This window comes from Paenibacillus sp. FSL R5-0517 (assembly GCF_037974355.1).
Classification (GTDB): Bacteria; Bacillota; Bacilli; order Paenibacillales; family Paenibacillaceae; genus Paenibacillus.
Map to the genome: position 1 here is coordinate 2,595,214 of NZ_CP150235.1, position 115,343 is coordinate 2,710,556.

Here is a 115,343-nt window from a genome sequence, read left to right on the forward strand (position 1 = left end):
ATTGGTATCGATTGGATTCCAGATGTCCGCTGCTACGCCTGTGAGATAGGAGGGGAATCATGAGAGCAATGCGTTTGGCAACATTGTCTGCTGGAGATAAGGGGGGCCATGCCGAGCAGCGGCATGGCAACTTTCGCTATGTGAGTGTACAGACGGGAGAACAGCCACTAACCCGCTATCAGGGCACATTTAAGTGCAGATATGGTTATGGAAGGGCGGCTGAGACGGTACATCAGGGAGATACCGGACAGGACTTTGCTGCGGTGCGTATGAAAGGAAATATCTGTAATTTCGTGCTGTGTGATGGGGTAGGCATGAGTTATCTGGGAGACTTTGCAGCGCGTTTTCTGGGGAATGCTTTACTGGATTGGTTGGAAACGACGCAACACCCGACAGAAGAGGGCGTTGAGCGACTGCTTCGGGATCTGACCCTTCCTGCATCTGAGCAGCTGGAGAAATTACAGCCGCTGGAAAGCTCTCCTTTGTTGCTGCGTGAAGTGTTGATGGAAAAGCGAAGTCGAGGCAGCCAGGCCATGTATGTGTGTGGACGGATTGAGCTTACGGGAGGCGGTCGCAAAAGTCGGGTGTGGCTTGCTTGGCAAGGAGATTCCCGTATTCGCCTGTGGCGGAATGGCCAGGAAGATTCTGAATTATTTCAGACTCACTGCAGGACCAATGAGCGTTGGTCTACACTTGAAGGCCCTGTTGGTGGTAAGCCGCACATCTACGAGACCAAAGGGTCCGCCAACGATTCACTGCGTCTTCAGTTATATACGGATGGATTAAACGACTTGGATGCGATTCAGGCCTATGTCCCCGATGAACACATTCAGGTACTGCTGGATGCTACACATACTGGCGGTCTTGAAGATGATGCCGCTTTCATTGAGCTGGAATGGTGAGCGCCGGATATCAAATTGTGCATTGATCCGAATGATGCTGTGACTTTGTTGAAGTCCAAACGTGAAAAAACTTGTTGGTGTTGATTTAAAAGACACTCTTTTTGGGTAATCTTGTGAAGAATTGGCTAATGATAGCTTCAATGTACATTCTTACATAATTGCTAAAATGAAGGAGTGGAATGGATAATGACACAACATAACGGCAAGTCACGGTTTCAAGGCAAGGTTGCGATTATTACCGGAGCAGGCTCAGGTATTGGGAAGGCGACTGCGGTCAAGCTGGCAAAAGAGGGTGCACATGTTGCATTGTTTGATCTGGTGAATGATCGGATCTCGGAAACGGAAGCAGAGATTAATGCGCAGCACCCGGGTGCGGCAAGAGCATTTGATGTTGACATCTCCGACCCGGCACGTGTGGAAAAGGCTGTGCTGGAAACCGTTGAGTTATTCGGCGGTTTGGATATTGTTTTTGCCAATGCGGGCATTAATGGTGTATCAGCACCTATTGAGGAAATTTCGGTTGAAGATTGGCAGCAAATTATCACAACCAACTTGAACGGCACATTTTTCACCGTAAAATATGCTTTGCCTCACGTGAAGAAACGGGGTGGCGGCAGCATTATCATTACAAGTTCGATTAACGGCAATCAACGCTTCTCAAGCTTTGGCATGTCGGCGTACAGCACATCCAAGGCAGGACAGGTTGCTTTTGCAAAGATGGCTGCGCTTGAGCTGGCGAAGTTCAAGATACGTGTGAACGTGATCTGCCCAGGAGCGATTGCGACGAATATTGATCAAAGTACGGTCAAAACGGATGATCTGCAACAGATCATTATCCCGATGGAGTTCCCGGAGGGACAGCAGCCGCTTGCGGACGGACCGGGTCAGCCGGAACATGTTGCCGATCTGGTAAGTTTCCTTGCATCGTCCGAATCCAGACATATTACCGGAGCAGAGATCGTCATTGATGGTGCAGAGTCATTGCTCAGCTAAGTGAGCATACGGGAGAATTTTCATTTATACTAAGGCGTGTCTTAGGGTGTGTCTGCGATAGTCGTTCCTCTGGAACGGCTTTTTTTGTTATAATGCTAACATTCGAATAGAGATACTGAAAAGCAGTAGGGTACATTCATTAGGAGCGATTATATGCATATAGAGTTACCGATACAAGAGGTTATTCCGGAGTTAAGACAATTATTTCGGGATCAAGATACAGGGGTGTTAATTGCAGAGCCCGGAGCGGGAAAAACAACTGTTGTACCGCTGGCTTTGCTGGAGGAGCCATGGGTCGCGGGACGGAAAATCATCATGCTGGAACCCCGAAGACTCGCCGCGCGTTCGGCTGCATCAAGACTGGCAGCTACGCTTGGGGAAAAAGCGGGGCAGACTGTAGGATATCGTGTGCGCATGGATACCCGGGTGAGCCAAGGGACACGTATCGAAGTTGTGACGGAAGGGGTATTGACCCGAATGTTGCAGCAGGACCAGGGTCTTGAGGATACGGCAATGATTATATTCGATGAATTCCATGAGCGTCACTTACATGGAGATTTGGGTTTGGCTCTGGCACTAGAATCCCGAGCGATGTTACGTCCGGATCTGAAATTGCTGGTCATGTCGGCTACTTTAGATCCAAATCCTGTCTGTGCATTACTGGGCGAAGGTACAAGATCGATTCATTGTCCGGGACGTACGTTTCCGGTGGATACACGATATGTGCCAAGACCGGTATCTATGCCACTGGAACAGTTCACAGCTCAGACGGTCAAGAGGGCATTAGCCGAACAGGAGGGGGATGTGCTTGTTTTCCTTCCTGGCGCAAAAGAGATACATCGTACAGAACGGGAGCTATCGAATGCTTCTCTGCCTGCACATGTGAACGTCTATTCTCTTTACGGCAGTATGCCCGTGGAACAACAGGATGAGGCCATACGTCCTGCGGCTGAGGGCACGCGCAAAGTTGTACTGTCCACCTCCATTGCGGAATCCAGCCTCACCCTCGCTGGAGTGAAGATTGTGGTGGATGCAGGGCTGAGCAGAGCATCGGCATTCTCGCCGCGCACGGGTATGAGCCGGCTTGTCACCCTGCCGGTGTCCAAGGCGTCAGCCGATCAACGGCGGGGTCGTGCGGGGCGAATTGCCCCGGGGGTGTGTTACCGGCTATGGAGCGAAGAGGTACATGGGGGGCTGCCTGAGGCAGCTCGCCCGGAGATCACCTCCGCGGATCTTGCGCCGCTGGCGCTGGAGCTTGCCGTCTGGGGTGTCCAGTCCCCAGCAGAGCTGCAATGGCTGGACACCCCGCCTGATGCCGCCTACGGCCAGGCACAGGCGCTGCTGCGCCAGCTGGGCGGCCTAGATGACGCAGGCCGCATCACGCCCTTCGGGCGGCGGATGAACACGCTTGGCGTGCATCCGCGACTGGCCAGCATGTTGCTCCGCGCGGCGGAGCTTGGGCTGGCCAGCTACGCCAGCATGCTGGCGGCACTGCTGCAGGAGCCTGCCGGCCTCCGCAGCAGTGGCAGTGCAGGCGCGGGCACGGACCTGCGCCCGCGCGTAGAGGCGCTGCTGACTGCGGACAGCAGCGGCAAGCCGCAAGCGGCAGCGGCTGCCCTAGACGGCGCGGCCGTGCGGCGCATGCTCCAGGAGAGCCGCCAGCTGCGCTCGGCGCTCGGCCCGGCGGCCGATCCGGTACGGCCGGATGAAGACAGCTGCGGATTGCTGCTGTCCTTCGCCTATCCGGACCGGATCGGGCAACGCCGGGAAGACGGCCGATATCTGCTGAGCAGCGGCCGCGGCGTACGGCTCGCAGCGACAGAATCGCTGAGCCGTTCAGCGTATCTGGTCGCAGCCGAGGCAGACGACCAGGGCGCAGATGCGCGCATCCTGCTGGCTGCGCCGTTGCAGGAGCAGAAATTGTTACAGGCAGCTCAGCACCTGCTGCACGATGAAGTGCAAGTGGCCTGGGATTCCAATACCCGCAGCGTGCGAGCCCATAAGAGACTTCGTATTGGAGCCCTTGTAATGAAAGAGAGCAGTATTGCACAGCCACCTGAAGATCAGGTGCTGGAAGCATTGTTGGCCGGAATACGGATGGAAGGGCTGGATTGTCTGCCATGGACTAAAACGTCCAGACAACTTGCGGACAGGCTGCGGTTCCTGCATCTCCATCTACCTCAGTGGCCCGACCTGATCGAAGATGATCTGACCGAAGAGCTGGCTGAGCATCTTACACCTTATCTGACAGGCATGCGATCGGCAGCCGACCTCAAGAGATTGTCGATGCAAGATGTATTGCTTGGTGGTCTGAGCTGGGGGCAACGACAACAACTGGACGATGAAGCTCCGACGCATATACAGGTGCCCAGTGGATCGCGTATTCCCGTGGACTACAGCCGTCCCGAGGCTCCTGCTCTGGCGGTGAGATTACAGGAGATGTTTGGACAACAGGAGACACCGCGTATAGCTGGTGGGCGAGTCCCAGTGACCATTCATTTGTTATCGCCGGCTCAGCGACCTGTACAGGTCACACGAGATTTGGCCAATTTCTGGCGTGAGACCTACTTTGACGTCAAAAAAGATCTGAAAGGACGTTATCCGAAGCATTATTGGCCGGATAATCCACTTGAAGCCGTGGCCACTAATCGGGCCAAACCACGGGGGAAATAGATGAATGATTTCGTTTTTTTAGATATCAACACCGGGTTCCCCGAAGGGTGCATTACATCAGGCTTAGATTCGGATGAACCACAACAATCCGTATTGTAACTCATCGAATCATACTCTACCTTAGCTAAGTAATCACCTTCTAATCAGGATGTGTCTCCAAACTCGCTGAGTGCATATTGTACTGTCTTTGTGCCCAATGCTACGTCACTTTGCCTTTTGTCCTATATTACGTCGCTTTTCCTTTTTGCTACATGCTGCGTTACTTTGCCTTTTAAGCCCATGTTGCGTCACACTCGCTTCGCGTGCCCTCGGTTCGCTTGTGGCAAACTTCCGGCATAGAACGATATTCGGGCAAAATCTGCTTTTTTAGAGGTTAAGGGCACGTCCCAGAGCGTGTCTTCAATCCTAGGGAAAGTCGGAGGGGCACTGGATGGATAGATGTTTTGGAACCGCCATCCTTCAACCTATGATCGATCGACCATGAATCGGAGGCTAACGAACCTGTGACGTCTTATTCAGTGATTTGAAGCGCCCGCAACATTCTAAGGAATCTGAAACACGTTATAGTTGAACAACAAGCCATTTAGAGCGTCTTTTCCAGGTGATTTTGATAAATAACGTGTCTCAAGTTCGTTACAAAATAGAATGTGGACCAAAAGGCCAAATAAGACGCCCTCAGTTCCTTAGAAAATTTCCGTAGAACATCTCTTGGAACATCCCTTTGGAGATCTTCTTAGAAAATCTCCAGAAAAATTGTCTTTAGATTCACCAGAGTTACACAGCCTCTACTTCAATATGATTTGGCCCCGGTCATATTCTGCAATGTATCACCAGAACATGGAGCTGAGCGCTAACGAACCTGTGACGTCTTATTCAGTGATTTGAAATGCCCGCAACATTTTAAGGAATCTGAAACTCGCTATCGTTGACACTCTATAGTTGGTTGAATAACGAGCCGTTCATTGCTATTAACACATACTATATTGCCTTGCAAGCGTTTGAAAGAAAATAAGGCGGGTAATAACATAGCGAACCACTCAATCAGATGAGGAGGGATTCATTATGCAAAAGAAAATCGTAGGTGTGTTTAATACAGAACGTGAAGCATCGCAGGCTATCGAGGGTCTGAAAGCACAAGGATTTACTTCAGACGAAATCTCCGTTGTTACCCAGGATCGGGATGAACTGAAGGCGATTCGGGAAGAGACAGGTACAAAAGCCCCTGAAGGCGTGGCTGCGGGTGCAGCAACAGGTGGTGTACTTGGTGGCGTAGCCGGTCTGCTCGCAGGTATCGGTGCACTGGCTATACCCGGCATAGGACCCATTCTGGCCGCAGGCCCTATCGCAGCAGCATTTACCGGTGCAGCTGTGGGTGCAGGAGCTGGAGGACTGGTTGGTGGCCTGGTAGGTCTTGGTATCCCGGAAGAGGACGCTAAACAGTATGAGGAGTATGTACAGAACGGCAAAATTCTGCTTCTCGTAGACTCCACGGATCGGGACACCGATGTGTACGATGTGTTTAGCAGCAACAGCCAACTTAATCGGGACAGAGCTCAAGTTCATGGTACAGAAGTACCTGCTGAACGTCCAGATCTGGATATGGAAGAACGCAGATTGGATGCCCAGAGCAAGGCCGCTCGATTGGGTAACAATACATTCTTGTAATCTTCCTGCTGAGCTGGTTGATAAGAGATCGAACCTAATGAGTTAATACCTGCAAAATGGAATGAAATAGATGATCCACAAGATGGTCATTAGCCGGTTTCCTTAAGGGAAGCCGGCTTTTGTCCCTGTGTTGCATGTTTGAGTCAATAATGGCGGTTGGTGTTTTTACCCATTCAAGCAGGGAATAACAATACATATAACAGTACAGCCAAAGCGAGTCCTATGACCAGTAGCATCAATGTGAGAAACCGAATTAAACCGGTCGATGCCTCAAACGTCTGCTCATTAATTTGAGTTCGCTTCCGATGGTAGGCTGTTGCCGAATAGAGAATGATGGATATACCGCCAATCAGAGATGTGATACCTGTAATAATCGCGGCAATATGTGCTAGTCGATCATACGCCGAGGAGTTGAAGCCGAATCCAGCTGCAAGAAAGCCGATACCTGCCATGGCAATACCCGTGCGTACCCAGGCCAGAAAAGTTCGCTCGTTAGCCAGGTGCTGTTGGACATATTTGGAATCGATGGTGGTTATGTCTGTGTCTGTGTCTGTTCTAGAAATGTGAATCACCCCGCTCATTAAGATATACGGCTTCATTGTACTTTGTTTTTATTGTAAAACCAAGCAAGAAAGGACGGCTGAATGTATGCCTCGCAAAGAACGAATTACAGAAATAGAGAGCTTGCGGGGAATCGCCTTTGGAGCGGTGGTTCTCCAACACTCCATTGCACATTACTCTTTGGTCCCGGAAACGAGACTGGAGGATGGCGTGTTGCTGGCCATACTGCTGATGCTCTCCAAATTTGCAGTTCCTTTATTCATATTCATAACAGGTATGGTGCTTTTTTATAACACGGGAGACAAGCTGCATTATGGCAAGTTTATGAGAAAAAGAGTAAATGATGTTATCGTGCCTTACCTGATCTGGTCACTCATTTACTTTACACTTGCACCACGAAGCTGGACCGGTTTCGGATGGAATGATATCCCCGATCTAGGATTGAAGCTGATTACGGGCAAAACGACTTCACACTTCTGGTACATCATTATGCTGATCCAGTTTTATCTGTTATTTCCGCTCTTCTTGCGTGCAATTCGTTATGTATATAACCGATATGAGGCCAAGGGACGCATGATCGCATTATTGATTTCGGGTGTGGTGTATCTTGTGCTTGCGGATCAATTAAGAAACATCGCCAAGTTCATGGAACGACTGAATATCCCGGTACTGACAGATGCTTTTACAACGTATGCAGATCGCAATTTCCTCTATTTCTTTATTTATTTTGTGCTCGGTGCAGCAGCGGGGTTATCCGTTCAGCACTGGAATGAATGGATTTATCGATTGCGCTGGATATACTGGACTGTGTTTATTGTTCTGGGTCTTCGGTTTACTTATTTATTAATGCTGGAGTTTCAAAAGCCGGAGGGCATCAAAATTACGTTTTACACGGTCAGCCTGATCCGCCCTGATATGGCACTCTTTCTGATTGCGTCCATTATGGTCATGTACCAGCTAGCCGGGAAACTGCACAACCTTAGGGCTACACGATTGCTAGGGTGGATTGGTGGTGTATCGTATGGCGGTTATCTGATGCATATGTTGATGCTGCGGTATAGCTATATTCCAGATGAATTGTTCTATGTTGCCATGGGCTGGAACCCTGTCGTTCGCATGATCATTACTTGGTTGCTCGCTCTTGCATTATCCTGTGTACTGACATGGCTCATCTCTCGCGTAAGCTGGGGGAAATGGATTGTGGGAACCGTGCCAAAATCTGTCCACAATAAATGAATCTATCATTATATGAAAAATTCTCAACAGATTCGCACTCAACAGATTTGCAGCAGTACAGGATTGTACAGGGTATATGCCAGTACAGAAATACAGAACTCAGTAATATAGGCAACAGAGAACCCATCAATGCAGGCTACACAGGATTCAATAATAAAGACAACAGAGAAACTCAGTAATACAGGCCACTCAGGATTCACGTATGCAGGATAAAGGATTCAGGAGTAACAATGTATGTAACAGCCTTTGCTCAGTCTTATATGATTAAAATTCGATTGAACGAATCGCTAAGTTCCTAAAATAAAACAAACTTTTGAGTATAGATTAAAATTTCAATACCTGAAAAATTCACAATAGAAAACCTTTTTCCGTGCTCCCACAAGTCATTCCGTATTCTCACGATTTCTTGCTCGTCCTCTATGAAGATGGGTAAAGGGGAGACCAAGCGGAGAAAGATGGCAGAACCCGAACATAAGTTTTATAATACTAGATATATAGGTTCTGATAGGAGGGAAATGAACGTGGCCTTTATGATTGCACAGCGGGCATTTATCAAGCTGTATTTAATTACGATGGTTGAACAGCACAGGGGATATGGTTATGAGATGCTGGAGGCGATGAAGCAGGAGTTCAAAGACTACGGTTATGTTCCACCCCAGAGCGAGGTATATCGGGCACTGCATGAACTGGTACAGCAGGGGGTATTTTATCGCACGAAGAAGCTGAAGGGCAATGATCCGAAGGTCGATTTTCAGGAAATCGTTCTATATCATTTCACGGATGATGGTGCGGAGAAAGCTGAGTTATACAAGAAACAGGTCAAAACGGATCTGGATCGTTGTCTCGGCATGTTACACAAGGCAGAAGAGGACAATTACGGTACGAAAGGAAGATGAGCATGAACAGACAGTTACAGTGGGGGGTACTCGGTACGTCAACCATTGCCAAAAATGCAGTCATTCCGGCGATCCAGCAGTCCGAACGCGGTGAGGTGTTAGCGATTGCCAGCCGCAGCAAAGAAAAGGCGGAGTCCCTTGCCGAAGAACTTAACATTGCCAGATCGTATGGCAGTTATGAAGAGCTCATCGCAGATCCCGATATCGAAGCCGTCTATATTCCTTTGCCTAACCATATGCACAAAGAATGGACCATCAAAGCGGCACAGGCTGGCAAACACGTGTTGTGTGAGAAACCAGCTGCCCTGAATGCTGATGAATCGGCAGAAATGATTGAGGCGTGTGAGCAGCATGGCGTTCTTTTTGCAGAAGCGATTATGTATCGATATCATCCCAAGCACAGACGTGTGCAAGAGATTATAGCCAGTGGAGAGATTGGTATCGTCAGAGCCATCCATGGCAACTTTACCTGTAATACCGCTGATGACAAGGAAAATGTAAGGTTCAAAAGAGAGATGGGCGGAGGATCCTTATTCGATCTAGGCGTATATCCGATCTCTGCAGCCCGGATGTATCTGGGACAGGAACCCGAAGCGGTGACGGTGCACGCTCTATTCTCGGACGAACATGATGGCGTCGATATGATGGCGTCGGGACTGGTAGAATTTCCGAATTCGGTCGCTTTGACTTTTGACTGTGGCATGTGGGCTTCAGGACGAGCGGAGATGGAGATTCTCGGTACGGAGGGACGGATTGAACTTCCCAAAGTGTTTGGCTGGGAGAACAGTGATATTCCACCTCAGATTATTGTGCACACCGATTCAGTCAGCCGTGAGGAGCGTGTATCGGTGTCGAATTCCTATGTGCTTCAGGTGGAGACGTTTGCAACGGCTGTGCTTGAAGGAGCGGCCCTACCTTTCAGTCCGGAAAATACCATTCAAAACATGAGGGTAATTGATGCGTGCCTGGAATCGGCTCGGACTCGTCAACGTGTTCAACTGATCGATTAGGTCAGGTCCTTTTAAATATATCAGAACGTGCAGGGACTCCATCTTCAGGGATGAGAGTCTTTTTTATGTCACAAAATGTTATAATTATAATATTTTACAATTCAAACGTTCGAATTTGATATTTCTACCAAATTTGTGTGATATAAATAGTCATGAGATGACTTGTTAACTATAATCTAGCAGAACGTGCAACTAGACAGTTACCGTTTGAAGTACGCATATCGAGACAATGTTCATCTACTTTGAAGGCTTGGGAGGCCGGATTAATGAAAAAGTTGTTATCGACCGCTTTACTGGCATTCTTGTTAACATTTGTTTTCTTCACAGGTTCACAGTTCACCCCAGCCCCACAGCAGAAAGCATCTGCTGCAACATGTACCATCATCAATACGTTTACCGGTGTGGCCAACTATTTGAGTGCAAACGGAACGTTGCCATGTAACTTTATTACCAAATCACAGGCCACAGGACTCGGCTGGGTAGCGTCACAAGGGAACTTGGCTGTAGTGGCTCCTGGGAAAAGCATCGGCGGAGACGTATTCGGCAATCGGGAGGGGCTACTGCCTTCGGCCAGCGGACGTACATGGCGCGAAGCGGATATTAACTATACATCCGGCTTCCGTAATTCCGATCGGATTGTGTACTCTAATGATGGACTCATCTACAAAACGACAGATCACTATGCATCATTCACAAGCATGAAATAGAGGAAGGAGCAGTCGTGAACACCGTGATTCTGAATTGAGGATGGACCAACTACCGAATCAGCGAGGAACGCATGGAGTATGAAGCAGGACAGGTGCGTGATCTGATGATGGAGGTACAGGCGGAACAGTCTGGATTTATATTGCGTGTTGAGAAGTAGCAGCAAATAAAGGAGTTTCAGATACATTCATTCCAGCAGGCAGACCACATGTGGTCTGTTTTTTTGTGTTGTAGCAGATTGTTCAAAAAGGTTGTTCAAAAAGCCCTTGTGTTGATTACGATTGATCTGAAAGCAGAGTGAGATTTTACTTTGCTCACCTAACGTTAAAATTATTTTCACGGAGGTATTGATTTCTGCATAACTTACGTTAAAATAAAATTAACATGAAAAATATTTTAACGTTGGGGAGTGGAATTCATGAACGATAACACAGCAGTTGGCAAACAAGGTATGGGTGAGCTAATACGAATCAGACCGTATATGCAGTTTATGCTTAGTAAAGTAGTATCAAGATTTGGTGATTCCATTGATTCGATTGCATACAGCTGGATGGTGTATATTCTGACCGGTTCAAAAGTGCTGATGGGGACATTGCTGGCGGTGAATTTTTTGCCGAGTATCTTTCTGGGTCTGTTCGCCGGGGCTTTGGTAGATCGCATGTCTCTCAAAAGAGTAATCGTGATTACGAATAGCGGTCGCGGGTTGTTCGTAGGGATTACAGCGCTGTTGTTTGGATTGGGCCAACTTGAAGTCTGGCATCTGTTTGTAATAACCATTCTTAATTCTTTGCTGGAATGCTTCACTGTTCCTGCAGAAGTGTCCAGTGTCCCCAGATTGCTTCCCAAATCGATGTTGCTCTCGGGTAATGCCATGTCCTCTTCCGCAACCAGAGTGGCTGAACTTGCAGGACTTGCATTGGCTGGTGCGTTAATTGCCACAATAGGTATTGCTTGGACGATCCTGATTGATGCGGGGTTGTTTGCGCTAAGTGCGTTAATAATGAGCCGAGTGGGCTATCCTCAAGGTTCATCATCCGCTAACAATGAAGATAAATTATTATCTGAAAAGGATTCTGTTCCATCCAATAAACGTAGTATATTCTCCGAAATGGCGGAAGCTTTTCATTTTCTCCGTAAACATACCTTATTGTTAATCGTTTCCTTCCTGTTTGCATTCGTTAATTTCTGTCTGATGCCATTCAATGTTCTCCGTACACCCTATGTAATTGAAACGTTGCACGCTGGCGCTTGGGGATTAAGTCTGCTTAGTGGGCTGATGGTGGGAGGCATGCTGTTAAGTGGTGTGTGGTTGACCCAAAAAGGGGCACATTATCGTAAAAGTGTGCTTGTGATCAGCGGTATTGTCATGCTGGGTCTCAGTTATGCCATGACGGCACTACCCGCCTATATGACGTCCTTCCAATTGCCCGTTGCGGCTGCCTTTTGTCTTCTGATGGGGATGGGGATTCCACTGGCTACGACCCCTCTAGGTACCTATCTAATGGAAGTTACTCCTTCCGAGATGCTAGGCAGAGTGTATGCTCTTCAGAGTATGCTCGTCGTGAGTGTCGCACCACTTGGGAGTCTGGTTTCGGGAGCACTTGCAGATTGGATGAGCATGCCTGTTCTGTTTATCGTCTTTGGGTTTATGCTTGCCATGTCCGCAGGTATGCTGTTATTTAGCAAAAGCTTTCGGAGTGCGATGTGAAGGATATTTAGAAAGAACCTGATCTGATTATGTGATAACATGTCATCGCCGGCTTGCTTTGACCGAAGTCCTGACGCAGCGGTATAATAGAGATATCGATGGACAATAGGTACCCCGGAAATGAGGATACAGGAATGGAGCACAAGGTTCTTTCAACCATTGAAGAAATTAAGATCTACTCCGATCCGTATCGGATACAGATTATGAATATGTTTAACAGGCAGGGCAGACCATCCACTGTCAAAGAAATCGCCGACCAGATGGGTGAGGTGCCAGCCAAAGTTCATTATCATGTAAAAAAGCTGGAGAAAATTGGTCTGCTGACGATCGTTTCTACGCGTGAGATTAATGGCATTATCGCAAAATACTACGAACCATTCTCTGGAGAAATCCATCTTCGTCATGAAGATGAAGACAATCAGAGCTCACCACTGAAACAGGTGTTTCGGTCTGAAACACTCAAATTATTAAATGAGATGTTCGAACAGAGTCGTCAGCGATTTATGCATCAGGCGGAAAACGAAGATCGGATGTTTCTCTCGGACATGACGCTGTATGCAACTCGTGAGGAAGTAGAGGAGTTATATAAAAACATCATAAAACTCTGTGAACCCTATACAACGAAAGAGAATCAACAAGGGGAGCAAGAGGTCTTTCAATTATTTTCTGCCCTCTCTAAACCTATAATGCAGACACCTGCTTCCAAGACAGATACGAAACAGAATAAGAAATCTGCGTCGGGTAAGGGCAAATCAACTTCGAAAACGTCTCGCTCTGTTGCTAAGGGGCAGAAATCTGCATCATCTGATCGTGAGTCAGAAGAATAAACAGACGGTATGCATGAGTTCAGTGTTAGTTATACCTTGAAGACAAGTAAGGCTTATGTGTCAGACATGTTGGAGATAACAAGAAAAAGCCGCCATAGGCGGCTTTTTATCGCATGATACGAGGGAGAAACGGTCGTATGTTGTGTATTGTATTGAATTCATTACAACATTAATTTCATGAAGACGCATAACCGTTTCAGTTCGCTATCATGTTACATGTTCTCATCATAGTCTTTTACATCACGTTTGGCAGCGGTTGCGGGTGAATTGGAAGTACCGTATTCTTCGACCGCTTCCCAAGCATCTGCATTGTCGAACTTGCCGGCGTTCTGCTGTCTTCCTTCGCCAGCACCACTCGGAGGCATGGTCATGACTTCTTCTTCAACGGGCCGATCGTTGCTGATCTCCCGGTTAGGCGTGTCATCAATACAGTAAGCGGTATATGGGATAGCTTCAAGTCGTTCAAAGGGAATATCTTCTCCACACGTTACACAGGTTCCGTATGTACCTTGTTCCATACGTTCCAATGCATCGTTCACTTGATTGAATTCGTCTGTTAATGTATCGTCGATCGCCAGATCACGGCTGCGTTCAAATGTTTCCGTACCGGCATCTGCCGGGTGATTATCATAGGAGGACAGCTCACCAGTTGAATCTTTCAGTGACTGGGCCGGAGCACCGTCTTCCATGCTGGATTCAAAATGGCGCTGCAAGTTTTCGCGTTGCTCTAAAAGGGCTTTTTTCAATTCTTGACGTTGATCTTGGGTTAATGTACTCATAAAAAAACACGCTCCTTTTCCCGTTGTGGGGTGTAGTGAGTCTTTACCCAAATTGCATGAAAAGCAATCATTTTCGTGAGGAATAGGGCCGTAGCGTTTTATATCTGACGAATAATGTGTTATAAAAAATAGAGAGAGAAAATGCCGCATGTTCTTCACTGGATAAAGGAACCACGGCTTGGCTTATAATGGAGGTTGTCAATATGGATGAACATATGAAACGAAGATTGGATAAACAGAAACAATTGTTCAAACAATTGGGAGTACAGCTTGATGCGTTATCTATTCATGAAAAACAATTTAATTATAAACTTCGTGGTTATGATCCGGATGAGGTAGATGCTTATCTCGACTTGGTCATCAAAGATTACGAACGTTTTTATGCCAATATTGCAGATCTGATGGACAAATGGCAAGAACAGCAGTTAACGATTCGAGATCTCAAATCATCCGCGAAGCCGGTGGAAGATCCAACCAAGATTGATCGCAAACAGCTGGATGATATTGTGAAACAACTGGAATACAGTGTGCGGCAGCTCAAGATCAGAGCACGTCCCGAGAAGGATCTGTTCTCTGAATAACGTCAGCATGTCCTGGATTATATTAAATAAAGGTGGTTAATCATGAGTACTCATTTTTCGGTCAGTGTGCATTGTTTGTTGTTATTGTCACTCAGCGCGCCTGAACGAATCACGTCTGCACACATTGCAGGTAGCGTGAATACCAACCCGGTCGTCGTCAGACGTATTCTGGGCGGGCTGAAAAAGGCGGGATTAGTGAACTCTTCTCCTGGAACAAGAGGTTTCTATCTGGCCAAGCCGGCAAGTGAAATTACGTTAGCCATGATCTATCAGGCTGCCAAGGACGAAGGTCCATTATTTCCGATTCACGGCAACTGTAACCCGGATTGTGAAGTGGGCTTGCATATAGACAGCTTGCTGACCAATCTGTATCAGGTTGCCGAGGAGAAGGTGGAGCAATTCTTTGCATCGATTACACTTGAAGATATGGAACGTTCCAGTTCCCAGATGCAAGCTGTGTCATCGCAGACAGAGTAGATTGTAATCAGGACTTAAAGTACATGTTCGAAAAGGGCGGTTTTCAGTACCGTGAAGATGGGATGAAGCTAGAAATGGAGTAGCGGAGCGTAGGAAACTACGTGAGGAACGGACATTTCGGCTGAATTCCATATTCGATGCTACGATGTCATTAGGCATCCTACGTAATCAAAAGCGGACTTTTTGAACAACCTCTTAAAGGAAGGGTGGGTTGTGATATGAAAAAAATTGTTGTCATTTCTGATACGCATTGTTCACGTAAATCACAGAAGTTACCTGCCAGGCTCGTTGATGTACTTGCGAGTGCCGATCTCATTCTTCATGCGGGTGACTGGTCGGATTGGAGCGTATACCCATTGCTTAGCGAGTATGCGCCTGTTGAAGGGGTAGCTGGCAATACGGACCCGTCTGAAATTGCTGAAAAACTGGGGTATTCCCGTATTGTTGAAGTGGAAGGTCTTCGTCTGGGTCTTGTGCATGGGCATCTGGGATCAAAAGGTACGGAGCAGAATGCAATTCATACCTTTGCAGGTCAGCATGTGGATGCTGTGATCTACGGACACTCGCACATCCCGGTGATGCATACCGTGGACAACACGCTGGTATTTAATCCGGGGTCGCCTACGGATAAACGTTTCCAGAAGCAATACTCATTTGGTATCATGACAATAGAGCAGGGTAAAATTCAGGCTGAGCACGTTTTTTTTGATCGGGATTAGAGAGAGATGATTTCATCCTATATATAGTTATGGTACAAGGCATCTTTGAACAGAATTGAATTCTGTTTCAGGGATGTCTTTTTGATATGCGATCACATCATTCTCTTGGAAGTTATCTCTGAATGGGGAATGTGCTCTGTTCGTTATCTGTCATTCATCTGTTGCCGTTTTCCCCTATGGTGACGTTCAGTGGAGTGATACAATGCCTTTACGACATAAAATGAATACGTTTACATAAGGAGATGGAGCATGATGAAACTGTCTGTATTCACTGTGGCTACCCCTGATCTGAATGCAGAAGAACTGGCATCTGCTGCGGCAGTAGCGGGGATTGATGGAATAGAGTGGCGTTTCCGCGGAATTCCTGAGGATGCCATGTCCGAAGAGCCGTCTTATTGGAGAAATAATCGATGCTCGGTAGATCCAAGCCGTTGGCAGGAACAGGTTCCTGTTTTTCGTGAAGCGGCGGTAGGGCAAGGCAGGAAATCTATTGCACTCGTACCGTATCTGAACTGCGGAGATATTTCTGCCACCGAGCAGGCGTTTCAGGCTGCGGCTGGGTTGGGAGCATCCATGATGCGTGTGGGTGTTCCTGGATATGATCGCAAGACCCATTATTCTGAGTTGTATCGCAAAGCCGTTGATTACCTGAGTGAAGTACAGGATTTGGCCAAACAGTACAACATCAAGGCAATTGTAGAGACACATCATCAGACGATTGCACCGACGGCATCGCTTGCCTATCGTCTTGTTGAGTCGCTCGACCCACAGCATGTGGGTGTGCTGTACGATCCAGGCAACATGGTGCATGAAGGCTATGAGAATCATCGGATGGGGCTTGAGTTGCTAGGTCCGTATCTCGCTCATGTGCATGTGAAGAATGCCGGGTGGTTTGAACCCGAAGTTAAGGATACGCAAAAGGATAATGTAACTGAGAAGAATAGCGGATTGACTCTGAATACAGCATGGAAATGTCAATGGACTCCCCTGACTGAAGGCATGGTCGATTGGGTACAGATGGTGCAGGATCTTCGTGCCGTCGGGTATGACGGATATTACGGAATTGAAGACTTTAGTGGGGCCTTGAAATCAAAGGCGATGTTACAGCATTTTGCAGACGTTTTCGCCGAAATTGAGCGTCGTGTGGACGAGGAGGAGCAGTCATGAGTATCGTACGAGTAGCGGTGATTGGTATAGGCAACATGGGGGCAGCTCATGCCAGAACATTGGTTGCCGGAGAAGTACCGGGTGCAGAATTGGTCGCTGTATGTGATGTAAGAAGAGAAATGGAGAGCTGGGTTTCGAGTCATCTTCCGGCTACGGTCACCTATTGGCAGGATGCAGAGCAGATGATGACTTCGGGTACGATTGATGCGGTCATTATTGCAACGCCTCACTATGACCACCCGGAACAGGCGATTCAGGCTTTCCAGCATGGCTTGCATGTCATGATCGAGAAGCCAGCCGGTGTGTATACGAAACAGGTACGCAAGATGAATGAAGCGGCCGCAGCCAGCGGTAAAGTCTTTTCCATGATGTACAACCAGCGGACCAACCCACTCTACATTAAACTAAGAGATTTAATCGCTTCGGGGGAGCTGGGTGAGGTACGGCGTACCAACTGGATTATTACGAACTGGTACCGATCCCAAAGTTACTATGATTCCGGCGGTTGGCGGGCAACTTGGGCAGGCGAAGGTGGAGGTGTACTGATTAATCAGGACCCGCACCAACTGGATCTGTGGCAGTGGACCATCGGCATGATGCCGGTAAGAATGCGTGCGTTCTGTTCGTTTGGCAAGTATCGGAATATTGAAGTGGAAGATGATGTAACAGCTTATGTAGAGTATGAAAATGGCGCAACGGGTGTCTTCGTAACGACTACTGGCGAAGCACCAGGTACGAACCGATTTGAGGTTAACGGAGACCGGGGTAAAATCGTCATCGAAGATGGAAAGCTGACGTTCTGGCGACTTCGCGAATCTGAGCCTGAATTCAATCAGCGGTTTACCGGAGGTTTTGGACAGCCGGAATGCTGGAAATGCGAGATTCCAATTACAGGTGTGGAAACGGGGCACCCGGGTCTGATTCGTAACTGGGTGGATGCGATTCGCACAGGTGCACCCCTTATTGCTCCCGGTGAGGATGGGATTCACGGATTAACATTATCGAATGCGATGTTGTTGTCTACCTGGACGGATAACTGGGTGGATCTGCCGATCGATGAGGATCTGTTCTACGAGCATCTGCAGGAGCGCATTGCTAGTTCAACGACGAAGAAAGACAAAGCAATAAGCGGCAGTCAACCTGCTGATCTGAGTCAGACATTTAAATGAAGATGAAAACCTGAAAAAGCGAAGCGTTCGCCTAAAAGCTTTCTGAAAAAAAGCTACATCGGAAGCATACGCTTATCCCGGGATTTTCCCCTCTGGAAAAGGGAATCGAAAAATCTGGGGATAACAGCGATTTGAAGGTAATTCTGTCGTTGTAGTATCAGTGTAGATAATCTTTAGTTCGGCTTATATAGGCGAGTTCATTTTAAACAACATTTTATAATAAGGATGGGATGACATGGCTAAAGACGGAATGTTCTATGCACCGAAAAGTGTTACCAAAGAGGTCGTATGTGGTCCGGGTGAGTTCACGATTGCTGCTGTTGCGCTGGATCATGGACACATCTACGGCATGGTTGGGGGATTGTTGGAGGCAGGGGCTACCCTCAAGTGGGTATATGATCCGGACCCGATGAAGGTAGAGGCATTTCAAAAGCAGTTCCCACAGGCTCAAGCCGCTGGATCTGAAGAGGAAGTGCTTGCAGATAATGAGGTGTTATTGGTGGCAAGCGCAGCGATCACTTCAGATCGTGCGCCGCTTGGCATGAGAGTGCTGGCCGCAGGCAAGGACTATTTTACAGACAAAGCCCCATTCACCACGCTGGAGCAATTAAAGCTTGCACGAGAAGAAGTGAAGCGAACAGGCAAAAAGTACATGGTGTATTACAGTGAACGACTGCATGTAGAAAGTGCGATCTATGCCGGACAACTCATTGAACAAGGGGCAATCGGCAAAGTCGTGCAAGTTATGGGTACAGGCCCGCATCGACTGAATGCAGGAGGAAGACCCGACTGGTTTTTCAAGCATGAGCAGTACGGCGGCATTCTCTGCGATATCGGAAGTCACCAGATCGAACAATTTCTGACGTTTGCATCATGTACGGACGCTGAGGTAGGGTTCAGCCGGGTGCATAACTTCAATCACCCACAGTTCCCGGAATTGGAAGACTTCGGCGAAGCTTCGCTGATCGGGGATAACGGTGCTTCCGGTTACTTCCGAGTGGACTGGTTCACACCGGATGGTCTGGGCACATGGGGCGATGGACGTACCGTTATTCTGGGAACGGACGGTTATATCGAGCTGCGGAAGTATATCGACATCGCAAGGGAATCTCAGGGGGATCAAGTGTACTTGGTCAATCATGAAGGAGAGTACCGCTACAATGTAAAAGGAAAGGTCGGTTACCCGTTCTTCGGCCAACTCATTCGCGATTGTCTGGATCGCACCGAGACAGCCATGACACAGGAACATGCCTTCAAAGCGGCAGAACTCTGCCTGATTGCACAACATAAAGCCATGAGCGAGCGCGTGGTGTGGAGTAGCGGAACGAAGTAAAGTTTTTAGGTGAAGGGGAGCAAAAGGAGCAAACTCAGATCACTGAAGACTATCGGTGATTCTTCTATTGTTGAGTGAGGAAAGAGCAGCCCAAATGTTAATCTGCATCCAAAATGTTAGTTATGGCTAACATGTGGGACAGTTTACTCGGGCTGCTTTTTTGAGTACGTTGGTGACTTCGCAGATGGATTATTATGGGTTATATTATATGTAGTTCGGATATTCGTTAAAAAGAGAGGTATTTACGAAGTACGTAGATATGAAATTGGCGCAAGATATTAAGAACCGGGGTGATACCTATGAAGTTCATATTGATATTTGGCCCACAGGCCGTTGGAAAGATGACGGTTGGTCATGAATTAACGAAAATAACGGAATTGAAATTGTTTCACAATCACATGTCGATAGAGCTATTTCATCCCTTTTTTGGTTTTGGTAGTGAAACTTGGAGGTTATCAAGTATCGTAAGAAGAGAGCTTTTTGAATCGTTCGCAAGCAGCAACCAGTATGGACTTATTTTTACTTACCTTTGGGGGTTTGATCTTCAGAAGGACTGGGAATTCGTCAAGCAAACATGTAACTTGTTTGAATCGAAAGGGGCAGAAATTTATTTTGTTGAATTAGAGTCAGATATAGAAGAACGATTAAAACGAAATAAAACGGCGTTTAGACTTGATCAAAAACCAACAAAAAGAAATATTGAATATTCTGAAATGGACTTAATCAAAACGATGGAAGAACATCGACTCAATTCTAAAGAGGGAGAAATTACTAGAGAGAACTATTTGAGAATCAATAATACAAATTTAAGTGCAGAAGAAGTCGCAAGATTAATTAAAGATGAATTTAATTTATAGTACGTGTGAGTAATTCAAGAAGGCGCCAACATCTTATAACATAATATTCACGCTGCGGGCATACGCCCTTGCCCGGCATTCGCCGGCCACCCGACATGCGTCGGGTCGTGAATACGGGAATGTTAGATGAAACCATTGAAGAAGATATAAATCTATTATTTAAAACTGTTGAATACATTTCCTAGAAGGTAGGGGTTCAAATTTGTATGGAGTAGTCCTTCACTTTGACTCAGAAACAGAAAGAGTCATTACAACACTTTGGAAAGGATTAAGGGATCATGGTATATCGAGCTACGCTTACGAGATCGAGAATAGAAAACCACATTTAACACTAGCCGATTATTCAGACCTAAATGAATCGGAGTATAAAGAGATATTTGATTGTTATTATAAGTCAATACCAAAAATATATCTTAGCTATAACATGTTAGGAACTTTTATGAATAGCGGAGCATTGTTTTTATCTCCGAATCCAACAAAGAAACTTATAGACTTTCATTCAGATTATCATAACCATTTTAAGAAATATCATGATTTTTCCAATTTGATTTACCACCCCGAAAAATGGATACCGCATTGTACAATTGCAAATAGATTAAACAATCAAAAACTAGTAGAAGCTTTGCAGTTCAGTACAGAAAGATTAGAACATATAAAAACTGAAGTGCATGAAATAGCGCTTATTAAAATCATAGATAAAAACAATAAAAGAATGATTGAAACAGTGATGAGTAAGGCTCTTGTATAAGATCTATGTAAGATGATCGAAGAAGGCAATGACATCATCTAACATAATATTCACGCTGCGGATATACGTCCTTGGTCCGACATTCGCCGGACACCCAGCATGCGCTGGGTCGTGAATACAGGAACGTTATGTGAAACTACTAAAATAAATTTTTAAAAAGGTAAACTCATGACAAACATCGAAAAAATCAAAGCATTTCTATCAATAAAGAACTTTCTGAATTTAAAGGATCAAGAATATTTAATTGAGAAGCTAGAACTATCTGAAATTGATCTGACTAAACGATTAAAAGGAAAAGAAGTAGAAATCGAATTATATCTTATACTGCACATGCTGGGAGTGTGTAATCATATTTTAGCATTTGATGAAAGTACCTCTGTTTTGACAAAGTCATATTCGCCAGATGCACTTATTGAATTGAATAACGGTTACAGATTTTTTATGGAAATAAAAAGTACAGATGATCCAGTATTTAAGAATAGTATGGGAAATCTTAAAAAGCGTATTGATTTCGCAAACTCTTTTGGATTGCCTTTATTCTTTGCAATAAAATTAAGCGGATATTGGTATCTTTATGACGCGAATTATTTAGTTTCAAAAAATGGAAGAATTGATCTTGTCGATGATTTTAGAGATTCTGATTTTTATACTATGTTTGAAAGTAACATAATTACTTTTCCTAAAGGATTTAAGGCTATCAGGAAATACAAGAAGACAGAGCCAAAGTATTATATTTCGAAACATGATAATCATGGGTTCATGGTCGGATACGAATTGTTTTTCAATGAAAAATTGATATTTTCTTTTGATTCTAAAAGCGATAAAGTGTTCTACTACTTTATTCTAGAGTCTTTAAACGATGCAATGTTGATGCAGTTAACAGAAATCAATGAAGTAGGAGATGAAGATATTATAGAAACACTCCAATTAGAGTCGGATGTGCTTTTATCGACCCATGGAATGTTATTAAGCCCTATATTTCATATAAAACATCATTATGAATTTATGTATGATCCGACTACTTATTTTCAAGATATATTAAATAATGAACCAACACATCTTACTAAAGAAATGATTTTTTCTCTTTTGTTAGAGCTTCTTCAAAATGACGTACCAATTAAAATTTTTACAAATAAAGAAGTCTAACTTATCCTAAGTATTTCGAAAGAGGAAGTAGCTTCACATAACATAATATTCACGCTGCGGACATTCGTCCTTGATCCGGCATTCGCCGGATACTCGACATACGTCGAGTCGTGAATACGGGAACGTTAGATGAAATCTCTGCAATATCTATTTTAAGTAATTCTAAGTAGAGAGGGTAAGAATCTATGATAAATATTTCTCATTTAGCATTAACAGAACCAATTAAAATCATTATAGGTGCTTCATCGCAGAACTATGAAGGATGGATACAAACACAAGAGGATGAACTGGATTTACTAAGATTTGAAGATTGGGAACAAAGTTTCAAAGATCGTAGAATTGAAGCAATACTATCAGAGCACGTTTGGGAGCATTTGACTTACGAAGAAGGAGTTCAAGCTGCAAAGATTTGTTACAAGTATTTGAATACGGGAGGTTATATTCGTTGTGCAGTTCCTGATGGATATTTTCCAAATGAAGAGTATCAGAACATAGTCAAGATTGGTGGGCCGGGACCACTAGATCACCCGGCAGCAAGTCATAAGATAGTACATAATTATAAGACTATAACTACTATGTTTGAGGAAGCAGGCTTTGAAGTAGAGTTATTAGAATATTGTGATGAAGATGGGGAGTTTTATTTTAAAGACTGGAATCCAGAGAATGGATTTATCTATAGGTCTAAGAGATTTGACCATCGAAACCAGAACGGAAATTTGGGATTTGTATCGTTAATTATTGATGCAAAAAAGAAATAATTGGATAGTATCTCGAAGAAGGCAGAGATATCATCTAACATAATATTCACGCTGCGGGGATTACCCCCTGAGGTCGTCCGATGTATAATAATGGAAGATAACTCTGACGACACACGAGCAGACCTAAGATAGGAGCTATCTTAGGCCGGCTCGCGTCGTGAATACGGGAACGTTAGATGAAATCATCAAAAAACTAAAGGTGTATATGAAACTATACATAAAATAAATAAGAAATTTCAGACAGAGGAGAAATAACATGTTAGAGATCTTGAGAGTTCCATATGAAGATAAAATGATCTTAAACAGTTTGATCCAGTTCTACAGATATGACTCAAGTGAATTTGATGGACATGAATTGACTAATCATGGAGTTTATCTTTACAAGTATCTAGATCATCAATGGACAGATGACTATCGTAAGCCATTTTACTTAAAAATTAATGGAGAACTGGCTGGCTTCGTACTTGTTTTAACAGATGTTCCTAAAGAGTATGTAAAAGCAAGTACAGCAACTCAGACAAATGTAATTAGTGATTTTTTTATAATGCGCAAATTCAGAAATAAGGGATATGGAAAAGAAGTAGCCCATTTTATTTTTAATACCTATAAAGGGATATGGGAAATACGACAGACTCCACAAAATAGGCCAGCAAATCTATTTTGGAACAAGGTAATTAACGAGTTTACAGGTGGGAAGTACGAAGAAGTTATTTTAAACAATGAAAGCTGGAATGGACCTGTTCAAGTATTTCAAATGAAAGAATAGATGCTAGGGTACTCGTAGAAGCTGCTGACATCCTATAACAATATATTCACGTCTCGGGCATTCCCCTTGGTCCGGCACGAAGTTAGATGAGGATTCGGAGTGGCATTTCAGTTTTCGAGGAAGTAGATTCATCCGGACACATCCGCACCGACTAACCACCTCGCGGCCGCTCCCGTTGGTCGCTTAAGTCGGCGGGACGTCGTGAATACAATAACGTTATTTGAAATATGACTAGAGGCTACAAAAGGAGAAAACTTTGATGATTACAATTCATAAAGTTGAATACGAACAAAAATCTATTTTACGGAATCTTCTTGAATTATATAAATATGATTTTAGTGAGTTTGATCCTGATGATGATTCAAACCCAAATGGACTTTATGAGTACAAGTACTTAGATCATTATTGGACAGAAGACGGAAGATATCCATTTTTAATCAAAGTAGATGATAAATTAGCTGGTTTTGCTCTTGTTAGAGATACTGGGAAAAATGAATCTGATCAAACTGTATACTGGATGGCAGAGTTTTTTGTTATGAAGAAGTATAGAAGAATGAAAGTCGGGCAGATTGTTGCCTATGAATTATTTGATAACTTCAATGGTCATTGGAAGGTCGCTCAGATAGAAGCAAATACGCCAGCTCAGGCATTTTGGAGAAAGACCATTGAAAGATATACGAATGGTAACTACTTGGAAATAAGAGATGATGATTGGGAAGGACCGATTCAAACATTTTCGTCAGCAACTCCATGAAGAGTCATTCTCTACATAACACCTTATTCACGCATTGGGCATTCGCCCCCCGGTCCGGCACGAAGTTAGAAGAAGATTCGGAGAGGAAATTCATCAGCGAGGAAGCAGAATCAGCCAGACACATCAGCACCGATTAACTACGCAAACGTCACCGGCTGCTGGCGCAACCTTAAGTCGGTGAGACGTCATGAATACAGGAACGTAAATAGGAAACTTCTACAAAATATCACAGTCTAGTAGGACAGCCTATGTTGAAGCAGAATATTTTGGTGGAGTCGGGTCGCAAAATGGTATTTTTTGGGAAATGGGAGAAGTGATTTTTGAAGAGACCTTAAGCAATAATGCAATCAATAAGTCACTAGAAATACTAGGAGTAATGAGACTGAAGAAAAAGATGAATTTGATACAGTTCGATTAGGGAGACATAGATCTATTGATGATTGGTTGAATAAAGAAACTCATTTGTAGATATCTTTCGAAGGCAGTATCATTGCATAACATAATATAATATTCACGTTGCGGACATTCGTCTTTGGCCCGGCATTCGTTGGGTCGTGAAACCAGGAACGTACACGACAATACTACTACAGAATAGGCTTAGAGAGTTTAACCAAAGGAGATGAGCTGATGAGTATTAAAGCAATATTTTTGGACTTTTATGGAACCTTGGTTCATGAGGATGACGATATCATCCCATTGATCTGTAAGGAAATACAAGAAAATAGTGTGGAAGAATGTGAAGTCAGTGATATAGGGAAGTACTGGTGGAAGATGTTTTCGAGTATGTTTAAAAACAGCTATGGTAAGACATTTAAATCTCAGCGCGAACTCGGGATCCTATCTTTATATGAGACGATTTCTAAATATAGTTCAACCTGTGATGTAAATGAGATCATCCAGAAGCAATTCGATCACTGGATTAAGCCTAAAATATTTAGTGATACATTTCCATTTCTAGAATCTCTTCAAGGATATGAAGTCTACATTTTATCGAATATTGACACAGCTGATGTAAAAGCCGCAATAGCTTATCATGGCATAAAGGTAAATGAAATAATTACAAGTGAAGACGTTAAATCATATAAACCAAGACCAGAATTATTTATTGAAGCCCTAGAAAGACACAATCTGTCTCCTAAAGAGGTGTTACATATCGGGGATTCTTTAATAAGTGATGTCGGTGGAGCAGGTAATTTAGGAATAGCCACAGTCTGGTTAAATCGATTAAATAAGATTAAAACAGATATTGCAGAACCCAACTTTATATGTAGAGATCTAAAAGAAGTAAGAGATATTATTAGTGGAATCGAAGAAGGTAGTATCATTGTATAAAGATTAAATCACTACAAGCAATAAAGTATTTCAATAATTTTTTTGGAAGTATAGTTTTTTGTATATCTGGAGGGAGATTGATGGAGAAACTGAAAAATAGAAAATTGGAATTTTTATTTATATTTGTGAGTATTATAGCGCTTATTCTTGGAGTGCATAATGTTTTTTTATACAAGCATATCAATGAGTTAAAGAAAGATGCTGTACAAAATCTGACTACTGAATACAATGAAATCTATAATTTATGTAAAACAATAGACCAATACTATATAAAAAATGATTTCCGAGAAGCTAGTAAATATCGATTATTGGTCAATCAAACAACTCACAATGTTTCAACTCTCTTATCAAAAGACTTGAAAAATCTTCTGGCACTTGCTTATGATCCGTTGTTTGCCGATTTATCACTTGGCCAAAGTACTTTAAATAAAGAAGAAGCTTCAAAATTGATAACCGATATGAATAACGCCGTCATGCTGATTAGTAAAGACATAGTAAATATGCAAGATGAAGTAAAAGAAGAACTGTTAGATCAAACTTCACCAGAATTTATAAAGGTAAATACTCAAATCGAAAATATGTATGCTAAATATATAAAGCTAGTAGATGATTATTTTAAAAACAATAAGTAAATATTCTTTCGAATTATATAAAAAGAGATTAATGAGTAGTGCGGTATAAGATATTGACATTACCCTAAAAGTCAAAACCGAAGAAATTAAAGAAAAAGTATAAAGAAGAAAGATAATAAAACTTAATTGAAGGTGATAATTATGAAAGGATGGGACTACAGTAAACCTTGGTTCCATGGCTCGCCAATGTTTCTAAATGAACTACTAGTTGAAAGCACAATAACTCAGGATCGAGAGTTAGCAAGAATCTTTTCACACAAACCTTCTATTGTTGCTTTGGATGAGCACGGCACAAGACTCCATAATGGTAAGTTATGTGGATACATTTACATACTTGATGAAGAAATTACAAGTGAGGATGTATACCCACATCCAGCAACTGCAATGTATCCTGGTGAAGAATGGCTCATCAAAAGAGGATTAAAAGTACGAAAAATAGATGAAACAAAAACAAGAACGGAAGAACAACTTTCAGAGGAAGAGGAGGTAGATTTATTGGATAAGCTAAAAAACAGATAGCGAATAGTTTGTTCGTAGAAGAGGCTGCTGTGTAAAAATATGTTCACGCATCGTTCCATCCGGCTCTCGGTCCGGCAGGGGCATTTCACCTCGGGGAAGTGGGGACAGCCGGACAACCCTGCACGAGCTAATGCGCTCTTTCTAATTATAGAGTTAATTTAATTGCAACGATCTGTTGCTAGAGGGGGAGGGGAATTGATCAACGTGCTAATTTTGATCCTGCTTATAATTATTGTTATCGGAATAGCAATTATAGAAGGGAGATTAAAAAAGAAACTTGAAAATGATGAAAGAATTATTGAAAAATTAGATGTGTTAATTAATGAAGTGAGAGATATCCGTAAAGAATAGATAAATAATAATCACAGTACATTCATAGAACGTCGCACTTACTTCGCGGTCCCAAGAGGCATATCGGAGAAAGTTGATTAAGGCGACATTCAATCAGCCACGTCTACTGACCCGTTCCCTAAGATAAGCTGCTTGAAAGTCGGGAATACAACAACGTTAGATGAAATTACCAGAGCAAAGTGATGTGAACCCATGAAAAGGATTCGAATACACAAATGGATAATTGAATATGATTTTAATAAAACTAAAGAGTTCTATCAATCTTATCATTTAATTACTGAGGGGTGCGATTGTTTAAATTGTAAGAATTTTGTTGAGGCGATTCCATTCTTTCCGAAAGATGTTGTAACCTTTTTTAATAGTTTAGGAATAGATCCAAGAAAAGAAGGAGAAGTATCTGAATACTGTGAGAATGAAGATGGAACCCATTTATATGGTGGGTTCTTTCATATAGTTGGTAGATTGATTAGTGGACCTGAGATATGGAACGAAAATGATGAATCAGGAACAATAACTTCATTAGACAAAGATTTATATGAAATCGATAACTTCAGATTTGGATTTACGAAAGAATTAAATTTAGTGCGTGATGGATTTCCAGAGCCAATATTACAAATCGAATTCGAAGGGGCCGTTCCGTGGGTAATTTCGGAGTAGTCTGTTAACATCATCTAACATTATATCCGCACCGCGGTTGCTCCCGTTGGTCACTTAAGTCGGTGGGACGGCATGAAAACAGGAACGTTAGCTGAAATCCTGTGCAATAATGTTTTAATATTATTTAAAGCAATAAGAACTGAGGAAATCATATGAACAATCCCTTTAAAGAAATCTTGACTTCAGAAGATGAAATTAGAGATCTCCTAGGTTATCCAAGTGAACTTGTAAAGAAGAAAGTAATAAAGTATTTAGATATCCATTGTCGAAACTTCATTTCTTTGTCACCCTTATTATTTTTAGCTACATCGGATGAGCAAGGATTTTGCGATGTATCACCACGAGGAGATGCACCTGGATCAGTGATAGTTATAGATGATAAGCATTTAGTTATTCCAGAAAGACCAGGTAATCGTAGAATTGATTCACTAAGAAATATCTTATCGAACCCAAGAGTAGGTATTATATTTATCATTCCAGGACTAGAAGAAACGCTGAGGATTAATGGACAAGCTTTTGTGATTAAAGATGAAAAAATTCTAGATCTTATGAAAGCAAAAGGTAAAAAACCGACCTTAGGAATAGGAGTAAAGGTTGAAGAATGCTTTATTCATTGTGCAAAAGCATTTAAGCGGTCTGGGGTATGGGAAAGCAAGTCTTGGCCAGAGGGGGATACACTACCGTTAATTCCAACAATACTATCAGATCATGTGAAATCAACTGAATTTACAGTAGAAGTAATCAGGAAAGGACTACAAGAAAGTTACGAGAAGAGACTTTATTAAGGAATATTTGTTTATAGTTTCAAAGAAGGCACCGTCATTTTATAACATCGTATTGATGCTGTCTGTCCTTGCCCTTGATCCGGCATTCGCCGGATCCTGAATACAGGAATGTTATATACAATTCTGGAGATCTAAGTTCAACTTGAGGATGAATGTGAATGTATTAGGAGGGAAGGTCTAGAAATGAAGAAATTCAAGAGGCAGCAAAGGACTATAAAGAAAAATAACAGTTTTGTAGAGTACAATGAAATGAGAATGTAGATGTGGATCAAAGAAGTCGGGCTCAGGTGAACAGTAATGCGAACCTAACCACGTCGCGGTTGGCACTAGAAGCTACCTTAAGGTTCTCGGGCTCGTTGAATAAAGAACGAATATTATCTGAAACGGATGAAAAGACAAATTTATTTATCTGGGGTGTTTCGGTGAAGTACATACACTTAAAAGATCTGATTCATGCTGATTTAGTTGACTATAGAGAAGTAGAAGGTATGAAGCTGATTTTATGTTTTAGAATCCATAGAGAATCAAATGAACAAAATTATTCTGAATTAATTGATGTTGAAGGTGGTTCATTGATTAACCAAGAGGATGAAAGATTTCCGCTGATTGAAATTGAATTTGATTCTTATATAGGATTTTCAATAAGCAATGAAAGTTACACATTAAGAGATGAATATGAAGAGTTTGAAGGGAAGATATTCAGAACTTTCAAAAGATCTAGATATTTAGATTACATTAAATTAGCGACATTTGCATCAGATGAATACCCAGGTCCATATAAACATTATGGAGTTGCTGGATTAAATCATATTGTTGACATTATATCCTCTGATGTACCGTACATAAGAATTTAATCAGTAGGATAAACTATTAGTTAAGGACGGGGATTTCTATGAGTAGATTGTTACTAACCTCTTGTGGTTTTTATACTGAAGATATTAAAAATCAATTTCTGGAGTTTATTGACGGAGATATTTCTAAATTAAAAGTCTCAATTATTACAACAGCATCCCCTTCAAAAGAAACTAATAGATATGCACAAAGAGCATTGCAAGAGTTTAAGGACATGGGATTTCAGCATATCAATTTTGTAGATATTGAATTTGATGATCCACAAATTCTCCTACATAGAGATGTTATATATATCAATGGTGGAAATCCATATACATTATTGTATTACGCTAAGAAAAGTGGTGCTGATGAAATTATCAGAACACTGGCCGCACAGAATGTAATTATCGTTGGAGTAAGTGCAGGAACGTTATTACTGGGGCCGAATATTAACATTGTGGATTTCTTTACTCCACAGATGAACACAATGAATTTAACGGATTTTAAGGCATTAGGTGTAACTGACAAGCTTATTTTTCCTCACTCTGATCGAGATGACATATTTAAAGATAGTACTAATAAAACCATTGAAGAGAGAATAGTAGAATTTGAATCCACTGAGAACTGTAAGGTGACAAGGCTTAAAGATGAAGAATATATCCTGGGTTCGTGAATGCAGAAACGTTATACGAAATTCCAAAAAGTGCGGAGGAAAATATGAAAGAAGACAACCATTCAATCCGTGTTCAGAACTATAAAGATTTTATTGATGGATTAGTCAAAATTCGGCCTGGAGTGTTATCAAGATGGATATTGACTACTGGGTGGCCAAAGACAGAAGAGAATATAAAAGTTAATGCATTTCTTGGTTCGCTGTCTGAAGAACAAAAACAATTACTTGCACAAATCATTCAACAATCACGAGATGGTGGTATACATGACGTTCTGGTCTACTTAAATGATGAAATAAACCTTAATGGAATGAAATTGATAAAAAATGACATTGAAATAGCCAAGGAACCTTTTGATTCAGAGATGTATTTCGACTGGGTATGTAGAAGAGAAGGAGATCCGTGGCCAGATTCGGAGAAGTAGTGATGCTTCGTATTATCTCCTGAGAATTCAACCAAAATTCTGGACATTGCATGTGGAATATCTAGGTATCATCAAGTATGGTTGAAATTAGGTAATGAGGTTACAGGTATAGACATCTCAAATACTTTCATTGAATATTCAAGGGAGTACAACAGAGCTTTTGAAAAGGCGAGTTATTGATGTAGCGATTTGGACTGATCCTGTTGGATTAACAGGGGCATCTACAAACCGAGTGTTCAACGCTTTAAAGCCAACGGGTATCTTTATCTATGAGATGTGGAATGAAAATTATTTTAAATACCATACGGATGAGCGACATAATGAATGCCGTACATGGACATGTCGCAATGGAATATATCGCTTGGTACGACATGAATATAATAGAGCGACATGTGTTTCGGAACACGAAGAGATCATATTTGATATACCCAATGATACGATGATTCATAAGACAGGATTAGGTGCAAAGAATGTAAACAGTTATTGTTATGTACAAATTATGGAGGCTGCAGGTTTTAAGAATGTGCGGTTTATAGACGATGAGGGGCAACCATTTAATACGGAAAACCAACAGATTAAACAGTTTTTTATGATTGGTGAGAAGTGAATACAACAACGTTAGCTGAAAGAAGTTCTTATTTTAGGAGGAGTCTATATGATATTAGAAAAAGTTATAAATAGAATTGCAATACAAAGTGAATATAAGGATTTGGTTGATAAGTATGTGGATCATATCCTTAACGAATTCAAAGATAAGATTCATAGCATTTATATGTGTGGCTCGATTCCCAAAGGAACCGCTCAACCTTTTAAGTCAGATGCAGACTTTACTATTGTATGTGCAAATCCCGAAGATATTGATTACGAAAGATTGTCCATTATGAAAGACAGGCTTTTGGAAGAATATCCATTCGTCACTAAGATGGATACGATCATTTGCTCGATGGATGATGTATTAAGTAGACCAAATGATTGGGGGTTTTGGATTAAGATCATTTGTGTTTGCCTACATGGGGAGGACATTGGTGAAAAAGTACCCCCGATCATAATTTCTCCAGAATTCATTGTAGACTTAAATACAGATACCAAGGAGGAAGTAGAACTATACATCGTTCACTTTCTAATGTTAGTGATCACTCATTGAAAACTAGATATATTAAAGGTTACTCTAAAAGATTAATTCGTGCATTATACTCTTTGATTTTAGAAGATACAGGGGTATGGGAAGATGAAATCATTAAGATGAAGGATGCTATAGTAAACTATTGCTCGATTGACGGCGCTTTAGTTGAGTATCTGTATGCTTGTTACTTGGATAGCGATGTATCTGTTGAAGAGTTTCTGGAAATTGCAGATGAAGTATATCACTACTTTGAGAACGCCTTAAATACAATGTCTGCTTCCAGGGCTTCCTCTAGCTAACAACATTTTGACGATATTGTTCACTCTGAGAGGCGATTTCGTCGTAATAACATAATATTCAAGCAGCGGCTCCTCACGGAGCCTTGGTCTGCTAGACATATTTTGTGGAAGCGCTTTATCTAACCCGTTCAACTAATGTTGAACGTTATGAATACAGGAACGTTAGGTAAAATAATGGTTAGTGAGAGGAGAATGAAATGCATATTAGAGGAGTAATTCTTGAGGGGTACTCAAATGCCGGGAAGACTTCAGTATTAAAAGCGATTAAACGTTATCAATCACAAGAAGAATCCTCAGAACGGAGCGTAGTTATTCTTGGAGAACATTATTCTCAAATTTTGAATAATAAACATGGAGAATATGTGAGTCTAACGCGAGAAGAACACATTGAGTTACTTAAAGAGCGGGTTGAAATGCTAAAGAAACTTAACGATTGGGCAATTCAACTTGGTCCTGCATCTAGAGGATCTAGGGGACTATTTTATGTGCTGGAGAGGTTTCACTTAAATCATAGAGCTGCATTTGCAGATTCGGATTTGGATGAGATAAATAAAATAGAAGAACAGCTTGAGTTTTTAAACGCCAAGTGTATTTTGCTTACAATCTCGCCCGAAGTCGTAGAAGAAAGAATCAAAAGCAGACAACCCGAAGAATGGATCTATAAAACAGAAGAAGAAGTAAGATCGTAGGTAAATGAATTATTAAAAGTCCAAAATGTATTAAGACATCAAGCTCAAATCTCAAGAGTCCCAACAATCGAAATCAATACAGACGGTAAGGATTGGGATGAGTATGTAAGGGGAATCATGGAGGGCAACGACATTGCTTAACCAAATGTTCACGCATCGTCGTTAGTGCTCCGCACAAAACGTAAAACTAAACCAGAAGGAGTGATCATTTGATTATTATGATTAATGGATCATTTGGATCCGGCAAAACCTCGACTTCTCAAAAGCTGCAGCCTTTAATACCTAATAGTATGATTTATGATCCTGAAAAAATGTTCATTCATCGGGCTACCCTCGTTCCAGCAGAAGTTATGGGTGAATTCAAAGAGAAAAATCAAAATCAATAAGGGGTGCATAATGGATCGTAAGATTATTCAAACCGCAAAAGAGATTGCAATAACAATTATTCGCGAAGCAGGTTTAATCTCTAAGGAGAAGTTTGATAACTTTATTGAACTGAGATCTAAAGATGAATTTGGGGATGTAGTTACTGAAGTTGATCATATCTGTGAAGAAATCATGATCAAACAAATACAGAACGTATTTCCAGATCATCAGATACACAGTGAAGAGGCAGGGCTTATCGGAATTGAGCACGATTGGTTATGGTTAATTGATCCTTTAGATGGAACTAATAATTTTGCAATTGGTTTACCTGTTTTTTCGATATCCATTACCTTAATGTATAAAAGAGAGCCTGTTCTTGGAGTAGTCTATGAACCTCTAACAGAACGTTTATTTGTATCTGTTATTGGTGAAGGGACAAGCTGTAATAATCGACGAATACAATTGAAGAGTAACCCGAATATGCTCAAAGGAAATATAGGTTGGATCCAAGGTCACAGAGTACAAAACGACCCACTAGCAGTAAAACTAAGACAATACATTGATATCAGATTCAAGCGAATGTTAAGATTATGGGCTCCAACGCTTCAATGGTGTATGTTGGCCAAAGGAGATATTGATGGAATTGTTCTGTACAATTCTGAAGGTGATGACTTGTACTCAGGTATCTTAATGGTCAAGGAAGCGGGGGGACTTGTTATAGATCTTGAAGGAAATAAGTTTAATGGAATGAAAGAAGAACCTTATTTAATTGCATGTCACCCAGACCACAAAGAAGAATTATTGCAAATTGTAAGGGAAGGATTGAGTTAATACCGAGAAGCAATAGGCAGGGAAGAGAATTAAGCAGACACATCCGTACCGACGTAATCATGCTCGCTCCCATTGGTCACCTAAGTCATTACTATGTTGTTGATACAGAAATGTTATCGGAAACATTCGTAAATACTTTATTTATTGCGGGGGGATCTCAAGGATGCGTATAAAGTCAATAATTATTGAAGAATACAACAATGAATGGCCTGAAATGTTTTTTGATCTGAAATCTATCTTAGAACATAAACTCGGGGATCTAGTACTTAGAATCGAGCACGTTGGTAGTACTGCAGTACCTGGACTAGCGGCAAAACCTATTTTAGATATTGATGTGGTAATTGATTCTATGGCTTTACTCCCAGATGTAATTCAAGGATTAGAAAGTTTAGGTTACGATCATGAAGGAAATTTGGGCGTTGAGAACAGAGAAGCTTTTGCAAGGAAAGATGCAAATGTTCCCTATAGTATAGTGAAAATAAAGAAACCTGAACATCATCTATATGTTTGTAATAAAGAGAGCAAAGAGTTATTAAGACATATTTCATTCAGAGATGCATTAATTAGCAATTCCGAATATGTAGTCGAATATGCCAATCTAAAGCAAGAACTTGCTATTAAATATAGAGAAAATCGTCAGTCTTATACGGCTGGGAAGACCGAATTTGTAAATAAAGTACTTAATGAATGTGGAAAGAATTTGTAGGTAGTTCATGGGTCATGGGTATAAAAAACACTTTGCATTTGCCCTGGATCATTTATAAGAAGTTCAAAGAAATCGGTATAAGGCGATACATTCAACGGGCTAAGTCTATCGACCTAATTTAAGCCGCTTGACGCTTGAACCTCAGGAAATGCACAAACATTAGATGAAAACCCGATGAATTATGAGGAGGCATTTCATTGAAGTATTCTACAGTTGTTTTAGATTTGGACGGTACATTTTTAAATTCTAAAAACCAAGTCTCTGAAAGAAACTTTGAAGCCGTACTTTCCTGTTATCAGAGGGGGATGAGAATAATCTTTGCAACAGCACGCCCTCCTAGAGCTGTAAAGTTTTTTCTTCCTAAAGAGTTGTTGGATATTGGAGCGTTTGTGTATTATAACGGAGCACAAACAATATGTAATAAATCCATGACCAAATTTTATGAATCAATTCCATCTGATTTAACTTCCGAAATCATCGATTATTGCTTACATCATTATCCGCAACTCGATCTGACAATGGAAGTAAAAGATGAATGGTTTGGCTTACGACAATATAACTATACTACCACAATGAATGCAAGGTCTAACCCAATAGTTAAATCATTGAGAGAATTAAAACAATATGAAGCTACGAAGATATTGCTCTCAGGCAAACATCAGATTCCAGGACTTATTTCTAAGTTTGGACAGCAAGTAAATATACTGATTACGGATAAAAATCAACTGATTCAAATAATGCCACTTCAAGCATCGAAAGAGTTAGCAATTACTAGACTTTGCAATATATACAATGAAGAACTGGATTCATTGATTGTATTTGGTGATGATCACAATGATGTAGGATTGTTCAAGTCAGCTGCATATTCAATAGCAATGGGGAATGCAGTAGTTGAATTGAAAGATATTGCAGATGAAATAACAGAAACTAATGATAACGATGGAGTAGCAATAATCTTAGAAGGATTGTGTGGGAAACAGAAACTCTAGATTTCATCATCTAACACAACATTCGCACTACAAGTCATTGGCTCTTGATCTGGTAGAAGTATATTGAAGATGAAGGAGATTTATATAACTATCCCCTAAGATAAGAGCTACCTAAGTCGGCTCGGGTCGTGAATATAGGAACGTTAGATGAGCTCAGTACAAGAATCGGTGTCAGAATAAAAAACATGGTATCTTGTAATAAATACATTACATTATATTTAAAAAGGAGAATTGAAAATGAGAAAACTCGTTTTATTTCTGCACGCTTCACTTGATGGGTTTGTAGAAGGATCGAACGGTGAAATGGACATTGGCTGGGTTTCCTACGATGCTGATTTGGAGAAACACGCGCAAGAAGTTTTGAGTACTGCTGACACTGTCCTTTGGGGACGTGGAACTTATCAGATGATGCATAGTTACTGGCCATCTGTGTCTTCAGACCCATCAGCTTCACCGTATGAACGGAATCATGCTGAATGGATCGAAAAGACAGCCAAAATCGTATTTTCCACAACGCTGGAGAAAGTGGAATGGAACAATTCCAGACTGGTGAAAGAAGATGTCGAGGAAGAGATTAGGAACCTCAAACAGCAGCCAGGCAAGGATATGGTTATCCTCGGCAGTCCCAGGTTTGCGCATCACATGATGGGTCTTGATCTAATCGATGAGTACAAAATCACAGTGTCTCCTGTCCTGATCGGTAGCGGGTTGCCATTGTTTCAAGGACTCCAAGAGAAGACCAATCTTAAGCTTATTGAAAATAAAACTTTCAAGTCGGGAGCTATTGGTCTCTGCTACCAGGCGGTTAGATGACTAGCCTCGTGAAGTAGTTTGGATCACCAAATCAGTCGACGGGGCTTACTACAAACCGATAGTTAAAAACGCAGCCTTTGGCATAACGTTGTTGAATGCACAACGTTATGCCAAAGGCAAAGAAACGTATCAACCATGAAAATCAAAGGACGAAAGTAATGAATAAGAAGACATATCTTGTAAATATAGCTTATCTAATTGACTTAACTGACGATGAATATAAAGAAATCGATGGGGATTTGACTCCTGTACTAGAGAACGAAATTACAATAAGGAAAGATCTGAAATTACAATGGGTGAGTAGTTCCTCTGTGTATCTCGATCCAGAAGTAATGAATTGCGGAAGGTGTGCAAAATGTAATTCATGGGCAACTGATAGAGAAAAACTAAATCATATGGATGAACTTAATAATGGAGCAGTTATTGAAGGGCAATTGCTTTGTGATGAGTGTTTGCCAGAGGAGCATCGATGGGCTTTTTAAATCATGGATCAATTTTTATATCCTCATTCGAGGAATGAGACGGAGTCCTTTTTTAGAACAATGGTTGAAGGTAAGTCGAGTAATAGAAGTTTTATTATAGCGTTTAGAGAATCACTCGAATATTTGGGTCAAATAGATCTATATAGGATAGATTGGAAGAATCGATTTGCATATTTGGCTATCGTTATAGGGAAAAAAGATCAATTGGGAAAAGGTTATGGTAGTGAAGCAATAAAAGTACTACAGAAATTTGTCTTCGAGGAATTAAACTTAAATAGGTTAGAGCTTGAGGTATACGAATATAACGAGAGAGCATATAAAAGTTATGTTAAATGTGGGTTTAAGGAAGAAGGGAGATATAGAAATAAGATATATAAGAAAGGTAAATATTGGGATGTTATTTGTATGAGTATTTTAAAAGATGAATTTGATAGGAGGAATTAGAATGAAATTTATCGTGTCTGCTAGTGTAATCGTTCTCAATGAACATAATGAGATTTTACTCATGAAAGGTCGAAGAGGCTGGGAAATGCCTCAAGGTTGTGTTGAAGAAGGAGAGACTATTAGGCAGGCAGCAGTTCGCGAAGTGAAAGAGGAGACAGGGATTGAAATTGAATTAATTAAATTTTGTGGTTTGTATCAAAACATAACGCGCGGCGTATGCAACAATATATTTACTGGAAAACCGATTGGTGGAGCTTTAACTACGAGTGATGAAAGTGAAGAGGTGGGTTACTTTACTTTAGAAGAAGCTGGGCAAATGATAACATGGGGAAATTTCTATGACAGAATTCATAATGCATTAGATGAGAAAAGCCATCCATTTTTGATTGAATTTTCAGAATAAGGGCACTCATTATAGTAGACTCTATCTTATAGTGGCTCCTCTCTTGGTTGGTGATGCTCCGAACAACACCATTCTACCGAATATTGGGGCGATTTTTATATAATTGTACCTTCGTTTGACTTAGGTTTAATTGTGCTAGTTTTCTAATTAGCATACAGAGTTCAATAGAAGAAGCAGCCTGATAATAAAGGTTGCTTCTTTTTCGCTTTTACACTTCGCAAATGGAACATTGTGGGTTATATTGGATATGATTTGGTTCTATAGTAGGAAATTGGAGGTACTCAACTTTGGATGAAAATATACGCTTTCCGATAGGACACTTTGAGCCAAGTCTTAACTTCTCTAATGAGGACCGAATTCACATTATAGGTCAAATTCCCGGAATTACGAAGACCTTAAAAGAGATTACACAACATCTCAATGATGATCAACTCTGTACTCCTTATCGTGAAGGCGGTTGGACAATCACACAGATTGTGCACCACCTTGCGGACAATGATATGAACGCTTATATCAGGTTCAAGAGAGCATTAACTGAAGAGGAACCGATGGCAAGCTCGTATCGAGAGGATTTATGGGCATCATTACATGATTACAAGAGTATGCCCATCGAAGAATCAATTTTGCTGATGGAGATACTGGACAAGCGATTTCTCGCTCTACTGTATGGTTTACATCGGGATCAGTTTAGACGAAAACTCGGAACAGAAGTGTTAGGTACAATTACACTGGATATCGCGATTCAAAGATTTGTATGGCACGGGCAGCATCATATTGCTCAAATTAAATCTTGTATAACATCGCAAGGGTGGTAGGGTCTTATACATATCTCAAGTGTGGAGGTAATATATGGGGAATGGAAGGATTCTGGGCATAGCATATAATGTAATTCCAGTGAAAGACCTTGATGTATCAGCCGCTTGGTTTGTAAAACATTTTGCATTTAACATTCGCCACCAACGCGAAGGATATTTGAGTTTATTTCGGGGGAGTCGCCCAATATTGGATTTGATCCAAAGCGATCATGTAACACGAGCGACATTTGAAGTGCATCAGAAAAAGAGATGGGTCATTACATTTTTCACTGATGACATCGGTTCTTTACATAACTATCTAACATCAGAGAATGTGAAAGTAGGGGCTATTAGTGATGAGGGACACTATGGGAAGTTTTTTGTGTTAGAAGATCTGGACGGCAACTTATTTGATGTGTGGGAACACCATGATTGTGAATTGAATTTTTAATGAGGAACTTTGGTCAGCTGCTATCATTAACCGAGGGATTTGGGGGATACGAATGTTGATTGAAGACGAGAAAATATATCCTGACTGTTCAGTTGAAATAAGAATAGTAGAAGTTGGCGGCTTAACAAAGCCACAGCTTATTCAGAAACTGGACCAACACTCTATTTTATTGAATAAATATGGAGAACAGTTGTTACATGATGAGAGATTTATAGTTTCGAGTGTAAAGCAAAGCTTGCAAACGGTTGAGTTGACCGTCAGACAACTTGGATTTTCGGAGGGTGCTACAACTCTCCAGTTATTTCGAATAGCAAATGAACTTGGATTGGAATCTTGTCCGGTTGAGTTAGGACCTTATCTAAGACTGCAATATTTGGATCAGCCCGAGATAGGTTCTACCAACATTTCAGAGGAGAAAAAGGCTCCGTCTGGCTCCCTTACCATAGCCTCTGAAGCCCTTACGGAGGATATAGATTTTCCAAAAGGTTTTTATCTCAGACGAATAAACGACAAGTTATGGTTACGAGGATATCTTGCGGACCATTTGCATATTTGGAGTCCTCATGATTGCTTTATCTTCTGTCGCGCTTAGCTTCTATTGTGTGAAGATCGAAAGGTATTTTGAAAGAAAAGGAGTGAAAGACCAATGGATATCAAAAACAAAAGCGGAGATGTGCTTGGAAAAATTCAAATTGAATCCTTACGCAAAGATCGTGCGATTGACCGGATCGTCATTGACTTAAAGCCTGGTGAGGGGAAGGCGATTTATACCGCAGATGCTTCAGAGAACCAATTCACGCAACAGACCAATTATGCAGCCATTCCATGGGAAGACGGGTTGGAACAATTGCAGAAACTTTATTCTCCATGGCAGCCGAAATTTCCGATTGATTCTGATATCGATGCCATTCATGTATTTTATGGATTTGATAATCTAACTCCGCAAGAAATTGAAGAAATGGTTGAGGAAAGTAACAGGTCGGGCACCAATGTAGTGATACGAGATTTGAAACCCAATAAGAGGGTTGTGGGCATCAGCATCACGTATCAAGAATACGGTGGTTATACACTTAATATTTTCGGGACTACAAAGAGCCGAATCGCATTGCCTGATCATGGTGGTGCTACGGTTAAACAAGCAGCCATACGTGGCGTCCAAGCATTTTTTATTGTCAATAACGAAACTTCCCAATTGATATGGATCGAAGAGGATGTGCAGGGGAAGGCATTACAATACGAGATCAATGGAAGAAATATGTCAGAAGATCTTGTGATGAAGATTGCGAAATCAATGAACGGATAAATTTTATATTAAAGCTGCTCTAAAAGGAGTTTCTATGAATCGGACGATAATGGTTAGCGATATCCATGGCTGCATTGATCCAATTAATCAGTTATTGCATGATATCAATTACAATTCGAAATATGATCAACTAATTTTGCTTGGTGACTATGTGGATCGAGGTCCTAATAGTAAAGAAGTGGTCAAAGAGGTTATCCAATTAGTAAAAGAACATCATGCGATCGCATTAAGAGGCAATCACGATCAACGATTCGTTGATTTTATAATTGAGGGAAGTTCATTAATTAAAGCCAAGTTTATTGAACATGGAGGGCTTCAAACACTTCAGAGCTATTGTAATATTGAAGGCGCAATTTCTGATGAAATGTTGGAACTAGCCAGAGAGACAATAAAAATGGACTATGGTCATCATATTAATTTTTTGAGTGAATTACCTCTATACCATGAGGATGAGACACATATTTACGTTCATGCCGGATTAAACCCTGATTACATAGAATGGAGGAATCAACCAGAGCATGATTTTATGTATATCAAAGATAAATTTATTGATCATACGTTCACAAATCTACACCAAAAGATCATCTTTGGTCACACAAGGACAATAGACATTCATGAAACTTCGGATGTTTGGTTTGGTGAAGATAAAATAGGCATTGATGGTGGATGTGCCTATGGAATGCAATTAAATGCTTTAATTCACGAAAATGGTTCTTACACAACTGCTGATTCAAAGTTTAATCTGAATGAGGTGAAGTGATGAGTTACAAAGCTATTCTCATAGACCAAATGAACGCCTGTTATCATGACAAGAGCTGGTTTATTCCGCTTCATGATATGTTGACAGACCTCAATGCGGCGGAGGCCACTTATTCAAAGAATGAGGGAGAGCATTCCATTTGGGCGATCGTCAATCATCTTATTTTCTGGAATGAGAGGTGGCTTGAGAGATATATTGCCGAACAGGTCGACGGGCAGCATTCAGTGAATAATGAGGATACATTTGACATAGATCCGTCTAACCTGAACGATGCGGAGTGGCGCAAGACATTACATAGACTGAAAACCGTCTTTGGTGATTGGAACAGGGCACTCGAAGATAGCGAAGAACATAAACTGACCCGTGAAATCCCTTCCTATTTTAACGCGCCATGGTGGGGAGTTGTATCGAATCTATGTATTCATAATGCCTATCATATTGGTCAGATCATGCTGCTCAAAAAATCAATGAAACACACGTAATACACGCTGTATTACATTTATAAAATTATACTTAAGCAAAGGAAGATGACTATCATGGAAAAAGGCAAAATTATATTTTTGAACGGTGTAACCAGCTCTGGTAAAACTTCAATTGTAGAGGCGATGCAATCATACGATGATCCGTTTTTCTATGTTGTCGCTAATGATCTTTTTGAAAATACGATCGGTGATAAACATCTTCAGACGGATTACTGGAAGTATCTGAGTGAAGCGATTGTAATGATGTATCATACGGCAAAAGTATTCTCAGACCATGGCAAGCATGTTCTGATCGATGGCATACTTGTGGAAAGACCGGAGCTCGCGCCGCATTATGAACAAGTCAAACAGATATTTGAAGGCTATCCACTAAATATTGTGGAGTTATATTGCCCCCTCGACATCTGCCGTCAGCGGAACATCGAACGTGGGGATCGCAGAGAAGAGCAATCGGATGAGCAGCATCAGATCATGGCCAAAAACATTAACTACAGGTACTCCATTGATACAAGTATGAACACACCGGAAGAATGTGCAGAGAAGATTATTGCAGCGTTGTTCAAGTCCCATCATGAACCATTGAAAAATATGTAAAGATGCTATTACAAGGCTGTAGTGGAATCGATACGGGTGAAATGAGGAATCACAATGGAATTACAAACAAAAAAGACTATAGTTAATGATTTAAAGTCAATGGGGATAAGGGAGGGTATGACGATAATTGTGCATTCCTCCTTTAAAGCAATTGGGAATGTTATAGGCGGACCGGTAAGTGTTATTTTAGCTTTGGAAGAAGCTGTTGGAACCAATGGAACCGTTGTCATGCCGACTCAATCAGAACATCTTTGTGAACCTTCAGAGCATGACGCGAAGCTGTCCTCAGAGGAGGTTGATTTCATCAAAGACAATATGCCTACTTATTATCCTGATCTAACACCAACCTCGTATATGGGTATCATTCCTGAGGTGTTTCGGAAGCAAAATGGTGTGTTACGAAGCTCACATCCGCACATGTCTTTTGCTGCCCGCGGGAATGAGGCAAAACAGATAACGGAAAATCATAACTTGCATTATGCATTAAATGAGGAATCACCGTTAGGAAAAATCTATAATTTGAGTGGACATATTCTGTTACTTGGTGCACCTACAAATAGTAACACTTCTTTGCACCTGGCCGAGTATAAACAGCAGAATACATTTGTTAAGCCAAAAGTCTGGGGAGTAAAAATGCTGTTGAATGGAATTGAACAATGGACTACATACGATGATATTAACAATGAATCAGATGATTTTGAATTGATTTTTAATGAGTTTAAGATCCAGACTAATGCTGTTACCGAAGGAATGGTAGGGAAAGCTGTGAGTTATTTGATACCCCAGAGAGAAATGGTTGATTATGCTTTGGGATGGATGAATCGGAACCGAAGAGAACCTATAGAGTAATGAATCATTTCAAAGAGAAAGAAGGGGGAAATGTAATCATGACCAAAGAGATTGAACTTTTGCTTCAAACTTTTGAAGAATGGACGCTCTTTGTCAGAACGTTGACTAATCTTGAAGAAAAGATCTGGAATTCCAGCTTGGAAGAAGGGAAGTGGACGATAAAATCAATCGTAAGTCATATCATGTTATGGGATCGATATTTTTACAAGGAAGCGATTGAGAAGATTGCTCTGAGGCAGCCTGTTATGTTGAAACATCTGGATTTTGATGAGTTTAATCGCAAAGCTATTGAGTACGGGAAACGCACAGAGACATCTGAAATCGTAAATAAGGCTATCACGTACCGCTATAAAATTATGAATGACATTCGAGGGTTATCGGAGGAACAGCTTCATCAGACGTATTTGGATGCAGAGGGTAACGTATTTTATATTCCCCAATATCTTAAAGATTTTATATGGCATGACCAGCATCATATGGAACCGTTGAAAAAGTATGTTGCCAGCCTTGAAGCGTAAAGGATTTAGCAAGCGGTGGGCGGCATGGAATACAGCATGTGGCGTGCTTTGAATATAATATGTATCCCAAACCAGGGAGGGACATGATGACCATTTATAAGATTGAATTAACTCAGGGAAATCTAATCGGTTCATTTACCGATGAGGTAACTCCCATGTTGAGCGTGAAATCTGGGGATTCCATTCGGTTTCAGACACTGGATGCGGGCTGGGGAACGGGTGTGAGTTATGCGGAACGCATGAAACCTTTTGATCGACAAGGTGAAAAAGATGGAGGGCATGCCTTAATCGGTCCGATCTATATCGATGATGCCAAGAAAGGACAGACGTTGGAGATTGTTTTCAATGAGATTGTACCCGGTCAATACGGGTTTACTTCCGCCGGCGGATATCCGAACTGGCAGAACCAGAAATTACATCTAACAGAGGTTGAAGAACTGTCGCTAAATTGGACACTTGATCTCCACACGATGAGTGGAACCTGTGAAATAAATGGGAAACCCTTCACGGTATCTCTCTCACCGTTCATGGGAGTCGTGGGCATGCCACCAGAGTCAAAAGGAATTCATACGACTTGGCCGCCTCGTTATTGTGGAGGGAACATCGACTGCAAGGAACTGGTGCAGGGAAGCAAATTATACTTACCTATCCCCGTAGACGGAGGTTATCTCGCGATTGGTGATGGTCATGCACGCCAGGGAGATGGTGAAGTCAGCTGTCAGGCGATTGAATGTCCAATGGAACTTGTGGATATCACCATCAACGTAATTGATAATCTAGCTCTGACCAATCCTCGTGCACATACGCCATCCGGCTGGATTACCTTCGGTTTTCATGAAGATCTGAATGAGGCTACCGTTCAAGCATTAGACGGCATGTTAAATCTGATGGGTGAGTTGTACGGATTAGAACGAGTGGAAGCGATTGCACTTGGAAGCGCGGTAATCGACCTGCGTATCACGCAAATTGTGAATGGCGTGAAGGGTGTGCATGCTGTCCTTCCCCATGATGCTTTTCAATAACTTGAAGTCTGTTATACGTCGTATTAGATGAACTTGGGAGTCGATAAAATGAGAGGCAGACCACAGATCGTTCTAGATATCGCAGGTGTTTTGTTAAGTAATATGTCATTGACGTGCTGGAAAGATATGATTCAGGAAACCAACCTATCGGCAGAATCCCTGAAAGTACATTTTACAGGAATAAAGCGACAGCTCTGGACAGGAATAATGCGAGAAGAAGAGTTCTGGCAATCGTTGAAGGAGGCGTATCCCGAATTATCAATAAGCCGAGCGAAGGAGATCTTGTATAGCTCAATTGTTCCTTTACCAGCGGCTCGATACCTTGAGCGATGGAGTGAGTTTGCCGATATCCATCTGCTCAGCAATCATTGTAAGGAGTGGATTGAGCCGAATCTTAGCCGTTTAAGCTCATTCACCAAAAGTGTAACCATCTCTAATCAAGTGGGTTTATGCAAACCTGAGATTGAGATATACCAACGGGTCCAAACCTTCCTGGCAGCTGGAGAAGAGGTTCTATTTGTAGATGATCAAGAGAAAAATTTACATTCGGCTAAGCTACTTGGTTGGAAGACTCTACTGGCTGACGAAGAAGGAGATTGGGTTAATGAAGTTGAGTCATTGCTAATCTAGGAGGAACAGGATGCAATTTCCACTTCTGCATAGGAATTAAGAAGCTTAGCCTTCGAAAAAATAGAATTTAATATCCCATCTGGAGCCCTATGCAATAAAATTCAATTTTATAGCATAGGGTTTTAATATTAACCTCCTTTAAATGTTTTAATATCCTTAAATTGTAATTATATTAACCTTAATAATCAAATTAAACTAAATAATAACATAAATAGTATTGACCGTAGGCTTTTCCCAATACTATAATGAAATGGGTTTCATGAAAGCCGTTTCATTATCACTCAGACAACTTAGTAAGCGCTTTCTATTTGAAGCGTGCTTGCAGGTTTTCAAGTTCCCGATTCATCTTTATCTAACTTTAAGGGGGAGTGTGTGTAAGATGAAGTTTATGAGACAGAAGCGGTTTACCTTTTTGGTGATGCTTACCTTGGTGGTAACCGTAATCGCTGGCTGTAGCGGTGGAGCGGGTACACCAGCTGAGGTTGTTAACAAGTCGCCAGCAGAAGAAAACAAGCAAGTCGCAGCTGAGCCTGCTGAAGAGAAGCAGGAGCCGGCCGTCGATCTGAAGGGCAGAGCTGTTCGAATATCCAATTGGTGGGATGCGGCCCCCAAAGGAGACTCGGAGGCAGATGAACGTGCCCGTGAACGAATCCAAAATGTAGAGAAGAAATACAACGTCAAAATCTCTTATCTAAATACAGACTATGGAGCAACGTCGGAGAAAATATCTTCATCCGTGATGGCGAATGAGCCTTTTGCTGAAATTGTGCGTGTGCCTGACGGTAATATCTGGGGGTTGATGCAAGGCGGATTTCTGACACCGCTGGATGACTATTTGAAGGATACGAAAATCCAGCCGGATGTCATTGATTCCATGCGGTTTGGCAGTGATAACGTATTTGGTTTGACAGGGTGGTATACCCCGAATGACAGCGGCATGTTTTATAACAAACGTCTGTTTAAAGAAGCTGGATTGAAGGACCCGCAACAGCTAATGGAAGAGGATAACTGGAACTGGGATACGATGCTGGAAGCGGCCAAGAAGCTGACCGTAGACAAAAACGGGGATGGCAAGATGGATCAGTATGGTCTGTCAGGTGCGTATTATGTGCTGCATGAAATGCTCATCGGAAGCAATGGCGGCAAGATGTACGATGAGGCAACGCAGAAGGCAGCGTTTGACTCACCCGAATCTTTGGAAGCGCTTAACTTTCTGTACAGCCTGTATAACGATCACAAAGTCGTGAAGGCTAACGCAGGCAATGACTGGGAGGACCCGTCCAAATATTTCTCAGAGGGCAACATTGCGATGTATCCTGGCGGTTTATGGGAAGTGGAAGGGCGCATTCTTGACAAGTTAAAGGATGACTGGGGGTATGTATACATGCCTAAAGGGCCCAAAGCATCTACTTATCTCGATACGGTAAATAGCACAGAGAGCTTTGTAATCCCCAAAGGTGTTAAGGATGCAGACGTCATTGTGAAAATTTGGGAGGAGCTTCAGGACTTCGATAACTGGCAGGAGAATCATCGTCTATGGCTGGAGAACATTTTGCCAGATGAAGCTTCTATTGCGAATGCCATGAATGACAACGGAGAGGTTGAACGGGTTTATGGCGCACGTGCCGGGGGATTGGGTGTGAAGGATGCTCTTGGCAGTGTAACTGAAAAGTTTGTGAAAGGTGAGGTTACACCATCCACAGGCGTTGCACAGATTATTGGACCTGCACAGGCTGGCATCCAGAAGGTGTTAAAGGGAGAGAAGAGCAAGTAAGGCGTAAGCAAAGCAGGATCATTTACTTGAGGGAGGCAGCCCATGTTGAAAAAAATGATGATCAGCAAAATCATGTTGTTTGTTTTGTTTGCCGCATTCATTACTCTTTTGTCTGCATGCACGGGTACAAGTGAGAAGCCAGCCGAGCCGGTTGCTCAGCCAGCTGAAGTCGAGACGAGCACAACACCAGCGAAGGAAGAACAAGTGGAGGAGGCTGAGCCAGCCCCGGACCTTAATGGACGTGTCATTCGAATCTCTCACTGGTGGGATGCGACACCAAAAGGTGATTCGGAATCCGATGAGCTTGCGCGGGAACGGATCAAAATGGTGGAAGAAAAGTATAACGTGAAGATCAAATATCTGAACACAGAATACTGGTCCACTTCTGAAAAGCTGTCTTCCTCCGTGCTCGCTAACGAGCCTTTTGCGGAGATTGTCCGAATTCCGGATGGATTCATCTGGGGACTCATGCATGGCGGGTTTCTGACACCGCTGGACGAATATCTCAAGGATACACGGGTAGAGCAGGATGTTATTGATTCGATGCGCTTTGGGGGTGACAAAATCTATGGCCTGGAGAGCTGGTATTCGCCAAATGATAGCGGCATGTTCTATAACAAACGGATTTTTAAGGAAGCTGGATTGAAGGACCCTCAGCAATTGATGGATGAGGATAACTGGAACTGGAATTCGATGCTGGACGCGGCAAAAAAGCTGACCGTAGACAACAATGGTGATGGCAAAATGGATCAATACGGCCTCGCTGGCGCGCATTATGTGCTGTCTGAGATGCTGATCGCGAGTAATGGCGGCAAGTTATATGATGAGCAGACGGGTAAAGTCACGTTTAATTCACCGGAAGCTATGGAAGCGCTTAACTTTCTGCACAGCTTGTACACGGAGCATAAAGTAGTTAAAGCGAATGGAGGAAACGACTGGGAAGATCCCGCCAAATATTTTGGGGAGGGCACGATTGCGATGTATCCAGGCGGGCTGTGGGAGATTGAAGGCCGCATTCTCGATAAGCTCAAGGATGAGTGGGGTTATGTGTATATGCCAAAAGGTCCACAAGCCCAGTCTTACCATGAACCTTTTGGTCAGACCGCAGCTTATGTCATTCCAAAAGGGGTGAAGGATGCAGATGTCATCGTAAAGATTTGGGAAGATCTGCAGGACTTCGATAACTGGCAGGATAATCGCAGACTCTCCCTAGAAAATATTTTGCCGGATGAAACGTCCATTGCCAATGCCATGAACGATGATGGCAAAGTGCAGCGTTTGTTTGGCGGACGCTTCGGTGGTCTGGGTATCAAGGATCAACTGGATAGCGTGACTGAGAAGTTTGTTAAAGGTGAGATTACGCCTTCCACGGGTGTTGCTCAAGTGATCTCCAAAGCTGAGGCTGCGGTGAAAAAAGTGTTAAGTGGAGAGCAGGAAAAGAAAAAATAACGCTTGGTAGTTAAACAGCAATAGGGCGGCCTGATGATTGTTTTCGAGTGGGGTTAGTCGAAGCACAATATACGGGCCGCACCTCATTGCTTTCACGAAAGTCATCTAAAGGGGGGCATTGGGTGAAGTTCACATTATCCCGAGTGACGATCGTTGTCGTCACACTAATGCTCGTCGTGGTGTATGCGATATCCAGTTCCGGTGCGAGTGGCAATGCCAAGACCGGAAGTCGATCATCAGATCCGAGTCGTGTCATGCCGATATCTGAATCTGCTGCTGAGGATAGCTATGATACGTATCTGAAGCAATTTCAGAACGAGAAGCGGCCTGCGAGGGACATTGTCATCCATGGGGCTGATTACTCAGCTGCCGAAGGCATGAACCCGCAGATGATCACGGAGCTTGGCGGCGAGGTAGGCGAGTTCATAAGGACAGAGGAAAGTGGATCGGTGGAGTGGAAAGTGAATGTTCCTGAATCAGGAATGTATCATATGTCATTACGCTATTACCCAATTCAAGGGAAAAGCTCTGCTATCGAACGGGAATTGTGGATTGATGGAAAGCTGCCGTTCAGCAGTGCTCGTAACATGAGCTTTCACCGGGTATGGGTCAACGAAAAACCGGAAATCGAACAGGACAACAGAGGCAATGACCTACGTCCGCGCCAGGTTGAAGAGCCAATGTGGCAGGAGTCGATCCTGAGAGATAAAGAAGGCTATTATGAAGAGCCTTATCAGTTTTATTTTTCAGAGGGGAATCATTCCATCAAGTTGGTCTCTACACGTGAGCCGGTGGTGATTGATACCATCAAACTGCATCATTACGAAGCTCCGCCATCCTATGCAGAACTCAAGCAGGAGTATGAGACTAAAGGATACAAGGAAACAACCGGGCATTTAATCAAGGTTCAAGGGGAGAAGGCTTCATATAAGTCATCGCCGACACTATATCCCATCACAGATCGCTCCAGTACATCGACAGAGCCGTATGATGTTTCCAAGATCAGAATGAACACGATTGGTGGAAACAACTGGCGGGTGCCAGGACAATGGATTGCATGGGAGATGGATGTACCAGAAGACGGTTTATACAAGATAGCGATCAAGGGCCGACAAGAACTGCTGAGAGGCATATATTCAACTCGCTCATTGCAGATTGATGACAAGGTTCCTTTCCAGGAAATGATGCAAATTCCTTTTTTCTATGACGCCGATTGGCAGATGAATGTGTTGGGCAATGAAGAAGAGCCTTATTTGTTTTATTTAACGAAGGGACAACACGAACTGCAGCTTGAGGTCAGTCTCGGGGCCATCGCACCGCTAATTCGTCAGGTTGAAGCCAGTGTGCTCGAGATCAATGCGATGTATCGAAAAATTCTGATGATCACGGGCAATGTACCGGACCCGTATCGTGATTATCAATTAGACAAACAGATTCCGGATATGGTGGATGTGTTTCGGGAACAGAGTGATATTTTAACTGCAGTCTCTGAAGAGTTAATTCGTTTGACAGGGGAGAAAAGCGACAAAACAGCCATTTTAAATAAAACCGCCTATCAGCTTGCTGATCTGGCCGATAAACCCGAAACCGTTCAGAAGCGGCTTGGTCAATTCAAAATCAATGTCGGCAGCGTCGGCTCCTGGCTTCTTGAAGTGCGTGAGCAGCCGCTTGAGATTGACTATCTACTGCTTGCCTCACCTGGTGAGAAACTGCCCAAAGCGAATGGGTCTGTGTTCAGTAAAACAGGACATGAGGTGTCATCCTTCCTTCATTCCTTTTTCGAAGATTATGACACCATTGGCAGCACCGCCGATGAAGACAAGTCGGTGACCGTCTGGATTGGAACGGGCCGCGACCAGGCACAGGTACTGAAAGCGATGATTGATGATACGTTTACACCGCTGACAGGCATTAGCGTTAATCTCAAACTGGTTAATGCAGACGTGTTGCTTCGTGCCTCGCTTGCAGGAGAAGGTCCGGATGTAGCCATGCAGGTTGGCAATGATGTGCCGGTGAACTTCGGGATGCGACACGCGGCGGAGGATTTGTCCACATATCCAGGCTATAACGAGTTAATCAAGCAGTTCAGGGACAGTGCAATGGTTCCATATCAGTTTGAAGACCAGGTATTCGCGCTTCCGGAACAGCAGATTTTTAACATGTTATTTTATCGTAAAGATATTCTGGAGCAGCTTGATCTGGAGCCGCCGCAGACGTGGGATGACGTGTATGCCATGATCCCGGTGCTGCAGAAGCACAACATGGAGATGGCGCTGCCGTTGGCTCAGACAACTGGCGTACCCGTATTGGAAGTTAATCGGGCGTATGCCATGCTGCTGTATCAGATGGGCGGCTCCTTCTACTTAGACAAGGGTGCCAGAAGTGGTATGGATACGGAGACTGGACTGGAGGCGTTCAAGGAGTGGACGGATTTCTATACCAGTTACAAGCTGCCACTGACCTTTGATTTTCCCATGCGCTTCAGAACGGGGGAAATGCCTGTGGGCATCATGGACTATACCTTCTATAACTACTTGTCTGTATCTGCGCCAGAGATTAAAGGTCTGTGGGAATTCATCCCGGTTCCAGGCCTCAAGCAGCCCGATGGAAGCATCAAACGTGATGTGGCAAGCGGTGGTACGGCGACGGTGATGCTCAAGCAGTCGAAACATAAAGATGCGGCATGGGAATTCATGAAGTGGTGGGTAAGCAAGGATGCCCAGGTTCGCTTTGGACGGGAAATGGAAGGTCTGATGGGTGCTGCTGCGCGCTATCCAACGGCGAACATCGAAGCTTTACAGGAGCTGCCTTGGCCGATCCGTGATTATCGCAGTCTGGAAGAACAGTGGGGGTGGGTACAAGGGGTACCTGAGGTTCCCGGAGGTTACTTTACAGGTCGCCATCTGGATAACGCATTACGTGAGGTCGTCAATAACGGTACGAACTCAACCGATGCTTTATATGATTACGTTCAGGAAATTAATTACGAAATTCAGCAAAAACGAAAAGAGTTTAAATTGGACGGAATGCGCTAGGGAGGGACTCTTTTGCAGAAGGTAAACATCGTGACCAAACCCGGTTCTCAGCCCAAGCGCACGCCTGCCGGCATGCCGGGAAGATGGGAACTCTTTGTCAGAGATATGAAGCGGGATAAACATCTTTATATTCTTTTATCGCCATATATGCTGTTATTTCTGCTATTCACCGTGTTTCCAGTCATCATTTCGATCTTTTTCAGTTTTACCAACTTCAACATGCTGGAGTTTCCACAATGGGTCGGCTGGGAGAACTATTCCAAGCTGCTCTGGAATGATGATGTGTTCTTGATAGGTCTCAAAAATACGATTATTTTCTCAGTGGTTACTGGCCCGATCAGCTACATAGCCTGCTTTGTATTTGCGTGGCTCATCAATGAGCTGAATCCGAAGGTAAGAGCGTTTATGACACTAATATTTTTTGCGCCTTCGATTTCGGGCAATGTGTTTTTTATTTGGCAGATTATTTTCTCCGGGGACTCCTACGGCATTATGAACGGTTTTCTAATGAAAACGGGCATTCTGTATGAGCCGATCCTGTGGCTTCAGGATCCGAAATATATGCTTGCCATTATCATGCTTGTGCAGCTATGGCTTAGTCTGGGAACGAGCTTCCTTGCATTTATTGCCGGTCTGCAAACGGTGGATCGTACGTTATATGAAGCGGGAGCCATCGATGGGGTGCAGAATCGCTGGCAGGAGCTGTGGTATATTACGCTTCCTTCGATGCGCCCTCAGCTGATGTTTGGCGCCGTTATTCAGATTACTGCATCTCTAGCGGTTGCCGAAGTGGCCACTGCACTCGCCGGTTTCCCGAGTGTGCAGTATGGGGCACATACGATTGTTACGCACTTAATGGATTACGGAACGATTCGTTTTGAAATGGGTTATGCATCGGCCATTGCAACGGTGCTGTTTGGTCTGATGCTGGGCTCCAACCTGCTTGTTCAAAAGCTTTTGAAGAGAGTGGGGGAATAGCCGATGAAGATAGCCCTGCTTATGAAACGAAAAATCAATCGATCCTGGCAGGTCGATATTCTGCTGTTCCTGTTGCTTGGCGGATTTGGCGCATTTATGGCGGTTCCGCTCATCTATGTCATCAATAATGCCTTTAAACCGCTGGATGAACTGTTCATTTTCCCGCCAACCTTGTTTGTACGGAACCCGACGTTTGAAAACTTCTCCGATCTGTTTCAGGTCATGAAAAATTCATGGGTTCCCTTTTCGAGATACATTTTCAACACCGTATTTATTACAGCAGCGGGTACGTTTGGCCATATAATCCTGGCTTCGGCAGCGGCATATCCGCTGGCGAAACACAAGTTTCGCGGTCATAAAGTTTTGTTCACCGTTATTGTGCTGTCGCTGATGTTCTCGCCACATGTAACAGCGATCCCGAACTATATGATTATGTCAACTCTCGGATGGCTCGACTCTTACCAAGCGATCATTATTCCGGCCTTTGCTTATCCGCTTGGCTTGTATCTGATGAAACAGTTTATGGAGCAGATTCCGGATGCGTTGCTGGAGGCGGCAAAAATGGATGGCGCAAGCGAGTATCGGATTTTCTTCCAGGTGGTTATGCCGCTCGTCAAACCGGCCTGGCTTACACTGCTCATTCTGATGATGCAGATGTTGTGGGGTACGGACGGTGGAAGCTTTATCTACAGTGAACAGCTTAAAACGATGCATTACGCCATGGGACAGATTGTGCAAGGCGGAATTGCCCGAGCAGGAGTAGGGGCTGCTGTAGCTGTCATCATGATGACGGTGCCGATTGTTACATTTGTATTGTCACAGAGCAATGTCATTCAAACGATGGCATCATCCGGCATGAAGGATTAAGGGAGAGGGTGTTAGAGATGAGAGTGAAATCATGGCTGATCGTTCTGGCAGCTTCCCTGCTGATTGCCGGAATCGGAACTAACCAGGCTCATGCGGCACCGTATGAGGGATATACCTATAACTACTGGGGGAATGCAGTAAAGTCACCGATTGCTTTTCTCCCTTCCAGAGTCATTACAGGTGAGGAGGCCGGAACTGGGACGTGGCAGTCTCCCCTGGATATATATGCTGCGAAGGATGGCCTGCTCTACGTGCTGGATTCAGGAAATGCGCGAATCGTTGTGTTAAACGATAAATGGGAGACGGTACGAGTCATTCAGCAGTTCGAGCATGGAGGCAAACAGGATAGCTTCCTGAATCCAGAAGGGCTTTTTGTTACGGAGGCGGGCCAAATCTACGTAGCGGATACCGAAAACAAACGAATTGTGGAGCTGAATCAGGACGGTACATTTGTGCGTGCCATCGGTGCACCGGAATCGGATGTGCTCAGCGAGACGTTTGAATATTTCCCGCGAAAAGTCATTGTGGACAAAGCCGGGCGAATCTATGTGGTTGGCCGGGGTGTCTACGAAGGCTTGATTGAGTTTGATAGTGACGGGCGTTTTACCGGATTCATGGGTACAAACCGTGTGCAGTTTGATCCGGTCGATCTATTCTGGAAAACGGTATCCACCAAGGAGCAACGGGAGAAAATGATTCGTTTTATTCCGCTGGAATTCAACAACGCCGATGTGGATGATGGCGGTTTTATCTACACAACAACAGCGGATAAAAATACAACGTCTGCGGTCAAAAGGCTGAATCCATCCGGAATCGATGTGCTCCGGGTTAACGGAGAATTTGCGCCGGTTGGGGACTTGAGCATGAATCGTTCCTCTTTCATTGATATCAAAGTGTCGAGCAATGGGGTCTACCGTGCACTGGACTCCACGCGTGGGCGTGTGTTCACGTATAACGAAGACGGCAATTTGCTGTATGTCATTGGTCAGCTGGGCAATCAGGTAGGCACGTTCAAAAATCCGGTGGCGGTTGAAAGCCACGGTGATGCCATCTATGTGCTGGATCGTGACCTGGGCCGGATCACCGAGTTCAAGGCTACCACCTTCGGAAGCCTGGTGAACGAGGCGAACCGTCTATACAGTTCGGGGAAACATACAGAAGCCGCTAAGCTCTGGGAGGAAGTATTACGTCTGGATGCCAACTATGAAATGGCCTATGTCGGGATCGGCAAGTCGATGCTGCGGGAAGGAAAATACAAGGAAGCGATGACGTATCTGAAGCTCGGTAATGATCGGGAGTATTACTCCAAGGCACTCGCGAAGTATCGCAGGGAATATATGCGAGAATATTTCGGCATGTATATGACAATAGCCATCGGATTGCTGATCGGAGTAATCGCATGGCGCCGCATCACTAGAGCAAAAAATGAGAGGAGGATCGGAGATGTCGCTAATTAAGGAACTCAGGTATTCTCTGCATGTCGCGGTACGCCCTTTTGACGGATACTGGGATTTGAAATATGAAAATAAAGGCAGGCTGCGTGTGGCACTCCTGGTACTGTTTGCAGTCACCGTAACAATGATTGTAAAACGTCAGTACGCGGGGTATGTCGTGAATGACAATTATCCGCTTTCGCTGAACAGTATCAATGAGTTCAAGTATATCGTGCTTCCTTTTTTGCTCTGGTGTATTGCCAATTGGTCGCTGACCACGCTGATGGATGGGGAGGGCAAGTTCAAAGATATTCTGATTGCGACCGGATATGCGATGCTTCCGCTTATTCTGGTCAACATTCCGAATATTTTGCTGAGTAATGTCATTACGCTGCGTGAATCCTCCTTTTATTATTTGCTGGATTCGTTCGGTATGCTCTGGTTTGTGTGGCTGCTGTTTATCGGAACGAAGACGGTACATCAATACTCTGTGTTCAAAACCATTAGTACGATGCTGCTCACACTCGTCGTGATGGGCGTCGTTATATTTCTGGGCCTGCTTTTCTTTAGCTTGATCCAGCAGATCATCAGTTTTGGCTACACCCTCTATCAAGAGATCACGCTGCGCGAATAGAAGAGGAAGGAGATGCCGGAGATGAAAAGAAGACGTACCGCTATCGTAGCGGTCATGCTCATAAGCAGTCTGTTAATCACACAAAGTGTGAATTACGCGGAGGGCGAAAGACCAGCGACTTCGGAGCAACAAACCACTTCAGAGCAGCAACAAACGGCAGATTCTCAACGTGCTGGAACTGATACACCTGAAAGTACAGATCAGGCAAAGAGCAGCGCATCAGACGTGGCAGCTACGCCAAATGCTCCAGATGCAAAGGCTGCGAACAAGTCCAACCCTAACGAGATGACGGTCCCTGAGGGCATGGAAATGGTTGCTGAGAACGAGCAGATGATTCTGTATTTGCACCCGGAGACGACTGAAATTGCAGTCAAGGATAAGCAGAACGGGGCAATATGGTTTTCCAATCCGCAGGATCGCGAGCAGGACGCCATTGCGACGGGGTATAACAAGTCTCAGTTGAATGTGCAGTTTGAGCTGACGTATTACGATAATACGGGCAATGCGCTGAAATACGATAATTTTACACATAGTGTACAGAGTGGTCAGTTTGAGATTGAAAAAGTAGAGCAAGGACTCAACATCGTATATACGCTTGGCGAAGTCAAAAGTGATCTCGAAGCGATCCCCAAATATATTAGCGAGGAGCGCTTTAACACATTGATTCTCGCTAAGCTGGAGGAGAAGGACCAGAAGGAGATTGAGAAGCGCTTTCGTCATGATGAGCAGAACAAACGTTTTGAGAGACGGGACTCCTCTCTGAAGGGCGTTGGGTTGTCAAAGGTCACCCGGATTTTTGAATCCATCGGCTACGATGAGGCTCAGATTGCGATCGACAAAGCCGCTTACGGGCAGGAAGAGAGCGGGAGTGCCAATGTAGTTGTTCCCGTTCACTATCGGCTCGAAGATGCACACTTGAGGGTATCCATACCTGAGAATGGCATTGAATATCCGGAAGCGATGAAAATTCAATCCTTGTCCTTGCTGCCTTTTTTCGGAGCCAGCGGGCCTAAGGAAGAAGGCTACAGCCTGGTGCCTGACGGGTCGGGTTCCTTGATTTATTTTAATAACAAAAAGACGTATGCATCACCTTACAGTACAGCGCTGTATGGAAGCGATCATGCCATCAACCAGCTCACACAGATTCAGAAGGAGCAAAAGGCGAGAATGCCCGTATTTGGTATGAGTTACGGAGACAAAGGATATCTCGCTGTCATTGATAAAGGGGATGCTGTTGCATCCGTGGAGGCGGATATTAGCGGCAGATTGAATCAGTACAACACCGTGCATCCAAGCTTTGCGCTGAGCAGTATGGAGGAAGTTACCCTTACGAATGGCTGGCGTTCCAGCACAGTCAAACGGTTTCAGGCGCAGCCTTTTCACAACGAAATAGCTGTCGTTTATGATTTCCTGGATTCCGACGATGCGAGTTATTCGGGAATGGCTTCCAAGTATCGGGATTATCTCATCGGGCAAAAGAAACTCACACGTCTGGCGGATGATACCACACTGCCTTTCTACGTGGAACTGATCGGTGGCATTCCCAAGAAAAAGTTTTTTCTCGGGATCCCGTACAATGCCTACGAGCCGCTGACCACATTTGAAGAGGCACAGGAGATTGTAAAAGAGATGCAAGATCTAGGTGTGCAGGATATTCAGCTGCAATACACCGGATGGTTCAACGGAGGGGTGCATCACGATCTGCCCAAGTCTATCCAGGTTGACAAGAAACTTGGAGGTGCAAAGGGTTTGCAAAGCCTTCAGGCGTACATGCAAGAAAATGGCTTTGGTTTATACCCGGATGTATCGTTTCTGGAGGTGTTCCCGGAGACTGACGCTTTCAAGAAATCGTACGCATCACGTCAAATTACGGGCAAACTTGCGCAAGTTTTTCCGTATCGCATGTCCACGTTTATGCGGGATGAAGAGTCTCCTCCGGGCTATGTTATTACTCCCGAGGCAGTACCGGGCATTGTAAACGGATTTATGCAGGACTATGCACCGCTCGGGCTCAATGCCATTTCTCTTCGCGATTTGGGCGATCAGCTTAATTCCGATTACAACCGGGCCAACGTGATCAACCGTGAGCAAGCCAAGCAGGTTGTTGTGCAGCAGCTTGAGCAGGTGAAGGGTTCCTCAGATGTATCCCTTCTCCTGGAAGGAGGCAATGTGTACGCAAGTCCCTATGCCAGACATATTGTGGATGCACCGATGAGTAGCAGTGGCTTTAATATCACGGACGAGACGGTTCCCTTTTTCCAGCTGATCTATCACGGCTACATTCAATACACAGGCCAAGCATGGAATATGGCAGAGGATCAGGATTCTCTCAAGCAGATGCTGCGAGCGATTGAAACCGGCTCAGCGCCGTATTATACGTGGTTCCACGCTGATCCGTCCACGATCAAGCTGACGGGCTTCGACGAGTTATATTCGGCCGATTATCGACGCTGGATTCAGGAGTCGGCTAAGCGGTATGCCGAGCTGAACGAGGTGCTGCATGACGTGCAGAATCAATCCATTGTTAAACATGAAAAGCTGAGGAATGGTGTCTATCAGACCACTTTTGAAAAAGGAAAAACGGTCATTGTGAATTACAACGATGCTGCTGTGAAGGTGAACGGTGTAAGTGTGGCAGCGAAGAGTTACCAGGTAGGAGGTGACACACCGGAATGAAAATCAAAAAATTATCATTGGAGCAAAAAAACAGATATTACGGTTTGTACTTCATCCTGCCTTGGTTCCTCGGTTTCCTGTTTCTGTTCATGGTGCCGCTGATCTCGTCGTTCCGTTACAGTCTGAGCAATCTGCAGGTGTCTAATGAAGGTTTCAGTCTGGAGTATATTGGTCTGGGCAATTTCCGCGAGGCATTATTCTCACATGAATCCTATGTACGCATGTTGACGGAATCGGTGCTGGATATCGTGGTAAATACACCGTTAATCATCATTTTCAGCCTGTTCTTTGCCGTTATTCTGAATCAGAAGTTCCATGGCAGGGTGCTGGCAAGAGCAATCTTTTTTCTGCCCGTGATTCTGGCTTCGGGCATTATTGCAAGCATCGAAAACGGCGATCTGATGCAGTCTGTCGTACGTAATGCAAACGATATGACTGGCGGTGGTCTATCCGTCATGAAAAATCTGGATCTCACCATTATGCTGCTGGAGTCCGGTATGAGTCCGATTCTTGTTGAATATTTGACAGGTGCAGTAAGCCGGATATACGAAATCGTCAGCCAGTCTGGTGTCCAGATTCTGATCTTCCTTGCTGGCTTGCAGTCGATCTCACCTTCATTGTATGAAGCCGCCAAGATCGAAGGATCAACGGGATATGAAGCCTTCTGGAAAATTACATTTCCCATGCTAAGCCCTCTGATTCTCACGAATCTGGTCTATACCATTGTGGACAGCTTTATCCGTGATCAGACGAGCCGACTTGTGGTGGATACGGCCTTCAAGAGCTTTAATTTTGGACTCAGTGCGGCGATGTCCTGGATCTATTTTGCCGTCATTGCACTGATTCTGTGGGTAACCACCGCAATTGTATCCCGCAAGGTCTTTTATCAGAATTAGCAATGCTGGAAAAAAGGAAAAGGAGGTCTGACATGAAGACAGAAACCGCAACAGGGCAGCCGTCTGTGAAAAAGGAATGGCTACAGCGCTTGGGCTCCGCGGCGTACTGGTTTGAAGCGATCAAAAAGTGGGCATGGATTCTGGTCCGGTTTGTTCTGATCTTTGGCATATCATTTGTCATTCTCTATCCCATTTTATTGAAGATATCCATATCATTCAAAAGCATGTCCGATTTGTACGACCCAATGGTGATCTGGATTCCGCGAACCTTTACGCTAGAGAACTTCAAGCTAGTCTTTACAGCTATGAATTACCCTAGCGTGCTGATGAATACCTTGTGGTTATCGTCAGCGGTGATGCTGCTGCAGACAATAACCTGTGTCCTGGCTGGCTACGGGTTTGCACGAATCAGATTTAAAGGCAGCGGGTTGTTGTTTGCTGCTGTGATTTTTACCATTCTGGTACCGACACAGACGATTATGATCCCGCTGTATCTGAATTTCAAAAACTTTGATGTGATGGGGCTGATTGAGCTGTTTCGAGGCAGTCCTGCCAATCTGATCAATACGTACTGGCCGTTCCTAATCTCGGCTGCCCTGGGTATGGGTGTCAAGACCGGACTGTATGTGTACATTTTCCGCCAATTTTTCAGAGGCATTCCACGGGAGATCGAAGAGGCAGCTTATGTGGATGGAGCAGGATACTTTAGAACGTTTGGCCGAATTATCCTGCCAAATGCGATCCCATCCATGGTTACCGTCATGCTGTTTTCGTTTGTATGGCAGTGGAACGATTCATTTTTCACAAATATGTATCTGAACGAACCTAAGGTGATGTCGTCGATGATGTCATCGTCCGGGTTCACCATTGCAACTTATTTGACGGGTGGCGGTCAGGCTGCTGCCTCATATACGCAAGATCCGTTTTTCATGTCGATGATGATGAACACGAGTGTGCTGATGGCGATTCTACCGCTAATTATTATTTATCTGTTCGTTCAGCGTCATTTCGTAGAGAGTGTGGAACGTTCTGGTCTTGTAGGATAACGGGGAAGTGGGGGCTGCCCGGCTAAACGGGCAGTCTACTATTGGTATTGTTGGCAATACAGTTGGCTGTACAGGTCAGGAAGAGGGGAAGAAGAATGCAGATCAATACAAGAGAAACACAAACGAAACTGGATAAGAGGGTAACGATTGACGGGGAGATACGTTATCAGGGTATAGACAACTTCGGGGCTTCGGATGCGTGGTCGATGGAGCCGCTCGGGAAGTATTGGAGTGAAGAGAACAAAGCCCGGGTAGCCGATCTTTTATTTTCCAGAGAACAAGGAATCGGATTATCTGCATGGCGTTTCAACATTGGTGCAGGCTCGGCGGAAACAGATCAAGATCGGATTCCCGACCCGTGGAGACGAGCGGAAGCTTTCAAAACGTCGGAGGACGGTGAATATGATTGGAGCAAGCAATCAGGTCAACAGTGGTTTCTTGAGGCCGCTCGTGATCGGGGAGTGGAGACACTTATCGCTTTTGTGAACAGTCCTCCGGTATGGATGACCAAGAATGGTCATGCTCAGCCTGATCCTGGAGTTGGTTCGACCAACCTGAGAACAGGGTATGAAGGCAAATTTGCAGCCTATCTTATGGATGTATTAACGCATTTCGAGCAGAAAGGATTTCTTTTTAATTATATCAGTCCGATCAACGAGCCGACCTGGGACTGGAATCAGGCTTGGCAGGAGGGCAATCGCTACAATAACGATGATCTAAAACACGTCATTCTCGAATTATATCGTCAGCTACAGCAGAGCGATCTGCACACGCGAATCAGCGCACCGGACGGTGTGGAGATCACTTCACTGCTGGATGATGAATATTATCGCCAGTTTGCGGGCAGCGGAACCTATTCCAGCGGTGCTAATCAGCTCGGCACGGGCAAGTACCGGGAATACATAAAAGACCTGATTGGCGATCCTCAGATGAAGGAAGCGGTGGGCAATAAAATCGCTTCGCATTCCTATTGGTCTGATTACAGTAATCCCGGAGATGATCGTCTGGTGAGACTCAGGCAGCTGCTTCATCACAACCTGAACCATTATGATCCAGACAGCAAATATTGGGTTACTGAATACTGCATACTCGGAGACTACGGACCTGGACGTGATTTAGGCATTGAACCCGCTCTGCATGTAGCGAGAACAATTCATTTTGATCTAGTTGAGGCTCATGCTGCGGCCTGGCAGTGGTGGACGGCTGTCTCCAAGGTGGATTATAAGGATGGGCTGATCTATACGGATTATAGTGAAGCTGGCGATGAGCAAAATATTCTGACCTCGAAAATGCTGTGGGTACTCGGCAACTACAGCAGATTTATTCGGCCTGGAGCGAAGCGAATTGAACTCACCGGGCTTGGAGAAGAAGCCGACAGCGGACTACTCGGTTCTGCCTATATTCATGAGGAAGAGCAAACGGTAACGGCTGTTTTTGTAAACCATGGTCAATATGACAAGTGCATTCAAGTGAGTCTTCAGGAACTCGGCTTAAATGGTCCAATTACCACAATGAAGTCTTATGTGACCAGTGCTGAACTGGATTTAGCCTGTCAGGAGACGGTTATAGCCGGAGAAGAGATGCAGTCATTTATCCTTACCATTCCAGGAAAATCAGTTGTGACCTTTATGGGAGGTGTGGAGTAAACAGCGAAAAAATAAATAGTGAGGTTTCACTCAATATCGCCCATGATATAATGAGGTTTGATACATGCAGAAATGTGTTATTAAGCTAAATTCTGTCATGGGCTTTTTTTACAGCTTCCGGTCGCGTTGGCCATTTTTACATGTAATGAGGATCAGATCCTTGTGCAAGCATTTCAATCCCCAGGAAGTTCAACCACGTTCTATCGTCCTATGGGTGGTACAGTTGAATTTGGAGAAAACAGTCAGTACACATTAATGCGAGAAATAAGAGAAGAGTTGCATCAAGAGATTGAACTTCCACAGCTGATTGCTGTAATCGAGAATATTTTTCAGGTAGAAGAGACGGGGCATGAAATTGATTTTATCTATGAAGCAAAATTCAAGAACACTGACATGTACAGTAAGATAGAGCTTCAAGGCATAGAAGGAAAGGAATCCTACCGAGCCGTGTGGGAGTCCATTGGCGATTTTAATGAAGGAAAAGAGGACATCAAGCTGGTACCAGATGGATTATTGGCTCTATTAACCGGGAAAAACAAAGACGCTCAGTCCATAATTCATATCAGGACAAGGTAGCATTCAATATGTATTGTAACCAAATCTCTTCATCTGAAAAAAGAGGGGAATAGTTTAGTCAATGTATATCGGGAAAATGACAATAGAAATCGGAGGACACGACATGGAAAATAAGGAAACATTTAATCTTGTAGTTCAAGAATATGATCGATATAGACCCGTCTATCCAAGTGAAATGTTTGAAGATATTTTTACATATTTACAGATCAACAAAGAAGATCCCGTTCTGGAGATTGGGTGCGGAACAGGACAGGCGACCAGTGGATTGGTGAGCAAGGAATATACCAATATCACGTGTATTGAATTAGGCAGTAATCTGGCTCAGTTCACCGCAGACAAATTCAAGTCCTATCCCTCGATTCAAGTGATCAACACTCCTTTTGAGAACTGGGATGACGAAGGAGAGCGCTATTCCTTAATCGTGTCGGGAACCGCCTTTCATTTTATCAGACCGGAAATCGGTTATCGTCGGGCTTGGGAGCTGTTAGAGGATCGAGGTGGCATCGGCCTTTTTTGGACGATTCATGTTCCTAACTTTGAACCGCTGCATACTGAAATTCGTTCCCACTACATCGCATTAGCCCCTCATCTGGATGATTCTCACTATCTTTCCCCAGATGAAGTTATCCAGGAGCGTAAAGAAATAACAGAACAATCCGGCTTGTTCACGGATATTGAGGTGAAGGAGTATAACTGGGTCCAGACTTGTTCCAGCGAAGAATATGTCGCGTTGTTAAATACAAATTCCAAGCATCAACAGCTGGCTGAGGATGTTAGGCGTTCACTTCTGGAACGAATCAAACACTCCATTGATGCTGCAGGTGGAACGATAGAAAAACAACATAAGGTTGCTCTTTATTTAGGGAAGAAAAGGGTCTAAGGATATTTGTGTCTAAGGATATATGTTTTATCATTCCATTGCAGACAGGAGGAATAAAATATGAGTGACCTGCGTTCAACATATAATATTCAAACGGCGGTGTTAAGTTTTCAAGAGGAGTTGGAGCGGTTAAGGGTTCAGGCGGTCATGGGGTGGAGCAAAGAGTTCCGCAATCTGGAATGGTATGGTTTGAAAAACGGGATGCGTGTATTGGAGGTCGGAAGCGGACCAGGGTACATTACAGAGCAGTTATTGAACAGTCTGCCTGACAGCGAGCTTACCTCGCTTGAGATTGATCGTTCACTGCAAGCACAAGCCAAAGAACGGCTGAAAGACATCCCTTCCATGCGGTTAAAATTTGTGGAATCGTCTATATACGGAATGGATCTGCCGGATGACTCTTTTGATTTTGTCGTGGCAAGACTGATCTTTCTTCACTTGAACAATCCTAACGAAGCCGCACAAGAGATATATCGTGTACTGAAGCCTGGCGGCCGCCTTGCCATTATTGATGTAGATGATGGTGTTTTTGGTGCAGTGAATCCTGATGTCCCTGCATTGCATACGGTATTAATGAAAATTTCGGACTATGTGGCACAACACGGCGGTAATCGTTTAATTGGCAGAAGCCTGCCACGTCTCCTTTCTGAGAGCGGATACATCGATGTTGACATTGATTCTGTGCTTCAACATAGTGATCTGTTAGGCATAGAAGGGTTTAAGCAGCAGTTTAATCTTAATCGTTTTGTACATTTTGCTGAAAAAGGTGTGATCAGTTCGGAGGAGTTTGCCCAACTGCAACAAGCCTCTGATGCGATAAATCATTCGCCGGAAGCCTATGCCATGATGAATTTCATTACAGCTTGCGGCACGAAGCCTCTGTAAGAGCTGTGTACGTTCGAAATAAGGTTTACCTGCTCGGTGCATTAGTACTGTCTATGACAGAATAAGCTTCCTAAGAGACGGAGGATGGGAATGAATATCGTTCAAGCTTTCCAGGAGTTTGTAGTTCAAGATGATCATCAAGGCATGATTGATTTACTGAAAAACTACGAACAGTCCAGAAGATTGTCTGTCCATGAACGAGGTTGGGTCTACTGGAATATTTCTGATGGTTATGCCTTGTTAAGAAAGTCGGAACTGCTTTTTGCGAATCACCGGGAATTCTTCGAATGGGGGAAAGAAAACCTCGCCCCTGAGCAATTACACTGGATCGTTTCGGATTCGACACAAGCGTTATCATTGTCCTTGGGAAACTATTTTGATCATTGGATCGATTGGTACCATTATGCTTGTGATCATGCACCCAAGCTGGATACCAACCGAGGTGTTCGATTCGAGAGCCATCGGGCTTTGGGTGGTTCGCTTTGGGTTTTGGAGAGGTACAGTGAAATGGACAGTGTGCTTGAAAATATGAACCAACTCATACAAGAAGATGAGACATGGTCCAATACTCTTTTTGCCCGAATTACATACAACAAACAACGTCTGGCCTATCTGTATCATTCCAGTGAAGATAGAGAAGTAAACCTGCTTCTGAATGAAACGATGAATTTGATAAACAAGATCGATTGGTCAGTATTAGATCAGATAAAAACTGAGGAAGCTGTAGGTAGCTGGGCACAATTGAATTCACCCAATAACTCACAGAGAGCTATTCACATTGCGATGAACAATCTGGCATGTATTTTGACAGATATTGAAAAGGCAGAGAAAAGTGTGAAGTTATTTAGACGGTTGCAAGACAGTGGATATGCTTTGAATGGGTATGCTTTTTCTAAATATGTCTGTTCGGTCTGGAAGTTAGAGGGGGTTGAAGCTGTGAGGGAGGCGTTGGCTGCCAATAAATCTTTTGAAATCGCTGAACTGATTAAACATACCCCTGTACTATCAGAGATCAACGATTAGGTTTGAGTTTGTATAAAACAGGACTGCACTTCGAGGAATAAGAAAGAAGGAATATGTGAAGTGAACCATGACATCTTATTAAACAGATTTCCAAATGTGAACATTGTTAAACTAACCGGTGGTTATACCAATACGACCCTTTTACTTGAGGGAACTGATCCGCAGATGATTGCTAAAATCTATCATGTAGATAATGCCGATGCACGGACAGAAATAAACGCGTTAACGTTGTTAAATCATTCTGGTATGACTCCTCGAATACATGATTGCTTTGAAAAAGAAAACAGGCAGTTTGTTATGATGGATTACGTTCCAGGTATAAACGCGCAGATGCTGCTGGATCAAAATGGACGTGACCAGGGCAGGGAAATTTATGAGCAGCTTGGTATATATCTCGCCAGAGATGTGCACTCCATCAAACGAGTTGATTGGGAAGCAGAGCTGCCAGTCATAACGAAATCCGCTATTGATGTGGAGGATCTTGAGTTTGTACCCTCTGGAATCAAAAGCATGGTAAAAGAAGTGTTGGACATTTCGGAACATGGGGAGCAAACTCTGATTCACGGAGATTACGGACCGCATAATGTGATGTTATCCAACGATTCAATGTTCATTTTGGACTGGGAGTGGGCAGGATGGGGCAATCCGTTGTTGGATATCGCATGGGTGGTATGGTTTGTGCATCTTCATTATCCTCACATGGCTAAGGAGCTGTCAGAAGTCTTCTTAAGTGCATATACAGAACGTACCAATATTGAAGTAACAAGCGATCTAATTCGGGCATATTCCGCATCAAAAGTAATACAGGTTATGAACCGAATCAAGAATGCTCATCCAGATGTACATAGGGAATGGCTGCGCAGATTAGAATGGACACTGCAAGCGAGCTTTGGCAAGGCTTAATCGTCAAAATTCGTTTAAACGCTTAAATATGTGAAAGGAGTGATGTGATATGAGAAACAATACGAATCTGAGTAGAAGAAACGGAGTTGCCAGAGGTGTTTTTGTCTAGCACAGAGGAATTAAGGAAGCGTTCCGAGGGATTCCTCTGTGTAATTTTCACAAGGAGGAATTTCAAACTATGATTCATTTAAAACGTGTCTCGGTAGATAATTGGTATCCATGTACCCAACTGAATGTAACTGAAGAACAGAAAAAAAGTTTCCCCGCGTCGGTTGTATATTGGATTGCTGAATCCAAGGTAGTTGAAGACTTTCAACCCATAGGCATCTATTTTGATTCGGAATTAGTTGGATTTGCGGTGTACTCAGATCGGCCGGATCATGAGGATAACTATTGGCTTCTTGCTCTAATGATAGATACCAAATATCAGGGCAGAGGTTATGGAAGAGAAGCCCTTAGGAAGTTGATTGATCTAATGCAAGAATCGCTGAAATGCAAACGCATCATGATTGGACACAGGCCGGAAAATGATATTGCCGGAAAGCTGTATGAATCATTTGGTTTCCACCGAGTAAGTGAAGGTCTGATTGGTGGCGAAGTTGTTCGTCTTCTAAGATGCAGGTAGTGCCAAAATACATGCGATTCGGATTGTAGAGGAGGTAGCTTGTCTTTGAAGCATTTACAGAGTATTTTCTCATTACTCTTTATCATGTTAGGCATTGTGATTATTACAATCTCGAAAATTATTGAAGAGGTGATTCCGAAGCTAGGGTATGCAGCATTCCAGTCAGCAGCAGCGGGTAGTTATACTCCGAGTGATTATCAAGTGAATTTTGAACTGAATTATTGGATAGGTGCGATATGCATTTTGGGTGGAGTTATCTGTATAGTAGCTAGAATGAATTGGGTTCAGAACTCCATTCGTGAAATGAATGCAAGAAACAAAGAGTTTGATGAAACTCATCATTAGGAAGGATGACACAAGAGAACTGAAATAAGTTATGATATGACATAAAAGAAGAAAGGGCAGATCAACATGATTACATTCCAATACTTTGAACCGGAAGATTTTGATCAACTAATCGAATGGAGTGGAGATGAAGCGTATCTGCTCCAGTGGGCTGGCCCGCAGTTCCATTATCCACTTTCCAAGGAACAGCTAGCAGATTATTTGCATGGTGCGAATGATAAGAACACTTCGAATAAGTTCATTTATAAAGTGATGGATGAAACGACTCAGGAGATTGTGGGCCATATCGCTCTTGGCGGTATCGATCGATATAACCGTTCAGGACGTATCGGTAAGGTGCTTCTTGGCAAGCCCTATCAGGGTAAAGGCTATGGAAAGCAAATGATCGATGAGGCACTTCGAATTGGATTTGAAGAGGAGAAGTTACACCGGATCAGTCTGGGTGTATTTGATTTTAATGTCTCAGCCATCCGATGTTATGAAAAAGCGGGCTTTGTACGAGAAGGACTTATTCGTGATGCGAGAAGACATGAAGATACCTTCTGGAATCTGATCGAGATGAGCATATTAGAGGACGAATGGAAGAAATAGCTTCTCAAAAGGACTCATCGTACTTGAGAGGAGGTTTACCCACCCGTCATGCTGAACATACTGAAAAAGCTGACTTTTTGGTTTGTTATTTTCTCGCTAACCGTATGTTTCATTAATCTATCAGGGAACGATGATAAGAATATTCTGATTTATTTAACGAATCCTATAAATCCGTTGCTGAATGACTGGTTAACCAAAATAAATACAAATCCAGAGACGACTTCATTTTTCAGGCCATTAATATACTTATTCCATTTGATTTTTTGGGGAGGAGCGGGGTTCATCCTCGATCGGGTCATTATGAAGCTTAAGCGTAATAGGTAGATATGAACAACTCTCAGGCAGAGGTCATCTTTCTTGAGGAACACTTGATGAACGGATGTAATAACTACGTGTACGAAAATTTAAATGGGGGATGTTCGCTTGTCATCTGAATGACAGGCAGACATCCCCTTAATTATTTACTTCCTTCCTGATTGATTACAATGATCCCCGTATCAATAAATTCCTGCACGGGCAAACCGTCGCTTGCGAGTAACAAGGTCTCCATCATTTTGGCACCCCAGACTCCCTCATTCTGTGAAATAACGGCAGACAATTGACCGTTGAGCAACCCGTTTTCACTGGTCGGGCTGTCTCCGAACGCGATCAAATGCCGGTTAAGTCCTTTCGCTTTCCAGATCAGGGTAGAGGCAGAGACGGAAACAAAATCGAGTCCGATAATCGCATTGAAGTGAGGATGAGCTTGAATCATGTTCTCCATATCGGACATGGCGCGATCTTCATTCCCTTGATGATAACGAACCTCCAAGATTTCGATGTCTGTTTCACTGCGGATGTAGTCGATGAATCCATTAAGTCGCTGCTGCAAACCTTGCATCTCCTCCAAACCATTCTCGACAAGAATCATGCCTTGATTATGCAGAAGTTCTGTAGTCGTCATCGCGAACTGCTGGCCAGTGCGATAGTTATCAGCGCCCACATAAGCGATTCGATGACTGGATGGGACATCTGACTCGAATGTAATGACAGGAATACCCGCAGCTTGGGCTGCATCAATTACGGGTGTAAGTGCAGCAGCATCCACAGGAGATATAGCTATTCCGTCCACATGCTGTTTGATCATATTCTCCATGATACGGATCTGTTGTTCAGTATTGGCTTCATCAGGTGCGTTTACAATTAATTTGATATTGTGTTTGCCTGCATACTCCGTTGCATCCTTCGTGATCATCTCATAGGTTGGATAGGTCATTGGATAAATAATACCGAAAGTTTTACTCGCGGCAGATTTCTCGACAGGTGAAGTTGCAGGAAGTGATGCGGCCATTTGCTGTGGGCGAATGTGTGCCGAACCGGATGAAATGATCATCGGGAACAGCAGTATGAGTGTAAGTAAAAGTGCAAATTTAATTTTATTCATACATCGGCTCTTTTCTCATATCTGATGGTCTGGCCTGCGATTCCTCGGTCCCTTGCGTTCGGTATTCTCTTGGTGTAAAACCTGTTGTTTTCTTGAATATATTAGAAAAATAGTGAGAATCGTTGTAACCGACTTTGTAAGCAATCTCAAAGGTTTTGTTGCTGGTCGTTTTTAGCAGCTCTTTGGCTTTACCGATTCGAATCCGGGTTAGATACTCCGTTATCGTTTGACCCGTTTCCTGACTGAAAATCTTGCTTAGATGACTTGGACTGATTCTGACGTGTGCAGAGATCAGCTTCAGCGAGACTTGTTCGTTACTGTATTCCCGGGATACATAGGCTTTTACCTGATCGATGACATCACTGTATTTTCCGGAGCAGGCTGCTCTTCTCTGCCATAACAGGTTAAGCAGGGAACATAGATATTGGGTGCAATCCTCCCAGCACGTAATTTTCCGGATCGTCTGCTGCAGGGAAGTGATGTTCTCATCCGAATGGTCACTCATGCGGAACAGCTGATTCGCAAGCCGAAACGACTCGAGCGTAAGATCATTCAACAGATAGAAGCCATACGATGAGGACTTCCAGTCGAAGGACTGTAATGGAGCGGCAAACTCCTGCACAAAAGGGTCACGCAGATTGGGGCTACCGATTTTGAGAAATTCAAGAAACGAATTCCTGTCGAGAAATAGAGTCGTTTGCTCATCCAGGTTAATTTCAGTTAGAGTAGCTCTGTTCTGAAGGGTAAGCCGGGTAATATATTTATCCTCCTCCGCTTCCAGATACGAGACATGAATGCCTTGCAGCCGCTCTTGTTGACTGCCAATACCCAGAATAATATTACATTTGAACATATGCTCTAGCTGCATACGAACCCGCCCACGAAGCTGCTCCAGATATGCGGATATGTTCTCAGCGTCATTATACTTGAGCAGAAGCACGATCTCCGTCCGGCTTCGAATATAAGGAAGAAGTTCTACGTGGGGATCACAAGTTTCCTCCAGTACGGGAATCAGCTTCTTCATCATGGATTCCGAATCCGGGGAATCCTCTGTTAATCGAACGTCGATAATGACAATGGTGTAATACCTGGCTGAGAGAGGAAGTGCGAGTTGTTTGGCTGATTCAATCGCATCGGTTGTACCGATGAGTCCCCCACACAGATCGGCTAGCAGTTTTTCTTTGGTGATCGTTCGGCTTGTCATGCGCTGTTGTTCTTCATCCATTTGTTTGCTGACCTTATGAAGCATCTGAATCAGCTCTGCTGCGCTAATGGGCTTTAGACAGTACTCAGTTACACCGAGTCGGATGGCCTCCTGGGCATAGCTGAATTCATCATGACCGCTCATGATAATGATTTTGATATCAGGTTGCTGATTGCGAACGATGGAGGTCAGTTCCAGTCCGTTCATAAATGGCATTTTAATATCCGTAATCAGAATGTCCGGTGCCCATTCATGAATTAAAGGTAATGCAAGCTCGCCATCGGGTGCATCCCCGCAATAGCGAAAACCTTCCTTTTCCCAATCAATGCAGCTCCGTATATTCTCCCGAATCCCAATTTCGTCATCCACAATCATGACTTTTTTCAACGGTTAACCTCCTTGCTTTTGGGGATACGAATCATAAATGTGCTTCCTTCCATATACGTACTGTCCATTTCAACGCCATAAGCTGGTCCGAAATAGAGCCGAATCCGGTGATGTACATTGAGCAGACCGAATCCGCCTTCCTGCTCGTCATCTTGGGGGGAACGAGAACCCGCCGGTTTCTCCAGCTCTTCACGTAATTGAGCCAATCGATCCGCAGACATGCCGATTCCGTTGTCTTGTACGGTGAGAATGATGCTATTTTCCTCAATATATCCGTGGATGGATATACGCCCTTGACCGCGTTTGTTTTTGATTCCATGGTAGAGCGCGTTTTCAACTAGGGGCTGCAAGGTCATTTTCAGAATGGGATAATCCTGAAGCTCACGGTCAACGCTGATCTCGTAGGTGAGAATATCGTGATACCTCATCTGTTGAATGACCAAGTAACTCCGCGCATGTTCAAGCTCGGTTTGAATCGATACCCAGTCGAATCCTTTGTTTAGACTCAAACGAAAGAACTTCGAGAGGGCCTGCACAAGTTTGATTACATTTTCTTTTTTCTCTGCTTCAGCCATCCATAGAATGGATTCCAACGTGTTATAGAGGAAGTGAGGGTTGATCTGAGCTTGCAGCGTACGTAGTTCAGCTATTTTCACCTGTTCATTCTCTCGAATACTCTTTTCGATTAATGTTTTGAGCTTATCCAGCATCACATTGAAGCTTTTGCCCAGATCAGCAATTTCGTCTGAGCCGTGTGGTGTGACTTTGGCCTCCAAGTAACCGTTTGCAGCTTTACGCATCTTGTTCATCAGAATCCGGATGGGAAGAATCAGTCGATTATTCAGGAAAAAATATAATGATATTGCAAAGAAGGCACTTAATAAAACCGTGATGATGATCAATTGGCGAATGCTATTGGCCTCTGCAATGATTTCCTGATAAGGGGCTACCCCGATCATTTTCCATCCGGTCTGTTTGGAGGTGCTGTATACAACGAATTGCGGCTTGGATCCTGCGGACAGGATAAAGCTGTCATGTTGCAAATGTAAGGGGATTGATCGGATCTGATCCATCATGCTTATGGATGCCGGGGTGGCATCCGGTCTGAAAAGAGTATTTCCGTGTTGATCACTGATGTAGAAAAAACCTGAATCCTTAATGGGGGTGCTCGTCAAAAAATCATCAATAAACGAATCATTCAAATCAATTACGATAAATCCGATGACCTCATGCGTGATTCGTTCCTTGACGGTGGTTATAATTGAAAGCGCATTCTGTTTAGGGTAAGCAAATCCATCCAGCCTGTTATATTCGGCATGGGCTGCAGAATGAGGGATGCGTAGAATGGCATCCGGATACTGTATCAGATACTTGAAGTACGGGTTACGTAGCGGATTCCGTTCCAGCTTGAACACGCCTTTTCGTTCACTTATGCCTTTTCCATAGAAATTCACAAATGAGATATTAAGTACCTTGTCATACTTGTAAGTTTCCCGATATAGATTGTAGGTCTGAAGGATGGCTTTGGCTTCCGGGTAGGACTCCGATTGAGAATAAAGGTATTGAAGCACTTGTGGATTCTTGCCCAGTTCGAGCAATCGTTCCGTATCCTCAAACAAGATATCAATGTTCCTGGCAAGCTGGTCGGCGACCAATTGTGTCGAGGCCTTGTTATGATTGGATACGACCGTATAGGATTTGTGGTAAGAAATCAATCCAACCACGATCAGTGGTACTGAACTGAGGATGATAAACATGCTGAGTAATTTAAGCCTTAGGCTTGAAGCAATCCACTGAATGAGTTTCAACGTATTCCACTCCATCTGAAGGGATCGAAAATGTACCATTAGTATAACATGATTTTTAGATATTTAAGAGAATCGCTAAATACTACACCATTAAACAAAGAAATTACACATTTTGGATCTCTGTTTTTGAAATTGCTAAATTATTACATTAAAAAAACAAGATACTCCATATAAGCTTGAAATGAAAGCGTTCTATAATGTGATCACACCACAAGGTGAAATGAAAAAGGGAGGATCACAACATGCGAACCAAAAAAAAGTGGGGACTTGCCATAACATTGGCTATGGTGATGCTGGTTAGCACGGCATGCAGCAGTACCAATGGAGGAGCAGGCTCCGATAATGAAACTTCAACAAATGGCAATGGGGGTACACCTGCCAGCGCCAAAACAATTACGCTCGGTTTTTCGCAGGTTGGTGCGGAGAGTGGCTGGCGTTCGGCGAATACCAAGTCGATCCAGGAGTCAGCCAAAGAAGCAGGCTATGATTTGAAGTTTTCGGATGCGCAGCAGAAGCAGGAAAATCAGATTAAAGCCTTGCGATCCTTCATCCAGCAGAAGGTGACGGTGATAGCTTTTTCTCCTGTTGTGGAATCCGGTTGGGATACCGTATTGAAGGAAGCGAAGGATGCAGGCATTCCCGTAATTTTGACGGACCGTGCTGTGGATTCCCCGGATAAAACCCTCTACAAAACCTTTATTGGCTCCGACTTCGTAGAAGAAGGACGCAAAGCAGGTCAGTGGCTTAATGACCAATATAAGGACACACAAGACGAGATCAATATCGTAGAATTGCAGGGCACAACTGGCTCCGCACCAGCGAATGACCGTCAAGAGGGCTTTATGGAATTGATTGCTTCCAATCCAAAGCTTAAAGTGATCGCTTCACAATCGGGAGACTTTACACGTGCCAAAGGCAAAGAAGTCATGCAGGCTTTCCTCAAAGCACATAAAAAAATCGATGTTCTCTACGCACATAATGACGATATGGCACTTGGTGCAATTCAGGCCATTGAAGCGGCAGGACTGAAACCAGGCGTAGATATCACCATTATCTCGGTTGATGCCGTGAAAGATGGGATGCAGGCTGCTGCTGATGGCAAAATCAACTTTATCGTGGAATGTAATCCGTTGTTAGGACCTCAATTAATGGAAGCGGTTCAAGCGGTAGTGGACGGGAAAGACATCGAACCCCGAATCGTGACAGATGAGACAACGTTCACATCGGAGCAAGCCAAAGAAGCATTGCCAACACGCGAATACTAAACGCAGATTCGTATAACACCGAAAAGTCATTTTTCGACCAGGCTGTCGCTAAATGACTTTTTTCCATAACAAAGGAGAGGGTTATATGGCCGAGCAAGCACCCATTTTGCAAATGACAGGTATCACCAAACAATTTCCCGGCGTTAAAGCGCTATCCAGCGTCAGCTTTCGTTTGTTTCCGGGCGAGATTCATGCCTTGATGGGTGAGAACGGAGCGGGAAAGTCGACACTTATTAAAGTTCTGACTGGCGTGTATTCCATTGATGAGGGAACGGTAACGATGGGTCATCGCGAACTTTCCATTTCCGGTCCGCTCGAAGCACAGAAGGCGGGAATCAGTACCGTTTACCAGGAGGTTAATCTCTGCCCGAACTTAACAGTTGCTGAGAATATTTTTATCGGGCGGGAGCCGATGCGATTTGGCAAAATCAATTGGAAGCAAATGAACCAAGATGCGGAGAACCTGCTGCGAGACAGATTACATCTGTCCATCGATGTTAAGGCCCCTTTACAGAATTACTCAGTCGCGATTCAACAACTGATTGCGATTGCAAGAGCACTCAGCATCTCAGCCAAAGTGCTCATACTGGATGAGCCTACATCCAGTTTGGACAAAAACGAAGTTCAGCAACTGTTTCGAATTATGCACAAATTAAAGAGTGAAGGTCTCGCCATTCTTTTTGTTACTCATTTTCTAGATCAGGTATACGAAATGTCGGATCGTCTAACGGTGCTCCGTAATGGGGAATTGGAAGGAGAGTACATAGCCGCAGAACTTCCACGCATGGAACTAGTGCTCAAGATGATCGGCAAGGAGCTTGAAGTGTTAGAGGAGCTTCCGAAGGAAACGGATGCTGCCCAGGCGGAGTCGGGCGAACTGTTAATTACCGCCAAGGGGCTTGGACGGAAAGGCGCAATTGAGCCGTTCGATCTGGATATCCGTAAGGGAGAAGTCCTGGGCTTGGCTGGATTATTGGGGTCTGGTCGGACCGAGATCGCTCGCCTCTTCTTTGGTGCAGATCGATCGGACGAAGGCAAGCTGCTTGTTGTGGATACAGGAAGCATGGTCAAATCGCCACGTCATGCGATTGATCAGAATATTGCCTTTTGCTCCGAGAACCGTAAAACCGAAGGCATCATCGATGATTTGACCATCCGGGAGAACATTATTCTGGCTTTACAGGCGACACGCGGCTGGTCTAAACCGATCTCACGCAAGAAGCAGGATGAGATTGCCGAAAAGTACATCAACCTGTTAAATATCCATCCCAAAAATCCGGAGCATTTAATTAAAAATCTGAGCGGCGGTAATCAGCAAAAGGTGTTGCTTGCCCGGTGGCTGCTGATGAACCCGGATCTGTTGATTCTCGATGAACCTACGCGTGGCATTGATATTGGTGCAAAGACTGAAATACAGAAGCTGGTGCTCTCTCTGTCGAAGCAGGGCATGGCCGTGCTGTTCATTTCTTCTGAGTTGGAAGAAGTGATTCGTGTCAGCCAACGGATTGCCGTACTTCGGGACCGCAAAAAAGTGAAAGAACTCAGCGGGGAACAGATCCATCAGCAGCAAATTATGAAAGCAATGGCAGGAGGTTAAAGAGATGGCGGGCAAGATGCGTAAACATCATTTGTTTTGGCCGTTATGTATGCTTGGTTTACTTTTAATCTTTAATTTGCTGTACTCTCCGGATTTCTTCTCCCTTGTCATGCGTGAAGGAAATCTGTATGGCAGCTTGATTGATATTCTCAACTTTGGAGCGCCTTTGATTCTGGTATCCATCGGCATGACACTGGTCATTGCGACCGGAGGCATCGATTTGTCCGTGGGCTCCATTGTCGCGATCTCCGGTGCCGTGGCTTGTATGAGTATCAGCAGAGGAGTAGACCAGAGTTCCTTGGGGCTTGTACTGGGTGCGCTTGGATTATCAATGGGGCTTTCCCTGATCTTGGGTGTATGGAACGGGGCGCTTGTTTCGGTTGCCCGAATTCAGCCCATTATTGCGACGCTTATTCTAATGGTGGCCGGACGTGGGATTGCACAATTGATTACGAGTGGACAGATTATTACGGTATCCAATGCCAACTACGCCTATATCGGAGCCGGTTCGCTTGCAGCATTGCCTTTTTCCATCTTCATCGTATTAACTGTCCTGATTGTGGCCACTCTGTTGACGAGAAAAACGGCACTGGGACTGTTTATCGAATCGGTCGGAAGTAACGCGAGCGCGAGCCGACTGGCAGGTATTCGTTCCAAAACGGTTATTCTCACAGTTTATGTGTTCTGTGGACTGTGTGCCGGTATTGCCGGGCTTATTCTCAGCTCGAATGTATCCAGTGCGGATGGAAATAACGCGGGTCTGTGGTATGAACTCGATGCCATTCTTGCGGTAGTCATCGGGGGTACTTCGCTCAATGGAGGACGTTTCTATCTCATGGGTACCGTCGTTGGAGCGTTGATTATTCAAACCTTAACAACAACGATCTATATGATTGGCGTTCCGCCAGAAGTTACGTTGGTTGTTAAAGCTTTTGTTGTATTAGCCGTATGTTTGATTCAATCTGATTCATTCCGCAATTCCATGGTGATCCGTTGGAAAAAACGGAAATATCCAGCCGAACAGGGGGTTAACCGCCATGTTTCTTAATCGTAAGTATCTCCCGGTCTTTGTCACTTTCGGCTTGCTGGCCGTGATGTTTGCCATAGGGTCTTTCAGGTACACGGGATTCTTCTCCACACAGGTGCTGCTTAATCTTCTCATTGATAACGCATTTCTGATTATCACGGCAATTGGCATGACCTTTGTCATTGTATCGGGGGGAATCGACTTGTCGGTTGGTTCAGTCATAGCGCTGACAACCATTATTAGCGCAAGTCTGGTGGAGAAGCAGGGCTGGTCACCTGCCATTGTTATACCGTTGGTGCTTGTGATGGGTGCATTGTTTGGCACAGTTATGGGGGCGATCATCCACTATTTTAAAATTCAGCCCTTCATTGTGACGCTGGCCGGCATGTTTTTGGCGCGGGGGCTGTGTTATGTCATCAGTCTCGACACCATTACGATTACGAATCCATTTTATACACAGGTAGCACAGGCGAAAATATCCCTGCCAGGGGGCAGCTTTGTCTCCATTAATGTGATTATTGCTCTGATCATTCTACTGCTTGCGATCTACCTGGCACATTATACCCGGTTCGGGCGCAACGTTTACGCCCTTGGTGGAAGTGAACAATCTGCGCTGCTCATGGGATTGCCGGTTGCACGTACCAAAATCCTGGTGTACACGTTCAGCGGTTTGTGCTCCGCGCTTGCCGGTGTCGTCTTCACCTTCTATATGTTATCGGGTTATGGATTACACGCCATGGGTCTTGAACTCGATACCATCGCGGCTGTTGTCATCGGAGGTACCTTGTTAACAGGTGGTGTGGGGTACGTGGCGGGAACCTTTATTGGTGTATTGATCCAGGGAGCTATCCAAACTATAATTAGCTTCGAAGGCACGCTCAGCTCGTGGTGGACCAAGATTGTGATTGGCCTAATGCTGTTTGTTTTTATTTTGTTCCAACGACTGCTTAGCGGGCGGCGAGTATCCTCGAAATCACTGCATTAAGTGGATCGAATGAAATGATATGATATTGGACGCAAATACCGAACAATGAAATGACCATATGTGCTCTGCATCGGTGGCTGCGGAAACTAACATGGAGATGGGGGATGCGTGAATGAGAAGACATGTGAATGGGTTGTGCTTGTTCATACTGCTGCTGCTTGTCGGCTGTACAACACCTGAGTCTGAATCTGTGCCTCCGCCCATCTCGTCTAACAACTTGGAAACTCTCCCATCTGTTGAGGAATGGATGGAATCAGCGGTAGCAAGGGATACCTCTACGAAACCAATTGTCTTGGGTTTTTCACAACTGGGGAGAGAGAGTGCCTGGCGTCTGGCTAACTCCATGTCTATTCGTACTGCTGCGGCTGAATCGGGAATTTCCCTTGTGATAAAAAATGCAGAACAGTCTCAGACGAAACAGTTCGAGGCTGTTCGGTCGTTCATCAGGCAAAAGGTCGACGTCATTGCCATTGCACCTGTCGTGGAATCGGGCTGGGAGAGTATTCTTCAGGAGGCCAAGGATGCAGGCATACCCGTGATCATCGTAGACCGGTCAGTCGATGTCCAAGACACTTCACTTTTTGTGACAACGATTGGATCTGACTTTTATGAGGAAGGTGTGAAGGCTGGGAAGTACATTCAGGATCGGATGCGAAATCATCCGGGTACGATACGAATTGCCGAACTGCAAGGCACGAGTGGTTCTACGCCTTCCATCCAGCGTGGCGAGGGATTTAGAAGCATTTTCGACACCAGAACAGACATTATCTTTTCACAAAGTGCTCCTGCCGATTTTACGGAGGCCAATGGGAAACAAGTTATGAAAGGTTTCCTTCAGGTTCCGGAAGAAGAAAGGCCGCAGGTTCTTTTTGCCCATAATGACGAAATGGCTTTTGGCGCCATTCAAGCGATCGAAGAAGCTGGGCTGAAGCCGGGAGAGGACATCATCATTGTCTCGGTGGACGGCTCCCGCAAAGCACTTGAAATTCTGGCGAGTGGGAAAATCAACGCCGTCGTGGAATGTAACCCGCTGCTTGGTCCTCAGCTTATGCAGGCTACCAAAGAAATTATCGCAGGACGTACACTTCCGAAGCGCATGGTCCCCCCGGAGGACATTTTTACACAGGAGAGTGCTAAACGGGAGATGTACAATCGGAGATTTTAGAGTACGTAGAAAAATAGAACATTTTGGATAAAATAGAATTTACTTTAAATCACCTTATCGTTTATACTAAACTCACCTTGAACTAAAGTCTTATCTATGAGAAAGGAGGCTGTGGTTTGCCTTTAATTGAAAGCGCTTTTTTTCGAGGGTTGAACGTTGATAAAGAGAGGGAGTGTAGTAGTAAGGTATTATGCTGTGAATAAATATGAGGAGGTAATATTATGTTCAAAGGAAAGCTGGTAAAAGCGGTAATATCTCTCGCACTCTTCAGTACATTGTTCTCCATTCCTGCAGTGCCTGATGCTCGTGCTGCGGACGCAGCCTGTCCAAATGGTTATGTAGGCTTGACGTTTGATGATGGCCCATCTGGAAATACAACAAACATGCTTAACGCATTGAAGCAGGCTGGTTTACGGGCAACGATGTTCAATGTTGGACAAAATGCGCAAAACAATCAATCTCTGGTTACTGCACAGGTGGCAGCTGGCATGTGGATCGGCAATCATTCCTATACACATCCGAATATGACTACGTTAAACAGTTCTCAGATGTCGTCAGAGATTACACGGACACAGCAAACGATTCAGTCCATTACTGGAAGTTCACCTAAATTGTTCAGACCTCCTTACGGTGCGACTAATGCAACCTTGAAATCCGTTGTGAGCCAGAACGGGCTGACTGAAGTGCTGTGGAACGTAGATTCCCAAGACTGGAATGGCGCCAGTGCAAACCAGATTGTAGCGGCTGTGAACAACATGAAAAGTGGTGATGTCATTCTAATGCATGATCAGTACCAGACAACACTTCAGGCCATTCCGCAGATTGCACAAAATCTGAAGAATCGCGGCCTTTGCTCCGGCATGATCTCACCGGCGACAGGTCGGGCAGTCGCGCCTGATGGAGGCACCACCAATCCTCCAGGTACTTCAACAAAAGTGGAAGCTGAGAATATGACCAAAGGTGGTCAGTACACTGGGAATATAAGCTCTCCTTTCAATGGAGTAGTGCTGTATGCTAACAATGATTTGGTTAAATACACGCAGTATTTTGCAACGGGTACTCATAATTTTTCACTTCGTGGGGCGTCAAACAATGCCAATATGGCTAGAGTGGATTTGAAGATTGGCGGACAGACCAAGGGAACCTTTTACTTCGGGGGAAACAACCCTGCGGTGTATACGCTTAATAATGTTACTCATGGCACAGGAAACCAAGAGATTCAGCTGGTTGTAACTGCCGATGATGGAACATGGGACGTGTACATTGATTACTTGGAAATAAACTAATTATCGCAGGGTTAATTGAAAAATGTACAGAGATGAAATCCCATTGGAAGCCCAATGGGATTTCATCGTGTTTTTGGACATTTTGTAATACAAAAGTGGAAGGGAAACATTTATAATGGATGAAATGTGGACAGGGAAAATTTGGTGTGTATTGAAACCATTTGTTTATTAGGAGTGGATTGATCCAATGATCATTATGATTAACGGCGCGTTTGGTTCGGGGAAAACTTCGGCTGCAAAAGCACTTCAACCTTTAATTTCCAACAGTATGATCTATGATCCTGAAGAAATTGGTTATATGCTCAGAAAACTTCTCCCGGAGAATTATAGAGAGGAGAATGAACGGACGGATGATTTTCAAGATATCGAACTGTGGAGAATACTAACCGTAAAGACAGCAAAAGAGGTTAAACAGAAATATAACAAACATTTGATTATCCCCATGACCATCTATAAAGAGGAAAACTTTCAGTACATCTATAACGGGTTGAGAGAGATTGATCAGGACATTCATCATTTTTGCCTAACGGCTACAGAAGAGACGATATATCATCGTTTGGCGAAACGAGGAGATGAATATGGAGGCTGGCAGTATCAACAAGCGCCCAAGTGTGTTGAAGCTTTCAAGGATGAACAATTTCAAACCTACATTGTTACCGATCATCTGGAGACCAGTGAAATCATAGAACTCATATTGAAGAAGGTCCTAAAATAAAATGCGAAGTTGTATGGGGAAATCTGTATAACGAACAGAAGAGGATGGATGGCAATTGACGACAGTGACTTTTGAAGAGGTAACCGAACAGCACCTTCCTGAAATTAGAGTGATTTATAACTATTATGTAAGGAATACAACAATTTCGTTTCATACGGAGGAATTAGATCTTAATCAGATTAAATCCTCTGTTATGAACCAGGATGCGCGGTATAAAACTTACGTAATTTTTGAAAATAATCAAATGGTGGGCTATGTTCTAATCACCCAATATAAGAGTAAACAGGCTTATGACATCTGCGGAGAAGTCACTATATATTTGAAGCCCGATATTTTGGGAAAAGGCTTGGGCAAACAAGCCCTTCGTTATATTGAGAAGGTTGCAAAAGAACAAGGATTCCATACCTTGATTGCGACAATTTGCATGGAGAATACAAGAAGTAAATCATTATTTGAGAAAAATGGGTATGAACAATGTGCTCTGTTTAAAGAGATCGGATATAAGTTTGATAGAAAACTGGATATTGGAAGTTTCCAAAAGATACTGTAAGGAGATTATTAAATGGTTAACAACCTATATATTATATCTGGCCCCCCTGGAGTAGGGAAATCTACAACTTCCAAGCTGCTGGTGCAGACTTTAAAGAGAAGTGCATACATTTCTGGAGATGCGGTTAGTCACTTGCCGGTCAAAGGACGAGGTAAACCTTGGCTTGATAAAGATACAAATGACTTAACGTGGAAAAATATATCCAGTCTAGTGAAAAATTTATTGGACTATAACTACGATGTAGTTTTGGACTATGTTTCCTTTCCGGAGGACGTTAATGGATTAATGACAGAACTGGCAGACTATATTGTTCGCATAACCTATGTTGTATTGATGGTGGATCATCAAACCATTATTCATAGAGACTGTCTAAGAGCAGAAGAACATCAAATGAAAGAAAGAAGTGTGCTTCTGCTGGATGAGTTTGAAAATCATCTGAATTTGAGCGCAGATAACAAACTGTATACTCATCATTTTACAGAAGATCAACTACCTGAAATAATAAATGAAATTATAAATAATGAGAAGTATCGGGTGAGATAACAGCGCTTTTTACTAGGCTGCAAATTGTAAAAGTGATAAGAGGGTGAACCATTGAACAGAGGAATACGTTTTAGAATACCAAATGCCTATGGTTGCTTTCTTGGGGAGATTTTAAAACCAATAGGAGTATCTAATTTCGATTGGTTTATTGGTGGAGAAGAATCCTATTTCATTGAGGACGATACATTAGGGGATGATCTTTTTCCGGATATGATTATGGGTATGAATGGAGAAGAATTACAAAAGATTATTGATAACAACGAGTATTATTTAATTTTTGCGAATTTAAAAGCATTTCCAAAAGGTGCAAAAATCACAGATGTAATCACCTATGAAGATTATATGTTGAGTGACTGTCAGCTGGTTCTTCTTGTAGTGGATAGTATCTACGTCACGGTTTATTGTAAAGACCCGGAAAAAATCGAGGAAATATATAATCATATAAATAGACAGGGATTTAAATCTCTGGAATATGTAACGGATGAGACATTTTCCTCAATGATATTTGACTGTTTATGAATACGATTACATCTTATGAAGGAGGAATCTCACCTTGTCTGATTACTATTGGGATGACCAAATGGAATATCTGAGAAATACGCGTTGGTTATATTATAACGATGATTATCTCGAATTTTTGGTTCAACGTGTATGGAAGATTGAAAATCCAGTAGATCTTATCGACTATGGGTGTGGTTATGGCTACCTTGGGTTGAAACTGCTTCCTTTATTACCCGAAGGATCAACCTATACCGGAATAGATAAAGGCAAGGAATTGATTAGGCAGGCCAGAGAGATTTTTTCAAAGACCTCTTATCAAACGACTTTTATTGTAGATGACATTGAAACGGTGCAAGTGAAACGTCAGTACAATATTGCAATAAGTCATGCCTTCTTATTACATATGAGAGAGCCTATCACCGTTCTTCAGAATATGATCGAAAGTCTCGTAGATGAGGGTAGAATGATATGTTTTGAACCCCATTGGATCGCTAATATGTCAAACTATGAATTACAAGGACTTGATCAATCCGATATTATCCAGTTAGGTATTCTCCAAAAATTATTCGAGGAGGATAGCAAACGGAATGGTAAAGACGGAAATATCGGTATGAAGCTTCCAATCCTGCTTAGCCAACTTGGGTTGAGAAATGTAGAATGCCGGGTGAGTGACAAGGTTAACTTCTTAGATCAAAACATGCCAGGTTCAGATAAGCAAAAGCTTTTTCAGGCATTAAAGGAAGAAGGGCTGGGACAAAAAAACAATGCCAGGCATGAATTTGTTACTCAATTGGTTGAAAGAGGACTTCATTCAGACGAAGCGAATAGACAATATGAAGCAGAGGATGTGTTTGCTAGGGAGTTTAATGAGAGCTCATGGTTAACCTACGCTCCGAACATGAAAATTACATCGGGAATCGTAACGAGATAAGCCTATAGTTTCTAATACTCATAAGGAGGTACAGAGGATGATATATAGGAGAAAAACCTATGTTATTGCTACTTCTTTTGTAGAAGAGTTTAATGCTCTATTTAATGATATTTTGCTGCCATCCCAATTGAAATACGGATCAAGACTTATTGGAAGATGGCATACACCCATAGATGATGAAACCAGTGAGATTTTTGCGATGTGGGAATACGATACCCTTGAACAATACGAAGAGATTGAGAAAAATATAAAATCAGATACAGAACACGTAAAGCGCGTTCAAGCTCGTTTTGATCAGATCGGAAGACATCGGTATAAAGAAGTTTTTCGAGAAGAAATTAGGCAAGCATTTTTCACATCGACAGTAGATCGCGAACAAACAATTTTGAAAAAATAAAGAAGGAGATGAGAGAAGATGGAGACAGAAAGACTTATATTTCAGAAATATACCAAAAATGATTTTGATTTACTTTTTGAGATGACACGTGAGCCAAAGATGATGAAATTTATAAGACATGGAGGACCCTGGACGAAGGAAGAAACGATGCAAAGCCTGGAAAAGTTCATAAACTGGAATAAAAACGATAAGGGGCTGTTTCTTGCATTCAATAAAGAGGATCACAAGTGCATTGGAACCTCTGGACTGATTCCGCAGCTCATTGAAGGCACGGACGAGCTTGAAGTTGGTTACTGGGTTGTGGAGCAATACTGGGGAATGGGTTACGGATATGAACAAGCTAAAGCATGGAAGGAATATGGCATGGGTCACTTGAAACAGAGACGGTTGATATCGTTGATTCAACATGGCAATGTGGGTTCTATGAAAGTCGCGCAAAAGAATGGCATGAAACATGAGAAGGACGTAGACATCATAGGAAAAAAAGTAGCGGTGTACTCGATTGAGGTGAATTGAAAATGACTCCTTTTCCTGAACTGGAAACTAAAAGAATGTTGTTAAGAGAAATTAAACAGAGTGATTCCCAAGACATTTTTCATATTTTTTCTAATGAACGTTTCCAAAATGGTCACATCTATGCATTGTTGAAGAAAGAATATGTATGAGAATACGAATTATCGGGTCTTGCGGTAGTGGGAAATCAACATTAGCCAAAGAATTATCGGATAAATACGGTATTCCTTCCTATGAATTAGATAATCTAATCTGGGACAGAAGCGCCGAAAATCTGAGATACCCTGAAAGTGTGAGGGATGAATCCGTCCAATCTATTGCCTGTTCAGAGGCTTGGATCATGGAAGGAGTACAGTACAAAGATTGGACTTTACCATCCATACAAGAAGCAGATTTAATTTTTGTATTAAACCCAAATGTGTTCATTATAGATTATCGGATTATAAAGAGGTTTGTATTCTCCAGAATGGGCTTGCGACCGTCGAATTACAAGCAGTCATTCAAGGACTTATGCAAGATGATTGTGAAGTGGAATCATCAATATAATATAGATGCAGCGATAGATGTGATTAACGAAAATAACAAGACAGCAATGATCACTAAGAATAAAAAACAAGTTATACAGTTGATTGAACATCATTTGGAAGTAGTTAGTGATCTACAGGTTGGCAATAAGGTGAAAAATTCTAATCGTGCAAAGAATACATGTGATGATTTTCTAAATGAGGTGACTTAAACATTGAATAATATCAATCATGAGGGTGAATTACAAATCGTATTTGGTAATCATGAAGAAGACTATAAAACCGTTTGTAATAACTTATATAACTATAATGTCTCTGAAACAAATGGGTTATTAAACAAGCCTGGACAAACTATAAATCTTTTTTTACGCGACGAGACAGGTAAGGCAGTGGGTGGGATCTTCTGTGCTACATATTGTGAAACATTATATATTGATAATTTTTGGATAGATGTGGAACACAGAAAGAAAGGATACGGAAGATCTTTAATCATGCAAGCAGAAAGCATGGCTTCTGAATTAGGATGTAAGCTTGCACACACAAGCACATTTTCATATCAATCTCCTGAATTCTACAAGACGATGGAATTGTTCAATACTTCCTAAAGAAAAGATTGTAAGACGAAAACTTAACGTGGCATTGGACGTAACGCAGGGTGACTTTGTAGAAACAAAAGGATGGCGCTCAGAATGGGGAGTGGAATTCGAAACAACTCATCTCTGCTGACTGGATTGCTAGAAGTGTAAGTCTTTCTCTTACTTCAAACACCTTATATAGCTACCACTGGCGCATAATGAAAAGCATCGAGGAAGAAGAAGCTGAAAATAAAACGTTTTATGCTATGGGTATGGGTGGTGGACGAGGGCAGTATATCTTAGTTAACCAAAAGCGAGGATTGGTTGCGGTATTCACAACAATTATATCCGATGATAGTTTGTTACCGCTTCAGTGGTTTAACCAATATATTTTGAAAGAGTAGTCATGTTGTAATTGGAGGGATACCATGAGTCAATGGTTTGATCTAGATGAACTTGATCCAGAGTTAATCAAATTTGCAGTGATAATCGCTAAATATAACCATAAATTCATCATTATTAAAAATAGGAAAAGAGGAGGTTGGGAGATCCCAGGAGGCAACAAAGAAATTGGGGAAACCATTTTACATACGGCGAGTCGAGAACTCTATGAAGAGACAGGTGCAGTGCATTTTGAATTGACACCTTATGGCGTATATGAATGGAATGGGAGCTTTGGTATGGTCTCTTATGCTGAGGTTAATTGGCTCGATAGCTTACCCGAGTCGGAGATTGATGAAATAAAACTTGTGGACGTATTGCCTGAAGGGATGAACTTCGGAGATATGTTTTATCATTTCTTGGATAGATGGGATGGACTTGATAACCATGAGTTAGAAAAGTACACCATCCAAATAAATCATTTGAATGAGTTGCCTGTAATTAAAATAAGCTGATTTAATCTGTAGGAACTGAAACTAAAGGAGATGGCAACGACCATGATAACATATAGGGCTTTGACCCTTGAAGATGTGAACCAGTTGGGGGAAATAGACCGTTCGGAACATATTGATCTCATCTATGAAATGAGAGAGAACGAATTGGTAGAGCTAAAACAAAATCATGAGTGCTCCAACTGGGATGAGAAGCTTTTGGAGGAAATTCAAAATCGATACGTCTCCGAATTAGAACAAGGTGGCATGGCATATGGCGCATTTGCTGAGGAGCGGTTAATTGGCTTTGGAGTGCTAGCACATCAATTTAGAGGAAGTGAGCAAAATCAATTACAAGTTGACTTGATGTATGTCTCACGCGGCTACAGAAGACAAGGCGTTGGAAAACGTATTCTAAACCAATTAGGTGAAGAGGCTAAGAAACGTGGGGCACAGTATCTGTACATCTCCTCCACAGAAACGAGATCAGCGGTATCCTTTTACAGAAGCCAGGGCAGCCAGATTACTAGTGAAATGGATCAGGAACTTTATGACAGAGAGCCGAAAGATATACACATGATAAAGGAGCTGGGCACATGACAACAACAGTAGGCATACTTGGCACCATTCATAATCCAGAACTCAGGGAGCGATATCATTGTTCTCTTTCTCTTTACAAGAATGTGATAACTGAGTTTAAGCCAGATCTCATTTGTGGTGAAGTTCATCCACAGAGTTGGTTGAGATATCAGAAGGACAAACATGATAGAGGATACTGGGGAGAACCGGCAAGTGAATTTTGGGATATGGTATTTCCTTTGTGCGAAGAGCAGGACATTCCATTTGTGCCTATTGATTGGTTTGAATTGGATGTGTGGAATGCATTTGATCCATTTAACGGTTATTCGAGTGAGGAGCGCAAAGAACTCGAACAGCGGGATGATGACTGGTTTGCGGAACAAATGGACACGTATCGGTTTGGGGGAATTCCTTTTAATTCAAAGGAGTTCGATCGTATAACCAAACAAAAATATGCATGGTTAGGGCAGATTAACCCGAAGGCACAGAACTTTCGCTGGGTTGTCCGTAATCAGATTATGGTTCAGAGAGTCAAAAATACAATTGAAGCTCATCCAGGGAAACGAATCCTCTGTATCATAGGAGCCGATCATAATTACATTTTTCAAGAAGAACTGATGAACGAATCTATTGAATTGTTGTATCCGCTACGCTAGAGAAAGCGTCAGTATAAATAGGTTTAAGCCCGTAATTAAGGAGCATTATATGTGCAAAAAAAATCCGTAAAACACTTAAGTACAGCTTATTGAGTATCATTTTAATGATTATAGTTGCTTTGATATTTCCCACATGGACACCCCAAATTAAAGGGGAGAACAGCATCAGCATGTTAGAGCAGATCGAAATCAACGGTGCAGGTCACGAGGTCATGATCAGGGGAGTTGACCGGAGTAATCCTATCCTGATTTTTGTGCATGGGGGGCCGGGATGCTCGGAGATTCCTTACGTTAGGAAGTATCAGAAGGAGCTTGAGCAACACTTCACTGTAGTCCATTATGATCAACGTGGGAGCGGAAAGTCCTATCACTTTTTTGAGGATTATTCGAATCTGACAACAGATGTATTAGTAGATGATTTGTTAGCGTTAAGTGATGTTGTATCTAAGGAGTTAAATCAAGAAAAGGTTATATTAATCGGTCATTCATTTGGTACATACATCGGGATGAAAGCTGCGGCTAAGGCGCCAGCTCAGTTTCACGCGTATATTGGCATTGGGCAGATGGCAGATACGCTTCAGAGCGAACTGGAGAGCATGGAGTACACGTTAGAACAAGCGAAACAAGCCGGTAATGAAGCGGATGTTGAAAAACTGGAGCTAGTTCGTGGGTCGATTGAGCAAGGAAATGATCTTACACCTAGAATTCTTTTGCAAAAGTACGGCGGCGCTGCCAGACTTATCAATGAGAATAGAGATTATATTTCAGGATTCCTTTTGAATCCCGAATACAATGGATTGGATATGATTCGCTTTTATTCAGGGATGTTCAGTTCGCAAGACATCTTACTGAGGGAAGCATTTGATCAAAATTTACCCGACATTGTGGATCATCTGGAGATTCCTAGTTATTTTGTGATGGGTAAATATGATTATATGACCACTACGAATGCAGCACGTGATTATTTCAAAGGACTCGATGCACCGATCAAAGATTTCGTTGTATTTAACGAATCGGCGCATTACCCACAGTTTGAAGAGAAAGATAAATTCTTAAATTGGTTAATTGAGCTATTTTAAGATGCATGGAGAGCAGCAAGATCATATTTCGATGGTTGATTTTGATCAAGAACATATTCAAGCAATTAAATGAAACGGATAGATGGATTATTTTGTAGTAAATCGTCAAAAAAGAGCAATAAAGATATATCTTTATTTTCCATAAATGTGTTATTATGTTGGTGAAAGACGAAAATTTTATTTGTTTGATCGATAGGGAAGGAGGCGCGAATTCTCGAATCATTCAATCTGAATCAATAGATTAACTGCACTGCTTGTTAAAAATAATAGAATAAGCGGAGGTATGGTTATGTTCAAAAAATGGAAGAAATTCAGCATCAGCAGCTTGGCGCTTGTGTTAGTGGCTGCCGTGGCCTTTACCGGATGGAGCCCCAAAGCATCAGCAGCAGACGCTTCGCAAGTGGTGGCTGAGATGGGTGCAGGTTGGAATCTGGGCAATCAGTTGGAAGCAGCGATAAATGGCACACCGAGTGAGACAGCTTGGGGCAATCCTACGGTGACTCCGGTGCTGATCCAAAAAGTGAAAGCTGCGGGCTTCAAGTCGATTCGTATTCCCATCTCCTATTTGAACAACATTGGAAGCGCTCCCAATTATACAATTAATGCGGCATGGTTGAATCGAATTCAGCAAGTTGTAGATTATGCCTACAATGAAGGTCTGTATGTCATCATCAATATTCACGGCGATGGTTACAATTCTGTACAGGGTGGATGGTTGCTCGTGAATAGTGGCAATCAGACTGCCATTAAGGAAAAGTATAAAAAAGTGTGGCAGCAGGTGGCTACCAAGTTTAGCAACTACAATGATCGTCTTATTTTCGAATCCATGAACGAAGTGTTCGATGGCAACTATGGTAATCCGAATTCGGCGTATTACGCTAATCTGAACGCCTACAATCAAATTTTTGTGGACACGGTAAGGCAGACCGGAGGCAACAATAATGCCAGATGGTTGCTGATTCCAGGCTGGAATACCAATATTGACTTCACCGTTGGTAATTATGGCTTTGTGCTCCCGACAGATAATTTCAGATCCTCGGCCATTCCTAGTTCGCAGAAAAGAATTATGATCTCGGCACACTATTACTCTCCATGGGATTTCGCTGGTGAGGAAAACGGTAATATCACGCAGTGGGGTGCAACGGCTACGAATCCTGCGAAGAAGTCTACTTGGGGACAAGAGGATTACTTGGAATCGCAGTTCAAGTCCATGTACGATAAATTTGTCACTCAAGGCTATCCTGTAGTGATTGGTGAATTCGGTTCAATTGACAAAACATCGTATGATTCAACCAACAATGTATATCGTGCAGCATATGCCAAAGCAGTTACAGCAAAAGCCAAGAAATACAAAATGGTTCCGGTTTATTGGGACAACGGGCATAACGGTCAACATGGATTCGCCTTGTTTAACCGTCAGAATAATACCGTGACGCAACAAAACATCATTAATGCAATCATGCAAGGTATGCAATAATAGACGAACTAGGTTAATCTATGCAAGCAAACGGCGTGTTCCTGAAAAAGGGACATGCCGTTTTTTTGTTGCGGGAGGTGATATCCACAATATTTCCCAATGCATTTTACATAAGCCATATATAGAATTCATCAAATCCCACAATACCTTTTATATACTTAATTTGCTCGATATAGCGAACTCAAAGGACTAGGTGGTAGACAGAATGTTAAAAAAACGTGATTTGCAGGAATGCCATTCATTGTACAGTTTGATGATGGACCCCGCAGTTTCGCCTTACGTTCGTTATCTATGTCAATCGTATGAAGAATATCTATTTCTTACGAAACAATTGATGGCCGAAGAAGAGCAAAAAACAGTGATTTCCCGAACGATTTTGAATGAGACAGGACAGCCGATTGGTACCATTGATCTATATCATATCGAGCAGCAAACGGGTTTCTTGGCCACATGGATTGGAGCCCCGTATTTTGGTAATGGATACAGCCAAAGAGCGAAATCAGCCTTTTTGGTTGAACTGTTTCTGGAACATGCGATTGAAACGGTATTTATGAAAATTCGAAAGCAAAATATAAGATCCAGAAAAGCGGTAGAAAAACTGCCTTATGTGAAACTAGCCAATGATGTGTATCCCGATGTATACCAATTCATTAATGCCAAGGAACAGATCTATGATCTGTATCATGTGGAACGATCGACTTTTTTTGAACATCATATGGATCTGCACCATGTAGTGGCAACGTAACATATTCAGAGAGTTTACTACAGCGGCGTCAGTGATGACGGCGCTATTTGCTATGATGAGAGTGAAGTTGGAAAACACTTGAATGTAAAATGCAGGAATATGGAATGGAGAATCGAAAGACATGGAGTAGATCGTGCGGATGTAACATGATGGACGGATCATAAAAGGAGGCATGAAATGAACAATATCAACAAAATTCTGGGTGTAATCCTCATGCTTGGCAGTGTGTTTATTTCGACGATGGAGAGAATTTCAATACGAGTATCTGTTGCTATAGTAGAAGCGGGATACGCTTCAGGAGGGACTGCTGTACCTCCGTTCGCTCAGACGAATGAAAACACAACAGGATTACTCGTATACTTCATGTTTTTGGTTGGTTTTATACTATTAGTCGCGGGATTTCCGGGGAGTTATAAGAAGAGTCGTAATCGCAACCATACCAAAGAAAGATAGTATTAGGAGGGATGAGAGTGGCTGAACAGGAGGAAGTGTTATCGGGAGGTAATGTGAATCAGGTTGTCAGAATCGGAGAGACGGTTCGCAGGAGTTCCAGACCTGATCCTTATGTGCAGGAGCTGCTGGTGCATCTTGAAAAAGAAGGCTTTTATCAGGCTCCACGATATCTTGGTGTTGATGCGGAAGGAAGAGAAATGCTCTCGTATCTTGATGGACACGTTCCTGGCAATGATTATCCCGAGATTGAAGCGTACATGTGGTCAGATGAATCGCTTAAGGGAGTTGCAAGACTTTTGAGAACCTATCATGATGCGACTGTTTCATATCTAACTGCCGCTCAATCCAGCAATGCCTATTCTGATATGGAGCAACATGAGGTCGTGTGTCATAACGATTTTGCATTATATAACGTGGTATTTAAGGATGGCGTGCCACAGGGGATTATCGACTTTGATATGGTCGGTCCGGGTCCACGTCTGTGGGATATTGCCTATACATTATATACTTGCGTTCCGCTGGCGAGTTTTTCACCCCAAACTCAGATGCGTGGTAAGGAGGTTATCCCTTATTGCAGTGAAGTGCACCCAACCGTTCGGAAGGAACGCATTGAATTATTCATGAGCACATACGGAGTGACTGTACCGCCGGATTTGAAGCAATGGGTGTTGTCTCGCATTCGTTTCTTGTGTGAGACATTGGCTAATCGTGCGGCTGACGGAGATGTCGCTTTTCTGAAGATGGTTGAAGAGGGCCATCTGTCCCACTACGAGAAAGAAGTTATTTTTCTGGAAAAACATTGGGATGAATGGATTTGAAAAGTAACGCTAATGGACCGCGTGATAGCCTATGGGCTGTCAGCGGTTTTTTTGTCGTCTACGTCCGTTCCCTATGAATTCCTTTCTAATCATTTTCAACAATTGTGATCAACAATACAGCAATATTGTTCGGATTAGATTGAAATAACTGTGATACAATTCATTGTAAAGCGCTATCATTGTAAATTATTAAACTATATTGCTATTTATATTCTGGGAAGGGAGATCTTTATTGATGCTAACCATACACACCCCGACGAATATTGCTTTACAGGAAAATGAAGTTTACGTGAGATCAGAAGCAGATAACTTTCAGGATGAATGGCCTGTTCATACGCACAACGGGTATGAGATTCATTATTTTATCCAAGGAGATGCGACCTTTTTAATCGGTGATCGAATATATAAGCCGCTGCCTGGAGATATGTTTATATTCAGAGGGGGTGTGCCCCATCGGATCAATCCTTCAAGAGAAATCGTATACAAGCGAAGTTTCGTCAATTTTACGGAATTATTGTTACTGGACATGCTTGCTGTGAGTCAATTGGAGAATCTGATGTCCATATTCCGGCATCCCAATGGATTGCTGGTGCATTGGTCCCTGGAGGAGCGTGAACACATCACAGGTATATTTAAGGGGATCAAGGAGGAGATGGATGCAGGAAATACAGGACACAAAACAATGATCAAATTAAGTCTTACCCAATTGTTGTTGCGGATTTACCGGAAAACGACCAGTGAGCAATCCGCAGATCCTATTTTATTTTCTTCCCAGAAGCAGACAAGTGTAAGCCGGGTTCTTCATTATTTAAACCAGAACTACACGGAGAATGTTTCACTGGATGATCTGTCCAAAACACTCCATTTGAATAAATACTATATATGTCACTCTTTCAAAGAGACGACGGGATATACCATAAGCAATTATGTAATACGGAAAAGAGTTGCAGAGGCCAAAAAATTATTACTGTCTACAGATGCACCGATTTTGTCCATATCTGAGACGTTAGGCTTTAATACACCTGTATATTTTAGTAGGGCATTTAAACAGTATGTGGGTGTATCGCCACAGTTGTTCCGCAAAAATGAATTGCTCAACGAAGCCAAAATTCATTAAACCCTTCCAAGGAGATGTTGATATGACGAGAAGAACAACGTTTAAGCTCATCACTAGCCTGGTAATGGTCATGTTACTCATCGTGCTGACTGCTTGCGGAAATACAGGTAACAATGCTGATTCGAAACAATCAACGCTGGATTTTCTGTGGTTCTCTGATGGGAAAGAAGGAGAAGTCATTAAGGAAATAATTAAAGAATATGAGCAGACGAATACCAAGGTTAAGATCAATCTGATTGAAGTTGGTTTCAAGGACATGCAAACCAAATTAAAAACAATGTTATCGGGTGGAAAGCCACCTGCCCTAAGCCGGGTCACGGATACCGGATCATTTGCTAATCAGGCCGTTGATCTTACACCCTACGTGGACAGTGCCAGTCAATTCGAGGATCAATTTATCGACTCTCTTAAACCTTACTATGTTATGAATGACAAGCTGGTGGCTGCACCTATGGACGTCACAGCGAATGGACTTATTTATAACAAAACCTTATTTGATAAAGCGGGCGTCAAGGTACCTACTTCACCCGATCAGGTATGGACGTGGGAAGAATATATCGCTGCATTAAAAGAGGTTATGGACAAAGGTGGAGCACGATATGGCATGGTATGGGATGTCACTCCGCATAGATGGTCCACTCTTTTGTACCAGAATGGTGGAAGTATCTTAACAGAGGATGGCAGTGCGGCGGCCATTAACAGTGAAGCCGGAATCCGTTCGATGGAGATGTTCAAGCAACTTCATCAAGATGGAATTATGCCTGAATCGGTATGGCTCGGAGGGGAGAACCCGAACAACCTGTTCCGTTCCGGGACGGTAGCTACCCACTGGGCTGGCAACTGGATGATTAGCAATTACAAGGATATCACCGATTTTGAATGGGGCGTCACCTATATGCCGAAAGGAACACAACGTTCATCCGTGCCCGGCGGGAAGTTTCTCATGGCTTTCAAAGGCAGTGGTTATGAGCAGGAGGCAGCAGAATTCATTGAATATTTAACCTCCAAAGAAGTGAATTCCAAATATAATCAGGAATCATTGTTTATGAGTCCACGGAAGGACAGCTCCGTATTAAATTATGAATTTGGCAAGGAGATGTTTGAAATTTTCTCGGATGAACTGAAGAACAGTTCACCTCTTGCCGCGAATGACTGGTCTAAGCAAACGCTTATATCCAAAATTTCAACGGATTTGAAAAATAACATTATGGACGTTCTATCAGACAAGGCAACTCCGCAGGAGGCTTTGGATCGAACAGCCCAACTGATTAACGAGGCTATCGGCAGTCAATAAACCTAAATTCATTACGACAATTCGCATAACGGGGGCTTAACGATTCCTGTGAGCCTCCCTTTCGAATGAACACATAAGGAAGGGGCAAGCAGATGAGTGAAGGACAACGATTAAACAGGAATACGCTGGCAAAACAGAACAGGAAGCTCGTTATTGCTCCTTATCTGTTTATACTTCCCAACCTCCTGATCTTTGGAACGTTTATCGTATTTCCCTCTTTATTGGGTCTCTATTATTCTTTCCATGTCTACGATGGATTGAACCCAATGAAGTACAACGGGCTGGAGAATTATATCAAAATCATAGGGGATCGGGAATTTTGGTCGACCATCGGACGAACGGGGATTTATGCAGCAATTGTTGTCCCGCTAATCTATGCAGCAGCATTAGGCATTGCATTACTGCTTGCGCGCGAGATACGAATGCGGGGGTTCTTCAGGGCCGTATTTTACTGGCCGACCATGATTTCTTACATTATCGTAGGTTTGACCTGGAAGTGGATTTTTGGAGATTCATTCGGCATCTTGAATCATCTGTTAACGGTGGTTGGTGTGGAACCTGTAGGCTTTCTGACCTCTCCCTTTTGGGCAAATACGGCTGTGATTATCGCAACGGTTTGGTCTCGTGCAGGCTTTTTCATGGTCATTTTTATCGCAGGCTTGCAGGCCATACCTACGGATTATTATGAAGCTGCCCGCTTGGACGGCGCAACGGGAACAAAGGTATTTCGCTATATTACCCTCCCACTTTTGAAGCCTACCAGCTTACTCGTTGTTATGCTATGTCTGATTGACGCGTTCAAGGCCTTCCCACTTATGTTTGCGCTTACAGGCGGTGGGCCGGGCAAGGAAACCACCTATATTGTTCAATATATCTATGAGATTGGCTTTAACAGGCAGGAGCTTGGGCTAGCCAGCGCCATGTCGGTGATACTGTTTATCCTTATTGGCGGATTCTCAGCTCTGCAATTCCGTCTATCGAAAGGAGGGGCTACGTGATGGTAATGAAACCTATGGTCAAAATTGTCATTTACAGTATATTAAGTGTTGCCGCAGTAGTGTGGCTCCTGCCTGTTCTGTGGGTCGTAATTTCTGCCCTGAAAACGAATAGCGATCTGTACAGCTTTCCTCCAAAGTTGTGGCCCGATCCAGTCACCTTCGAGCATTTCAGGGAGGCATTCAAAAAAGGTAATTTTGGCTTGTATTTTATGAATAGTACAATCGTAACTTTGAGCTCAACGCTGCTGTTGTTGCTGATCAACTCCATGGCAGGCTTTGCACTCGCGAAGTACCGCTTCCGCGGAAGCTCGATCATATTAATCGCTTTTATCTCAACCCTCATGATTCCGATTGAGGTCATTATGATCCCTATCTTCAAGGTACTGAGTGCACTTGGGATGTATAATAGCCTGCTCGCGATTATTATACCACCAGCAGCAACTCCGACAGGTGTGTTCCTTATGCGGCAGTACTTGCTAAGCGTACCGGACGAACTGCTGGAAGCTGCCCGGATGGATGGAGCCGGTGAATGGAAAATTTACTGGAGCATTATTCTTCCCATAGCGAAGCCGATTCTGGCCGTGCTTGCGATCTTCTCCTTCATGTGGAGATGGGATGATTTTGTATGGCCGTTAATTGCTATTAGTGATCCATCGAAATATACGATTCAGCTTGCGCTCTCTAATTTTATTGGTGAATACAACGTAGATTGGGGCAGCCTTCTGGCCATGTCCGTAATCACGATGCTTCCGGTACTGATTGTTTTTATGGTTTTCCAGCGTTATTTTGTCAGCGGTATGATTACTTCAGGAATGAAAGGATGAGTTGAATGTCAGATATTACCCGTGACGGCACGGATACCTTGAATTATAAACCTATGAAATTAGGCCACCATCAGGTCATTAATCATTGGATCATCAGTGGCATATATACGAAGCCTGTTGCCTTTGTTCCAACAACGATGGAGGGAGATATTAATGATTGGCTTATCGATGGCTTTGCCATCCATGAGAATCCATGCAGAAAAGAATTTGTAGAACATAGGAGAACGCAGCCTGTGAACCGATTTTTTGACCAATGGAGCGAGTTTCCTAGCCCGGGAGACAGCTTCGTTGGAGAAGAAAACGGGAAGCCGTGGACACTGTATTCTCCCTGGAATAATCCACGGGTGGAGCAATCCGGATTTTGGTTTGTACCGACACATCTGCGCAGTTACGCCGCGACAAGGTTGATTTCTGCGACTGCTCATACCGCCTCTTTGCGGATCAAGACCTATGGCAGTCTGACATTGTGGGTGAATGGGGAAGTGGTAACGGATTTTGCGCCACTCATGCGTAACAAGGAGCAGGAAATCGTTATCAAAGCTGAACTTGTAGCCGGAATCAATGAGATCTATGTCTGCTGGGAGGATCTCGCTGAGCGGGATACCATGTATGCTTTTGCGGTGGAATACCTGGGAGACGAAGAATTGGAAATTTCCTTGCCTATTGCTCCTCATTTGGCAGAAAATGTGAAATACGCAGAACAAGCCCTTGAACAGGCTTATTTTCCTTCGGATCTCTTTAGAGGGGAGCAGATTAAGCTAAAGCTGCCGCTTCCCTTACCAGACATCGTTAGAGAAGTTGATATCCAGTATGGCAATTTCTTTGATGGCACCGAAAACAAGACAATACACATAGCCGAAAAGGAAACGGATCTGGTTCTGGCACACACCAACGAAATTGGCCATCATTACGTATACTTCACGCTGACGATTTCAGTTTCAAACGTAGCATTGACGAAGAAGTTCGGCTGTCAATCCTACGATACCAGTTATGATGAAGCTGCTCAGCAAGCTACGGATATGGAAGCACGCAAATCTCTGGCTCTGCAATGTATTGCTGAGAAGGGCAGTCGTAACATTCATACGGCTATAGCCATGTTAAAAACAAATGGCAATCTGCAAGAAGCGGAAAATATGTTGCTTGAAGGCGTGGAGGGGATCGAGCAACGAAAGGATTGCAGTGACTTCTATCTGGTGGGGCTGTTTCGTCTCTGGAGAGATGAACGAAATAGCGGTCTGTTCAGTGAATTGTTCTGGGATCGGGTAAAAGCAAGTATTCTGGGCTATCGATATTGGATTGATGAACCTGGTGATGATGTGATGTGGTTCTTCAGTGAGAACCATGCTCTGTTATTCCATACCAATGAGCTGTTAGCCGGACAACTGTTCGGGACTGAAACGTTCAGCAACAGTGGTGAGTCCGGTGAAGTTCACCGTCAAAAAGCGGAGCAGCGGCTTAGCTTATGGTTTGAGCGCTTTTTGGATGAAGGATTGGCAGAATGGAATTCAAGTGCATACATTCCTATTGATGCAGTGGGGCTGCTACATATCTATGAATTTGCCCATAATGAGCAGCTCAGGCAGCAAGCGAAAAAGGCAATGGACCTGCTATTCTATTATATTACCGTTCAGATGCATCAAGGCGTCATGTCCACAACGTTTGGCCGCAGCTATGAGAAGGAACTGCTGGGTAGTTATGCAGCGGGAACGACTTCCATGTGCTGGATCGGTTATGGTATCGGCAATGTTAACAATTATTCAATCAGCAATGTTGCTTTGAGTTTATCGGATTACATTCCACCAGCAGCTTATCAGGAGCATCTGTTGCTTGGGGGAAATCAGCAATTGGTGTTCGCCAATGAGCAGGGCAAGGGAGGTTACGCCAAGCTCTATCATCATCGGACAGAGGAATATGCTCTTTCCTCCATCATTCGCTTTCGTCCAGGCAAGCCAGGTTATCAGGAGCATGTCAACCATCTGTCTCTGTCTCCTGAAGCGCAGATATGGGTGAATCATCCGGCAGAAATATACAAGCATGGAGATGGCCGACCTTGCTTTTGGGCTGGAAACGGGATATTGCCTGACGTTGTTCAGCATGAGGGGATCGCTCTGATAATGTTTGATATTCCGGCAGACCAGACTGCGGATTGGACACATACTTATTTTCCTGTGAGCTTTTTCACAGAATGGGTGCAGCATGAGAACTGGTATTTTGCCCGTCTGAATAAAGGATATGTGGCGCTATATGCAGCCAACGGGACGAGTATGGAGACCAACGGGGTGACAAAAGATCGTGAGCTTATTTCTCCTGGATTGCGTAATGCCTGGATCATCAGAGCAGGAAACGAACTGCAATTTGGATCATTTGGCCATTTTATAAATTCAGTTCGTTCCTCCAGCCCGCACTTCGACAGTACATCCCTGATGCTTAGCCTGACCGACTCGGTATACGGTTCCATTCAGTGGGGCATGAACAAGCCTTTTCTTATTCAAGGAGAGGAAATGGTACATGACGGATATGGCGTAAGGGGACAGTTGCAGTTACAGGACATCAAACGTTGATGCTGAGCAATAAATCTAAGGAGTGAAAACAATCATGCCGAATCAAGAAGTGCTTCTGGAGAAAATAAGCAGGGTATCCGATGCGATGAAATCGATGAAAAATACAAGCATCAACGAACAGTTCCCCATTGGACTAATCGACATCCATCTATGGGAATGGCCACAAGGTGTCGGCCTTTATGGTCTGCTTCAGCTCTATGAAGCAACGAAGGATGCCGAGGTGCTGGAATTTCTCGAATCATGGTACAATGCAAGGCTGCTGGAGGGGTTACCAGAAAAAAATGTGAATACCTGTGCTCCGCTGCTTACGTTGATTTCACTATGCGAACTGACCGGAAACAAGGAATATGAACGTGTCTGTGAAGAATGGAGTAGCTGGATTATGGACGAACTGTTACGAACCGGAGACGGTGCATTCCAGCATATGATCACAGGAGACGCCAACGATGGCCAGATTCTAATCGACACCCTTTTTATGACGGTATTATTTCTGGCCAAAGCTGGGGTGTATTTTAAGAAAACAGCCTATGTGGAAGAAGCCAAGCGGCAATTCCTTGTGCATATTAAATACCTGTACAATAAACAAACCGGGCTGTTCTATCACGGCTGGGATTTCAACGAAAATCATAATTATGGCGCAGTTCACTGGGGAAGAGGCAATGCATGGTATACGGCGGGGGTTATGGATTTTCTGAATATCATCCCCATTGAAGATGGGCTGAAGGCCTATCTGTTGGATACAGCGACCGCTCAAATTAGAGCGCTTAGCAAGCTTCAGAGTGAGAACGGGATGTGGCACACCGTACTGGATGATCCGCACTCTTACCAAGAAACTTCCGCAACGGCTGCGATGGGATACGGGATTCTCAAGGGAATCCGGTACGGATACTTGGACGAGTCCTATCGCGATACCGGCACGAGAGCACTTGAAGCAGTGCTGCGGCAAATTGATGATAACGGAGTTGTACAACAGGTATCCTACGGGACCCCTGTGGGACAGGATGCCCAGTTCTATAAAGATATACCGATTAGTCCGATGGGCTATGGACAAGCTCTTACGTTGTTTATTCTGATTGAGGGGTTGCGGGTTCCAGCCACCGAATAAAATAAGTCGGGCTTGTGTGGAGGATAGGGATACCGTTTCCTGTATCCTCCTTTGCTTGAAAGGGCACTTATTTGTTCTATCATCCTATGAATATTCTCTACTTTAAAGGCATTGGAATAACCCCCTGGAATTCATAAGAATACCAGGGGGTTATTTTAATGTGTTTTGCGTTTAGCTCTTGCCTGTCAACGTTGACTCCCCATATGCCCGAATCTCGATCAACTCCGCATACTTGCTGCCATTGGTGGTATCAATGTTTACCCTAAGCGCTTGTGTATGCACAGCTGTATCCAGACGATGAATGACTTTCCTTTTGCGGTTCTCCGCTGCACTTACGATCTCAATCCACTCCCCAGACCGACTCAATACCTCCACCCGATAATCACGTACAAGTTCAGGCATGACGCGGAATGTTGTCTGATGGTGATGCAGATTAACCAGATCCTCGTTCACATCATCATTAAAGGTCAAGTGCAGTTCAGCCAAGGCTTGAGGCTCTTCCCATGTGAGTTGCACCCATTCCGGCTTGCCAGACTGCATCGGCTGGGACATCCACTGCTGTGGCCCGCCGTAAGGGCGATGGTAACCGTTGACTGTGTTTTCTGGTAAATAGGCCGTCGTCTCAGAAAGGGTACGACAGCAGAATGGCTGACGCGCCAACCCCTGCATGGACCATAATACAACGGGCTGATCCGTGGCATGATCCTCCAGATTTTTGGACACATGGTTCTCTTCTGTTCGGAAGAAAATCAGCACCCCGCTGTGTGCCTCCGTGGAATGGTAGAGGGTGACGTCTTCATTCGCCCGGATAATAATAAATGCATTCTGCGGTTCTTCCGGTTGCCATTCAAGCGGAAGCTTCACCCACTGCCTGGTTCCCGTTGCAACATTAACGGTTGCCGTAACTTGTAACGTATGGGGGACGTAATTCTCCTTACGCCCCGTATCCCACAGCTCTACCGTCAGCACGGTATCGCTGGATGCATCCAGCAGCAGCTCCAGGCCGCTGAGCATTGGCTGCACGGGCAGCAGCAGGGCAACATCCGCACCCAGCGGGTACGTTTCCCCAGGCTGCTCAAGAGCGATGCCCGTCAGCGTGCTGGAGGCTGAAGCCTTGGCACGCCGGGCCAGATCCAGCTCATCGCGGCTGCGCACCCCGATGATGGAAGCGTCCTGCCGCAGCAACGTCTGCTGCAGCGCCGCCAGATGCCTCGCGTACAACTCGCGCGGCGACACCCCCATGGCCGCGCAGAGCGCTGCGCCCGTACCCGCGGCTTCGCCGATGACCGCGCATGTGGCCATGACGCGCGTTGTGCCGAAGGCGACATGTGATGCGCTGATGTCGCGTCCGGCCATGAGCATATTCCGCACATTCGCGGAATACAGCGAGCGGAACGGCACGTGATACACGCCATCGGCATGCATATGCTTCGAGCCGCTCGCTTCGGCATACATGCCCTGCGGGGGATGCAGGTCGATGGACCAGCCGCCAAAAGCTACGGCATCCGGGAACTCCTGCTGGCTGATAATATCGTTCTGGGTGAGCACATGGTCACCCGTGAAGCGGCGGTACTCCCTTTTGCCAGGAAGAGAACCGATCCACTCCAGCGTCATATGATCGGCATCGAATTTCCCGGAGTTCTTGATATAGTCCCAGATCCCGTAGATCACGGACCACAGCTCATCACGGATCAGCTCATTGTCGTGTACGGTATCATGTTCACCGCCCCATTCAATCCACCAGTAATGACAACCGGAATCCCCGCTACGAATGACCCGGCGAATTGGAATACTCGTCTGCGTGATATCCTTGGCAAAAGAAGGTGGGATATAACGGACGGGTGCACCGGTATCCTTGGTGTAAAAGAGCAGTGTACTGCCCAGCGTGATCTGATCTGCAACCTCCGGTGCCCATTCTTCACCATACTCGCTGCGGGCTTCCCGGCCGAGCGCAAACTTGGCACCTGCCAGAAAACCAACCAGTCCATCGCCTGTACAGTCCAGATAGATCTGACTCTCAAATCGGATTTTGCGCTCAGAGCCCATCATCCACCCGGTAACAGAGGTGATCATACGTTCTTCGCCATCCCCTGTGGCCTCAACTTCATGGACATCCGTGTTCAGATACAGGCTGATGTTGGATTCAGCTCGGACGGCTTCCAGAATGACCAAGTCCCAGAGATAAGGATTGCCCTCCGGATTACGATATTGATTCTCTACAAATAGTTCCCCCATGATGCCTGTCTCGCGGGCATAACGGTTAATCCCGTGGGCGGTAGCGCCACAGACCCATACGCGTACTTCGCTGCTGGAATTGCCGCCAAGTACGGGGCGATTCTGTATCAGTGCGACCTGTTGGCCCAGCCGGGCAGCAGATATCGCAGCACATACGCCCGCAAGCCCGCCTCCGATGACGGTGATATCCGGTTTAACGAGTTCGTGCTTCATACAAACACCTCTCTCATGAATATGGATGAGCCTAAGCTTAGATTTCATATTTCATATCTATAATTTCATATTAGTTCTATATATTTACTTTTCAAATACACTATATTATCATCGAGCATATACTTTATTTCATAACAAAGGCAGGTGTGTCATGGAGCTTCTTAATCACATCTACTGGAAGAAGAAAGCTACATTTGCGCTCGCAGAAGATATCTACGATGCTTGGGTGGTTTTTGCCGTTGAAGAGGGAGTATTCCGTTACGAGATTGATGGACTGACAGGAGAGGCGGGGTTTGCTGATCTGGTGTTGTGCCCACCCCACGTTGCTTTTCGCAGAGAGACGGTAACCCCGCTGACGTTTCACTATATGCAGTTCTCTTGTAACACCACAGACGGGGAGAACCTTCTGCCGCCAATTGGAAAATCTCTAATTAATGATACAAAGCGTCTGGCTTCAACATATGCCTACCTTCGTCAGGCGAGTGAGGACAACGATGAGGCTTCAACAGGATGGAAAACCCATTTGATGTTGGATTTGTGGCGGCTATATCAATGGGAGCGCAGACAGAGTGGGCTAATGGAAACGAAGTTCACGGAGGATGCTCTGATGGCTGAAGCAGCAGCATTGTTGGAAGAGTGGGCAGGAGAGGCAGTTAGCCTGCGAACGTTGGCCGAACATCTGGCATTGAGTCCAGTCCAGCTCACCCGAAGGTTCCGGGAGGCCTTTCAAGAGACACCCTCCGATTATCTGAAGGCGATTCGTCTCAAAAAGGCAAAAGCCTTACTGGCAGATAGCCGTCTGACCCTTACGCAGATCGCCGAGAGATGTGGATATGAGAACGGATTTTATCTGAGCCGTGTATTTTCGTCCACCATAGGAATCAGCCCCTCGGAGTACCGGAGACGACATCAAGTGTGAGATGAGGGTTCCAATGAACCAACCAACCAATCAACCATCGATTCATTCGTTCTTTCACCAATAGAACATATCTGTGCATTTCACTTGGATACAAGCAATGAATAACACATATCCATGCAAATCATTCGACTCCGGCTGTAAATGGCAGGCAGGTGCTATAATGGGGTCATTAATTACAGGGGAGCGAGCACATAAGAATGAAGAAGCCAAACTGGAAGCGTTGGTTGCCACAGCGGCTCAGATACCGTCTGTTTGGTGCATTTGTGGTGTTGATTCTCTTGCCGTTCAGTGCATTAAATGTCTACAATTATCAGCAGATTGAATCCCTGGTTGAGCAGAAAATCAGTGAACAGAGCCATGAGCAGCTGGTGCAGATGTACCGCTCTCTGGAGGACCAGATGAGCATTGCGTTCAAAACGCTCATTTTTCTGGAACAGGATTCTGCGGTAAGAAGTGTGCTAACTTCCCCGGACAGTCGTACGCCGCTGGAGAACAAGTCACTGGTGGAAGAAAAGTTCAAGATGATTAACAACAGTTTCTTTCTATATAATCCCTCGGTGTACTTCACTCTGCTGGATTTTTATGATAGCGTTTACACTTCGTATTTGCCAAAAACAGCACTGGCTTATGGCCCTTATCTGGAGCAATTCCGCGAACGTCTTGGAGAAATATCCATTCCAAAAGGGGGTAAAGATTCGCACCCGCTTCAACCGGAAGAACTTTTCTATCGCTGGGATGCACGGGATACCAATCCTGTGCTCCGGGAGTTATCCTCCAGCCCGTATCTGTTGTCGCTGTATGCCTATATGAAAGATAGCGGTGGGAAACGGTACGGATTGGCTCGGATCAGCATTGATTACTCGTACTGGTTCCAAACGATGTTGAAAGATTCACAAACTAATCAGGAGTATTATCTTATTACAGGAAGTGGAGAGACCATAGCCAGATCATCCAAAACAGCGGCGCTGTCCCCGGAAGTTACACGTGAAATAGCTTTGCATCCGGCACAGGCTTATCTGACTGACCCAGCCTCGGATACGCTGATTAACTACGTGTACATTGAATCACTGGACTGGTATATGGTGAATCGCATTCCGCTGTCCATTCTGTTTACAGAGATATCTGAGCTTAAACAGCGTTACTTTCTGACCTTTTTTGGCTTCACAGGCGCATTTGTAGTGATGGCCTTTATGATCTCGGCTACATTTACGCGCCCCTTGTCGCACTTACAGAATAAGATGAGAGAGGTTGTCCGCAAAAACCTCAAGATTCGTATTCCCGAAGGCCGCAGTCGTGGGGAAGTACTGGAGCTGACGCGTACCTTCAATACGATGCTGGATGATGCCAATCAGATGATTAACAGACTTAAGGCAGAAGAACGCCAGAAGGAAGCGGTACATTTTCACATGCTCCTCGCTCAGATGAATCCGCACTTTCTCCTGAATACATTGAATACAATGAAATGGAGTGCGATACGCAGCGGGAATGAGGAGATCTCCGAGATGTGTGTTTCCTTGGGCAAACTACTGGAGGTCAGCCTGAATTCACAGGTCGAATTGGTATACCTGAAGGACGAGATTGAACTGGTTCAAGCCTACCTTCATATTCAGCGGATTCGTTACCGCGATAGCTTTGAGGTGACTTGTGACTTTGACGACAAGCTGGAGTATGCGCTGGTACCCAAGCTGAGCTTGCAGCCCCTTGTGGAGAATGCCATTCATCATGGTGTGGGACCAATGGAGCAACTTGGACAAATCCGCATCGGGATATATAGGCAAGACACAGGAATGCTGATGCTGGAGGTAGCAGACAACGGAATTGGTATGGAGGAATCCCGGCGTCAGCAGACAACCCGCACGCGTCCGGGGATTGGTCTGTCCAACCTCAGGGAACGATTGCGATTACTGTTCAAAGGCCAAAGTGAACTTGAAGTGATTGATACCAAACCGGGGACATTAGTGAGGTTCAGCATTCCTTTTTTATTGTCGACGCCTTATGTACAGAAGCGATCAGACTAGCCGACTACTGGAGAGGGGAATCTGGCATGTGGAAGGTATTACTTGTAGAGGATGAGGTATTTGTACGAGAGTCGGTGCGAGAGATTATTTCCTGGGAAGAGCTGGGCTTCACGGTCATCGGAGAATCCGGTAATGGAACCGAAGCGCTTGCCATGATCATACAGGAGGCACCTGATCTTGTACTGACCGATATTGTGATGCCGGGTATGGATGGTCTGGAATTACTCAAACAGACGCGTCAGGCCGGGTTAAAAACCAAGTTTGTGATGCTCACCTGTATGGGGGAGTTCGAGTATGTACGCCGTGCAATGGAGTACGGGGCTTCGAATTATATTCTGAAGCTGTCGATGAGTGTGAATTCGTTGCGTGATACACTCCGTAAGGTAAGTGCGGAACTGGGAGCCTCAGCTGAAGCCCGGACAGAGACAACGCATCATGAAGAGCCATCATCCACACCAGTTCTAACATCTACGCCTGCATCGACTGATTCTCTAACCGTCTCTTCCGCGCCGCCGTCTGCAATCGATCTTCCATTTACACCTGTGCGTGAGCCGGTTGTGAAGCATCCGGAGATTAGCAAAATAATTGAGTATATCGGGCAGCATTACGATCAGGACATTACCGTCAAATCCATGTCGCGTTACGTGATGATGGGGGAGAATTATGTGAGTGCTTTGTTCAAAAAGAAAACTGGCCATACCCTGATTCATTATCTGCATGGAGTACGGATGGAGAAAGCGGCGGAATACTTGCGTGAGACAGACCTTCCCGTACAGGAAATTGGTTACCGGGTAGGGTTCGGAAGCGATAATTATTTTATCAAAATATTCAAGCGTTGGACCGGTTGCACGCCCAGTCAGTATCGCCATCGCTCGTGACTCACAGGATGAATAGAAGGAATATGTGTACTCGAGTGTTTAGATAAGGTAGGGTAAATCCGTATTTTTGTTCCATTCGAATCATGGATATGTATCTTATGAACCCAGCAAGGTCCCTGCTACGATGTAACGGAAGGTACACTTTCAATTCAGGGAGGTCATGTGACCAGATGAGAATCAGAAAAGGATTAACCGGGTTAATCGTAGGTGCGCTGATGCTGGGCTTGCTTGCTGGCTGTGTTGGTAAAAATGAGACGAATGGTGGAGATAACGGGGGTGGAGCAGCAGCGGGAAAAGTGAAGCTTACCATGTGGGGCGCAGTGCCGCCGGAGAATGGTCCGCAGGAAGTTGTGGATACCTGGAATGCAGAGCATCCTGACATTCAAGTGGAATATGTGCGGTTTGTGAATGACGACGACGGTAATCTGAAGCTGGATACGGCACTGTCCACCGGTCAGAACGTTGACCTATATGTCAATTACACTCTGACGAATCTCGATAAACGCATTAAGGGCGGGACGGCATTGGATCTCGGTGAGTTCAAGGACTACAACATTGACGAGAAAATGGGAGAAGACGCGGCTTCGTGGAAAGTAGACGGTAAATATTACGGTATGCCAACCAAGAAAAATGCGGCCTTTTTCGCCTTAAATATGAAAGCGCTTGATCAAGCGGGACTGAGCGTACCCACAGCCTGGACTTGGGATGAAGCCCGAGAATATGCACTCAAGCTGAAGAATGTTGGTTTCAAGTACGGTTTGGTACAGCATACCGCTTCCTATGTGGACCCGCTCGATTCTGTACTGGTCAAGAACGGTTATGTTAAGGCAGACGGAACTTCCAATCTCGACGATCCGCTTGTTACCAAATGGCTGGAGACTTTGAATGGAATGATGAAGGAGGATGCAACTACACCTCCACTCGGCGAACAGCTGACTTCCAAAATGCCGGTGGAGAACATGTTCCTTGGTGGTGAGTCCGCCATGATTAACATTGGGGAGTGGCTGATTCGCACGTCGAACAACATGACCGAGTTTCCACGTGATTGGAAAATCGCCTTTGCTCCGGTACCGAGACTGGTTGCACAGGAAGCAGATATGGTGAAGAGTGGAGGGCTTGGTGACTTTATCGCGATCAATTCCAAGTCGAAAAATAAAGAAGCCGCATGGGAGTTCCTGAAATGGTACGCCGATGGAGGGATGATGCCGATGGCTGCCGGTGGACGTCTGCCGTCCTCGAATGCGGTTGATCAACAGACGGCTATTGATCATCTGCTCGGTGATTATGCCGATTCTTATGACAAAGAGTCACTGGAGTTTGTGTTGTACGGTGACAAGACACCTACATTTGTCCGCAGCATTGCGCAAGAGGTAGTCGATCTGCGTGCACAGGAGTATGAAAAGTTCTTCCTTGGTAACCAGACTGCTGAAGTTACGGTACAGAACATGGTCAAACGCCATAATGACTGGCTGAAGCAGAATCAATAGAAGGCAAAAGCAATGAGTCCGAAGGCCGTCCCAATGGGGCGGTTTTTTTTCTTTTCTATATAAGTACTGGACCAATAAATGAGTGGACCAAAAGAGCATTAGAGGTATGACATGAGCCAGGGCTATCCGGACTAAAGGAATAGAACAATTCCATGTTATTTTCATCTTGAAGGTCACTGCCAAAATACATAGTTCTGTGATACCAGGAAAGAGGTTATGTTCCTTAAAAGTGAAAGGACATCTTGTTATGCTTAATTTCAGAACAGATGTTAAGGAGTGGGGGAGCGTATGCATAAATCCTGGATGAAACGGCAGAGCAGGCTCGGGTATTTGTTTATTGGGCCCAATATGATTGGTGTGCTGTTGTTTTTTATTATACCGGCTGTCTATTCATTCTATCTCATGTTCACCGATTACAAATTCATGAGCCCGGAGACACATTTTGTGGGGCTGGACAATATCCGCCGTATGTTCAATGATGATCTGTTTGGGGTAGCGCTGCGAAATACATTTGTATTTCTGTTAGCGGTTCCAATATCAATGGGGTTGGCATTCATCGTGGCTGTTGCATTGAACAAGTCGGTGTACTGGCAAAAAACACTGCGTGCCCTCTATTTCATGCCCTATATCACTAGCGGCGTTGCGATCGCCTTTGTCTGGATGCTGCTGTTCCAGCCAACGTCGGGACCGATAAACGGTTTTTTGCGGGGGATCGGTATTACAAATCCACCTGGCTGGTTATCGACAACTGAATGGTCCATGTATGCGATTGATATCATCTGGATCTGGTTCATGCTGGGGTACAACATGATTATTTATTTAGCAGCTCTGCAGGAGATCCCGGAGGAATTAGTTGAGGCTGCTAAGATTGATGGAGCCCGCCCTTGGCAGACCATTCGTCAAGTGATCTGGCCGCTTGTGAGCCCAACGACCTTTTTACTGCTGATAACAGGACTGATTATGACGATCAAAAACTTTGGCATTATTCAGGCGATTACTCAGGGTGGGCCGGGAAACAGTACAACAGTGTTGTCGCTTTTTATCTACCAGAATGCCTTCCGCTATTATGAGATGGGATACGCTGCTGCCATTAGCTGGGCGCTCTTTGCCATCATCATGGTCTTCACAGTATTGCAGTGGGTTGGACAGAAACGTTGGGTTCACTATTAAGGAGGGAAGGGATCGTTATGGAGAAATCAATTGCCGCAAACGCGAAGCCCACAGCTCCGCATGCACCTAAAGGTAAATTCCGCATGGAGTCCTTAACCCAGATTCGAAGAATCATACTGACACTTCTGATGTCCGGGTTTGCTTTGCTGATGATTATGCCGTTCATCTGGATGATTAGCACGTCGTTCAAATCTCCTGCGGACGTATTCACCTATCCCATCCAATGGATACCCTCCAGCCTGAACTGGGAGCATCACATTAAGGTCTGGAGCGGAGCGGATACCTTTGCTACGTATTATCTGAACTCGTTGAAAATATCACTAATTAGCACGATCGGAGCTGTATTTCTCTCGGCGTTTGCAGCTTATGGCTTCGCAAGAATTCAATTCAAAGGACGGGAGACACTGTTCCTCATCTATCTCTCGATGATGATGGTGCCCCCGCAGGTGCTCTTTGTGCCCAAGTTCCTCATGTTCGAATGGGTCGGCATCTATAATACGCATTGGGCCCTGATCCTGCCTGGAATGTTCACGATCTTTGGGGTGTTTATGCTTCGGCAATTCTTCCTGTCGGTGCCATCGGAGATTTCGGAAGCGGCATTCATCGACGGTGCAGGTCACCTACGCATATTCTTTAGATTGATTCTGCCTTTGGCGAAGCCAGCGCTGGCTACACTTGCGATCATTGATTTCTCCTGGCACTGGAATGACTATGAGAATGCGCTTGTGTTTCTCATCGACAAAGACCTGTATACCGTGCCGCTTGGTCTGCAGAACTTTATTCTGGAGAACAACGTGGATTACAACGGCATGATGGCCGCTGCCACGGCAGGTATTATACCGATGATTATCGTCTTTTTGGTAGGCCAGCATTACATTATTCAAGGCGTGGCTGGAAGTGCCGTGAAGGGCTGAAGCTGTTACCAATGTTCAATGTGTTCTCTTAATATAACCCTTTTGCTGAACGAAGTGATCTTCGCGGCGGAAGGGTTTTCTGTCGAAAGGGAGAATAACGATCTTTCCGCAATACAATAGTTCAAACTTCGTATATAATTAACAATGAACTATGATGCTGAATGACTACATAACTATCGCGAGGTGCACTAGACTTATGCCAACCATCTACGACTTTACCGTAACCAGAACCAGTGGAGAGCGTTTCCCACTCTATCAATATGAAGGAAAACCTGTGCTCATCGTAAACACGGCAAGTAAATGTAAATATACGCACCAGTTTGATGACATGCAGAAACTGTATGATCAGTACAAGGATCAAGGACTTCAGATTATTGGTTTCCCATGCAACCAGTTTGCAGAGCAAGAGCCTGGAAGCAGTTCGGAAGCAGAATCCTTCTGCCAGATTAACTATGGTGTGAAATTTCCGATGTTCTCCAAATTGGACGTGAATGGAGAAGCGGCGCACCCGCTCTACGACTTTTTGAAAAGATCTGGACCTTTTGCTGGCTTTGATGAAACCGATATTCAGGCCAAACTATTGAAATTGATGGTGGCTGATAAAGCGCCAGAATGGTTACATGGAGATGCAATCAAATGGAATTTCACGAAATTCCTGATTGATGCAGAAGGTCGTGTGGTTAGACGCTTCGAACCGATCGACTCCATTGACGAGATTCAAGAGAGTATTAAGCAGCTTCTATAATTTCACTTTGATATCTCATACAGGGGCATGACAAGAATCGTTTCCCTCTTCCGAACAGGAGGTGCATGAATATGCCGAGCATGATGCAATTTAGTGCTTCACTGGAGTATAGTTATCGTTCCACCAGTGTATATAATCCGGGCAAGTCAGATGGATTCCATTCACATCCACATTATGAGATTTATTATTTTCATGATGGAGAATGTACTTACATTATAGGAGACCGGGTATACAACCTGAAGCCAGGTGATCTGGTGTTAATGCACGGCTTGACGCTTCATCGACCACATCCGAAGCCTGGCAGTACTTATGAGCGAAGCACATTGCATTTTGATCCGTCTGCCATACGAAGTAGTCTGCATGCTGACCGCATAGTTGAGGTCCTGAGGCCATTTGAAGAACTCAGAAATTGCCGGGTCAATCTGACGGGGGATAGCCGTTCTGAATTTGAAGCTCTATTGCATGATCTTCATCGTCTGTCTCAGAGTCAGAGCCATTTCAGACAAGAGCGCATGAATGTCAGACTGTGTGATCTGTTATATTTTGTAGCAGAGATCTGCCAGGGTGATGTCGAAGAACAACTTCCCTCATCGGAGAAGGAGCGGCATGTCCAGCATATTATTCGTTATGTCGATACACATTATATGAAGGATATTGGTCTGGATGATTTGGCACTGGAATTACATCTTTCCAAGCCATATCTGGCAGGCATGTTTAAGGAAATGACAGGTTTGACGGTATTCAAATATCTGTATGACCGTCGTATCAATCAGGCCAAGCTTTTGTTTCAGTTCCAACCAGAGATCACGGTGACAGAAGCAAGTCGATTGTCCGGTTTCAAACGCCTTTCGCATTTTAGTCGGATGTTCAAACAAAGTGTGGGATGTTCGCCTGATCTGTACCGTACCCAATTGCATCGTCAATCATAGAAGTCTTCTGTAAGCTGACCGGCTTGTCTGGTTGGCTTTTTTGTTGATTTTCGTTCGCGGAATGCGTATCACTGTGTTTAGAGCACACGCAGAACAGGTAAAGAAAGGTAATGAAACCACAGGAGGCGATTATGAATGAAACAGCGCACACCGGACCAGAATAACAACGATACCCGTCAGGAACAATCCCGTGACAATCCTGAACAATATAAGACAGAGCACGAAAGTCTGCTTGACCGTTATGAAGAAGAACAGACTGTAGATCCAATTCCGATGGAAGATCTGAATATGGAGGCTCAGGAAGAGAAGAACAAGGATCAAACCAAAAGCAACTCGTCGACCGAAGAGAAATACCGGGCGGATTATCGCAAAAAAGGCGAGTGAAGCATAACGTTAATAGCTGTTTGAGGAAAAAATGGTGAAGTATTTTCAGTGAATGTATATTTGGTGAAAATAAATTAGTTTGTTGACTAATGTATGTTACTATATTATAGTTACTATGTTGGCAAATGAAAAAAATTTGGGAGGCGAATAAGAATGACTACTTTTTTTGATGCGTTGAAAAACAGAAGATCTTATTACGGAATCAGCAAGGAATCTACAATTTCGGATGCTAAAATCCAAGAAATCGTAGAAGAAGCAGTGAAGTATACACCAACTTCCTTTAACTCACAAACATCCCGTGCGGTTGTACTGCTCGGCGAACAACATGATAAATTGTGGAATCACACAGAAGAAATTTTGCGTGAAGTGGTAGGTAATGAAGAAGCTTTCAAATCCACAGCAGAGAAAATGACTGGATTCCGCAGCGGATATGGTACGGTTCTCTTCTTCGAAGATAACAATGCGATCGCACAGCTTCAACAGAATTTTGCAGCTTATGCAGATAACTTCCCGATCTGGGCGAATCAATCCAACGGTATGTTGCAACTGGTAATCTGGACGGCTCTGGAACAAGAAGGTCTGGGTGCATCTTTGCAGCACTACAATCCGTTGATTGACGAAAAAGTGAAGCAAGAGTGGAACATTCCTGAGAACTGGAGATTGATCGCTCAGATGCCATTCGGTAAACCAACGGCAGCACCGGGTGAGAAACAATTCCAACCGATTGAAGAGCGCGTAAAAGTACACAAGTAAATCAATTTCATAATACCTTTAGCTGCTTCAATCAAGGCTAGATATAGATCAAAACGTTTCAATTTGTCTATATCTAGTTACATAAATTCATTTTAATGAGTTATGAAATTGATTTAAGTAAGCTTCGCATTTCCCAACATTTAACCACATACGGCCTCGCTTCAATTTGATACGATGTTAGTTGATCGTAATCCAATGAAGCGAGGCTTTTTGATGTGAATAATAGATTAAAAGACATGACGAATCAACGTGTGTGGAAGATAGTTTTGTGTGGGTTATTAACACTTGGGTCGGTGGCTAGTTCGGGCGTTCAGGCTGCAGCCGTGCAGCAACAGTTTCAGGATACCCGTACGAGTTATGCCAAGGATGCCATTACACATTTGGTGAACAAAGGCATTGCTGCCGGTACGTCAGAGACTACATTTGAACCGAAGAAAGCCGTCACTCGTGCAGAATTTGCGACGTTTGCGGTGAGATTGCTAGGTTTGAAGCCCGTTAAAAATAATATCAATCCTTATCAGGATATCAGCATAAATGCCTGGTATTACGGCAATGTTGCTGCCATGACTAATCTTTTCATTCTGGAGGGAAAGGGTCAGGGAACATTCCAGCCTAATGCGTCCATTACGCGCGAAGAAGCGGCTGCTCTTCTTGTTCGGATGTTAAAACAACAACCCGTAGAGACGTCACTTTTATCTTCAACGTATTTCGACGCAGCGGATATCTCGGACTGGGCACGTCCTTATGTGCAGACGGTGTATCAACTTGGATTGATGCGGGGAAGTGGAGGCATGTTCCGACCGCATGATCAAGTAACGCGCGAAGAAGCTGCGGTCATGCTTGATGCGATCTTACAAAAGAAAACATGGTCTGAACAGTTACAACGTGGAGATGAACTCGGCGTTCAGTTGGGCTGGCAATATAATTCCACTACCGCTGAATTCAAGAAGCAGGTGGAACAGTCTGAAGTGAATACGCTCGTCCCACGCTGGTTTTTCCTGAATAGCAGTATGAAAGTAACGGATCACACGGACCCTGCATTGATCTCCTGGGCATCCGCCACTGACAGGCAGTTATGGCCATTGCTTGGGAATCGTTCTGATTCGGCACTTACCCATCAGATGTTATCCAGCTCAACGAACCGAGCGGCAGTGATCTCACAGGTAGCTGCTTATGTCAAAACCTATAAATTGGACGGCATTAATGTGGACTTCGAGAATGTTGATCCTGCGGATCGTGAAGGGTTAACGGCATTTGTGACCTCCTTGACGGCTACGTTGCACGCATTGGGTGCAGTGGTGTCTGTGGATGTATCACCGGATCTGGGTACAGATTGGACGGAGGCATTTGATTATGCCAAACTGGGCGCTGTATCGGATTATATGGTGCTGATGGGATACGAGGAACACTGGAACGGTGATCCGATAGCAGGATCTGTGGCGTCTCTTCCATGGGTGGAAAAGGCACTGGATACTATGCTCTCCGAGGTGGTACGTGCCAAAACCATTTTGGCCCTTCCGTTGTACACACGAGACTGGTCCTCGGTGAACCCGGCAACCAGTTCTTGGGACATTACATTGTCAGAACAGGGAACGCGCGCGCATGCTATAGGATCTGTAAGACGATGGGATGCAAGTCTGGTTCAATATATGATTGGGTACAACAGCAACGGAATGCCAAGATATATATGGGCAGAGGACAGTCGTTCGTTATCAGCCAAAGTGTTGATGAGTGAACAACGTCAGATTGCCGGTCTGGCTTACTGGTATATGGGCGGCGAAACAGCCGATGTGTGGAACGCTATTTCGAATGCTTCACGATTTGAATCATATAACTTCTGACCATTATGAATTGCATAGACTCAAACGAACCGTGATACAGGCGGATGGTTTGGGTCTGTTTGTTTTGGTATAAGATAAGCAATATGAGGAATCGTTTAAGCTTGGCTGAACGGTTTAATGTATATAAGGACAAAATATAGATATATTGAACTAAACATTTACACAAAACGGAGAGGACAGAACGAAGCTGAAGAAGCGAAGCGTGCGCCTAAAGCTTTCTGAAAGAAAGCTGCATCGAAAGCATACGCTTATCACCGGATTTAACCTTTGTAAAAGATAAAAAAATCTGGGGATAACAGCGATCGGAAGGTTGTTCTGTCATCGGAGTGACCAGTGTAAATATTTGTTAGTTCAATATTATAGTTTAGGAGGAGAAGGAGCATGCGAGAGGTTGATTGCATAATTGTAGGTGGAGGGCTCGCAGGGCTTCAGGCAGCCATTCAGCTTGGGCGTTATTCAGCTCATCAGGTGTTGGTCATCGACGCGGGAGAAGGCAGATCAACCCTGTGTCGGACGTACCATAATATCCTGGGTTTCCCCGATGGGATATCCGGTGAAGAGCTCAGAGCCCGAGGCAGGATGCAGGCAGAGCGGACAGGTGTATCTTTTGAGAAAGATCGTATTGTGCAAGCAGGCCGTCATGGAGAGAAGATTCAATTGTTAGGTACATCCGGCGTTGAATATAGGAGCAAAACGGTGTTATTGGCAACGGGGCTATCGGATCGAGTTCCGGATATTCCGGGATTAACCCCGACCCTTGGCCGAACAGTCTATGTCTGCCCCGATTGTGATGGTTATGAGATTCAGGATCAACGTACGGTGCTATTGGGGTCTGGTGAAGCAGGTGCCCATATGGCGATGATCTTAATTCAGCGTACAAATGATCTGTTATATATCAATCATGAGCAGACCGCCATATCTGCAGAGCTTCATCGCAGCATGAAAGAGGCGGGCGTTCGTTATCTGGAAGCGGCTGTTCAGGAAGTGCAACAGATTGAGGATGGTCATATCACCGGTGTTCTGACCGAAGATGGACAGATCTTTGAGTCTGAGCGAGGCTTTATCGCTTTTGGAGGCAATCGGGTACACTATGAACTGGCGGAGCAGCTTGGAGCTGTGATCGCAGATAATAAACATGTAGAAGCTGATCCGCGCAGCTTGCAGGCAGCGACGAATGTGTGGATAGCCGGGGATCTGGGACTGCACGCAGAACAAGCAACCGTTGCGATGGGTGAGGGTTCCATTGCCGCGATCTGGATTCATAAGGCGTTACAGCAGATGGCAAACGATTAAATGTGGATTTCATTATCAAAATAAAATTTCAGTTTGGATAATTAGAATATCATTTTTCCATAACCCAAAAAGACCTCCCAAGCCATGAATAGGCGGGAGGTCTTTTTGGGTTAACTTCATCTGGAAAAAGGACAATCATTTATCCGAT

119 protein-coding genes and 2 pseudogenes (2 of these 121 only partly in view) are annotated in these 115,343 nt (G+C 43.9%); 114 read left to right on the plus strand and 7 right to left on the minus strand.

Going from position 1 to position 115,343, the window contains the following annotated elements:
- From MKX40_RS11770 to MKX40_RS11790, 5 genes are all read left to right on the plus strand, one after another.
- Window positions 1-49, plus strand: partial view of a vWA domain-containing protein gene (locus MKX40_RS11770; RefSeq protein ID WP_076330724.1) — the 3' end only. The gene continues 704 nt to the left of window position 1, outside the view; only the last 49 of its 753 coding nucleotides appear in the window; its start codon lies off the left edge, out of view; the stop codon is at window positions 47-49.
- A 10-nt stretch (window positions 50-59) separates the two neighbouring features.
- Complete coding sequence (locus tag MKX40_RS11775) at window positions 60-902, plus strand: protein phosphatase 2C domain-containing protein (protein WP_339241719.1); 843 nt, start codon at window positions 60-62, stop codon at window positions 900-902.
- Window positions 903-1,088: 186 nt separating this feature from the next.
- Window positions 1,089-1,895 carry an SDR family NAD(P)-dependent oxidoreductase gene (locus tag MKX40_RS11780; protein ID WP_339241720.1) on the plus strand — a complete coding sequence of 269 codons (807 nt, stop codon included), beginning with the start codon at window positions 1,089-1,091 and terminating at the stop codon, window positions 1,893-1,895.
- A gap of 153 nt (window positions 1,896-2,048) precedes the next feature.
- Window positions 2,049-4,568, plus strand: coding sequence for an ATP-dependent helicase HrpB (gene hrpB / locus MKX40_RS11785; protein ID WP_339241722.1), 2,520 nt, complete (start codon window positions 2,049-2,051; stop codon window positions 4,566-4,568).
- Window positions 4,569-5,630: 1,062 nt separating this feature from the next.
- Window positions 5,631-6,233: a general stress protein gene (locus MKX40_RS11790; RefSeq protein ID WP_339241724.1), complete on the plus strand. Its 603-nt coding sequence runs from the start codon at window positions 5,631-5,633 to the stop codon at window positions 6,231-6,233.
- A gap of 173 nt (window positions 6,234-6,406) precedes the next feature.
- Here MKX40_RS11790 and MKX40_RS11795 read toward each other — a convergent pair whose 3' ends face one another.
- Window positions 6,407-6,814 (minus strand): DUF202 domain-containing protein, encoded by a 408-nt coding sequence (locus MKX40_RS11795; protein WP_339241725.1) that lies wholly within the window; start codon window positions 6,812-6,814, stop codon window positions 6,407-6,409.
- Between the two features lie 67 nt (window positions 6,815-6,881).
- On the opposite strand from MKX40_RS11795, the gene MKX40_RS11800 reads away from it, so the two are divergent.
- The 6 genes and pseudogenes from MKX40_RS11800 (at window position 6,882) to MKX40_RS11825 (ending at window position 13,176) form a co-directional block, all read left to right on the plus strand.
- Entirely contained in the window at window positions 6,882-8,030 is a 1,149-nt protein-coding gene (locus MKX40_RS11800) for an acyltransferase (protein WP_339241726.1), read from the plus strand.
- Window positions 8,031-8,551: 521 nt separating this feature from the next.
- Window positions 8,552-8,926 carry a helix-turn-helix transcriptional regulator gene (locus tag MKX40_RS11805; RefSeq protein WP_036609188.1) on the plus strand — a complete coding sequence of 125 codons (375 nt, stop codon included), beginning with the start codon at window positions 8,552-8,554 and terminating at the stop codon, window positions 8,924-8,926.
- A 2-nt stretch (window positions 8,927-8,928) separates the two neighbouring features.
- On the plus strand, window positions 8,929-9,936 hold the full coding sequence (locus tag MKX40_RS11810) for a Gfo/Idh/MocA family oxidoreductase (RefSeq protein WP_339241728.1): 1,008 nt from the start codon (window positions 8,929-8,931) through the stop codon (window positions 9,934-9,936).
- Window positions 9,937-10,316: 380 nt separating this feature from the next.
- Window positions 10,317-10,643: pseudogene (locus MKX40_RS11815) on the plus strand (ribonuclease); the annotation flags it as partial.
- Window positions 10,644-11,059: 416 nt separating this feature from the next.
- Window positions 11,060-12,349, plus strand: coding sequence for an MFS transporter (locus MKX40_RS11820; RefSeq protein WP_339241730.1), 1,290 nt, complete (start codon window positions 11,060-11,062; stop codon window positions 12,347-12,349).
- Between the two features lie 134 nt (window positions 12,350-12,483).
- Complete coding sequence (locus MKX40_RS11825; RefSeq protein ID WP_339241732.1) at window positions 12,484-13,176, plus strand: helix-turn-helix domain-containing protein; 693 nt, start codon at window positions 12,484-12,486, stop codon at window positions 13,174-13,176.
- A 212-nt stretch (window positions 13,177-13,388) separates the two neighbouring features.
- On the opposite strand, the gene MKX40_RS11830 is transcribed toward MKX40_RS11825, so the two are convergent.
- Window positions 13,389-13,955, minus strand: a complete 567-nt coding sequence (locus MKX40_RS11830) for a TraR/DksA C4-type zinc finger protein (RefSeq protein WP_339241734.1) — start codon at window positions 13,953-13,955, stop codon at window positions 13,389-13,391.
- A 203-nt stretch (window positions 13,956-14,158) separates the two neighbouring features.
- On the opposite strand from MKX40_RS11830, the gene MKX40_RS11835 reads away from it, so the two are divergent.
- The 62 genes and pseudogenes from MKX40_RS11835 to MKX40_RS12140 all read left to right on the plus strand — a co-directional run bounded on the left by MKX40_RS11835 (window position 14,159) and on the right by MKX40_RS12140 (window position 67,442).
- Window positions 14,159-14,536, plus strand: a complete 378-nt coding sequence (locus MKX40_RS11835) for a DivIVA domain-containing protein (RefSeq protein WP_253434023.1) — start codon at window positions 14,159-14,161, stop codon at window positions 14,534-14,536.
- 42 nt (window positions 14,537-14,578) lie between these two features.
- Window positions 14,579-15,013: an Rrf2 family transcriptional regulator gene (locus tag MKX40_RS11840; protein ID WP_339241736.1), complete on the plus strand. Its 435-nt coding sequence runs from the start codon at window positions 14,579-14,581 to the stop codon at window positions 15,011-15,013.
- Between the two features lie 218 nt (window positions 15,014-15,231).
- Complete coding sequence (locus tag MKX40_RS11845) at window positions 15,232-15,732, plus strand: metallophosphoesterase (protein WP_339241738.1); 501 nt, start codon at window positions 15,232-15,234, stop codon at window positions 15,730-15,732.
- 252 nt (window positions 15,733-15,984) lie between these two features.
- Window positions 15,985-16,899 (plus strand): sugar phosphate isomerase/epimerase, encoded by a 915-nt coding sequence (locus tag MKX40_RS11850; protein WP_339243028.1) that lies wholly within the window; start codon window positions 15,985-15,987, stop codon window positions 16,897-16,899.
- The gene (locus MKX40_RS11855) at window positions 16,896-18,068 is read left to right on the plus strand and encodes a Gfo/Idh/MocA family oxidoreductase (RefSeq protein WP_339241740.1); all 1,173 of its coding nucleotides are present in this window, start codon (window positions 16,896-16,898) and stop codon (window positions 18,066-18,068) included. Before MKX40_RS11850 ends, MKX40_RS11855 begins: the two co-directional genes overlap by 4 nt.
- Window positions 18,069-18,303: 235 nt before the next feature.
- Window positions 18,304-19,401 carry a Gfo/Idh/MocA family oxidoreductase gene (locus MKX40_RS11860; protein ID WP_339241742.1) on the plus strand — a complete coding sequence of 366 codons (1,098 nt, stop codon included), beginning with the start codon at window positions 18,304-18,306 and terminating at the stop codon, window positions 19,399-19,401.
- A gap of 299 nt (window positions 19,402-19,700) precedes the next feature.
- A complete protein-coding gene (locus tag MKX40_RS11865; RefSeq protein WP_339241744.1) occupies window positions 19,701-20,258 on the plus strand; it encodes a shikimate kinase in 558 nt (185 codons plus the stop codon).
- A gap of 202 nt (window positions 20,259-20,460) precedes the next feature.
- Window positions 20,461-21,006, plus strand: a complete 546-nt coding sequence (locus MKX40_RS11870; RefSeq protein WP_339241745.1) for a 2'-5' RNA ligase family protein — start codon at window positions 20,461-20,463, stop codon at window positions 21,004-21,006.
- Window positions 21,007-21,174: 168 nt separating this feature from the next.
- Window positions 21,175-22,152, plus strand: coding sequence for a hypothetical protein (locus tag MKX40_RS11875; RefSeq protein WP_339241747.1), 978 nt, complete (start codon window positions 21,175-21,177; stop codon window positions 22,150-22,152).
- 185 nt (window positions 22,153-22,337) lie between these two features.
- On the plus strand, window positions 22,338-22,910 hold the full coding sequence (locus MKX40_RS11880; RefSeq protein WP_339241748.1) for an SAM-dependent methyltransferase: 573 nt from the start codon (window positions 22,338-22,340) through the stop codon (window positions 22,908-22,910).
- Between the two features lie 256 nt (window positions 22,911-23,166).
- The gene (locus MKX40_RS11885) at window positions 23,167-23,676 is read left to right on the plus strand and encodes a GNAT family N-acetyltransferase (protein WP_192132259.1); all 510 of its coding nucleotides are present in this window, start codon (window positions 23,167-23,169) and stop codon (window positions 23,674-23,676) included.
- A 259-nt stretch (window positions 23,677-23,935) separates the two neighbouring features.
- A complete protein-coding gene (locus MKX40_RS11890; RefSeq protein WP_339241750.1) occupies window positions 23,936-24,430 on the plus strand; it encodes a GNAT family N-acetyltransferase in 495 nt (164 codons plus the stop codon).
- Between the two features lie 627 nt (window positions 24,431-25,057).
- A complete protein-coding gene (locus MKX40_RS11895) occupies window positions 25,058-25,762 on the plus strand; it encodes an HAD family hydrolase (RefSeq protein WP_339241752.1) in 705 nt (234 codons plus the stop codon).
- An 80-nt stretch (window positions 25,763-25,842) separates the two neighbouring features.
- Window positions 25,843-26,394: a hypothetical protein gene (locus MKX40_RS11900; RefSeq protein WP_339241754.1), complete on the plus strand. Its 552-nt coding sequence runs from the start codon at window positions 25,843-25,845 to the stop codon at window positions 26,392-26,394.
- Between the two features lie 141 nt (window positions 26,395-26,535).
- A complete protein-coding gene (locus MKX40_RS11905) occupies window positions 26,536-26,913 on the plus strand; it encodes a hypothetical protein (protein WP_339241756.1) in 378 nt (125 codons plus the stop codon).
- Between the two features lie 195 nt (window positions 26,914-27,108).
- The gene (locus MKX40_RS11910) at window positions 27,109-27,264 is read left to right on the plus strand and encodes a hypothetical protein (RefSeq protein WP_339241757.1); all 156 of its coding nucleotides are present in this window, start codon (window positions 27,109-27,111) and stop codon (window positions 27,262-27,264) included.
- A 192-nt stretch (window positions 27,265-27,456) separates the two neighbouring features.
- Window positions 27,457-27,921, plus strand: a complete 465-nt coding sequence (locus MKX40_RS11915) for a hypothetical protein (protein WP_339241758.1) — start codon at window positions 27,457-27,459, stop codon at window positions 27,919-27,921.
- A gap of 152 nt (window positions 27,922-28,073) precedes the next feature.
- The gene (locus MKX40_RS11920; protein WP_339241760.1) at window positions 28,074-28,706 is read left to right on the plus strand and encodes a pyridoxamine 5'-phosphate oxidase family protein; all 633 of its coding nucleotides are present in this window, start codon (window positions 28,074-28,076) and stop codon (window positions 28,704-28,706) included.
- Between the two features lie 356 nt (window positions 28,707-29,062).
- Window positions 29,063-29,560, plus strand: coding sequence for a hypothetical protein (locus MKX40_RS11925; RefSeq protein WP_339241762.1), 498 nt, complete (start codon window positions 29,063-29,065; stop codon window positions 29,558-29,560).
- Between the two features lie 38 nt (window positions 29,561-29,598).
- Window positions 29,599-30,210: a Type 1 glutamine amidotransferase-like domain-containing protein gene (locus tag MKX40_RS11930; protein ID WP_339241764.1), complete on the plus strand. Its 612-nt coding sequence runs from the start codon at window positions 29,599-29,601 to the stop codon at window positions 30,208-30,210.
- 44 nt (window positions 30,211-30,254) lie between these two features.
- Window positions 30,255-30,632 (plus strand): DUF6547 family protein, encoded by a 378-nt coding sequence (locus MKX40_RS11935; protein ID WP_339241766.1) that lies wholly within the window; start codon window positions 30,255-30,257, stop codon window positions 30,630-30,632.
- Window positions 30,633-30,792: 160 nt separating this feature from the next.
- Window positions 30,793-31,239: a hypothetical protein gene (locus tag MKX40_RS11940; RefSeq protein WP_339241767.1), complete on the plus strand. Its 447-nt coding sequence runs from the start codon at window positions 30,793-30,795 to the stop codon at window positions 31,237-31,239.
- Between the two features lie 48 nt (window positions 31,240-31,287).
- A pseudogene (locus MKX40_RS11945) lies at window positions 31,288-32,054 on the plus strand (nucleotidyltransferase domain-containing protein).
- A 197-nt stretch (window positions 32,055-32,251) separates the two neighbouring features.
- Window positions 32,252-32,743: a hypothetical protein gene (locus MKX40_RS11950; RefSeq protein ID WP_339241769.1), complete on the plus strand. Its 492-nt coding sequence runs from the start codon at window positions 32,252-32,254 to the stop codon at window positions 32,741-32,743.
- Window positions 32,744-32,952: 209 nt separating this feature from the next.
- On the plus strand, window positions 32,953-33,129 hold the full coding sequence (locus MKX40_RS11955) for a hypothetical protein (protein ID WP_339241770.1): 177 nt from the start codon (window positions 32,953-32,955) through the stop codon (window positions 33,127-33,129).
- 10 nt (window positions 33,130-33,139) lie between these two features.
- A complete protein-coding gene (locus MKX40_RS11960) occupies window positions 33,140-33,940 on the plus strand; it encodes an inositol monophosphatase family protein (protein WP_339241772.1) in 801 nt (266 codons plus the stop codon).
- Window positions 33,941-34,103: 163 nt separating this feature from the next.
- On the plus strand, window positions 34,104-34,646 hold the full coding sequence (locus MKX40_RS11965) for a GrpB family protein (protein ID WP_339241773.1): 543 nt from the start codon (window positions 34,104-34,106) through the stop codon (window positions 34,644-34,646).
- A gap of 197 nt (window positions 34,647-34,843) precedes the next feature.
- Window positions 34,844-35,635: an HAD family hydrolase gene (locus MKX40_RS11970; RefSeq protein ID WP_339241774.1), complete on the plus strand. Its 792-nt coding sequence runs from the start codon at window positions 34,844-34,846 to the stop codon at window positions 35,633-35,635.
- Between the two features lie 237 nt (window positions 35,636-35,872).
- Window positions 35,873-36,448, plus strand: a complete 576-nt coding sequence (locus MKX40_RS11975; protein ID WP_339241776.1) for a dihydrofolate reductase family protein — start codon at window positions 35,873-35,875, stop codon at window positions 36,446-36,448.
- Between the two features lie 158 nt (window positions 36,449-36,606).
- Window positions 36,607-36,930 (plus strand): hypothetical protein, encoded by a 324-nt coding sequence (locus tag MKX40_RS11980; protein WP_339241778.1) that lies wholly within the window; start codon window positions 36,607-36,609, stop codon window positions 36,928-36,930.
- A 3-nt stretch (window positions 36,931-36,933) separates the two neighbouring features.
- On the plus strand, window positions 36,934-37,374 hold the full coding sequence (locus MKX40_RS11985; RefSeq protein WP_339241780.1) for a GNAT family protein: 441 nt from the start codon (window positions 36,934-36,936) through the stop codon (window positions 37,372-37,374).
- Between the two features lies 1 nt (window position 37,375).
- On the plus strand, window positions 37,376-37,777 hold the full coding sequence (locus tag MKX40_RS11990) for an NUDIX hydrolase (protein ID WP_339241781.1): 402 nt from the start codon (window positions 37,376-37,378) through the stop codon (window positions 37,775-37,777).
- Window positions 37,778-38,064: 287 nt separating this feature from the next.
- Window positions 38,065-38,592, plus strand: a complete 528-nt coding sequence (locus tag MKX40_RS11995; RefSeq protein ID WP_339241783.1) for a YfiT family bacillithiol transferase — start codon at window positions 38,065-38,067, stop codon at window positions 38,590-38,592.
- Window positions 38,593-38,626: 34 nt separating this feature from the next.
- Window positions 38,627-39,022 (plus strand): VOC family protein, encoded by a 396-nt coding sequence (locus MKX40_RS12000; protein ID WP_339241784.1) that lies wholly within the window; start codon window positions 38,627-38,629, stop codon window positions 39,020-39,022.
- A 52-nt stretch (window positions 39,023-39,074) separates the two neighbouring features.
- A complete protein-coding gene (locus MKX40_RS12005) occupies window positions 39,075-39,614 on the plus strand; it encodes a helicase (protein ID WP_339241785.1) in 540 nt (179 codons plus the stop codon).
- Between the two features lie 54 nt (window positions 39,615-39,668).
- The gene (locus MKX40_RS12010) at window positions 39,669-40,325 is read left to right on the plus strand and encodes a DUF4367 domain-containing protein (protein WP_339241786.1); all 657 of its coding nucleotides are present in this window, start codon (window positions 39,669-39,671) and stop codon (window positions 40,323-40,325) included.
- A 34-nt stretch (window positions 40,326-40,359) separates the two neighbouring features.
- Complete coding sequence (locus tag MKX40_RS12015; RefSeq protein ID WP_339241788.1) at window positions 40,360-41,085, plus strand: metallophosphoesterase family protein; 726 nt, start codon at window positions 40,360-40,362, stop codon at window positions 41,083-41,085.
- Complete coding sequence (locus MKX40_RS12020) at window positions 41,085-41,567, plus strand: DinB family protein (protein ID WP_339241790.1); 483 nt, start codon at window positions 41,085-41,087, stop codon at window positions 41,565-41,567. Before MKX40_RS12015 ends, MKX40_RS12020 begins: the two co-directional genes overlap by 1 nt.
- 54 nt (window positions 41,568-41,621) lie before the next feature.
- Window positions 41,622-42,161: an AAA family ATPase gene (locus MKX40_RS12025; protein ID WP_339241791.1), complete on the plus strand. Its 540-nt coding sequence runs from the start codon at window positions 41,622-41,624 to the stop codon at window positions 42,159-42,161.
- 54 nt (window positions 42,162-42,215) lie between these two features.
- A complete protein-coding gene (locus MKX40_RS12030) occupies window positions 42,216-43,010 on the plus strand; it encodes an AAC(3) family N-acetyltransferase (RefSeq protein ID WP_339241793.1) in 795 nt (264 codons plus the stop codon).
- Between the two features lie 38 nt (window positions 43,011-43,048).
- On the plus strand, window positions 43,049-43,528 hold the full coding sequence (locus tag MKX40_RS12035; protein WP_339241795.1) for a DinB family protein: 480 nt from the start codon (window positions 43,049-43,051) through the stop codon (window positions 43,526-43,528).
- Window positions 43,529-43,611: 83 nt separating this feature from the next.
- The gene (locus tag MKX40_RS12040; RefSeq protein WP_339241796.1) at window positions 43,612-44,550 is read left to right on the plus strand and encodes an acetamidase/formamidase family protein; all 939 of its coding nucleotides are present in this window, start codon (window positions 43,612-43,614) and stop codon (window positions 44,548-44,550) included.
- 48 nt (window positions 44,551-44,598) lie between these two features.
- Window positions 44,599-45,180, plus strand: a complete 582-nt coding sequence (locus MKX40_RS12045; RefSeq protein ID WP_339241798.1) for an HAD-IA family hydrolase — start codon at window positions 44,599-44,601, stop codon at window positions 45,178-45,180.
- A 379-nt stretch (window positions 45,181-45,559) separates the two neighbouring features.
- Window positions 45,560-46,954, plus strand: a complete 1,395-nt coding sequence (locus MKX40_RS12050; RefSeq protein WP_339241800.1) for an extracellular solute-binding protein — start codon at window positions 45,560-45,562, stop codon at window positions 46,952-46,954.
- A gap of 42 nt (window positions 46,955-46,996) precedes the next feature.
- Window positions 46,997-48,403 carry an extracellular solute-binding protein gene (locus MKX40_RS12055; protein ID WP_339241802.1) on the plus strand — a complete coding sequence of 469 codons (1,407 nt, stop codon included), beginning with the start codon at window positions 46,997-46,999 and terminating at the stop codon, window positions 48,401-48,403.
- Between the two features lie 122 nt (window positions 48,404-48,525).
- Window positions 48,526-51,438, plus strand: a complete 2,913-nt coding sequence (locus MKX40_RS12060; protein WP_339241804.1) for an extracellular solute-binding protein — start codon at window positions 48,526-48,528, stop codon at window positions 51,436-51,438.
- 72 nt (window positions 51,439-51,510) lie between these two features.
- Window positions 51,511-52,416: a sugar ABC transporter permease gene (locus MKX40_RS12065; RefSeq protein ID WP_110896201.1), complete on the plus strand. Its 906-nt coding sequence runs from the start codon at window positions 51,511-51,513 to the stop codon at window positions 52,414-52,416.
- A 3-nt stretch (window positions 52,417-52,419) separates the two neighbouring features.
- The gene (locus tag MKX40_RS12070; protein ID WP_339241806.1) at window positions 52,420-53,283 is read left to right on the plus strand and encodes a carbohydrate ABC transporter permease; all 864 of its coding nucleotides are present in this window, start codon (window positions 52,420-52,422) and stop codon (window positions 53,281-53,283) included.
- A 17-nt stretch (window positions 53,284-53,300) separates the two neighbouring features.
- Window positions 53,301-54,740, plus strand: a complete 1,440-nt coding sequence (locus MKX40_RS12075) for a gluconolactonase (protein ID WP_339241808.1) — start codon at window positions 53,301-53,303, stop codon at window positions 54,738-54,740.
- On the plus strand, window positions 54,727-55,350 hold the full coding sequence (locus MKX40_RS12080) for a Yip1 family protein (RefSeq protein ID WP_339241810.1): 624 nt from the start codon (window positions 54,727-54,729) through the stop codon (window positions 55,348-55,350). Before MKX40_RS12075 ends, MKX40_RS12080 begins: the two co-directional genes overlap by 14 nt.
- A 21-nt stretch (window positions 55,351-55,371) precedes the next feature.
- Entirely contained in the window at window positions 55,372-58,026 is a 2,655-nt protein-coding gene (locus tag MKX40_RS12085) for a DUF5696 domain-containing protein (RefSeq protein ID WP_339241812.1), read from the plus strand.
- The gene (locus tag MKX40_RS12090; RefSeq protein ID WP_339241813.1) at window positions 58,023-58,922 is read left to right on the plus strand and encodes a sugar ABC transporter permease; all 900 of its coding nucleotides are present in this window, start codon (window positions 58,023-58,025) and stop codon (window positions 58,920-58,922) included. Before MKX40_RS12085 ends, MKX40_RS12090 begins: the two co-directional genes overlap by 4 nt.
- 32 nt (window positions 58,923-58,954) lie before the next feature.
- Entirely contained in the window at window positions 58,955-59,968 is a 1,014-nt protein-coding gene (locus MKX40_RS12095) for a carbohydrate ABC transporter permease (protein ID WP_339241815.1), read from the plus strand.
- Between the two features lie 95 nt (window positions 59,969-60,063).
- A complete protein-coding gene (locus MKX40_RS12100) occupies window positions 60,064-61,614 on the plus strand; it encodes a glycoside hydrolase (RefSeq protein ID WP_339241817.1) in 1,551 nt (516 codons plus the stop codon).
- A gap of 126 nt (window positions 61,615-61,740) precedes the next feature.
- Window positions 61,741-62,190 carry an NUDIX domain-containing protein gene (locus MKX40_RS12105; protein WP_339241819.1) on the plus strand — a complete coding sequence of 150 codons (450 nt, stop codon included), beginning with the start codon at window positions 61,741-61,743 and terminating at the stop codon, window positions 62,188-62,190.
- A gap of 103 nt (window positions 62,191-62,293) precedes the next feature.
- A complete protein-coding gene (locus MKX40_RS12110; protein WP_339241820.1) occupies window positions 62,294-63,070 on the plus strand; it encodes a class I SAM-dependent methyltransferase in 777 nt (258 codons plus the stop codon).
- Between the two features lie 60 nt (window positions 63,071-63,130).
- A complete protein-coding gene (locus MKX40_RS12115) occupies window positions 63,131-63,955 on the plus strand; it encodes a methyltransferase domain-containing protein (protein ID WP_339241822.1) in 825 nt (274 codons plus the stop codon).
- 90 nt (window positions 63,956-64,045) lie between these two features.
- Window positions 64,046-64,978 carry a hypothetical protein gene (locus tag MKX40_RS12120; RefSeq protein ID WP_339241824.1) on the plus strand — a complete coding sequence of 311 codons (933 nt, stop codon included), beginning with the start codon at window positions 64,046-64,048 and terminating at the stop codon, window positions 64,976-64,978.
- A gap of 96 nt (window positions 64,979-65,074) precedes the next feature.
- Complete coding sequence (locus MKX40_RS12125; protein WP_339241826.1) at window positions 65,075-65,881, plus strand: aminoglycoside phosphotransferase family protein; 807 nt, start codon at window positions 65,075-65,077, stop codon at window positions 65,879-65,881.
- Window positions 65,882-66,059: 178 nt separating this feature from the next.
- The gene (locus MKX40_RS12130) at window positions 66,060-66,506 is read left to right on the plus strand and encodes a GNAT family N-acetyltransferase (RefSeq protein WP_339241828.1); all 447 of its coding nucleotides are present in this window, start codon (window positions 66,060-66,062) and stop codon (window positions 66,504-66,506) included.
- A 45-nt stretch (window positions 66,507-66,551) separates the two neighbouring features.
- Complete coding sequence (locus MKX40_RS12135; protein ID WP_339241830.1) at window positions 66,552-66,851, plus strand: hypothetical protein; 300 nt, start codon at window positions 66,552-66,554, stop codon at window positions 66,849-66,851.
- A gap of 66 nt (window positions 66,852-66,917) precedes the next feature.
- A complete protein-coding gene (locus tag MKX40_RS12140; RefSeq protein ID WP_339241832.1) occupies window positions 66,918-67,442 on the plus strand; it encodes a GNAT family protein in 525 nt (174 codons plus the stop codon).
- Between the two features lie 457 nt (window positions 67,443-67,899).
- On the opposite strand, the gene MKX40_RS12145 is transcribed toward MKX40_RS12140, so the two are convergent.
- The 3 genes from MKX40_RS12145 to MKX40_RS12155 are packed head-to-tail and all read right to left on the minus strand — an operon-like array spanning window position 67,900 to window position 72,264.
- Window positions 67,900-68,865 carry a substrate-binding domain-containing protein gene (locus MKX40_RS12145; protein WP_339241833.1) on the minus strand — a complete coding sequence of 322 codons (966 nt, stop codon included), beginning with the start codon at window positions 68,863-68,865 and terminating at the stop codon, window positions 67,900-67,902.
- Complete coding sequence (locus tag MKX40_RS12150; RefSeq protein ID WP_339241835.1) at window positions 68,858-70,456, minus strand: response regulator; 1,599 nt, start codon at window positions 70,454-70,456, stop codon at window positions 68,858-68,860. Before MKX40_RS12150 ends, MKX40_RS12145 begins: the two co-directional genes overlap by 8 nt.
- A complete protein-coding gene (locus MKX40_RS12155; protein ID WP_339241837.1) occupies window positions 70,453-72,264 on the minus strand; it encodes a sensor histidine kinase in 1,812 nt (603 codons plus the stop codon). Before MKX40_RS12155 ends, MKX40_RS12150 begins: the two co-directional genes overlap by 4 nt.
- 242 nt (window positions 72,265-72,506) lie before the next feature.
- Between MKX40_RS12155 and MKX40_RS12160 the strand changes: the two genes are divergently transcribed.
- From MKX40_RS12160 to MKX40_RS12300, 29 genes are all read left to right on the plus strand, one after another.
- Window positions 72,507-73,529: an ABC transporter substrate-binding protein gene (locus MKX40_RS12160; protein WP_339241839.1), complete on the plus strand. Its 1,023-nt coding sequence runs from the start codon at window positions 72,507-72,509 to the stop codon at window positions 73,527-73,529.
- 85 nt (window positions 73,530-73,614) lie between these two features.
- Window positions 73,615-75,126 (plus strand): sugar ABC transporter ATP-binding protein, encoded by a 1,512-nt coding sequence (locus MKX40_RS12165; RefSeq protein ID WP_339241841.1) that lies wholly within the window; start codon window positions 73,615-73,617, stop codon window positions 75,124-75,126.
- A gap of 4 nt (window positions 75,127-75,130) precedes the next feature.
- Window positions 75,131-76,174 (plus strand): ABC transporter permease, encoded by a 1,044-nt coding sequence (locus MKX40_RS12170; RefSeq protein WP_339241842.1) that lies wholly within the window; start codon window positions 75,131-75,133, stop codon window positions 76,172-76,174.
- Complete coding sequence (gene yjfF, locus MKX40_RS12175) at window positions 76,164-77,138, plus strand: galactofuranose ABC transporter, permease protein YjfF (RefSeq protein WP_339241843.1); 975 nt, start codon at window positions 76,164-76,166, stop codon at window positions 77,136-77,138. Before MKX40_RS12170 ends, yjfF begins: the two co-directional genes overlap by 11 nt.
- A 112-nt stretch (window positions 77,139-77,250) precedes the next feature.
- Window positions 77,251-78,303 (plus strand): ABC transporter substrate-binding protein, encoded by a 1,053-nt coding sequence (locus tag MKX40_RS12180; protein WP_339241845.1) that lies wholly within the window; start codon window positions 77,251-77,253, stop codon window positions 78,301-78,303.
- A gap of 221 nt (window positions 78,304-78,524) precedes the next feature.
- Window positions 78,525-79,589, plus strand: coding sequence for a polysaccharide deacetylase family protein (locus MKX40_RS12185; protein ID WP_339241847.1), 1,065 nt, complete (start codon window positions 78,525-78,527; stop codon window positions 79,587-79,589).
- Between the two features lie 187 nt (window positions 79,590-79,776).
- Window positions 79,777-80,304 (plus strand): AAA family ATPase, encoded by a 528-nt coding sequence (locus MKX40_RS12190; protein WP_339241848.1) that lies wholly within the window; start codon window positions 79,777-79,779, stop codon window positions 80,302-80,304.
- Between the two features lie 64 nt (window positions 80,305-80,368).
- Complete coding sequence (locus MKX40_RS12195) at window positions 80,369-80,854, plus strand: N-acetyltransferase family protein (protein WP_339243032.1); 486 nt, start codon at window positions 80,369-80,371, stop codon at window positions 80,852-80,854.
- Between the two features lie 12 nt (window positions 80,855-80,866).
- Window positions 80,867-81,397, plus strand: coding sequence for an AAA family ATPase (locus tag MKX40_RS12200; protein WP_339241849.1), 531 nt, complete (start codon window positions 80,867-80,869; stop codon window positions 81,395-81,397).
- Between the two features lie 51 nt (window positions 81,398-81,448).
- Window positions 81,449-81,916: a DUF2691 family protein gene (locus MKX40_RS12205; RefSeq protein WP_339241851.1), complete on the plus strand. Its 468-nt coding sequence runs from the start codon at window positions 81,449-81,451 to the stop codon at window positions 81,914-81,916.
- 34 nt (window positions 81,917-81,950) lie between these two features.
- Window positions 81,951-82,829: a methyltransferase domain-containing protein gene (locus MKX40_RS12210; RefSeq protein ID WP_339241853.1), complete on the plus strand. Its 879-nt coding sequence runs from the start codon at window positions 81,951-81,953 to the stop codon at window positions 82,827-82,829.
- 37 nt (window positions 82,830-82,866) lie between these two features.
- Window positions 82,867-83,226, plus strand: coding sequence for an NIPSNAP family protein (locus tag MKX40_RS12215; protein ID WP_339241855.1), 360 nt, complete (start codon window positions 82,867-82,869; stop codon window positions 83,224-83,226).
- Between the two features lie 18 nt (window positions 83,227-83,244).
- Window positions 83,245-83,742: a GNAT family N-acetyltransferase gene (locus MKX40_RS12220; protein WP_339241857.1), complete on the plus strand. Its 498-nt coding sequence runs from the start codon at window positions 83,245-83,247 to the stop codon at window positions 83,740-83,742.
- Window positions 83,743-83,887: 145 nt separating this feature from the next.
- Entirely contained in the window at window positions 83,888-84,475 is a 588-nt protein-coding gene (locus MKX40_RS12225; RefSeq protein ID WP_339241859.1) for a hypothetical protein, read from the plus strand.
- Between the two features lie 3 nt (window positions 84,476-84,478).
- The gene (locus MKX40_RS12230; RefSeq protein WP_339241861.1) at window positions 84,479-84,868 is read left to right on the plus strand and encodes a GNAT family N-acetyltransferase; all 390 of its coding nucleotides are present in this window, start codon (window positions 84,479-84,481) and stop codon (window positions 84,866-84,868) included.
- Between the two features lie 398 nt (window positions 84,869-85,266).
- Entirely contained in the window at window positions 85,267-85,734 is a 468-nt protein-coding gene (locus MKX40_RS12235) for an NUDIX domain-containing protein (protein ID WP_339241862.1), read from the plus strand.
- A 30-nt stretch (window positions 85,735-85,764) separates the two neighbouring features.
- Complete coding sequence (locus tag MKX40_RS12240; protein ID WP_339241863.1) at window positions 85,765-86,310, plus strand: GNAT family N-acetyltransferase; 546 nt, start codon at window positions 85,765-85,767, stop codon at window positions 86,308-86,310.
- Window positions 86,307-86,945 carry a hypothetical protein gene (locus MKX40_RS12245; protein ID WP_339241864.1) on the plus strand — a complete coding sequence of 213 codons (639 nt, stop codon included), beginning with the start codon at window positions 86,307-86,309 and terminating at the stop codon, window positions 86,943-86,945. The genes MKX40_RS12240 and MKX40_RS12245 overlap by 4 nt, the downstream gene beginning before the upstream one ends.
- A 104-nt stretch (window positions 86,946-87,049) precedes the next feature.
- Window positions 87,050-88,024 carry an alpha/beta hydrolase gene (locus tag MKX40_RS12250; protein ID WP_339241867.1) on the plus strand — a complete coding sequence of 325 codons (975 nt, stop codon included), beginning with the start codon at window positions 87,050-87,052 and terminating at the stop codon, window positions 88,022-88,024.
- 289 nt (window positions 88,025-88,313) lie between these two features.
- Window positions 88,314-89,501 (plus strand): glycoside hydrolase family 5 protein, encoded by a 1,188-nt coding sequence (locus tag MKX40_RS12255; protein WP_339241869.1) that lies wholly within the window; start codon window positions 88,314-88,316, stop codon window positions 89,499-89,501.
- A gap of 205 nt (window positions 89,502-89,706) precedes the next feature.
- Complete coding sequence (locus MKX40_RS12260; RefSeq protein ID WP_339241872.1) at window positions 89,707-90,246, plus strand: GNAT family protein; 540 nt, start codon at window positions 89,707-89,709, stop codon at window positions 90,244-90,246.
- A gap of 177 nt (window positions 90,247-90,423) precedes the next feature.
- On the plus strand, window positions 90,424-90,699 hold the full coding sequence (locus tag MKX40_RS12265) for a hypothetical protein (RefSeq protein WP_339241874.1): 276 nt from the start codon (window positions 90,424-90,426) through the stop codon (window positions 90,697-90,699).
- Window positions 90,700-90,710: 11 nt separating this feature from the next.
- Window positions 90,711-91,517, plus strand: a complete 807-nt coding sequence (locus MKX40_RS12270; protein WP_339241876.1) for an aminoglycoside phosphotransferase family protein — start codon at window positions 90,711-90,713, stop codon at window positions 91,515-91,517.
- Window positions 91,518-91,752: 235 nt separating this feature from the next.
- Entirely contained in the window at window positions 91,753-92,634 is an 882-nt protein-coding gene (locus MKX40_RS12275; RefSeq protein WP_339241878.1) for an AraC family transcriptional regulator, read from the plus strand.
- A gap of 22 nt (window positions 92,635-92,656) precedes the next feature.
- A complete protein-coding gene (locus tag MKX40_RS12280) occupies window positions 92,657-93,928 on the plus strand; it encodes a sugar ABC transporter substrate-binding protein (protein ID WP_339241880.1) in 1,272 nt (423 codons plus the stop codon).
- Between the two features lie 92 nt (window positions 93,929-94,020).
- Window positions 94,021-94,926 carry a sugar ABC transporter permease gene (locus tag MKX40_RS12285; RefSeq protein WP_339241882.1) on the plus strand — a complete coding sequence of 302 codons (906 nt, stop codon included), beginning with the start codon at window positions 94,021-94,023 and terminating at the stop codon, window positions 94,924-94,926.
- Window positions 94,926-95,750 (plus strand): carbohydrate ABC transporter permease, encoded by an 825-nt coding sequence (locus MKX40_RS12290; protein WP_339241884.1) that lies wholly within the window; start codon window positions 94,926-94,928, stop codon window positions 95,748-95,750. Before MKX40_RS12285 ends, MKX40_RS12290 begins: the two co-directional genes overlap by 1 nt.
- 5 nt (window positions 95,751-95,755) lie before the next feature.
- Complete coding sequence (locus MKX40_RS12295; RefSeq protein ID WP_339241886.1) at window positions 95,756-98,311, plus strand: hypothetical protein; 2,556 nt, start codon at window positions 95,756-95,758, stop codon at window positions 98,309-98,311.
- Between the two features lie 34 nt (window positions 98,312-98,345).
- Complete coding sequence (locus MKX40_RS12300) at window positions 98,346-99,416, plus strand: glycoside hydrolase family 88 protein (RefSeq protein WP_339241888.1); 1,071 nt, start codon at window positions 98,346-98,348, stop codon at window positions 99,414-99,416.
- Window positions 99,417-99,587: 171 nt separating this feature from the next.
- Here MKX40_RS12300 and MKX40_RS12305 read toward each other — a convergent pair whose 3' ends face one another.
- Window positions 99,588-101,864, minus strand: coding sequence for an FAD-dependent oxidoreductase (locus MKX40_RS12305; RefSeq protein WP_339241890.1), 2,277 nt, complete (start codon window positions 101,862-101,864; stop codon window positions 99,588-99,590).
- Window positions 101,865-102,015: 151 nt separating this feature from the next.
- Between MKX40_RS12305 and MKX40_RS12310 the strand changes: the two genes are divergently transcribed.
- The 12 genes from MKX40_RS12310 (at window position 102,016) to MKX40_RS12365 (ending at window position 115,195) form a co-directional block, all read left to right on the plus strand.
- Window positions 102,016-102,783 (plus strand): helix-turn-helix transcriptional regulator, encoded by a 768-nt coding sequence (locus MKX40_RS12310; RefSeq protein ID WP_339241892.1) that lies wholly within the window; start codon window positions 102,016-102,018, stop codon window positions 102,781-102,783.
- A 197-nt stretch (window positions 102,784-102,980) separates the two neighbouring features.
- Window positions 102,981-104,801: a histidine kinase gene (locus MKX40_RS12315; protein ID WP_339241894.1), complete on the plus strand. Its 1,821-nt coding sequence runs from the start codon at window positions 102,981-102,983 to the stop codon at window positions 104,799-104,801.
- 26 nt (window positions 104,802-104,827) lie between these two features.
- Complete coding sequence (locus tag MKX40_RS12320; protein ID WP_339241895.1) at window positions 104,828-105,679, plus strand: helix-turn-helix domain-containing protein; 852 nt, start codon at window positions 104,828-104,830, stop codon at window positions 105,677-105,679.
- Window positions 105,680-105,849: 170 nt separating this feature from the next.
- Window positions 105,850-107,166 (plus strand): ABC transporter substrate-binding protein, encoded by a 1,317-nt coding sequence (locus MKX40_RS12325; protein WP_339241897.1) that lies wholly within the window; start codon window positions 105,850-105,852, stop codon window positions 107,164-107,166.
- A gap of 288 nt (window positions 107,167-107,454) precedes the next feature.
- Complete coding sequence (locus MKX40_RS12330; RefSeq protein WP_339241899.1) at window positions 107,455-108,336, plus strand: sugar ABC transporter permease; 882 nt, start codon at window positions 107,455-107,457, stop codon at window positions 108,334-108,336.
- A 17-nt stretch (window positions 108,337-108,353) separates the two neighbouring features.
- Entirely contained in the window at window positions 108,354-109,250 is an 897-nt protein-coding gene (locus MKX40_RS12335) for a carbohydrate ABC transporter permease (protein ID WP_339241901.1), read from the plus strand.
- Between the two features lie 196 nt (window positions 109,251-109,446).
- A complete protein-coding gene (locus tag MKX40_RS12340) occupies window positions 109,447-109,995 on the plus strand; it encodes a glutathione peroxidase (RefSeq protein WP_062833964.1) in 549 nt (182 codons plus the stop codon).
- A gap of 71 nt (window positions 109,996-110,066) precedes the next feature.
- On the plus strand, window positions 110,067-110,924 hold the full coding sequence (locus MKX40_RS12345; protein WP_339241903.1) for an AraC family transcriptional regulator: 858 nt from the start codon (window positions 110,067-110,069) through the stop codon (window positions 110,922-110,924).
- A 135-nt stretch (window positions 110,925-111,059) separates the two neighbouring features.
- Window positions 111,060-111,308: a hypothetical protein gene (locus MKX40_RS12350; RefSeq protein WP_339241905.1), complete on the plus strand. Its 249-nt coding sequence runs from the start codon at window positions 111,060-111,062 to the stop codon at window positions 111,306-111,308.
- A gap of 153 nt (window positions 111,309-111,461) precedes the next feature.
- Window positions 111,462-112,061: a nitroreductase family protein gene (locus tag MKX40_RS12355; RefSeq protein WP_339241906.1), complete on the plus strand. Its 600-nt coding sequence runs from the start codon at window positions 111,462-111,464 to the stop codon at window positions 112,059-112,061.
- Between the two features lie 215 nt (window positions 112,062-112,276).
- On the plus strand, window positions 112,277-113,902 hold the full coding sequence (locus MKX40_RS12360) for an S-layer homology domain-containing protein (protein WP_339241908.1): 1,626 nt from the start codon (window positions 112,277-112,279) through the stop codon (window positions 113,900-113,902).
- Window positions 113,903-114,283: 381 nt separating this feature from the next.
- Window positions 114,284-115,195, plus strand: a complete 912-nt coding sequence (locus tag MKX40_RS12365; RefSeq protein ID WP_339241910.1) for an NAD(P)/FAD-dependent oxidoreductase — start codon at window positions 114,284-114,286, stop codon at window positions 115,193-115,195.
- Window positions 115,196-115,330: 135 nt separating this feature from the next.
- Here the strand turns inward: MKX40_RS12365 and MKX40_RS12370 are convergent, their stop codons facing one another.
- On the minus strand, window positions 115,331-115,343 hold the 3' end of the coding sequence (locus MKX40_RS12370; protein ID WP_339241912.1) for a hypothetical protein. It continues 197 nt past the right edge of the window; only the last 13 of its 210 coding nucleotides appear in the window; its start codon lies off the right edge, out of view; the stop codon is at window positions 115,331-115,333.

Coding starts and splice junctions, on each gene's coding strand:
- MKX40_RS11775 (WP_339241719.1), top strand. CDS start 60: ATGAGAGCAATGCGTTTGGCAACATTGTCTGCTGGAGATAAGGGGGGC.
- MKX40_RS11780 (WP_339241720.1), top strand. CDS start 1,089: ATGACACAACATAACGGCAAGTCACGGTTTCAAGGCAAGGTTGCGATT.
- hrpB (WP_339241722.1), top strand. CDS start 2,049: ATGCATATAGAGTTACCGATACAAGAGGTTATTCCGGAGTTAAGACAA.
- MKX40_RS11790 (WP_339241724.1), top strand. CDS start 5,631: ATGCAAAAGAAAATCGTAGGTGTGTTTAATACAGAACGTGAAGCATCG.
- MKX40_RS11795 (WP_339241725.1), bottom strand. CDS start 6,814: ATGAGCGGGGTGATTCACATTTCTAGAACAGACACAGACACAGACATA.
- MKX40_RS11800 (WP_339241726.1), top strand. CDS start 6,882: ATGCCTCGCAAAGAACGAATTACAGAAATAGAGAGCTTGCGGGGAATC.
- MKX40_RS11810 (WP_339241728.1), top strand. CDS start 8,929: ATGAACAGACAGTTACAGTGGGGGGTACTCGGTACGTCAACCATTGCC.
- MKX40_RS11820 (WP_339241730.1), top strand. CDS start 11,060: ATGAACGATAACACAGCAGTTGGCAAACAAGGTATGGGTGAGCTAATA.
- MKX40_RS11825 (WP_339241732.1), top strand. CDS start 12,484: ATGGAGCACAAGGTTCTTTCAACCATTGAAGAAATTAAGATCTACTCC.
- MKX40_RS11830 (WP_339241734.1), bottom strand. CDS start 13,955: ATGAGTACATTAACCCAAGATCAACGTCAAGAATTGAAAAAAGCCCTT.
- MKX40_RS11835 (WP_253434023.1), top strand. CDS start 14,159: ATGGATGAACATATGAAACGAAGATTGGATAAACAGAAACAATTGTTC.
- MKX40_RS11840 (WP_339241736.1), top strand. CDS start 14,579: ATGAGTACTCATTTTTCGGTCAGTGTGCATTGTTTGTTGTTATTGTCA.
- MKX40_RS11845 (WP_339241738.1), top strand. CDS start 15,232: ATGAAAAAAATTGTTGTCATTTCTGATACGCATTGTTCACGTAAATCA.
- MKX40_RS11850 (WP_339243028.1), top strand. CDS start 15,985: ATGAAACTGTCTGTATTCACTGTGGCTACCCCTGATCTGAATGCAGAA.
- MKX40_RS11855 (WP_339241740.1), top strand. CDS start 16,896: ATGAGTATCGTACGAGTAGCGGTGATTGGTATAGGCAACATGGGGGCA.
- MKX40_RS11860 (WP_339241742.1), top strand. CDS start 18,304: ATGGCTAAAGACGGAATGTTCTATGCACCGAAAAGTGTTACCAAAGAG.
- MKX40_RS11865 (WP_339241744.1), top strand. CDS start 19,701: ATGAAGTTCATATTGATATTTGGCCCACAGGCCGTTGGAAAGATGACG.
- MKX40_RS11875 (WP_339241747.1), top strand. CDS start 21,175: ATGACAAACATCGAAAAAATCAAAGCATTTCTATCAATAAAGAACTTT.
- MKX40_RS11880 (WP_339241748.1), top strand. CDS start 22,338: ATGATAAATATTTCTCATTTAGCATTAACAGAACCAATTAAAATCATT.
- MKX40_RS11885 (WP_192132259.1), top strand. CDS start 23,167: ATGTTAGAGATCTTGAGAGTTCCATATGAAGATAAAATGATCTTAAAC.
- MKX40_RS11890 (WP_339241750.1), top strand. CDS start 23,936: ATGATTACAATTCATAAAGTTGAATACGAACAAAAATCTATTTTACGG.
- MKX40_RS11895 (WP_339241752.1), top strand. CDS start 25,058: ATGAGTATTAAAGCAATATTTTTGGACTTTTATGGAACCTTGGTTCAT.
- MKX40_RS11900 (WP_339241754.1), top strand. CDS start 25,843: ATGGAGAAACTGAAAAATAGAAAATTGGAATTTTTATTTATATTTGTG.
- MKX40_RS11905 (WP_339241756.1), top strand. CDS start 26,536: ATGAAAGGATGGGACTACAGTAAACCTTGGTTCCATGGCTCGCCAATG.
- MKX40_RS11915 (WP_339241758.1), top strand. CDS start 27,457: ATGAAAAGGATTCGAATACACAAATGGATAATTGAATATGATTTTAAT.
- MKX40_RS11920 (WP_339241760.1), top strand. CDS start 28,074: ATGAACAATCCCTTTAAAGAAATCTTGACTTCAGAAGATGAAATTAGA.
- MKX40_RS11930 (WP_339241764.1), top strand. CDS start 29,599: ATGAGTAGATTGTTACTAACCTCTTGTGGTTTTTATACTGAAGATATT.
- MKX40_RS11935 (WP_339241766.1), top strand. CDS start 30,255: ATGAAAGAAGACAACCATTCAATCCGTGTTCAGAACTATAAAGATTTT.
- MKX40_RS11950 (WP_339241769.1), top strand. CDS start 32,252: ATGCATATTAGAGGAGTAATTCTTGAGGGGTACTCAAATGCCGGGAAG.
- MKX40_RS11960 (WP_339241772.1), top strand. CDS start 33,140: ATGGATCGTAAGATTATTCAAACCGCAAAAGAGATTGCAATAACAATT.
- MKX40_RS11965 (WP_339241773.1), top strand. CDS start 34,104: ATGCGTATAAAGTCAATAATTATTGAAGAATACAACAATGAATGGCCT.
- MKX40_RS11975 (WP_339241776.1), top strand. CDS start 35,873: ATGAGAAAACTCGTTTTATTTCTGCACGCTTCACTTGATGGGTTTGTA.
- MKX40_RS11980 (WP_339241778.1), top strand. CDS start 36,607: ATGAATAAGAAGACATATCTTGTAAATATAGCTTATCTAATTGACTTA.
- MKX40_RS11985 (WP_339241780.1), top strand. CDS start 36,934: ATGGATCAATTTTTATATCCTCATTCGAGGAATGAGACGGAGTCCTTT.
- MKX40_RS11990 (WP_339241781.1), top strand. CDS start 37,376: ATGAAATTTATCGTGTCTGCTAGTGTAATCGTTCTCAATGAACATAAT.
- MKX40_RS12000 (WP_339241784.1), top strand. CDS start 38,627: ATGGGGAATGGAAGGATTCTGGGCATAGCATATAATGTAATTCCAGTG.
- MKX40_RS12005 (WP_339241785.1), top strand. CDS start 39,075: ATGTTGATTGAAGACGAGAAAATATATCCTGACTGTTCAGTTGAAATA.
- MKX40_RS12010 (WP_339241786.1), top strand. CDS start 39,669: ATGGATATCAAAAACAAAAGCGGAGATGTGCTTGGAAAAATTCAAATT.
- MKX40_RS12015 (WP_339241788.1), top strand. CDS start 40,360: ATGAATCGGACGATAATGGTTAGCGATATCCATGGCTGCATTGATCCA.
- MKX40_RS12020 (WP_339241790.1), top strand. CDS start 41,085: ATGAGTTACAAAGCTATTCTCATAGACCAAATGAACGCCTGTTATCAT.
- MKX40_RS12025 (WP_339241791.1), top strand. CDS start 41,622: ATGGAAAAAGGCAAAATTATATTTTTGAACGGTGTAACCAGCTCTGGT.
- MKX40_RS12030 (WP_339241793.1), top strand. CDS start 42,216: ATGGAATTACAAACAAAAAAGACTATAGTTAATGATTTAAAGTCAATG.
- MKX40_RS12035 (WP_339241795.1), top strand. CDS start 43,049: ATGACCAAAGAGATTGAACTTTTGCTTCAAACTTTTGAAGAATGGACG.
- MKX40_RS12040 (WP_339241796.1), top strand. CDS start 43,612: ATGATGACCATTTATAAGATTGAATTAACTCAGGGAAATCTAATCGGT.
- MKX40_RS12045 (WP_339241798.1), top strand. CDS start 44,599: ATGAGAGGCAGACCACAGATCGTTCTAGATATCGCAGGTGTTTTGTTA.
- MKX40_RS12050 (WP_339241800.1), top strand. CDS start 45,560: ATGAAGTTTATGAGACAGAAGCGGTTTACCTTTTTGGTGATGCTTACC.
- MKX40_RS12055 (WP_339241802.1), top strand. CDS start 46,997: ATGTTGAAAAAAATGATGATCAGCAAAATCATGTTGTTTGTTTTGTTT.
- MKX40_RS12065 (WP_110896201.1), top strand. CDS start 51,511: ATGCCGGGAAGATGGGAACTCTTTGTCAGAGATATGAAGCGGGATAAA.
- MKX40_RS12070 (WP_339241806.1), top strand. CDS start 52,420: ATGAAGATAGCCCTGCTTATGAAACGAAAAATCAATCGATCCTGGCAG.
- MKX40_RS12075 (WP_339241808.1), top strand. CDS start 53,301: ATGAGAGTGAAATCATGGCTGATCGTTCTGGCAGCTTCCCTGCTGATT.
- MKX40_RS12080 (WP_339241810.1), top strand. CDS start 54,727: ATGTCGCTAATTAAGGAACTCAGGTATTCTCTGCATGTCGCGGTACGC.
- MKX40_RS12085 (WP_339241812.1), top strand. CDS start 55,372: ATGAAAAGAAGACGTACCGCTATCGTAGCGGTCATGCTCATAAGCAGT.
- MKX40_RS12090 (WP_339241813.1), top strand. CDS start 58,023: ATGAAAATCAAAAAATTATCATTGGAGCAAAAAAACAGATATTACGGT.
- MKX40_RS12095 (WP_339241815.1), top strand. CDS start 58,955: ATGAAGACAGAAACCGCAACAGGGCAGCCGTCTGTGAAAAAGGAATGG.
- MKX40_RS12100 (WP_339241817.1), top strand. CDS start 60,064: ATGCAGATCAATACAAGAGAAACACAAACGAAACTGGATAAGAGGGTA.
- MKX40_RS12110 (WP_339241820.1), top strand. CDS start 62,294: ATGGAAAATAAGGAAACATTTAATCTTGTAGTTCAAGAATATGATCGA.
- MKX40_RS12115 (WP_339241822.1), top strand. CDS start 63,131: ATGAGTGACCTGCGTTCAACATATAATATTCAAACGGCGGTGTTAAGT.
- MKX40_RS12120 (WP_339241824.1), top strand. CDS start 64,046: ATGAATATCGTTCAAGCTTTCCAGGAGTTTGTAGTTCAAGATGATCAT.
- MKX40_RS12130 (WP_339241828.1), top strand. CDS start 66,060: ATGATTCATTTAAAACGTGTCTCGGTAGATAATTGGTATCCATGTACC.
- MKX40_RS12140 (WP_339241832.1), top strand. CDS start 66,918: ATGATTACATTCCAATACTTTGAACCGGAAGATTTTGATCAACTAATC.
- MKX40_RS12145 (WP_339241833.1), bottom strand. CDS start 68,865: ATGAATAAAATTAAATTTGCACTTTTACTTACACTCATACTGCTGTTC.
- MKX40_RS12160 (WP_339241839.1), top strand. CDS start 72,507: ATGCGAACCAAAAAAAAGTGGGGACTTGCCATAACATTGGCTATGGTG.
- MKX40_RS12165 (WP_339241841.1), top strand. CDS start 73,615: ATGGCCGAGCAAGCACCCATTTTGCAAATGACAGGTATCACCAAACAA.
- MKX40_RS12170 (WP_339241842.1), top strand. CDS start 75,131: ATGGCGGGCAAGATGCGTAAACATCATTTGTTTTGGCCGTTATGTATG.
- yjfF (WP_339241843.1), top strand. CDS start 76,164: ATGTTTCTTAATCGTAAGTATCTCCCGGTCTTTGTCACTTTCGGCTTG.
- MKX40_RS12180 (WP_339241845.1), top strand. CDS start 77,251: ATGAGAAGACATGTGAATGGGTTGTGCTTGTTCATACTGCTGCTGCTT.
- MKX40_RS12185 (WP_339241847.1), top strand. CDS start 78,525: ATGTTCAAAGGAAAGCTGGTAAAAGCGGTAATATCTCTCGCACTCTTC.
- MKX40_RS12190 (WP_339241848.1), top strand. CDS start 79,777: ATGATCATTATGATTAACGGCGCGTTTGGTTCGGGGAAAACTTCGGCT.
- MKX40_RS12200 (WP_339241849.1), top strand. CDS start 80,867: ATGGTTAACAACCTATATATTATATCTGGCCCCCCTGGAGTAGGGAAA.
- MKX40_RS12215 (WP_339241855.1), top strand. CDS start 82,867: ATGATATATAGGAGAAAAACCTATGTTATTGCTACTTCTTTTGTAGAA.
- MKX40_RS12220 (WP_339241857.1), top strand. CDS start 83,245: ATGGAGACAGAAAGACTTATATTTCAGAAATATACCAAAAATGATTTT.
- MKX40_RS12225 (WP_339241859.1), top strand. CDS start 83,888: ATGAGAATACGAATTATCGGGTCTTGCGGTAGTGGGAAATCAACATTA.
- MKX40_RS12235 (WP_339241862.1), top strand. CDS start 85,267: ATGAGTCAATGGTTTGATCTAGATGAACTTGATCCAGAGTTAATCAAA.
- MKX40_RS12240 (WP_339241863.1), top strand. CDS start 85,765: ATGGCAACGACCATGATAACATATAGGGCTTTGACCCTTGAAGATGTG.
- MKX40_RS12245 (WP_339241864.1), top strand. CDS start 86,307: ATGACAACAACAGTAGGCATACTTGGCACCATTCATAATCCAGAACTC.
- MKX40_RS12250 (WP_339241867.1), top strand. CDS start 87,050: ATGATTATAGTTGCTTTGATATTTCCCACATGGACACCCCAAATTAAA.
- MKX40_RS12255 (WP_339241869.1), top strand. CDS start 88,314: ATGTTCAAAAAATGGAAGAAATTCAGCATCAGCAGCTTGGCGCTTGTG.
- MKX40_RS12260 (WP_339241872.1), top strand. CDS start 89,707: ATGTTAAAAAAACGTGATTTGCAGGAATGCCATTCATTGTACAGTTTG.
- MKX40_RS12265 (WP_339241874.1), top strand. CDS start 90,424: ATGAACAATATCAACAAAATTCTGGGTGTAATCCTCATGCTTGGCAGT.
- MKX40_RS12270 (WP_339241876.1), top strand. CDS start 90,711: ATGAGAGTGGCTGAACAGGAGGAAGTGTTATCGGGAGGTAATGTGAAT.
- MKX40_RS12275 (WP_339241878.1), top strand. CDS start 91,753: ATGCTAACCATACACACCCCGACGAATATTGCTTTACAGGAAAATGAA.
- MKX40_RS12280 (WP_339241880.1), top strand. CDS start 92,657: ATGACGAGAAGAACAACGTTTAAGCTCATCACTAGCCTGGTAATGGTC.
- MKX40_RS12285 (WP_339241882.1), top strand. CDS start 94,021: ATGAGTGAAGGACAACGATTAAACAGGAATACGCTGGCAAAACAGAAC.
- MKX40_RS12290 (WP_339241884.1), top strand. CDS start 94,926: ATGGTAATGAAACCTATGGTCAAAATTGTCATTTACAGTATATTAAGT.
- MKX40_RS12295 (WP_339241886.1), top strand. CDS start 95,756: ATGTCAGATATTACCCGTGACGGCACGGATACCTTGAATTATAAACCT.
- MKX40_RS12300 (WP_339241888.1), top strand. CDS start 98,346: ATGCCGAATCAAGAAGTGCTTCTGGAGAAAATAAGCAGGGTATCCGAT.
- MKX40_RS12305 (WP_339241890.1), bottom strand. CDS start 101,864: ATGAAGCACGAACTCGTTAAACCGGATATCACCGTCATCGGAGGCGGG.
- MKX40_RS12310 (WP_339241892.1), top strand. CDS start 102,016: ATGGAGCTTCTTAATCACATCTACTGGAAGAAGAAAGCTACATTTGCG.
- MKX40_RS12315 (WP_339241894.1), top strand. CDS start 102,981: ATGAAGAAGCCAAACTGGAAGCGTTGGTTGCCACAGCGGCTCAGATAC.
- MKX40_RS12320 (WP_339241895.1), top strand. CDS start 104,828: ATGTGGAAGGTATTACTTGTAGAGGATGAGGTATTTGTACGAGAGTCG.
- MKX40_RS12325 (WP_339241897.1), top strand. CDS start 105,850: ATGAGAATCAGAAAAGGATTAACCGGGTTAATCGTAGGTGCGCTGATG.
- MKX40_RS12330 (WP_339241899.1), top strand. CDS start 107,455: ATGCATAAATCCTGGATGAAACGGCAGAGCAGGCTCGGGTATTTGTTT.
- MKX40_RS12335 (WP_339241901.1), top strand. CDS start 108,354: ATGGAGAAATCAATTGCCGCAAACGCGAAGCCCACAGCTCCGCATGCA.
- MKX40_RS12340 (WP_062833964.1), top strand. CDS start 109,447: ATGCCAACCATCTACGACTTTACCGTAACCAGAACCAGTGGAGAGCGT.
- MKX40_RS12345 (WP_339241903.1), top strand. CDS start 110,067: ATGCCGAGCATGATGCAATTTAGTGCTTCACTGGAGTATAGTTATCGT.
- MKX40_RS12350 (WP_339241905.1), top strand. CDS start 111,060: ATGAAACAGCGCACACCGGACCAGAATAACAACGATACCCGTCAGGAA.
- MKX40_RS12355 (WP_339241906.1), top strand. CDS start 111,462: ATGACTACTTTTTTTGATGCGTTGAAAAACAGAAGATCTTATTACGGA.
- MKX40_RS12365 (WP_339241910.1), top strand. CDS start 114,284: ATGCGAGAGGTTGATTGCATAATTGTAGGTGGAGGGCTCGCAGGGCTT.